Raw genomic sequence first — 114,292 nt, 5'->3', positions numbered from 1 at the left:
GCAATGGGTGGCAAGGAAATAGGCGTCATGGCCTGCTTGGCTCTGGATATCCCGCCAGTTGAAACCCATTCGGATCGCCTCATCGCGGATGCCGTCGATCATCTCGTGATCGAAAATGTCGCCACCCCATTCCCATTCATCTTCGATCTGCGCCTCGCACCCACAGCGCGCAGCGGATTCATAAAGCGCACGGCGCATCTTTTCCGCCATCGCACGGGTCGTGATCGGATCGGGATGCCGGACATCGCAAACCGCCTCGGCCTCGTCCGACAGGATGCCCGGTTTATTGGGCCAGGCGGTCAACCGTGCAGCGGTGGCCTTGCCGTCATGAACCGCGAAATCCCAGCCAATGTCATCTACTGCCGTCAGCCAGCGCGCCCCTGCCGCCAGTGCGTTCTTGCGCAGATCCATCGGCGTCGGCCCGGTGTGCGAGGTCTGGCCCTTGAACGACGCCCGCATACCGCGCACCGGATAGCCACCTGTGACGATGCCGACCTGCCTATTCTCTGCGTCAAGGATCGGCCCCTGCTCGATATGCAGCTCGAAATAGGCGTCGATCTCACCCGCTTTACAGGCGCGGTCGCCCTTGTAGCCGATCCGCTCCAGCTCATCCCCAAAGCGCGCGCCATCGTCGCCGATCAAATCATGCACCCAGTCGATGTCATATTTTCCGATGAAACAGCCCGACGCGACCATCGGTGGCGAGAACCGCGCGCCTTCCTCATTGGTCCAGTCGACAACAATGATGGGGCGTTTGGTGACATGGCCAGCATCGTTGAGGCTGCGGATCACTTCCAGCCCGGCCAGCACGCCTGCGATCCCATCGAACCGTCCGCCGTTGATCTGGGTGTCCAGATGGCTACCAATTAGAATTGGCGGCAAGTCATTGTCGGTACCTTCGCGGCGGCCAAAGATGTTGCCCGCGGCGTCCACCTCGACCGAAAGCCCCGCATCTGCGCACCACTTTCGGAATAGGTTGCGCATGGCTTGGTCGTCATCGCTCAGCGTCAGGCGCGACAACCCGCCTGGGCGGCCCTTACCGATCTCTGCCGAGGCTTCAATGGTCGACCAGAACCGGTCGAGGTCAACGCGGGTATCGGGAGTTATTGACATGAGAAACTTTCTTTCTTGACAGCCGGGATCAGAACAGGAGGCCCGGAAGATCGGTAATTAATGCAGGAAACAGGACAAGCAGCAGCAACACGCCGACCATCACGCCAAGCAGCGGCACGAGGTATTTAAACGAGTCGCTAAGCGGAATTTGCCCCACACGGCAGGCGGCCATCAGGTCGATGCCAAGCGGTGGGGTGTTCGCGCCGATGGCAAGGTTGATGGTCAGCAAAATGCCAAAGTAGACGGGGTCGATACCGTAGTGGCCAAGGATCGGCAGGAAGACCGGCGCGAGGATCAGGATGATCGCAATGCTTTCCATGAACGTGCCGAGGATCAACAAGACCGCCATCATCATCAACAGGGCAACAGTGCCGCTTTCGGTCGCCTGCGTGATCCCTGCAACGGCCATCTGCGGCACCTGTTCGGCAGCGAGGATCCAGCCAAAGACCGAGGCCGCGGCAATCACCAGCAAGATCACACCGGTCATTTCCGTAGTCTCACGCAAGAGTTGGGCCAGCATCTTGAGGCGCAGCGCGCGATAGACAAAAATGCCGATAAAAAGTGCATAGGCGACGCCGATGCCCGCAGCTTCGGTCGGGGTAAATATCCCCAGTCGGATCCCGCCGACAATGATGATCGGTGCCAGCATCGCGAGGATCGAGCCCTTGGCAGCACGGCCAAGTTCACCCCAAGAAAACGTCTCTCCGCCCTGCCATCCATTGCGGCACGAAATCCACCACGCTACCAACATCAGCCCGAGGCCCAGAAGGATGCCGGGTATGATCGCGGCCACGAAAAGTTGGCCGATTGAGCTGTTGGTGGCGGTGCCATAGACGATCAGCACGATTGAGGGCGGTATCACGGTGCCGAGCGACCCTGCGCAGCCCAGAGTCGCCGCGCTGAACCCCGGCGCATAGCCTTGGTTGCGCATTGCAGGCAGCATCATCGTCCCGATCGCCACTACATCGGCCACGCCAGACCCGGAAAGCGAGCCGAACATCATGCAGGCAATGATCATGACCATCGCCAGCCCGCCAGTGCGCCGCCCGATGAGCGCCGAACACAGTGCGATGATCCGGGGTGCGAGCCCGCCATGGACCATTAACAGCCCGGCAAGGAGGAACAGTGGGATCGCCAGCAGCGTAAAGCTGTTGATCCCTGCCACGGCCCGCTGGGCCACAACGATCATCGGCGCAGCATCGGCAATCAACAGGTAGAACATCGACGACAGGCCCAACGCGACGGCGATCGGCGCGTCCAGCAGCACTAATACAACGAAGGCCACAAGAAGAAGAGCAAGCGCAAGGCTCATGTCCGGCCCCCTTTCAGGATGAGGCCCAGAAGGGCAAGGCCACAGCAGACCGGCAGGGAGAGGTAGAACAGACCTACAGGTAGCGAGAGCGCGGTCGTCTGGTGTGACCAAGTGATCCCGGTCAGCTTCCAGCCCGTCCAGATAAACACCGTCAGAAACACAAAGCTCGCCAGCCAGGCAAGAACGGCCAGCCCACAGCGCAGCATCGGCGGCATGGCGATCAGGTCGAGCAGCCCGGCGCGAAAATGCGAGCCGCGCACAAAGCCCGAGATCGCCCCCACGAAGGTGAGCCAGACCAGCGCCAACCGGGGCAGTTCCTCGGCCCAACGCGGCGTGGAGGAAAACAGGTAGCGCGAGATGACGACGTAGACGACCATCGCGGCAAACCCCGCCACTAGTGCGGCGCCAAACCAGCGCGCGGCACGGTCGATCAAAGTGGCCGCGCGCAGCGACCCGGTCCCGAGTGTCATGGTTTCAGAAATCCTTCCGGTCCGCGACAAAGCATGCATTCGTCGCAATAGGCCGCGACAACGACCCATTCGTCTGAGATCACCTCGACCGTGTGATCAAGTCCCGGCGGCAAGCGCACGGCGGTGCCTTCGGTCATGTGGTATTCCTCGCCCCCTGCCCGTAGGATCGCTTCTCCTTTAAGCGTGAGCGTAACCTCGTCACGGGGATGGCTGTGCGCGGTGGACTTCGCCCCCTTTCGGCCGGTGGTCACGGAAAGCTTGATAAAGCCCTCGCCGCGTGCCGCAGGTGAAAACAGCACTTTCTGTGTAAAGTCGAAAAGTTGCACCGGCTCCACCGATGCAACTTCTGTGATCTCAGGCCGCAGGGTCATTTGCGGTACTGGTCAAGGATGGTCAGAAGGTCTTCGCCATAGACGTCCTTCTGGCTTTCCCAGATCGGCGCGACCGCTTCGATAAAGGCGGCCTTGTCGACCTCGTTGAACGCCATGCCCTTTGCTTCAAGCTGCGCAATCAACTCGTCATTCGCGGCGGCAACCATATCACGCTGTTTCAAACCCCAAGTAGTGGCGGCCTCCATCACGATGGTCTGGTCCTCGGGCGAGATTTTGTCCCACGTCGCGCTCGACATGGTCAGCGTCGCCGCACCCCAGATGTGCTCAGACAGCGAGACATATTTCTGCACCTCAAAGAAAGAGGCCGAGTAGATGATCGCCAGCGGGTTTTCCTGCGCGTCGAACAGGCCTTGTTGCAGCGCTGAATATAGCTCACCGAAGGACAGCGGTGCGGGCTCAGCGCCCAGTCCTTCGAACGTAGCAAGCCGCACCTTGTCCGGTGTGACGCGGATTTTCAAACCAGCAAGGTCTTCGGGCTTTTTAATTGGGCGGACATTGTTGGTAATGTTGCGGAAGCCGTTTTCCCACCACCCCAGAACCTTGATGCCTTTGGCGTCCATCATCTCGGCCAGCGCGGCACCCAGATCGCCGTCAAGCGCGGCAAACGCCTGCTCGCGGGCGCCCCATGCGTAGGGCATCTCGATGATGCCCATGCGTGGCTCGATCCCTTGAAACGAGCCTGAGCCGATCAGTCCGGCCTGAACCGAGCCGAATTGTAGGCCCTCGATAACTTCTTTTTCGCTGCCAAGTTGGCCCGACGGGAAGACCTCAATCGCGACGCGGCCCTCGGTGCGGCTGTTCACTTCGTCCGCGAACCCGCTTGCAGCGGTGTGCCAACTGTGGCTTTCCGGCAGAACGTGACCAAGTCGGATGGACACATCAGCGGCCAAGGCGGCAACCGGCGCAAAGGCCGCAAGGCTAACCGCCAGCAGGCCGCCTTTGATTAGGGTGGTGGGGGCTTTCATTTGGGTCTCTCCTGTTGAGCATTGATTGCCGCAGAAGAAATACCGATCACGGATTCCAAGCAAATAGGCCCAGCCTATGGTTGGGAGAGCTTTTGCCAATACTCCTCAACGCTTGGGGCCGCGCCGGTTAGTCGGAATATTGGCCCACCACCCATCGTCGCAAACATTTCCCTCAGGGCCGGTTTGCCATGCACGCCGCCGATGCCAGCCCCTTGCGGGGTATTCGACTGCCGAGTGTCACGTTGGCAAGCCACTTTCTACTTGCTTTGATAGGGAATACCGGCCCTTACCGGCCGTTCGCTTCACGGCCGAGCGTTGCAGTGTAGCTTCACCAAACCGGCCATGCATGGCGCAACATTTCCGAAGAGTGTAGGTCGCGAAACGTCAATTCGCGGTGCCCACCCAAATGGCCGCAATTGACGTTTGTGCCGGGAACTCTCGTGATATCGGCCAATACGCCATCATAAAACGCAACGAAATTCGTAACGGCGTTGAGATACCTGCGCCTATGACGGTGCTGCCAATCCCGATAAAGAGCAGCGATTGCAACCGCGCGCATTTCGTCACTGCGAATGTCTAAAGGCGGCACCAATTAACCTCTTTAATCACCCTCTATCGATCAAAAGGCAGGCGGATAGGCCGACGGGCGTGTCCTTGAACGACAGCGATCCACCGTGCAATTTCGCAATCGCTGCGACGATTGTAAGGCCAAGGCCATAACCGTCGATCGTTGCTGTGTTGGTACCGCGCTGGAATGGCGCCATCAGAGCTTCCATATCCGCAGCGGAGCTTTCCGAGCCTTCGTCTTCGATAACGATTGTTGCCGTCTGGGCATTGGCTTCCAACGCGACGGTCGCGCGTCGGCCGTATTTGAGGGCATTTTCGATCAGGTTCGTTACCGCGCGTTCAAGCGAGACTGGCCGCCCCATTACGGTGACATCCCGGTCTGGTGCGAATACGCTTTGGCCCTGCCGCGACGTGAAGACCGAGCGCGCGCCCTGCACGATAATGTCAGAGCCTTCGCGGAAGGTCACGTCCCTGCCCATATCCTGATAGTCCGCGACGATTGAATCGATCAGCGAGCCGAGCGAGAGTTTACGGGGCGCTTCGACGTTCATCTCGGCCCGCGTATAGGTCAGCACGCTTTCAATAATGCCTGTCATGCTGTCGATATCGGCCTCAAGCTTCTGACGCAATTCGGATTCCGGGATCAGCGCAGTCCGCAGCCGAAGCCGCGTGGCGGGTGTTCCGAGGTCGTGACTGACGCCTGAAAGGACGGCAGCGCGGCTCGACAGTTGCTGGCGCTCATCCTCGAGGAAACTGTTCACGGCGGCGACGATTTCCTGCAATTCTTGTGGTCCGGGCAACTCATAGCTCGCCGGGCCACCGATGCGGCGGCGGCTGCGCAATTGTTCGGCGAATTGAGAAAACTCGGCCGAGAGGTTCAGGATCACCGTGAGGATCGCCCCCATGGAAAGTGCGGCAAGCAGAACTGCCCAGATGCGATGGTCGGCGGGCGCTGCGTCGCAGTTGAGCACCGAAGCGCCGTCAATCTCGAACCACTGGGCGCTGCCCATCTGTGCAAGCACGACCGGATCGGTGCAATAGGAGGCTACCAGTCGAAACACCTCGCCAGCCTTTTCCGCTGCCGTTTGATTGGCCCGGTTAGGAATCTCGGCCAATTTGTAGGTAAGATCGGGCGACAAGATCGCCATGGTGAGGGGCGCACCGGTCTGACTGTTGGCGCTGTCGGCAGAGATCAAGACGATGGTCACCCGCGCGGCGTGCGGGGCATGCGAAATCTGGCGAAAGGTCCCGTTAGCGGCGTGGACCTGATCTTCCGGTGACAGGGCGCGAATTTGCACCTCTTCGGCCGGGACGGTGCCGTTTTGCACGGCGTAGTAAAGGTTGATGCCCGCGACATAGGCCCGCTCCTGATGCGCTCGCCAGCTTGCATTTGAATTGCTCCAAAGCCAGACGGCAAGCCCGCCCGCTATGAAGGCCGCAATAACGAGGAGGCTGCCGATCGTCCGAAGGCTGCGGCGCTTGATCACGTGTCCTGTTCCATCACGTCGACCGCAAAAACGTAGCCGACCCCGCGTTCGGTTTTGAGGAATTTGGGGTGCTTGGGGTCTGCCTCAATCTTTGAGCGCAGCCGCCCGACCAGCACGTCGATGGCGCGACCAAGTCCTTCGCCCTGCGGTTCTGCCTCGCCTGTGACGTCAAGCGCGACGGCGATCTCCTCGCGGGTCAGGGGTATGTGGGGATTTGCAAGAAGCACCCGCAGCAGGGCAGTCTCGCGCCGGGAGAGGGAAACCTGCACCCCGGTAGGAGAGCGCGCCTCGTTGTGCTTTGCGTCATAGGTCCAGCCGGAAAAGGTGAACGTCTTGGTGTTGCGGCGATGCACCAGCGAAGACGACCGCCGCGTTCGGTGCAGCACGGCCTTTACGCGAGCGAGCAGGAGTTCGGGGTTAAAAGGCTTGGCGATGTAATCATCGGCCCCCACCGCGTAGCCCTCCATGCGCTGGTGGTCTGCCGAAAGGGCCGACACCATGATGATCGGCACATCCTGCTCCTGTCGCAGCCGCCCACAGATATCGAGCCCGTTTTCGTCCCCCAGCATGACGTCTAACAAAATCAGATCGACCCGCCCGCCCTCGAGATGAGCGGCAACCTCGGCTTCCGTGGCAGCGGGCAGCGCAATTGTCCCGTGTTTACGGAGGAATTGCGTCATCATCTGACACATTTCGGGGTCGTCATCGACCACCAGAATTCGGGGAATCGTCAACCGCTCTCCTCCTTAGGCTGGCGCGGGATACCGCTGCCTCGCCCCTCGTTTATGTAATATGATGCAACAAAATCCACGGCTAAGTAACAAGCTGTAACGGGCGGCGGGAATAAATGCATGTCGGGCGCAGATACCCGCTATGTCTGCATTGCATGCTTTGCCCTTCAGGCTCAGTCTCCCGTTATCCGGTCTGGGAGGGCCGTAATTTCCACGGGAGGACATCTAATGAAAGCCTATGTAACTGGGGCAGTCTCTGCTCTGTCGATGATTGTAGCAACTTCGGCTGTTGCCGAACCGACCGCCGAAGTGCTGCACTATTGGACATCTGGCGGCGAAGCCAAATCCGTTGCCGTTCTGCAGAAAGAGTTCGCTGATAAGGGCGGCAGTTGGACCGATATGCCAGTGGCCGGTGGCGGTGGTGACGCGGCGATGACCGCACTGCGCGCCCGCGTGCTGTCGGGCAATGCGCCGACGGCGGTGCAGCTCAAAGGCCCCGCAATTCAGGAATGGTACGAAGAAGGCGTCCTGGCCGATATCTCTGATGTTGCCGAAACCAACGACTGGGACGCGGTGCTGCCCGCCTCCATCGCCGGCCATATGAAGTGTGAGGGCACATGGTGTGCCGCCCCCGTTAACGTGCACCGGGTCGACTGGATCTGGGCCAATGCGGAAGTACTGAGCGCCAATGGCATTGAGATGCCGACGACTTGGGAAGAGTTCAACGCCGCCGCCGAGAAACTGCAAGAGGCCGGGATCATCCCGCTGGCGCATGGTGGACAGGCTTGGCAAGACGCCACGGTTTTTGAGGCTGTGGCTCTGGGCATCCTCGGGCCAGAAGGCTATCGCAAGGCCTTTGTAGAGCTCGACAAAGAGACACTCACTTCCGATGCTATGATTGCGGTGTTCGACCAGATGCGCATCATGCGTGGCTTTGTCGACAGCAACTTCTCGGGCCGTGACTGGAACCTCGCTACCTCGATGGTGATGAACGGCGAAGCCGCCTTCCAGATCATGGGCGACTGGGCCAAGGGTGAGTTTATGGCCGCAGGCAAAGTGCCGGGCGAAGACTTCCTCTGTGCCTCTGCGCCGGGCGAAGGCTTCCTCTACAACGTAGACAGCTTCGCGATGTTCGACGTGGATGGCGAAGACAAGAAAGCCGGGCAGCAACTGCTTGCTGAACTGGTCGTCGGTCAGAACTTCCAAAAGGTGTTCAACCTCAACAAAGGGTCGATCCCCGCCCGCACCGATGTAGCGCTGGATGAATTCGACGACTGCGCCCGTCTTTCCGCCGATGACATGCAAGCCAGTTCCGACGGTGATGCGCTGCTGCCAAGCTATGCACATGGCATGGCCATGCGCGGCGCGCAGGCCGGTGCGATCACCGATGTGGTGACGGCGCATTTCAACTCGGACATGTCCTCTGCCGATGCGGTCCAGATGCTCGCAGACGGTATCGCGAACAGCATGTAACGCCTGCTCCTGCCCCCGCGTTTTCGTGGGGGCAGGCCAAATCCAGGACAATCAAATGATCAAGTGGCTTGAAGAAAACACGCCCAAATTGGTTCTGGCGCCCTCTTTCATCGCAGTTCTGATCTTTGTCTACGGCTTCATCGCCTGGACCGCATGGGTCTCGCTGACACGCTCGCGCCTGCTGCCAAAATATGAAATCGAAGGCTTCATTCAATACGAGCGGCTGTTTGCGTCGCCCCGCTGGGAGACCGCCTTTAGCAACCTCTTCGTCTTCGGTATTCTGTTTATCGTAATCGCTATGGTGCTGGGCCTCGCGCTGGCCATCTTACTCGACCAGAACATCCGCACCGAAGGCGCGATCCGCACGATTTACCTCTACCCGATGGCGCTGTCGATGATCGTCACCGGCACGGCGTGGAAATGGATCCTTAATCCGGGGCTTGGTCTTGAGGCCATGGTGCGCGGCTGGGGGTTTGAAGATTTCACCTTCGACTGGCTTGTTGACCCCGACATGGCGATTTACACGATCGTCCTCGCGGCAATCTGGCAAAGCTCCGGTTTCGTGATGGCGCTGTTTCTCGCCGGTCTGCGCTCCGTCGATGGCGAGATCATCAAGGCCGCTCAGGTCGACGGTATCCCGACATGGCGGGTCTATACCGCGATCATCATTCCGGCGATGGCGCCGATCTTCTTGTCGGCCTTCATCGTGCTGTCACACCTTGCCGTCAAAAGCTTTGATCTGGTCATCGCGCTTACCGGCGGCGGCCCGGGTTATGCGACCGATCTGCCTGCCACCTACATGTATGCCATGGCGTTTTCGCGCGGCGATATCGGTCAGGCGGCGAGTTCCGCAATGATTATGATGCTCGTCGTCTTCTCGATCGTGGTCCCTTATCTTTATTCGGAATTGAGGTCCAAAGATGGTTGAACTCTCAATGTCTCAGGCGCAGGCCCCGGCGGATCGCCAGACAGGCAAGATCGTCCTACGGTGGGTGCTCTACATCGTACTGGTGCTCTTTGCACTGTTCTACCTGCTGCCGCTTTTCGTGATGCTGACGACCTCGCTGAAAAGCCTTGAGGAGATCCGCACCGGTGATCTGATCGCCCTGCCCCGCGAGGTGACTTTCGCCGCATGGCGCACGGCATGGTCAGAAGCCTGCACCGGCATCCAATGCGAAGGGGTGCGGCCATTCTTCTGGAACTCTGTGTTAATCGCCCTTCCGGCAGTGGCAATCTCGACGCTGCTTGGTGCGATGAACGGCTATGTCGTGGCACAATGGAGCTTCCGCGGCGCGAACCTGTTCTTTTCGCTGATGTTGTTCGGCTGCTTCATCCCCTTCCAGGTGGTGCTTTTGCCGATGGCTCGGGTGCTGGGGCTGATGGGCATGGCGGGCACCATTCCGGGGCTGATCTTCGTTCATGTGATCTATGGGCTCGGCTTCACCACGCTGTTCTTCCGCAATTACTATGTCTCGATCCCGTCCGAACTGACCAAGGCGGCCAAAGTGGATGGCGCGGGGTTCTTTCGCATCTTCTGGTCGATCTTCCTGCCGCTGTCGCTGCCGATCATCGTGGTGACTGTGATCTGGCAGTTCACCCAAATCTGGAATGACTTCCTCTTCGGCGTTTCGTTCAGTCAGGCAGGCACCCAGCCTGTCACCGTGGCGCTCAACAATATCGTCAATTCGACCACTGGCATCAAGGCATACAACGTGGACATGGCTGCCGCGATCATCGCAGGTCTGCCGACCCTCTTGGTCTATGTGATTGCCGGGAAATACTTCGTCCGCGGTCTGACCGCCGGCTCCGTGAAAGGATAAACCAATGGCTCCGATCCTCGAAATCAACAACCTCTACAAGAGCTACGGCTCGATTGAGATCCTCAAAGACATTAACGTGTCGATAGAACAGGGTGACTTCCTCGTGCTGGTCGGCCCATCCGGCTGCGGCAAATCGACTTTGCTCAACTGTATCGCTGGGCTTGAGCCGATCAGCGGCGGCGAAGTCCATATCGGGGGGCGCGACATGACCAATGTTAGCCCCAAGGACCGGGACATCGCCATGGTGTTCCAATCTTACGCCCTCTATCCGACGATGACCGTGGCCAAGAACATCACATTCGGCATGAAGGTCCGCGGTGTGGATCAGGCGACGCAGGACAAGAAGCTCGCCTATGTAGCGCAACAATTGCAGATCGAGCAATTGCTCAACCGCAAACCCGGCCATCTGTCTGGTGGCCAGCGCCAGCGGGTGGCCATGGGCCGCGCCTTGGTGCGCGATCCGAAGCTGTTTCTTTTTGACGAGCCGCTGTCCAACCTTGATGCAAAGCTGCGCGTCGAAATGCGAACCGAGATCAAGTCCCTGCACCAGCGTTTGGGCGCCTCTATGGTCTATGTGACGCACGACCAGATCGAAGCGATGACGCTGGCCACCAAAATCGTCGTCATGAAGGGCGGTGTCATTCAGCAGATTGGCACGCCGGCAGAGATCTATAACCACCCGGCGAACCTCTTTGTGGCAGACTTCATGGGCAGCCCTGCGATGAACCTGATCCCGGCAAAGGCCAGACCAGACAGTACCGGAACCCGGATCGAAATTGCCCGCAAGTCGGGCGATCCGATGGTGCTGACGGACCGCAAAAACCTCAGCCTGCCGGAGGATGTGATCATCGGCGTGCGCCCAGAGAACATTGCGGATGCAAAGGCGCAATCCGGGTCGGACTCGCAGGAAGCCGACTGCGTGATCGACATTGTGGAACCTGCTGGTGCTGATACCTATGCCGTCATGGAGTTGGGCGGAAAACATGTCACCGCGCGGTTGCACGCCGAAACCACCGCTTCACCCGGCGTGACACAGCGGTTGGCATTCGATCTGGGCAAAGTCTCCTATTTTGCGCCTGACACTGGCCTGCGTCTGAACTGATGTCCCTGCGTCTTGTTGCGGATATCGGCGGCACCAAAGCCCGTCTGGCGCTCTGCCAGACGGGCTTTGAAAGCTAGCTCAGTCAAAAGATAGGCAAATACGGACTGGGCAAGCATCGCTGCGGTGATTGAGGACTATCTGCAAACACAGGTCACCGCCTTCCCTTCCAACATGGTCATCGCGGTTGCGGGGCCGGTGCATAAGGGCAGCACCAGATTGAGCAACCGCGGCTGGTCGATCCTAGCCGAGAGCTTGGCCCGACACTTCGCTTGCCCTCATGTCCGCTTGTTGAACGACCTGACCGCGGTTGGCTATGCGATGCCACACTTGCGAGCTGATCAGTTTGGCGAAATCAACGCCAAAGCCGCCAGACGTTCAGACCAGAGACAATCACTGGAGGTAGGCATCGGGACTGGCTTTAACGTCGCTAACGCCTCACCCGAAGCGGCGGAGGGCGGCGGCTTGGCTCTTTTGAAAACCGGCGACCGGGTGCGATTTGATCTGGGAAAAGGTACTGCAGACATGCTGGTGCCGCTGAATGAGCTGGCCGAGCGGGCGCGTCAACTTGTCAGTGAGGGGGGATACCAAATGCTCGCCAGCCAGACACCGTGGCAGCAGTACTTCCGCGAACTGACCACTGGATTGGACAAAGGGATGACATTGCGCGATGCGCCCACCTATCGCGATGTCGCCCGTAAGAACAGGCCGAGGGACAGTCACTGATGACCGGTTTGTTCATCCTATAAAGAGGGCGGACACCATTCGAGCGTGAGTTGGCGCCCCCTCTCTACCGCCCCAACCAGCCGCCATCGACAGGCAGCGTAATCCCGGCAACATAACGCGCCGCGGGGGAGGCGAGGAACGTGACCGCGCCCGCGATATCTTCAGGCTCCGCCCAACGACCGAGCGGGATACGGTCAAGGATCGCTTTGTTCCGCTCGGGGTCTGCGCGCAGGTCTGCGGTGTTGTTGCTGACGACATACCCCGGCGCGACAGCATTTACCGTGATCCCCTGTGCCGACCACTCGTTAGACAGGGTTTTCGTAAGCCCCGCCAAGGCGCTTTTCGATGCTGTGTAGGATGGCACGCGAATGCCGCCCTGAAACGAGAGCAGCGATGCAACGTTGATCACACTGCCGCCTTGCTGTGCCGTCACGCGCGCCTTGGCAAAGGCTTGGCTGAGGAAGAAGACGACCTTGAGGTTGATGTCCATCACGGCGTCCCAATCGGCCTCCGTGAACTCCAGACTATCCGCGCGGCGTATGATGCCTGCGTTGTTGACCAGTGTATCAATCGGCCCGAACTCGGCCACAGCCTGTTCGAACGCGGCGACCGCCCCTGCGACCGTTCCCAGATCGGCTTGCACCGCATCAGCCTTGCCACCTGCTTCGGTTATCGCCTTTAGCGTATCCGCCATGCTGGACCGACCCACCGCGATGACGTGGCAGCCTTGGGCTGCCATATCAATCGCGATTGCCTGACCGATGCCTGTGTTCGCGCCGGTCACAAATGCACGGCTTCCTTGTAGTGAAAAGCGGCTCATCTGAGGTCTTCCATCGCGACCATGTCCATATCGGTGAAGGCCATATTGTCGCCCGCCATCGCCCAGATAAAGGAATAGGCAGCCGTGCCAGCGCCGCTGTGTATCGACCACGGGGGGGACAGAACCGCCTGTTCGTTGCGCACGATCATGTGGCGGGTCTCGTCAGGTTCACCCATCAAATGCACAACGTTCTGATCTTCGGGCAAATCGATGTAGATATAGGCTTCGGAGCGGCGTTCATGTACATGCGCAGGCATCGTGTTCCAGATCGAACCGGGGGCGAGTTTCGTCATCCCCATGACGATCTGGCAGCTCTCGATCCCTTCAGGATGGACGAACTGGTAGATGACCCGCTCGTTGCAGGTATCGCGCGACCCGAGAGGAACTTGCCGTGCATCATCGATTGTTACCAGTTGCGCAGGAATGGCGCGGTGGGCGGGGGCGGAGATGATGTAGAAATATGCGTCCTCCCCACTGAGCGTTACGGCGCCCGTTCCCATACCAAGGTACAGCATGTCGCAGCGGCCTAAAGAATATGTCTCTCCGCCCGCCTCGACAGTGCCTCCGGTGCCGAGATTGACCAACACAGCCTCGCGGCGATCCAGCCAAGACGGCGTGCCCGTCTGGTCGACCGCATCAATCGCGAGCGGCCCGCTTTTCGGCTTGGCGCCCCCCACAATCATGCGGTCATATTGGGTGTACGTCAGATTGACCTCGTCGTCCTTGAACAGGTCTTCGATCATGAACTCCGCACGCAGCTCCGCGCTGCTCATCGTCTTGGCGTGGCGCGGATCAATTGCGCGGCGTAGGTTGGTCTTATGCATCGTTTCCTCCCGTGATGCCTTAATGATCGAAGGCTTTAATGGGCCTTGCTTTGTAGGATTACTCCCGTGCCCCTACTGGTCCTCAAATGTCTCAAAATAGCTGGCGTTGGTGTCGGTAATGCGCTGGATTGTCTCATCAAGACGTGACAAATGCAGCGCCCCTGCGGCGACAGCTTGGTCTGCATCATGCGCCTTGACCGCCTCTGCAATCGCTTTGTGATCTGCCAAGAGCTCAGGCATGCGCTGTTCCTTCGACAATCCAAGCCGACACAGGCGGTCTACTTTCGCCTTCTCCCGCATGATCACGTCAAAGGCGAATTCTGCATCTGCGATGCCGCAAAGGGTTTCATGGAACTCGTAGTCCAGCTTGCCGAAGCCATCGACATCATTGGCCAGTATCGCCTGCTCTTGCAGCTTGAGGGCCGCGTCGATCTTTGCCGCACCATCGGCATCGCATATTGCAGCCGCGCGGCGCAGCACTTCGTATTCCACAGAAGCGCGCACAAAGCGGGATTTCTCAATCTCCCGCATGGAGAACCGCTTTACCTCTGTCGCGCGTTGCGGGCGGATCAACAGCAGGTCCAAATTCGCCAACCGGCTAAAGGCATCGCGCACGGGTTGGCGCGAAATACCAAATTTCGTTGCGATCTCCGCCTCGGAAATCTTGTCGCCGGGAAGCAATGCCAATGTCGAAATTTCGCTATGCAGGTAATCGAACACCTCATCGACGCTGGTGCGCCGCTCGCTCAATTTGGTTACCTTCGCCATGTCGCTACCTTCTCTTAAAGGGGCCGTGAATTTCGCCGTCTCGTGGCATTGGGCATACTGGCCCCTCAGAAGCGGCTCACTAACTTTTGCTTCTTTGAAGCCGCCAAATCCAGAAGTCTAGGGTTACCCTACCCAATAAGTAACTAGTATGCTAGTACTCAGTTAAAGTTGATTCGACCAAGGCTGGCGGTAAGACGTGTTGAAAATTGCTGAGCAGAAGGCCTTTTCCCGCGCCGACCTGCATATGCCGATACGATAAATCGCATTGCTTTGGGTGTTTCGCAGAAACCGGTCAACATATTGTTGTGCCACGCCAGTCAGAAGAAAGTAGATTTATGAAACTCGCAGGAAAAACAGCCATCATCACTGGCGGTGGTCGGGATATCGGGGCGGCGGTCGCGCTGAAGTTTGCGGAAGAAGGTGCGAATGTTGCGATCAACTATTTCGCCAGCTCCAAAGGCGCCGACGATGTGGTTGCCAAGATCGAAGCCGCTGGCGGTAAGGCGATTGCGGTTCAGGGTGATCTGAACAAGCAGGCAGACGTCGATGATCTGGTGGCAAAAACGCTCGAAGCCTTCGGCGGCATTGATATTCTGGTGAACAACGCAGGCGGGCTGATTGCACGCAAGACACTGGCAGAGATGGATCTGGATCACTGGAATGCGGTCATGTCGCTTAACCTGACCAGCACATTCATGATGACCAAAGCCTGCTTGGAGCATATCAAAACCGGTACGATCGTGAACCTCGCCAGTCAGGCCGCGCGTGATGGCGGCGGCCCCGGTTCCGTCGCCTATGCATCTTCCAAAGGTGCCATTGTGACCATGACCCGCGGCTTGGCCAAAGAGCTTGGGCCCAATGTACGCGTAAACGCGCTCTGTCCCGGCATGATCGACACGGATTTCCACAACATCCACACGCCCGATGCGGGCCGTCGCGGGTACGAGGCGAACGCCCCGCTGAAGCGCCAAGGCACCGTGGATGATGTGGCCAGTGCTGCGCTCTTCCTAGCTTGCGATGACAGTGCCTTCCTCACGGGGACAAACATCGACATCAATGGCGGTATGCTGTTCAGCTAAGGATAGAAGATGGCCGATTTTCCTGTTGTGCCCACCGGCGAAAACGTCACCCGGCAAGTGCTCTCGGACCATCCTGAGATGATGGTCGTGGCGTTCCGCTTTGCGAAAACCGGTGCAGTTGGCGCGCTGCACAATCACCCGCATGTACAGTCGACATATGTTGAGACGGGGCGTTTCCGCTTTACTCTCGGCGATGTCGAAAAAGAGGTGGGACCCGGGGATAGCTTTGTCATTCCGACCCAACTGACCCATGGATGCGTCTGCCTTGAGCCGGGCACGTTGATCGACTGCTTCACGCCCCGGCGTGACGATTTCCTGTAGCCTTCGGCATGCGGATTTTGTCCATAGGGGAATGTATGGCAGAGCTTTCCCCGCAGGAGGGTGCGGGGGCGTTCAAGCTTGGGTTTGCGGGGGATACGTTCAACACCGCATGGTATCTGGCGCGCATCGCCCCAGACAGCCAAGTGTCCTATTTCACGGGGCTGGGGGACGACACGATATCGGGCCAGTTGCGTGACACGATCACGGCTGCTGGCGTCGATGACAGCTATTGTGTCGAGGTACCGAACCGGACCGTGGGCCTCTACCTGATCTCTTTGGAGAATGGCGAACGGAGCTTCTCCTATTGGCGTGGTCAATCGGCGGCCCGCAAACTGGCCGCTGACCTCCCCGCATTGGAACGTGCGATTGACGCGCATGATCTGATCTATTTTTCAGGGATCACTTTGGCGATCCTTGAGGCTGGCGACCGCGACGCGTTCATTTCGGCTTTGAAAGCGGCTCGTGCTAGCGGCAAAACGATCGCATTCGACCCCAATCTTCGCCCCCGGCTTTGGGACGATAGCGAAACGATGCTCTCGGTCATCATGGCGGGTGCTGCGGTATCCGACATTGTTCTACCCTCGTTCGAGGATGAGGCGGATTGGTTCAAGGATGCGTCCCCACAAGCCACCGCAGATCGCTACGGCGCGGCAGGGGCGAGCACCGTAATCGTGAAGAATGGCGCCGGTGACGTTTACTATGTCAGCCCGGAGGATCGCGGAACGGTTGCCGTCGCGCCGGTTACGAATGTGGTGGATTCCACGGCTGCCGGTGACAGTTTCAACGCGGCAATCCTTGCAGGTCATGTCGGGGGGCAGCCATTGTCAGACAGTATCGCGATGGCCTGTCGCCTGTCCGGCGCGGTCGTTCAGGGCCGTGGTGCTTTGGTCGACGTTAATCTGGTCCCATCCAAAAATTGAAGAGGCGGAAAGATGCGGGAGACTTGGCGCTGGTTCGGTGAGTTCGACCCTATTCCGCTGGATCAGGTCGCACAGACAGGGGCGGAAGGCATCGTGAGCGCGCTGCATGCGATCCCCTACGGCGAAGTCTGGACCCGTGACGCCATATCCAAACGCCGCGACGAGATTTTGGCGGCGGGGTTCACATGGGATGTCGTCGAAAGCCTGCCCGTTCACGAAGACATAAAGCGCGGGACCGGAGATCTGTCGGGCCTGTTCGAAATTTACCGCCAATCCCTCGCGAACCTTGCCGCTGAAGGTATCACCACCGTCTGCTACAACTTCATGCCGATCCTTGATTGGACCCGCACCGACCTGATGGCGCCTGTCGCGCGCGGTGGCACTTGCCTGCATTTTTCAGCAGCCAAGATGGCCGCGTTCGAAATTCATATGCTGGGGCGTGAGGCCGCAGAGGAAACCTATCACCCCGATGCCGTTCGACAAGGACGTGCGTGGCATGATGCCGCCTCGCAAGAGGACAAGGCGGCGCTCTTGCACGCGATCATGTCCGGCCTTCCGGGGGCCTATGACAGGTACGATATCAGCGGCTTGCGCGACGTTCTGACAACATACGACGGGCTAACCCATGATGATCTGCGCGCAAATCTCGGGCGGTTTCTGGCGGAAGTCATTCCGGCAGCTTCCAAACTTGGCATTCGCATGTGCATCCACCCCGATGATCCCCCGCGCGATATTCTGGGCCTGCCCCGCATCGTATCGACGCAAAGTGATATCGACTGGATCATGAACGCCCACCCAGATCCTGCGAATGGCCTGACCCTCTGCAGCGGATCGCTAGGGTCTCATGCGGATAACGACGTGCCCCGCATCGCGCGCGCCTTTGCGGATCGCATCCACTTTGTCCATCTGCGCAATGTGGCCAAATCGCATGACGGGTCGTTTAGCGAGGCGGCCCATTTGACGGGTGATGTCGACATGGTCGCGGTCGTGGATGAAATCCTGAAGGCCGAAAGGCTACGCAATGCCGAGATCCCCTTCCGCGCGGATCATGGCCATGCTCTTTTGTCGGATGCCGAGACGGAAACCCAACCCGGCTATACCCTTATCGGGCGGATGCGCGGCTTAGCCGAACTGCGCGGGATCATCACTGCCCTCAAAAGATGACTTTCTTCTAGTATACTAGTCTGTATGAACGTAAGGTAAGGAGGGAGATTACTTGTTCGTCTAGGAGTAGAAAATGGAAAACCCTGTCATCGGCTTTATCGGGCTCGGCCTCATGGGCGGCAATATGGTCGAATGCCTTCAGAAGAACGGCATCGAACCCGTTATAATGGGCCGAAACCGAAAAGCGGTCGATGCGGCCGTCGCCCGCGGAGCCCGCGAGGTGGCTACCCCTCGGGAGATGGCGGAGGCCTGCGACATTATCATGCTCTGCGTCACCACCTCTGAAGTTGTGGAAAGCTTGGTCTACGGCGACGATGGCATCTTGGCGGGTATCAAAAAGGGCGCCGTTCTGATTGATTTCGGTACATCCATTCCCGCATCCACGCGCAAGATCGGTGCCGACCTCGCCGCCAAAGGCGCGGGCATGATCGATGCGCCACTGGGCCGCACACCTGCCCACGCCAAGGACGGGTTGCTGAACATCATGGCCGCAGGGGATGAAAACACATTCGCCTCTGTCAAACCCACGCTGGATATCTTAGGAGAAAACGTATTCTACGTTGGCGCGCTCGGTGCGGGGCATACGACGAAATTGATCAACAACTTTATGGGCATGACGACCGTCAGCGCCATGAGCCAAGCCTTCGCCGTTGCCGACCGTGCGGGCCTCAACCCGGCGCAGTTGTATGAGATCATGTCGGCAGGTCCGTCCAATTCACCCTTCATGCAGTTCTGTAAAAAATACGCGGTCGATGGTGTAAGCGACCTTGGGTTCTCATTGGCGAATGCCAACAAAGACATCGCCTATTTCCTCGAAATGGTCAGCGATCTTGGCACGCGGTCCGAGATTGCCGAAGGCACGTCGCACAACCTTCAGGCGGCTATCGATGCAGGCATGAGCGATGGCAACGTACCCGAAATTTTCGACTACTTCCTGAAGCTTAAAGGCTAGGTGCTCTCAGCGTCAAACGCGTCAACACCGGCCTGCGCGACCTCAAGGTCTTGGGCCGGTGTTCCCGAACTTACGCCAATACCACCGATCACTTCGCCATCCTTGAGTATTGGCAACCCACCTGCGATCACGACAAAACGTCCGCCATGTGCGGAGGTGAGCCCATAGACAGGGCCGCCCGGCATGCTGGGTTCGGCCAAGGCCTGCGTCGGCTTCTGGGTTCCCGTCGCCGTAAAGCATTTGTCGATGGCCATTGTGATGCTGGGGATTTTCCCGCCATCCATGCGCAGAAACCCGATCAAGTGACAGCTTTCATCCATGACCGCGATGCACATTGGCACGCCGATTGCCTCGGCGTGTTTCTTTGCGGCCTCAATGATGCGTTGTGCATCGTCGCAATCAAGACGGTGAATAGTTTGCATTCTAAGTTCTTTCTTCTGTTTCTTGTGGGCCATTAACGGCCCGCTCAATCGCTGCTCGCACGCCAAAGGCCCAAACCTCTTTCGCGGCGGCGGTCAAAGGTGCTTTCAGTTGACGCGCCAAGCCTTCGGGGAACACCGCGCTCATTCCCAGCAGCGCGGTTACGGTTGCTTCGGGCCCGTCTGCAGCGGCGGTCAGTGCATCGAGTTCGCCTGCCAAAGGGTCACGGACATCAATTGCACTGCCTGCTTCATCGACGCCGCGCACATAGAACATCCATGCCGCAACCGCCAAACACATGAGCGGAGTATCGCGGCTGGATTTATGCGCGTCGCCCATGGTTCCCAGCAACCGTTGTGGCAGTTTCTGGCTGCCATCCATCGCGATTTGCCATGTGCGGTGCCGGATATTGGGGTTTGCGAAACGCGCGAACAATGACGTGGCATAATCGCTCGAATCAACGCCTGCCGGTGCTTTGACCGTCGGCATAATCTCATCCCAAAGACCGTGCGCAAACCGCTTGAACACGGGATCGGCCACGGTTTCGGAAATGGTTTCATATCCTGCCAGATAGCCTGTGTAGGCCAAAGCCGAGTGCGCGCCGTTCAGCATTCGCAGCTTCCTCTCTTCGTGGAATGCGACATCAGGGACCAGCTCGGCACCCGCGGCGGTCCAATCGGGCCGTGCATCCGCGACAAAGCTATCTTCGATCACCCATTGCGCAAAGGGTTCATGCACAACCGGCGCAGCATCATAGCGCCCCGTCAGCGCGGCGATCCGTGCGATGTCATCTTGAGTTGTCGCAGGCGTGATACGGTCCACCATCGTGCAGGGAAACCGGGCGTTCTCAGCGATCCAACGCTGCAACTCGGGATCGACGAGGGCCGCAAACTCAAGGACCAGCCCGCGCAAAAGCCGACCGTTCTGGGGAAGGTTGTCGCAGCTCATCACCGTGAAAGCCGGTGCGCCCGCGCGCATTCGTTCCGCCAAAGCGCGCAGGATGAATCCGATCGCGGATTTGGGAAGCTGGCTTGCTAAGTCATGTGCGATATCGGGGTGACCACGGTCCAGTTTTCCCGTCGCCGGGATGTGGCAATAGCCCTTTTCAGTCACCGTTAGGGTCACGATGCGCACATCCGCATCGGCCATCGCTTTCAACACTGCAGCAGGATTCTGCGGTGCGACGAGCACGTCATTCAAGATCTCGATCACACGCGGGGTTTCCGCTTTCGATCCTACGGAAATGGCGGTGTAGGCCCAGCCCTGATCCCGCAAGGCGTCACGCAGATCCGAACTGCGAAGAGAGACCCCGACGATCCCCCAATCGCCGCCACTTGCCGCCATGGCATCGCTGGTTATCGGTGCGCCAAAAGCCCGAAAGAATGCACCAAGGCCGAGGTGGACGATACCGGTTTGGGGGCGCGGATCGGTCGAGCGTTGCAGACGGGGTCGGGTCATAGCTTATAGGCCGTCTTGGCCAACCCATAGGACAGGTCATGGGCTACTTCGTCGGCTTCATCACGGTCAAGTCGCCCTGTCTCCACCAGCGTCGCGAGAAAACTGCAATCGACGCGCCGCGCAACATCGTGCCGCGCGGGGATCGAGCAGAAGGCCCGCGTGTCATCGTTGAAGCCAACGGTATTGTAAAACCCCGCCGTTTCCGTGACCGTTTCGCGAAACCGCCGCATGCCTTCGGCGCTGTCGTGAAACCACCACGGCGGCCCCAGTTTCAGTGCGGGATAGACCCCAGCCAAGGGTGCAAGCTCCCGCGCGAACGCCGTCTCATCCAGAGTGAAAACGATGATGGTCATTTTCGGGTCTTGCCCCACGGCGTTCAGCAAAGGGCGCAGCGCGTGGACATAATCGGTGCGCGTTGGGATGTCATAGCCTTTGTCGCGGCCAAAGCGTTCCATGATCGGACCACTGTGATTACGATAGGACCCGGGGTGAATTTGCAGGACCAATCCATCATCCAGCGACATCCGCGCCATTTCAGTCAGCATGTGACCGCGAAACGCATCCGCCTCTTCCTGCGTGCATGCCCCACGCAGGGCTTTGTCGAAGAGTGCGGCGGCGGCCTCCTGCAAGAGGTCTTCGGTTCGGGCGGTAGGATGACCATGATCTGTCGAAGTGGCGCCGAATTCCTTGAAAAAGGCACGCCTGTTCCGATGGGCAGCAAGGTATCCGGCCCAAGTGGTCGTATCCTCCCCGGCGAGTTCGCCCAAGGTAGCGACATTGTCGGCGAATCCTTCGAACTCGGGGTCGATGACGGCATCTGGCCGGTAGGCCGTGACCACCCTTCCCGACCAGCCGCTTTCCCGTATCATGCGGTGCCAGCGCAGGTCATCGATCGCGCTGTCGGTGGTGGAGAGTGCTTCGATGTTGAAGCGTTCGAACAGCGCACGGGGGCGGTAGGTCTCTTGCGCGAGGCAATCGTCGATCTGGTCGTAAATCTCGTCAGCGGTGGTCGCAGACAAACGCTGGGTAACGCCAAAGACCTCTTGCAGCGCATGATCGATCCAAATGCGCGAAGGTGTGGCGCGGAATAGGTGATAGTTGCCTGCAAACAAACGCCAAATCTTGCGCGGGTCTTGTTCGACGGCGCCGCCATCGATGCGAGGCACACCCAAATCCTCCAACGCGATCCCCTGAGAATGGAGCATCCGGAACACATAATGATCGGGGGTGACGAACAGCTCGGAGGGGTTGGCGAAGGCTTTGTTTTCGGCAAACCAGCGCGGGTCGGTGTGGCCGTGGGGGCTGATGATGGGTAGATCGCGCACCTCATCATATAGCGTGCGCGCCAGTTTTCGTAACTTGGGTTCAACCGGAAACAAGCGGTTGGGGTGAAGCTGGGTCATCACTAGGCCTTCACTAATGAATTATCTGGTATTCTAGTCATCATCAACTGGTCTGTCACGTGATATAAGGAACTAATGACCTCCCTCTGTTTGATGTCTTCCCCACAGCTGGTTGACGAAAATACGAGGTTAAGCGTGCCCCCTGGCACCCGCGAAGTCGAATGATGATGGGGTGCCCAATTAATGATCGCCCCCACTGACAAGAGGCGCAGATGGATCACTCCACCACGTAAAAACCTTAGTAAAAACCGCGACCTCATGCAAAAAACACCACTTTCGCAGATGGATAATTGACTCAAACAGAGACAGGCCATACTAGTATACCTGTTACGATGAGCGGGTGATGCGAGAGGGCACATCAACGTTCCAAATAGTCAAACGTATCTGGGAGGATCACATGACAGTAGGTTTTACACTTCGCAGCGCACTGCTCGGCAGCTGTATCGCACTCGCGGCGACATCCGTTTCCGCGAAAGAGCTTAGAGGCTGGAACATTCACGTTGAGGACTATCCAGTGTCTATCGCCATGGACTTTTTCGCAGAGTCCATCTCTGAAGCCACGGACGGCGAATTGACGGCAAAGACTTTCCACAATGGTGTTCTGGGCAGCCAGCCTGACGCGATCGAACAGCTTCGCCTTGGCGTATTGGATTTCGGTGAATTCAGCCTTGGCCCGTTCGGGACTTCCGTGCCGGAAGCCAACGTTGTTTCGCTCCCATTCATCTTTTCTTCGATCCCACAGATGTACAAACTCATGGATGGCGAAGTCGGTGAGGCGATTTCCGAAGGCATGCGCGCCCGCGGTGTTGAGCCGCTTGGCTGGTATGACGCTGGCGCCCGGTCCTTCTACAACTCCGCCCGCCCGATCAACACGCCGGCTGACGTCGAAGGTCTGAAAATCCGGGTGATGAGCAACGACCTCTTCGTGCAGATGGTCGAATCCATGGACGGCAACGCGACACCGATGGCATTCTCCGAAGTGTACCAGTCCATCCAGACAGGCGTCGTCGACGGCGCGGAGAACAATCCGCCCTCTTACGAATCGACAAGCCACTATGAGGTCGCAAAATACTACTCGCTGACCGAGCACCTGATCATTCCCGAGTGCCTTTGCATGTCGAAAAAGACTTTCGACTCTTTGACACCAGAGCAGCAAACGATCGTGAAAGAGGCGGGGCAAGCCTCTACCGAGTTGCAGCGTGAACTGTGGCAGGCCCGTGAAGCGGCTTCCATGGAGACAGTCGAGGCTGGCGGTACGATCGTGAACACCGTGGCGGACAAAGCGCCTTTCCAAGCCGCGATGACACCGGTTTACGAAAGCTTCCTTGAAGCGAACCCTGATCTTGCGCCTTTGGTGGACATGATCCGGAACGCTGAGTGAACCTGAATTGAGTGAATGAATGAAACGGCCCGTGTCCTCTGCGGCGCGGGCTGTTTTGCATTCGGACAAAAACATTAACACGGCGAGACTGTTATGAGTGGCAAGAAGACCGTTCTGGAAAGATGTGAAACCGTACTGGCGGCCGTTCAATGGGCCAGCATTCTGACGGCGTGTATCGCTCTTGTCGTACTAATCGTTACATTCGGTTGGCTGGTCTTTGGCCGCTATGTCTTGAACGCCACGCCAACTTGGGTCGAGCAGCTTGCGTTGCTCCTGATCTGCTACATTGCATTTTTGGGCGCTGCCGCGGGGGTTCGGGACAACACCCATCTGGGCGTCACATTGTTTCGCGACGTCATGCCCATTCCGGTCCAAAAAGTCATCATGATGGCAATCGACTTTATCCTCGCCGCGTTCGGCGGTGTCATGTTTTACGCAGGCACGCAATTGATGATATTTGGCTGGGATTCCAACCTGCCCATGCTGGAAATCCCCGAAAGCTTTCGCACCCTCGCCATCACCCTGTGCGGCGGCTTGATCGTGCTGCATGCGGGCTCGCGCGGCATCATTCGCATTCTTACCTATTCCGATTGGCATCCCCAATTCGAAACGCAGGAGTCCTGATATGGGCCTGATGATCCTTTTGCTTGTGTTTGCCATCGGCGTCTTCATCGGCTTGCCCGTCGCCTTTGCCATGGGCATCGCTGCCGCCTCCGCCTTCTGGATCGAAGGCTTTCCGATGCTCATCACTTTCCAGCGTGCGACAGCGGGCGTTTCGGTCTTTTCCCTTCTGGCGATCCCCTTCTTCGTCCTCGCGGGCGAGATTATGCTTCACGGCGGGATTGCTGCAAGATTGGTCAAACTCGCCTCGGCCCTCGTAGGGCACCTTAAGGGCGGCCTTGCGATGGTGAATATCTTTTCGTCAATGCTGTTTGGCGGCATCTCCGGTTCTGCCGTGGCGGACATCTCGGCGCTTGGGTCGATCCTTGTGCCCGTTATGAAAGAGCGCGGATACCGGCCTGACTTTGCGGTGAATGTCACCGTGACGTCGTCCATCGCCGGGATCGTCATCCCTCCCAGCCACAACATGATCATCTTCGCCGTTGCCGCCGGTGGCGGGATCTCAGTCTCCAAACTGTTCCTTGCAGGGGTCGTCCCCGGCCTGTTGATGTGCATCAGCCTTGCGATCGCCGCCTATATCCTTTCCGTCAAACATAACTATCCAGCCGAGCCATTCCCCGGATGGCGTGAGGTTGGACGCAGTGCTGCCGATGCGATACCGGGCTTTCTGACCGCTGTGATTATCGTCGGCGGTACGCTGTCGGGCGTGTTCACCGTGACGGAATCCGGCGCCTTCGGTGCGATTTACGCAATCCTTTTGACCAAGTTCTACTATCGAAGCCTTACGTGGCATTCCTTCAAAATCGCTTTGGTCGGCACCGTGCGCACGACGTCGATGGTCATGATCCTTATCGCCTTTGCCAGTTCCTTTGCCTATCTGCTGGCCCTCTACCAAGTACCTGCCCGTCTTAGCGAAGCCTTGGTTTTGATCTCGGACAACCCGATCATTATTTTGCTGATGATCAACGTCATCCTGCTGGTGCTTGGAATGATCATGGATATGGCCGCCCTTATTCTGATCTGCACACCGATCTTCCTGCCTATCGCAAAGGGTCTTGGCATGGACCCGACGCAATTCGGCATCATGATGTTAATGAACCTCGGCCTCGGCCTCTGTACACCGCCCGTCGGAACCTGTTTGTTCGTGGGATGTGCGGTCGGTCGGATCAAGATCGAAACGGCGTTGAAATCGATCTGGCCCTTCTACATCGCGATCCTCGGCGCGTTGATCCTGGTGACCTATGTACCGGCTGTGTCGCTGTGGCTGCCGTCGCTGTTCTGATTTTGCGCTCCCCGCTTGAAGGCGGGGAGTCGCTGCTTTCGGTCTGACCTACCGCTGCCTCGGGGCCGAGCGTTGCGGTGAAGCGCCACTGAATCGCCCATTCATCCATCTTGTAGTATTGCCGGTGGGTGAAGACCGGGAAAGCGGACCTCAGTGATCTTAGCAGCAAAAGACAGGTTTGAGCGCTTGCTGACCATTGAGGTGCGGAGTTCTTCGCCACTGCTGCATAAGCCGCGCCGCCGGGAGCGGCCCTTAGCGGCCGTACATGTAGTACGCAGCCAAGGTCAGCTTTTCGGAGCCCTTACGAAGCCCGTTCAGTCGCAAACGTCCAGATAAATTGGTGAAAGTGTCGACCGCCACTCAGAAGGTGCATCGCAAGCAACCGATGAGAGATTTTAATCTCTTAAGGCGGCCTCATAACACCAAGATGAAAGAGCGCCCCCCTCCTCGGAAAGCTGCCACAATATTTGGATTCCTTCACCGATCAGAAAGTATTCGATGATTGACGGTATAGGCTTGGAGACGTGCCATAGGATTTACGAAACTCACGGTGAAAATGCGCAGAATCTGAAAACCCTGCATCAGCTGCAATTTCGGCGATCCTGTCCGTGGTATGCGTCAATCGCCAAAGCGCGTAGCTGAGCCGCATTGAACGGAAATACCGAGACGGGGATTGCCCCATGGCCTGATTAAATCGCCGATCAAGTTGACGGACACTGATCCCCACCTCGGCGGCCAGGACATCCATTGATGGCGGCATGTTGATTTTTTGCTCCATCAGGGCTGCGCAGCGCCGTACCACCTCATCTTTCACATCATGGGTGCTCTTTGAGAAATGCGCTTGGGGAAAAGTCCCTGCCCGCTGTCCTTGCATCATCATATGTCGGATGGATTGCTGAGCATACTCACTCCCGCAGTGGCGATGGATCAGGTGAAGTGCCAGATCCGAGGCCCCGGTCGACCCTGCGCAGGTGATACGCGCCCCGGCGTCCAAGAATATCCGGTCAGTAAAGGCTTCGACTCGCGGGAATTGATCGTGAAATTCGTCTGCTACGTTCCAATGCACGCAGGCCGGATAGCCCTGCATCAGCCCCGCCCGCGCAATGTTAAATGTCCCGGTACAGAGCCCGATCAAAGGGACACCAGCCTCAGCAACCTCGGAGAGGTATTGATCTAACCATTGGGGCTGGGACCTAATTCGGTAACCATTCCCACCGCAAACCGCGACATAATCGACCTCCTTTGGATCGATCAATGGCGAAGTAGCTGCAACGGACAGCCCGCAACTGGCCGTAACCTTGCCCTTCCCCATAACCTCCCAACCGCAGGCAACCTGCCGGCTGCGGCCCCCATGGTCAGCGGCAAGGCGGATCGCCTCGACGAATCCGGAGAAGGCATTGAGGGTGAAGCTATCCAACAGCAAAAACCCGACGCGAAGTTTCTGTTCAGTACGGCGCATCACATCCCCATTAACGGTGGCGTCATTATCAGAGAGTAGTGATTCCAAACAAAAATGTCCGAAATATTCACTTATCTGTCTAATCTATTCTATCGAGGGGGTCCATCGCTGTCTAACGTCCTATACAGCCCCACCGTATACAACGGGGCATAGAGAGGGAGACTCAGAATGAACCGCAGAACTTTTGCCGCCTTTGCTTTAGCCGCTTCGGTCAGCGCATTGGCAACCCTGCCTGCACTGGCCCAAGATATCAATTTTCGTGTCAATGTTCCCGGCAACCAAGACGGGATCGCCTTCCGGTCGGTTGAGCATTTCAACGAAGTTCTGAAGGACAAAAGCGGCGGCAGCCTCGGCACCAAATTGTTCCACTCCAGCGCACTCGGCGATCAGGAAAGCTCGATCGAAGCGATGCAGTCCTCGATCCTCGACATGGCCACAATCGAAACGCCGATCACCGCCGTCGCACCTGAACTTGGCGCAACCGCGTTGCCCTATATTTTTTCCAGCCGCGCGCACGTGAAAGCGGCAATGGATGGCGAAGCAGGCCAAATGATCGAAGCGATGCTTGCCGAAAAAGGCCTGCGGGTGGTTGGCTTCTTGGAAGGCGGCTTTCGCCAGATCACTAACAATGTCCGTCCGATCACGACCCCAGAAGACCTGAAGGGCGTCAAGATTCGCACCCCGGGCAGCGCCTTGCGCATTGCGATCTTCAATCACTATGGCGCTAATGCCTCCCCTCTACCGTTCAGCGAACTCTACTCGGCGCTCCAGACCGGCGTTTATGATGGGCAAGAGAATCCAGTAATCTGGGCACAAAGCACCAAATTTTACGAAGTGCAAAAGTACCTATCTCTTACCAATCATCTCTATACGGTCACCTACCTCCTAATGGCCGAAGACAAATTCCAATCCTTGACCGAAGACCAGCAGGCTGCGGTCCTCGCGGCAGGTGAAGCCGCCGAGGCGCGTTCAGTTGAACTGGGCATCAAAGCTGACGCTGAGATTGTCAGCTTCCTTGAGGAAGCAGGCATGGAAGTGAACGAGGCTGATGTTGAAGCCTTCACGGCGCAGTCCGACCAAATCTGGGAGGATTGGGCAGCCGAGCAGGGCCCCGATGCGCAAAAGCTGATTGATCTGATTCGCGCCGCAGATCAGTAAGGCCAGCCCAGAGGAGATAGCCATGATTAACCGCATACTCGAAGCGATCATCTCAGCCCTGCTGCTCGCGGCCGTCGGTGTAGCTTTTCTGGCGGTAATCTACCGCTATCTCCTCGATAACGCGCTCAGCTGGAGCTTTGAGGTTTCGCTGGCGCTGCTGACCTATATTACCTTCTTAGGAAGCTATCTGGCGCTGCGGCGGGGTGCGCATCTGAAGGTCGATGTCTTCGTGCGCAACCTGCCCTTCTGGGCGCAAGGCGTTCTTTACGTCATCAACCAGCTACTTATCGGTGGCGTGGGCTGGATCATGGCGTGGTATGGCGGGCGGCAGGTTATCCGCTTTGCCGGGCAGACTACCAATGTTTTGGAAATCTCTAGCAGCTGGCTCTATGCGGCGATCCCCATTGCAGGCGCGCTGATCTGCCTTGATGCGCTGATACAGATTGCCCGCAGCCTGCCGCGCATTCGTCAGGGGCTTGACCCCGACAGCCGCCACGGCGCCGACAACAGCCCTTTCGATCTTTGACCCGAGGATAACCGACCATGGAACTGCTTTTAATCCTCTGCATCCTTTTGGGGTTGATCGGCATCGGCCTGCCCATCGCATTTGCGTTGGTTTGCATAGCCATCGGCATCTTCTGGATGGGAGACATCGACCAGTTGATCGTCGCTCAGCGCCTTTACCGCGGGGTGCAAAGTTTCCCACTGCTGGCGGTGCCGCTTTTCATCCTTGCCGGTCAAATCATGAGCCGTTCTGGCATCTCTGGTCATCTCATCGAATTTGCGAAGACCCTCGTTGGTCAGATGCGCGGCGGTCTGGCGGCGGTTAATGTCGTCACCTCCATGTTCTTTGCAGGGATGAGCGGCACATCGATGTCCGACACAGCCGCCGTGGGCGGGATGATTATCGACCCTATGATCAAGCGCGGCTACAGCCGCCCCTTCACCGCAGCCGTCACTGCCGCGTCTTCCACCATCGGCATCATCATCCCGCCCAGCGTGCCCATGGTCATTCTGGGGGCCTATCTCGGCATCTCTACAGGCGCGCTCTTTGCCGCGGGGCTGATGGCGGGCGTGCTGCTGGGCGTGGCTCTGATCATTGTGGCATGGATCATCTCGGTGCGCGAAGGCTACCCGGTAGAGGCACCTTTCAGCGGCAAACGCATGTTGGTTGCCTTTGGCAAAGCGCTTCCCGCGTTGCTGATGCCGGCGATCATCCTTGGCGGCATTCTGGGTGGTATCTTTACCCCGACCGAAGCCTCTGCCGTGGCAGTCGTCTATGGCATCTGCGTTGGTATGTTCTACTACCGTACCCTCAAGCTGCGTGTACTCTATCAAACCTTCTGCGAGGCCGCAGTTCTATCCGGCGCGGTGATGCTGGTGACTGCGACCGCGCATGTCATGGGCTTTGCCTTCACGTTCGAGCAATTGGCCGACAGCATTCTCGCGCCGCTCGCACAGATGGACATGTCACCCATCCTGTTCCTGATCATGCTGAGCGTGATCATGATTATCGCGGGCACCTTTTTGGACGGGATTGCGATGATCTTCATCATCGTGCCGCTGTTCCTTCCAGCAGTGAAACTGCTGGGGATCGACCCGATCCACTTTGGCATGGTCGTTGTCCTTTGCTGGGGCATCGGCCAACAGACCCCGCCAGTTGGGGCCGCCCTCTTTATCACCAGCGTCATCGCGAAGGTCGATATCTTGACCCTAACCCGGGCGAACCTGCCCTTTATCGCGGTGATGTTCCTTGTTCTGGGTGCCGTGATCGCCTTCCCCGATCAACTCGTGCTGCTGATCCCGCGCGCCCTCGGACTCTAACACTTTTTTCACTTTCTAAGAAAAACCACAGGAGGACTCTGTCCAATGATGACCAACAACCGCTTCGTCGATGTGATCTATACCCACACCGATGGCGAACCCACCTGCATCATCCATGGGGGTATCCCCTATCCCCACGGGCTGAGCGTCACCGAAAAACGTCAGTTTATCCGAGACAACTATAACTTCGTGCGAACGGCCCTTCTGCGTGAGCCACGCGGCCACCACGATATGGTCGGCGTCTTTGTCACCCCGCCTTCCAGCCCCGATTATGACGCGGGCATGCTGTGGTGCGATGGCGATGATTTCATGGAGATGTGTGGCCACGGCACAATTGCACTGTCCATGGCACTGGTTTCACACGGGCTGGTGCATGACGCGGGCGGCGATGTGACGAAAATCCGCTTTGAGACACCAGCAGGCGATGTGACCTCTGAAGTAGGCCGCGAAAACGGTCAGATCGCTTGGACCAAATTCCAAAACGTCCCTGCCTTTGTTCTGGAACAAGATGTGCCGATCACCCTGCCCGGCTATGGCGAATTGAAGGCAGACATCACCTTTGGTGGCAACTTCTTTGCTGTCGTCAAATGGCCAGACGGGGAACGCCCGATCGGTCCACAGAACGGCAAGTTGCTGTCTGAGATGGGTGTGCTGGTGAAGGATCAAATCAACGCCAAGATGAAAATTCAGCACCCGACCGAGAAGCATATTAAGGGTCTGAACTTCACTACCTTCTGGCAAGAGCCTGACCACGCGGATAGCCTTTACCGCAACGTGCATGTCTTCAGCGACGGTAAGCTTGATCGCTCGCCCGGCGGCACAGGTACTTCGATGATGATGGCAATGTTCGAAGCACGTGGGCAGATGAAGATCGGTCAAACCATCAAATCCGAGGGCCTGCTGGGCCAAGGGCGTTTCGAAGGTCAGCTTTTGAGTGAAACCATGCTGGGGAACCAGCGCGCTGTGATCCCTACGGTTAAAGGCACCGCCAAAGTTATCGGCTATGCCAAATGGTTGATCGATGAAACTGACCCTGTTGGCCGCGGTTTTACCATCACCTAAAAACACAGTCGTGACGGTCGGCCGCCGCGGCTTACGTGGCGGCCGACTGTTTCATAGCGTGTGGGAAGGTCCGCATACTCGCCACGGGTTTTACGTCATTTTTCAGATAGTTGCGTAACCATCAGCTTACGTCGTAAGGGTATGAGGACCTCCTATAGAAACCATTTGGTTAGGTTGCGTCACAAGCTCTCTTGGCTCGCGTCTGGTTTCTCTCTGTCGATGTAATCGCGGTGACCCGCTCTGACCCGCTCCCCTTAGAGTCCGCGTTCTTTAGTTCGCTCTGTTCAGGGTTTGGTCCTCTACTGACCTTTGGTGATACTCCCACGGGGTGAGCCCGTCGAGGCTCGTGTGTGGGCGATGGTGATTGTAGTCCTCGCGCCAAGCAGAGATCAGATCCCGGGCGTGGCGCAAGTTGGCGAACAAATGCTCGTTGAGGCACTCGTCGCGCAGACGGCCATTGAAACTTTCGACGAAGCCGTTCTGCATGGGCTTTCCTGGAGCGATGTAGTGCCACTCGACCTTCCGTTCCTCCTGCCATTTCAGGATGGCGTTCGATGTCAGCTCCGTTCCATAACACCTTTGGAATGAAGCTGATTGAGAGGCTATGGCCGCCTGCGCAGCCTCCAGATAGCGCAGCAGGTGGTCATAGCCGGGTCTCGGGTCCCTACAGTGGTTTTGCACAAACCACACCGCAAAGGAGACCAACTATGACCAAGATTATTGTTGCACAAGATGCCCCTGTTTTGGTGGCTATCGACATCGCCAAGGCCCGGCATGAAGTTTTGATCGCTATTCCAGATAAGAAACGGCGACGTCGATTAACAGTTTTGAACGAACTCGCCGACTTCAACCGCCTCGCCACCGCACTTAAGGAATACGGACGCCCAGTTCGTGTGGCCTTTGAGGCGACTGGCAATTATCACCGTGCCTTGGCTTACCATCTGGCAACTTCTGGCTTCGAGGTAAAGCTGGTGTCCTCAGTGGCTTTGGCGCGGACGCGCGAAGCCCTCAATAACAGCTGGGATAAGAATGACCCAAAGGACGCGCAAGTGATCCTGCATATGATGGAGATCGGAAACGAGCAATATTACCACGACCCTCTGGTATGCGGCACGAATGACATTCAAGAGCTGTCCAAAACCCACGATATCGTCTCCAAGTCGAAGACTGAACTTTGGCACCGGGTGTTGACCCATTATCTGCCGCTGTACTTCCCTGAAGCGGATCGGTTTTACCGCAGCTCACGCAGTGATTGGTTCTTTGCATTCCTTGAGCGTTATCCATCACCACATTTGATCACAGCGATGGGCAAAGCCGCTTTCACCGCTGATGCTTGGGACGTCATTGGGCGCAAGGTCGCGAAAGAGCGTTTGCTTGCAGATATTTACGAGACAGCTAAGTCTTCAGTGGGATTGCCGGTTGCCCCAGATTCTGATGCGCTCAGAATGTTCCGCTTGGTCCTTGGAGAAGGCCGCAGTCTCATTGCCCAACGCAATCAAATTGAAGATCGCGCCGTCGCGCTTCTCAAGGATCTACCTGACTATCAGTTGCTGACATCAATACCTGGGATCGGCCCGATCAACGCTCTGACCATCCTCGCAGAAGCTGGCGACTTGCGCCGTTTTGGACATCATCGGCAGTTCTTGAAGTTCTGCGGCATGGACTTGGCAACCATTCAGTCGGGCACATTCCGGGGCCAAACCAAGCTGTCAAAATACGGGAATGCCCGCTTGCGCCGCACCCTATGGATGGCTGGTCAGGTTGCCATACTGCAGCGCACCAACAGCTTCCGGGATAAGTTCGAGCGCTACATCGCTAAGGACCGACAAAACACCCATTTGCGCCGAAAGGCGTATTCCGCAATCGCCGCCAAAATGGCCCGCACAGTTCACGGGATCATTAAACATGGCGAGCCCTATCGCCCCTTCTTTGAGGGGTGATCGATCGCAGAAGGACCTTTCTCTGTAGGTGCCGTGGAGGCAGGTAACTGACCTCGTAGATAATGTTCAGGCCTTCTGTGTTAGCGACCCGATGATCTCGTCTTAAGGACGGTGAGAGCCGCAAAAGCGTACTCTGTGTTTGTTATGGGAGAGACTGTCGTTGACAAAAAGCCGAACTGAGGCATTCTCTGAACGTGTCGAGGCACTCGATACGACAATGACCTGATGCCAAATCAGCCTGTTATTCCGCGCATAGGACGTTGTCAAAGTAGCGGCGCGCCAGATCGGCGCCGTAACCAAGGATGCCCGCAGGCAGCCCGGCGGCGTGAATGGCATCGACCGCTTCGCGGATCTTGTCTTGGACATCGGGGTGCATCGGGTTGCCGGTATGCCCCATCGCAGAGGACAGATCGCCCGGCCCGATAAAGATCGCGTCCACGCCAGGCACAGCGGCGATGGCGGGGATTTCGGCAACCGCTTCGGGGGTTTCGACCTGCACGATGACGCATTGCGCATCGGCATAGGTGGTCAGGTAATCCGTCTGCCGCGCGTAGTTATTGGCGCGGATCGTGGCCGAGATGCCGCGAAGCCCTTCGGGCGGGTAGCGGGTCCAAGATACGGCGCGGCGGGCGTCTTCGGCGCTTTGGATCATTGGGAACATCAGGTTTTGTACGCCGATATCCAGTAGGCGTTTGGTCATGGTCTGGTCGGATGAGGGCATCCGCACGACCATCTGCGCATCGGGTGCCGCACTCGTAGCGGCGCGCAGATGATCGGTGATCTGGCTTAGGTCATTCGGCGCATGTTCCATGTCCAGCAGCAGCCAATCGATCCCGCTGCCCGCGGCGATTTCTGTCACCGTGGGCGAGCAGAGCGAGAGCCAGAAACCCGACAGACGGCTGCCGGGCCGGAGCGTTTGTTTCAGTGTTTTTCCCGACATTTTCGCAACGCGCCCCTCAAATGGTATCGACAATTGGGGTGATACGGTAATATATCAGTTCGGGCAAGATGTGTTTTCCATCCGTTTTGCGATGATGTTTTAGCTGGCGAGGATTCCATGACCGAGACCAAGAAAACCGCCGATCAGCTGCGCAGCGCGCGCTGGTTTGCCCCCGACGATCTGCGCAGCTTTGGGCATCGTTCGCGCATGATGCAGATGGGTCTGGGCCCCGAAGATTGGGAAGGCCGCCCGGTGATCGGTATCCTGAACACTTGGTCCGAGATGAACCCCTGCCACCTTCATTTCCGCGACCGCGCGGAGGATGTGAAGAAGGGAATCGCCCAAGCCGGCGGGCTGGGGTTAGAGATTCCGACGATTTCTATCGACGAGAGTTTCACCAAGCCGACCTCGATGCTCTACCGCAATATGATCGCGATGGAGACCGAAGAGACGATCCGCTCGCACCCGCTTGACGGTGTGGTGCTGATGGGCGGCTGTGACAAATCCACGCCGGGGCTGACCATGGGCGCGATCAGCGCGGGCGTGCCGTTCATCTTCTTACCCGCAGGCCCGATGCTGCGCGGTAATTACGCGGGGCGGGCGCTTGGCTCAGGCTCGGACGCGTGGAAGTTCTGGGATGAGCGCCGCGCGGGCACGATCTCGGCCGAGGAATGGGTTGGCGTCGAAGGCGGCATCGCGCGGTCTTACGGGCATTGCATGACGATGGGCACGGCCTCCACCATGACCGCGATTGCGGAGGCGATGGGGCTGACCCTGCCGGGGGCGACCTCGATCCCCGCTGCGGATGCGGGGCACAAACGGATGAGCGCCTCTTGCGGGCGGCGCATCGTCGATATGGTTTGGGAGGACCTGACGCCGGACAAGATCATCACGCCCGCCGCCGTGCAAAACGCGGCGACGGTGGCGATGGCGACGGGCTGTTCGACCAATGCGGTGGTGCATCTCTTGGCCATGGCACGCCGCGCGGGTGTGGCGCTGGAGCTGAACGATCTGGACGCTCTGGGCCGTACCACGCCGCTCATCGCCAATATCCGCCCCTTGGGCAGCAGCGAATACCTGATGGAGGATTTTTATTTCGCGGGCGGGCTGCGGGCGCTGATGGATCAACTGGGGGATAAGTTGGACCGTACGGCCATCACCTGCACCGGCAAACCCTTGGAGGAAGGAATCGCGGGCGCGCCTGTCTATAATGACGACGTGATCCGGCCCCTGTCGAACCCTGTCTATAAGGAAGGCTCGCTTGCCGTGCTCAAGGGCAACCTTTGCCCCAATGGCGCGGTGATCAAACCGGCGGCCTGCGATCCGAAGTTCCACCGCCACGAAGGCCCGGCGCTGGTCTTTGACAGCTACCCTGAGATGAAGGCCGCGATTGATGACGAAAACCTCGATGTGACGCCGGACCATGTGCTGGTGCTGCGTAACGCTGGGCCGCAGGGCGGGCCGGGGATGCCGGAATGGGGGATGCTGCCGATGCCCAAGGCGCTGCTGAAACAGGGGCACCGCGACATGCTGCGGATCTCGGACGCGCGGATGTCGGGCACCTCTTACGGCGCTTGCATCCTGCATGTCGCGCCGGAGTCATTCGTGGGTGGGCCGCTGGCGCTGTTGAAAACGGGCGACATTGTGCGGATGGATCTGGAGGCGCGTACCCTCGACATGCTGGTGGATGAGGACGAACTCGCCGCCCGCCGCGCCGCGTGGCAAGCGCCCGAGCCGCGGTTCGAGCGGGGCTGGGGCTATATGTTCCAGCGCCATGTGGGGCAGGCCGATCAGGGCTGCGACTTTGACTACCTCACCGCGGCCTTCGGTCAAGCGGCGGGTGAGCCGGATATTTTCTGAGAGGGGCTGGCAATGACACATGATCTATCGAAAGCGCTCACCGGCATCTCGGGCATCCTTGTGACGCCCTATGACGCGGGTGGAGAGATCGCGCCGCGCAAACTGGCGCCGATCATTGACCGCGCCCTCGCTGCCGGGGTGCATATCCCGGTCGTGAACGGCAACACCGGCGAATATTACGCGCTGACCAATGATGAGGCCTGCACCATGGTGCGCGAGGTGGCGCAGATGGTCGACGGGCGCGCGCCTTTGCTCGCAGGTGTCGGGCGCGGCATTCGGGATGCCTGCGCACTAGCCAAGGCGAGTGCCGAGGCGGGCGCGGATGCGCTGATGATCCACCAACCGCCCGATCCCTTCGTCTCCCCCCGTGGCACGGTCGACTATGTGCGCGCGGTGCGCGATGCGTCGGGCGGGCTGCCGGTGATGCTGTACCTGCGCAATGACGCGATGGGGCCCGAGGGCATCGCGCGGCTTTGCGAAGTCGAAGGGGTGAAGGGCGTCAAATGGGCCACGCCGAACCCCTTGAACCTCGCCCGCGCGATTGAGGCGGCGCCGGATGATATCGTCTGGGTCGGCGGGCTGGCCGAGGTTTGGGCGCCGCCGCTCTATGCCGTGGGCGCGCGGGGCTTCACCTCGGGGCTCATTAACGTCTGGCCCGAGCGGTCGGTCGCCATTCACGCGGCACTCGACGCGGGCGACTACGCCGAGGCGAACCGCCTCATCGCAGGGATGCGCGCGTTTGAGGACATCCGCGCCGAAGAGCATAACGGCACCAATGTCACCGGTGTCAAAGCCGCACTCATGGCCATCGGACAGGATTGCGGCCCCACGCGCCCGCCCTCCGCATGGCCGCTGACGGAGCAGCAGCAGGCGGTGCTGGATCAATTCGTGAAAGACAATCAACTGAAGGGAGAGGCGGCATGAGCCCCGAACTACGCGAGAAACTCAAGGCGGTCTCGGTCGCGACATTGGCGACGGCGCTGTATAAACGCGGGCTGCGCAATCAGGTGGTGCAGGGGGTCGGCCCGGTGGCCGCCAAGGGGCGCAACATGGTCGGCCCGGCGTTCACACTCCGCTATATGCCCGCCCGTGAGGATCGCAATCAACTGGTCGAGTTCCGCAATCCCGAACACCCGCAGCGCGTCGCGATCGAGACCTGCCCCGAGGGTCATGTGTTGGTAATGGACAGCCGCAAGGACGCGCGGGCTGCCAGTGCCGGGGATATCCTCATCACCCGTCTGATGATGCGCGGCGCGGCGGGGGTGGTGACAGATGGCGGGCTGCGCGATGCCGCGACCATCGGCGCACTGGAGATGCCCGCCTATCACGCCCGGCCCTCAAGCCCCACGAACCTGACCCTGCATGAGGCGATTGAGATCAACTGCCCCGTGGGCTGCGGCGATGCGCCGGTCTTTCCCGGCGATATCGTGGTGGGCGACGACGATTGCGTGATCATCATCCCCGCAGATATCGCCGAAGAGGTCGCGGATGAGGCGGTAGAGATGACGGCCTATGAGGATTTCGTCGTGGAACAAGTTAAAGGCGGCGCGGGGATCATCGGGCTTTATCCGGGCACCAAGCAAGAAAGCCTCGATAAATTCGCGGAATGGCGCAAGGCCAACAACCGCTGACTTAGGGCTTTTCCGGGGTGAAATACTCCGGGAAAGCCGCCCGCTTCTCGGTCATTCGGTCGACGGTGCGTTGCAGGTGCTGGCGCAGCGCCTCCATCGCGGCAGGGGCATCGCTCGCTTCGATCCCATCGAGGATCCGGCTGTGGCCGCCGATCACGTCCTTGTTGTTCAGGATGCGCCCCGCCTCATCAATGTCATCCAGATGCAGGCGGCGCAGGCGTTCCAGATGGCCTGCATGGCTGCGCATGATGCGCTGGCTTTGCACATGGCCCGCCGCCACAAAGAGGGTTTGGTGAAACACCTCGTCCAACTCCTGAAAGGTCGGCACATCGCCGGGCTGGTCCGAAATGCTGCTTTGCAGGGCGACGATGCTGCGCAGACGGGTCAGGGCTTCGGGCGCGATTTCGGCGGCCAAACGGCGCACGACTTCGGTCTCAAGCGCGATGCGCATGAACTGCGCTTCGCGGATCGCGGACATGTCGATCGGCGTGACCAGCGTGCGCGATTGCGGGTAGATCTTGACCAGCCCCTCTTTGGCCAGCTGTTGCAGCGCATCGCGCAGCGGCGTCAGGCTCACCCCATGGGTTTCGGCCAATTCGGCACGCAAAAGCGGTGTGCCGGGCGGCAGGTCGAGCCTTACGATCTGATCGCGCAGGGTGGCGTAAACCCCGCGCCCCGTCGGCCCACCCTCGAACAGACCCAGATCGGCCCCGCCGCCCAAAATGCTTTTGGCGAGGGTCTGCGCGCTCTGTGCCGTTGGTTTGTTCGATGAGGTCATGTGGGCTCTTCCATAGCTGTTAAATCTAATATATCAGTTAATGACATCTTACCGAAGCGGTTTTTTCGACACCCTGGGGGAGCATCCGATGGACAGCCAGACCATGCAAGAGGACAGACGCGCAAGGGTGATGCTGCTGTCACCCACCGATAACGTGGTCGTGGCGACCTCGGCGGTGTCCCAAGGCGCGGTATTGCCGCAAGACGGGCTGCGTGCCAACCACGATACGCCCCAAGGGCACAAGATCGCGGTCCGCCCGATCCAGCAGGGCGCGCCGATCCTGAAATTCGACACGGTCATCGGCTACGCGGCAGAGGATATCGCCGCAGGCGATTGGCTGCACAGCCACAATATCAAGTTCGACGCGGTCGACAAAGACTATGCCTTTGCCCGCGACTATACCCCGACCCAGCTGCTGCCACCGCAAGAGCGTGCCCAGTTCATGGGCATCCGCCGCGCGAATGGCCGGGTGGGCACGCGCAATTACATCGGGCTTTTCGTCACCGTGAATTGCTCGGCCACCGTGGCGCGCAAGATCGCCAATTACTTCGACGAAGAACGGATGGAGGCATGGGAGAATGTCGACGGGGTGATCCCCTTCATCCACGAATCCGGTTGCGGAATGGAGCTCACGGGCGAGCCGATGGACCTGCTGCGCCGCACGCTCTCGGGCTATATCCGCCACCCCAATCTGGCCGGGGCCGTGGTCCTATCACTAGGCTGTGAGCGCAACAATCTGGCGCAGTTCTTTGAGGAGGAAGGACTGGCCGAGGGCAAGATGCTGCGCACGATCACCATGCAGCATGTCGGCGGCACGGCCCGCGCGATTGCCGAAGGCAAAGAGGCGGTGCGCGAAATGCTGGATCAGGCCAATGCCGTGCGGCGTAAGCCCTGTTCGGCGGAACATATCACCATCGGGATGCAATGCGGCGGGTCGGACGGGCTTTCGGGGCTCTCGGCCAACCCTGGTCTGGGGGCGGCGGCGGATATCCTCGTGCGCAACGGCGGCACGGCGATCCTGTCGGAAACGCCCGAGATCTTCGGTGTCGAACACCTCCTGACCCGCCGCGCGCGCAGCGAAGAGGTGGGCCGCAAACTGGTCGAACGCATGGACTGGTGGCTGGACTATACGAAAGGCCGCGACACGCAGATCAACGGCGTGGTCAGCCCCGGCAATCAGGCAGGCGGTCTGGCGAATGTGTTGGAAAAATCACTCGGCGGGGCCAAGAAAAGCGGCAGCACGGGGTTGATGGAGGTCTACCGCTATGCCGAACCCGTGACGCAAAAGGGGCTGGTCTTCATGGATACGCCCGGTTTCGATCCAGTCTCTGCCACGGGGCAGATCGCGGGAGGGGCGAACCTGATTTGTTTCACCACCGGGCGCGGGTCGTGCTTTGGCTCCTACCCCTCGCCGACGATCAAACTCGCCTCCAACACGCCGATGTTCACCAAGATGCAGGACGATATGGACATCAACTGCGGCACGGTGATCGACGGAGAGCAGAGCCTAGAGGAATTGGGTCAAGCGATCTTCGAGCGTATCCTCGCCATCGCCTCGGGGGAGCAGAGCAAATCCGAAGCGCTTGGCGTGGGCGAAGAGGAATTCGCGCCTTGGCCGATCGGGGTCACGGGGTAACAGATGTCGAAGGGGACAGCGCAGATGAAACCGAACTATGTAAAACTGGTCGAGGATACGCCGCTGCCGCGCATGGCGCTCTGCCGTCAGACCTTTGCCGCGACCCGCATCGACGACCCGCGCGCCGCCGTGGCAGAGGCGATGCAGGCCGATTGCGCAGGTAAAATCAAGCCGGGCATGTCCATCGCGATCACCGCAGGCAGCCGGGGGCTGGCGAACCTGCCGGAACTTCTGGCAGCCATCGTGGCCGAGGTCCGCGCCCGCGGAGCGCAGCCCTTTGTCGTGCCCGCCATGGGCAGCCATGGGGGCGCCACGGCAGAGGGGCAAACCGCGTTGCTGGCGAAACTGGGCGTGACCGAAGAGAGCCTCGGTTGCGAAATCCGCTCTTCGATGGAAACCGATGAGATCGGCGTGCTCGACAACGGCATGTCGGTGCGGATGGACCGCCACGCCAATGCCGCTGATGGGGTCATCCTGTTCAACCGGATCAAGCCGCATACGTCGTTCCGCGCGCCGAACGAAAGCGGGCTGGCCAAGATGCTCTCGATCGGTTTGGGCAAGCAATCGGGGGCCGAGACCTGCCATTCGCGCGGTATCGATAACGTCGGCATCTTCGTGGCCAAAATGGCGCGGATGAAGTTGGAGCGTTGCAAGGTGCTTTTCGGCATCGGCACGATCGAGAATGCCTATGACGAACTCTCGCAGGTGGTCGCCCTCGACAGCGACGGGATGCTGGAAGCCGAAGCGCCCTATCTGCAAGAGGCGATGCGTAATATGCCTCGACTGCCGCTGGGGCCGCTGGACGCGCCCTCGGCCTCGGGCGATCTGGACGTGCTGGTGGTGGATGAGATTGGCAAGGAGTTCTCCGGCACTGGGATGGACCCCAACATCACCCATCGTTTTTCAAGCGAAAAGATGCAGGTCCATCTACATATCTCGCGCCTTGTGGCGCTTGGCCTGTCGCCGCGCAGCAACGGCAACGGCAATGGCGCGGCGCGGGCAGATGTGATCACGGCGCGGTTGGAGCAGGATTTCGACCGTGAGGCGGTCTATGCCAACGCGATCACCTCGCAGGTGCTGAAACAGTCGAAAATCCCGATGGTCATGCCCTGCGACCGCACCGCGATCCAAACGGCGGTCAAGACCTGCGGGGCCGAGGATATCACCAAGGTCCGGCTGCTGCGCATCCCCAATACGCTGAAACTTGAGTATCTCTATGCCTCCGAGGCGATGCTGCCGGAACTGCGCGACCGTTCGGGGCTTGAGGTGGTGGGCGATCTGCAAGAGATGCAGTTCGACGACGGCCTGCTGCGCAACCCTTGGCCGGAGGGGCATTGATGCTAGGCCAAGGGCTTCACCTACACCTCGACCCCGTCGGCGGGGCGGCGGGGGATATGTTCATTGCGGCGATGCTGCATGCCTTCCCCGAACTGGCCGAGCGCGCCTTGGCCGATGTCGCTGCCGTGCTCCCCGCGGAAGTGGGCCATGCGGAACTGAGCGAACATGTCGCCTCGGGCATCACGTCTCGACGGTTCGAACTCATGCTGGCCGCACCCGACGCAGGCAGGCGCCATGGGGCCGAGACGACCTACCGCGCGATGCGCGCGCTTTTGGAGAACGCACCGCTGTCCGAGGGCACGGCGGAGGCCGCCTGCGCCATCCTTCACCGGATTGCCGAGGCCGAAGCGCAGGTGCATGACATCCCTATCGACCAGGTACATTTTCACGAGATCGCGGATTGGGACGCGCTGATGGATGTGACTGCCGCTGGTAGCATCTGCGCTGCGCTGGCGGGGGCAACTGTCTCGCTCGCGGCGTTGCCTTTGGGCGGAGGGCTGGTCGAGACGGCGCATGGTAAACTGCCGGTGCCGGCGCCCGCAACCGCGCTAATCTTGCAGGGCTATGACTGGCACGACGATGGTGTGCCGGGCGAGAGGGTGACGCCCACGGGGGCTGCGATCCTTGCCCATGTCACCGGGGGCAGGCCGACAGCTAGCCGTCCACCGGGGCGGCTGCGCTGTACCGGGTCGGGCGCGGGGATGCGGGTGATGAAGGGGCTGCCGAATATCCTGCGGGTCAGCGTCTTCGACACCGCCACGGCGGGCATCGCGCAGGACAGTCTCGTGCAATTTGCCTGCGATATCGACGACATGACGGGCGAAGAACTCGGAGCGGCGGTGGATCGGTTGCGCGCGTTGGAGGGCGTGGTCGATTTGCTGATGCTGAACGGGCAGGGCAAGAAATCCCGCCCGGTGACGCGCCTTGAGTTGCTGGTGCGACCGCATGAGGCTGAAACGGTCTCGGCGCTGGTGTTCGATCTGACTTCAACGCTCGGTCTGCGCCGTACTTTGGTCGACCGGTTGATCCTGCCACGGGAAAGCGATGACAGCGGGCCGCTTCGGCGCAAGCGTGCACGGCGCCCTAGTGGGCATGAGACGGTAAAGGTCGAAAGCGACGATCTGGCCGAGGCCGAGACCCTGCACGACCGCCGCAGCCGCGCCCGCGCGGCGGAGGGGTAGGGGCTGGTGATCTAACTTGCTTATCACCGACCCGCGTGTGAAAACTCTCTGACGTCAGTTCAGGGGGTCGCATGGAAACGCCACTTACCGCCACGTTGCGCCACTATGAGGTCTTTGTCGCCATTGCCGAAACGTTGCATTTTGGCCAAGCGGCGGCCAATCTTGGCGTGGCGCAACCGGCGCTGACGCAGCAGCTGAAACATCTTGAAGCCGCCTTTGGCGGCGAGCTTCTCTTTGACCGCAACCGCCGCCGGGTGATGCTGACGGACTTCGGCAAGTCGCTCCTGCCCGAGGCCCGCGCCCTGCTGCAACAGGCCCGGCGGGTGGAAGCACTGGCCGAAGCGGCGCGCAACGGGCAGCGCGGGCGGATCGAACTGGCCTATGTCGGCTCGGCCTCTTACGCGGGCATTCTGGGACGGCTTTTGCGAGAGTTGCGCGCGGGCGCGGCGGATGTGGACCTGATCCTGCGCGAGTTGGACATGGACCTGCAAATCGCCGAGATCGTGGCGGGGAGGCTCGATGCGGGGTTCGTGCGCCTGCCGCTCTCGGGCGTGCCTGAGACTTTGGTCACGCGCACTGTCCACACCGAGGATATTCTGCTGGCCGTGCCACCCGACCACCGGCTTGCCGGGGTGCCTTCGGTTTCCATGGCAACGCTGCGCGAGGAAAGTTTCATTTTCAGCCACCTTGGCCCCGATATGGGTTTCGCGGCCTGCGCCTATCAACTCTGCGCCGATGCCGGTTTCGCCCCCCGCGTGGCGCACCGTGCGCCGCAGTTTACTGCGATCGTGAATTTCGTCTCGGCGGGTCTGGGTGTGGCGTTCGTTCCCGCCTCCGCCGCGCGGATGAAGGATGCGGGCGTGGCCTTTCTGCCGATCCGCGACGCCAAGGTTCAAAGCCGGATCGGGCTGGCCTATCTGCGCGACCCAAGCAATCCGGTCCTGCGCAGGCTGCTTGACGCATTGGAGGCCAAGGGCTGATTACCCGACCGCCGTGCCACCACAGACAAAGACCGTTTGCCCGGTGATGAAACCGCTGCGGGCATCGGCGAAAAAGGCCACCGCCTGCGCCACATCCTCGGGCGTGCCCATGCGGCCCATCGGCACCGCATCGACGATGGCGCGGGTTTCTGGTGCATCTTCGGGGTTGTTCTCCCAAAAGGCGGTCGTGGCGATGGGGCCGGGGGCGACGCAGTTCACGGTGATCCCGTCGCGCGCCAGTTCCAGCGCCCATGTCCGCGCCATCGACTGGATCGCCCCCTTGCTGGCGGAATAGAGCGCCCGGTCGATCTTGCCCTTTGTCACGCGGCTGGTGTTCATCACGATCCGCCCTCCCCCTGCCGTGCGCATGCCCGGCACCAGCAGTTTCGCCGCCAAGATGCTGGGGCGGAGGTTCAGGTGCATGATGCGGTCGAGGTCATCAATCTCTACCGCGTCGAAGGGCGCGGGTTTCACGATGCCGACGTTATTAACCAGACAGGTGACTGGCCCCTCTTTGAGGATGTTTTGCAAGGCGGCGGTGGTTGCCTCGGGGTCTGACAGATCGACCTGCTGCGCATCCCCGCGCAGGGCAGGATCCTCCGGGTCCGCGATATCAAGCACGAAGACACGCCAGCCGTCCTCTCTCAGCCTGCGGGCGATACCAAGGCCGATGTTGCGCGCGCCGCCAGTGACGACCGCATGGCGCGGGGAGGGGTTTTGGGCCACGGGGGGCTCCTTTTCTCTATTCGCTGTTTACTTATCACCATCATCTAGTGATAAGTAAATAACTGATATCCGGGAGGGGGATAACATGGCCGACCGCATCATCATCGTGGGCGCTGGCACGATGGGACAATCCATCGGCAGGCTCTTTGCCAGTCACGGCTGGACGGTGCATGCGGTCGACCCGACCGAGGCCGCGCGCTATGGGTTTCTGGCGACGGTGCCGGGATCAAGCGCCACTGCCGCGTTGGAGGGGGCAGGGCAGGCGGATGTCGCGCTGGAATGCGTGCCGGAAGACCTTATGCTCAAGCGAAAGGTACTGGCCGCCTTGGAGGGGGTGGTGCCGGAGCGGGCGCCGATCTTGTCGAATACCTCTGGCCTGACACTCAAAGAAATGTCGGCGGACATGGCCCGGCCTGAGCGCGCCGTTATCACGCATTTCTTCAACCCCGGCGATGTGATCCCTGCCGTCGAAGTGGTCGCGGCCAAGGATGCGCCCGAAGGGCTTTGTGCAGAAGTCATGACCCTGCTGCGCGGGTTGGAGCGGCGGCCCGTGCGTCTGGACCACGCGCCGCCTGGTTTTGTCGCGAACCGCATTCAACATGCGATCATGCGCGAATGCCTGCATTTGGTGGATCAAGGTGTCGCCAGCCCGGCGGAGATCGACGAGATCGTGCAATGGTCTGTCGGTGTCCGCATGGCGCTTTCCGGCCCGTTCCGGCAGCGCGATTTAAATGGGCTGGGCACCCATCTGAGCATTGCCGAATACCTCTATCCCGATCTGTGTGATCGCCATGACCCATCGCCGACCCTCGCCGATCTGGTGGGGCGGGGGCATCTGGGCAAACGCAGCGGCAAGGGGTTTTACGACTGGCCCGACGGGGAAGATGCGGAGGCCGCGGAGCAGGCGCTGCGCCGTGTCATTGCCCTTGCCCGCGACAGCGTCGATTAACAAATTTTCAGACAGCCGAGGACACCCATGACCGATACTCCAGCCATCATCTGCGTGGCCATCACCGGATCGCTTCCCACCAAGGCCGACAACCCGGCGGTGCCGATCGATATCACCGAACAGATCGAAAGCACCCAAGCCGCCTTTGAGGCCGGGGCGACGATCTGCCATGCCCATGTCCGCACCGCCGATGGCACCCCCACGGCAGACCCAGACCGTTTCGCACGGCTACAAGAAGGGCTGCGGCAGCATTGCCCCGGCATGATCGTGCAATTCTCAACCGGAGGGCGCTCGGGCGCAGGACGAAACCGGGGCGGGATGCTGCCGCTGCGCCCCGACATGGCCTCGCTTTCCGTGGGGTCGAACAACTTTCCCAACCGTGTTTATGAAAACCCGCCTGAGCTTGTCGACTGGTTGGCGGGCGAGATGAAGACCTACAGCGTGCTGCCCGAGATCGAGGTCTTTGATCTGAGCCACATCCTACAGGCCAAGGCCATGGCTGACGCGGGCAAGATCCCGGCGCGGCCCTATATTCAGTTCGTCATGGGGGTGAAAAACGCCATGCCTGCGGATCGAGACGTCTTTGATTTCTATATCCAAACGGTCAGGCGGCTTTTCGGCGACATCCCGTGGTGCGCGGCCGGGATCGGGCGGCATCAGGCCGAGTTGAACGCATGGTGTGCCGCCGCAGGGGGGCATCTGCGCACTGGGCTGGAGGATAATATTAGGATGGACAAACAGACCCTTGCGCCCTCCAATGCCGCCCTCGTCGCCCGCGCGGCAGAGATCTGCGCCGAGGCTGGTCGCCCCGTCGCCACGCCGCAGCAGGCGCGTGAGATTTTGGGGCTGGGTTGAGGCCACAAGGGCCAACGCAATAGATTAAGGATATTGAGATGAAGAGACTGACATTCGCCCTCACCACTTTCGCCGGCCCTGTGATGGCGCATGAAGGCGCGCATGTGCATCCCCATGGCCATGATCCCTTTTGGGCCGTGGCGGTGCTGGCGCTGGCGGTTGCGATCCTTGCGGCGGCGGTGATGCGCCGCAGGTAGGCGCGGGGCTGCCCTAGTGCCCGTCAGCCACCAAAACCGCGCGATCCACCCGAACGGCCAAAACCGCCACGCGATGCGGCAGTGGCGCGGGTCATCGGGGTTTTGCCGATGGTGGTGCTGGGCCGGGTGAATTGCGACGTGCCGAGCTTGGCGGCGCCGCGATTGGTTGAATAGGTGCTGGAGCGTGCCGCATTGGTAAAGCGCCCATCCGAGGTTTTGTAGAGCGGCTGTGCCGCCGCCATGCCCGCGCGGTTGCTCATCATATTGCCGATCAGGTAGCCCGCCAGCAGTGGCATGAAAATCCCGCCCGACCCGCCTTGGGTTGCCGTCTGTTCCGAGCCGCAGGCGTCTGCGCCATGCTGCTCTTCGCAGACCTCTAGGCTGTCATAGCGCGGTGCGGATTCCACATGGAGGGTCTGGGCCGCGTCAAAGGCGGTTTCGCATTGTTGCTGGGTGTACATCCCGCCGCTTGAGGCATCCGCCAGACAGCTTTGCAGGTCGGGAAAGGCAGCGGCGTCAACCTTTTCCTCCTCGCATCCGGCAAGGGTAAAGGCAGCGGCACCGACGATGGCGATGGAAACCCGTTTCGAGCGTTTGGTCATGATGGTCGTCTTTCTGCCAAGGGGCGGCGGGGCATAGCGTTACGCGAGAATATAGTGCGGTTTGAAGCGGGACAAATCCTGCGTGATGCGCGAGCGGTCCTCGCGGATACCGATGCCCGCGCAACTTTCGCCCACGATCCAAGACCCGATAACGGGGCGAAATCCGTCAAATTCGGGCAGGGGGGCATAGGCTTGAACGATGCGCGGATGTTCGGCGTAGTCTAAGTTTTTCGACTGTTCGATCACCTTGCCGGATTGATGGATCGAGACCGACGCCCCCTCCCGCGAGAGGATCGGCTTGCGCACATGCGCTGCTGCCAGATCCGCGGCGGCACGGTCAAAGGCCTCGGCGCAGGCGGGGGCGGCGGGGCCGCGCCCGGAGAGCGCCTCTGCCACATCCGCCTCAAAAAACGCGGGCAGCAGATTGGGGTGGCCTTCGAACATCCGCCACAGAACGGGCAAGAGGCCTTTGTTGGACAAAAGCGCTTTCCACGCAGGTTCAAGAAACAGGCAGCCCGAGCCTTCAATATGCGCCGCGTAGTCATCGCGCAGCAGGTCTTCCCAAGGGTAGAGTTTGAACAGCACCGCAATGCGGCGATCCTGATCGTCGAGGAACTGACCGTCCTCGCTGAGCGCGATTTTGTCGAGGTCGCAGTAATGTGCGCCAAGCCCCGCTTCGCGCGCGGCCCAGCCCATGGCTTCGACTGTGCCGTAATCTTCGGGGTTGTCCGCCACGGCGGTGAAATGCAGGTCACTGTCGGGCTCAAAAACCTCGGCAAATCGGGCGACCAATGACTCATGGATGCCGTTGAACTGATCCGTGCCTTCGGGCAAAACGCCCGCCTTCAACTGATCTTCTAGCCACTGCCATTGAAAGGCCGCGCTTTCGTAGAGCGAGGTTGGCGTGTCTGCGTTATACTCCAGCAGCTTGGCCGGGCGCGCGCCGTCATAGGCCAGATCGAAACGCCCGTAGATCTCAGGGTCGCCCCGCCGCCAGCTTTCGGCCACGAGGTCGCGATGCGCTTCTGGAATGGCAAGCTGCGCCATCAATTCTTCGCTGACGATGATTTCTGCCACGGCCTCGCGGCACATGGCGTGCAACTCGGTCGAAGGGTCTTCGATGTCGTTCTCGATCTGCTCGAGCGACAGCGCATAGGCCGAGGTTTCGTCCCAATAGGGCTCACCATGCATATCGGCAAAGGTAAAGCCAACCTCTTTGGCATGGGCGCGCCAATCGGGTCTTTCGGGCAATCTGGTCTTTTGCAACGGTTCGCTCCCCCCGGGTTTCGCCTCCGCTTCTAATCGGCTTTGGCCCAAGCGGCCAGAGGCGGGACGGTTTAACGCGGCTATCGGCAGAAGTCTCACTTGTAATCATCATTATGTAATCAAAAGCCGCGCGCACCGAGGCTTCCGCTTCCACCGTTCTCAACCGCTTGCCGCCCAACTTCGCCGCCCTACGTCCCGAAGCAGCCGATAGCTGGAGGGTTTTGCCCTCCGCCTCCATTTAGCCAAAGGAATTTGCCGTGGAAACGAAATTGACCATTAATGGCACCGAGCAGCGGCTGGATCTTGATCCCCGCACAACGCTTTTGGATGCGCTACGCCACCACCTTGGACTGACCGGCAGCAAAAAAGGCTGCGATCACGGGCAATGCGGCGCCTGCACGGTGATGGTGAACGGGCGTCGGATCAACGCCTGCCTGACGCTGGCCTGTATGCATGACGGTGATGAGGTCACGACGATCGAAGGCATCGGCCAGCCCGGCAACCTCAGCCCGCTGCAAGAGGCTTTTGTCAGCGAAGACGGGTTTCAGTGCGGCTATTGCACCCCCGGTCAGATCTGCTCAGCCACCGCGATGCTTGAGGAAATCGCAAACGGGTGGCCCAGCCATGTGACCGATGATCTGAGCGGCAAGGCCGACCTGACGGCCGAAGAAATCTCGGAACGGATGAGCGGCAACCTCTGCCGTTGCTCGGCCTATCCCAATATCGTCGAGGCGATCCGCAAAGCCGCGGGAGAAAACGCATGAGACCTTTTGACTATACCCGCGCCGAAAACACAGAAGCCGCAGCGCGCCAAGCGGCGGGCGGTGGCACTTTCATCGCCGGGGGCACCAACCTTTTGGACCTGATGAAGCTAGAGGTCATGACCCCCGAGGCGCTGATCGACATCAACCGTCTCGACCTTGCCGAAATCGAAGCGACCGACGAGGGCGGGCTGCGCATCGGGGCCTTGGTGACCAACAGCGATCTGGCCAATGACGCCCGCGTGCGCAGGGGCTGGCCAGTGTTGAGCCGCGCGTTGCTGGCCGGGGCCAGCGGGCAGCTGCGCAACAAGGCGACAACGGGCGGCAACCTGCTGCAACGCACGCGGTGTCTGTATTTCTACGACCGCGCCATGCCCTGCAACAAACGTGAGCCGGGCACGGGCTGTTCGGCGAAAGACGGGTTTAACCGCATCCTCGCCGTGCTGGGCACGTCGGAGCATTGCATCGCCACCCATCCCAGCGACATGGCCGTGGCCATGCGCGCCCTCGGGGCCGAGGTGGAAACGCTGAAAGAAGACGGGAGCACCCGCCGCCTGACGCTGGATGACCTCTATCTTCTGCCGGAAGATCGACCCGATCAAGAGACCGTTCTTGAAGCGGGCGAGTTGATCACCGCAGTGGTTTTGCCCGCGCCCGTGGAGGGCAAACAGACCTATCGCAAGGTGCGGGATCGGGCCTCTTATGCCTTCGCGCTGGTCTCTGTGGCCGGGATCGTCGAAGTGCAGGATGGGCGGATCACCCGCGCCGATCTGGCCTTTGGCGGGCTGGCACCAAAACCTTGGCGGAACGTTGAGGTTGAGGAACTGCTGACCGGTGAAGCGCCATCGGAAGACCTGTTCAACAAAGCCGCCGACCTGTTGCTGGCCGAGGCCAAAGGCTATGGCGCGAATGATTTCAAAATCCCCCTCGCCCGCCGCACGCTGGTGTCGGTGCTAAGCGAACTTACCTCGGAGGCCCAACAATGACCGAGCAATTCAAGATGGACGCGCCCGCCACCGCACGCAGGCTTGATGATATGGCACAGGGTCTTGTCGGCGCGCCGCTTGACCGCCCCGAGGGGCCGCTGAAAGTTACCGGCACGGCGACCTATGCCAACGAATGGCAGGTTGAGGGGATGGTGCATGGCGTGATGGTCCGCGCCCCGGGCAACAGTGGCCGCGTGGTTTTGGCCAACCGGGATGATGTGGCGAAAATGCCGGGCGTCTTGGCCGTGATCCAAGACGAACGCCTGCTGCGCAATCCCGCCCAGGGCACCGCGAACAAAGCCCCGATTCAGGGGCCGGATCACGCCGCCTATCTTGGGCAGTTGATCGCGGTCGTGGTTGCCGAAGGCTTTGAACAGGCCCGCCATGCGGCGCAGTCGCTGAAGGTGGAACTTGAAAACGGCGAGGTTATGCCGGTCGATCCCGCAACGGCGGCGGTTGAACCGCAAGAGGCGAAAACGCTGGATCAGGGCGATCTGGATGGAGCGATGCAGGAGGCCGCGTTTTCGGTGGATGTGACCTATACCACCCCGTCGCATTCCAGCTCCCCGATGGAGCCGCATGCCTCTATCGCGTCGTGGGATGGCGATGACCTGACCCTGCGCGGCAGCTATCAGATGCTGAAATACAACCGCAATGAGCTATCGGACGCACTTGGCATTCACCCCGACCGGCTGCGCATCCTGTCGCCTTACGTCGGCGGCGGCTTTGGCTCGAAACTCGGGATCGCGCCCGAGGCGGTCGCGGCGGCGATTGCGGCAAAAGAGGTGGGCCGCCCGGTGTCTGTCGCCCTCCAACGGCCGCAGGTCTATGAGGCGACGATGCGCAGGTCAGAGACCACGCAGCGTGTACGGCTTGCCGCTGATGCAGAGGGGAAGTTGACCGGTCTGGGCCATGACGCGCGCGTGTCCAACCTGCCCGGAGAGACCTTCGCCGAGCCGGTTTTGCAAGCCTCCCATTTCCTCTATGCCGGGGCGAACCGCAAGATGTCGATGGATCTGGCACGGGTGCACCGCCTCTGCGCAGGCTCTGTCCGCGCGCCGGGCGAAGCGGTGGGCGTCACCGTTTTCGAGGGCGCGATGGATGAGCTGGCCGACAAGATCGGCATGGACCCGGTCGAACTGCGCCGCCGCAACATCCCCGAAAAAGACCCCGAAAGCGGCAAAGACTTCTCTTCTCGTCGTTTCCGTGAGGCGCTTGATAGCGGGGCCGAGATCTTTGGCTGGGCCGACCGCCCCGGCATCAAGGAACGGCGTGAGGGCGAATGGCTGATCGGATACGGCATGGCCTCGGCGGCGCGGATCAACGTGCTGATGGAGAGCCAAGCCCGCGTGACGCTGATGCCCGATGGCCGCCTGCGGGTCGAGACCGATATGACCGATATCGGCACCGGCACCTATGCGATCTTGGGGCAAATCGCGGGCGATATGATGGGCCTGCCGCGCGATGCCGTGGATGTGGTCTTGGGCGATACCACCCTGCCGCCGGCCTCTGGCTCTGGCGGATCGTGGGGCGCGTCGTCAAGTGGCACCTCGGTCTATCTGGCCTGTGAGGCGATCCGCAAACAATTGGCCGAGCGGCTGGAGGTGGACGAAAATGACCTGACGCTGAAAGATGGCATGGCCACTTTCGACAATCAGACCCGGAGCCTGAGCGAGATCCTGAACGGCGATGAGATCGCAAAGCTTGGCCATGTGCTGCCCGGCGATACTTCCGAGGCGGTGCGGCAGGCGACATTCGGTGCCTATTTCGCCGAAGTCGCGGTGCATGCAGCCTCGGGCGAGACGCGGGTGCGGCGGATGCACGGCACTTTCGCCGCAGGGCGGATCCTGAATGCCAAGACGGCGCGCTCGCAATGTCTGGGCGGGATGACCTTTGGCATCGGCATCGCGCTGACCGAGGAGTTAGCCTTTGATCCGCGCGACGGGCATGTCGCCAATCACAACCTTGCGGAATACCACATTCCGGTGAACGCCGACGTGCCGCAGCTGACCGTCGATCTGTTGGAAGAGCGGGACGATTGGGCGAACCCGCTGCAGGCGAAAGGGATCGGTGAGTTGGGCATCTGCGGCGCGGCTGCGGCGATCACCAATGCGATCTACAACGCCACCGGAGTGCGGGTGCGCGACTATCCCGCCACATTGGACAAGGTGATTGCGGGGATGTGATCGGCGACGGGGCGGCCCCGGTGGTCGCCCCTTGCTCTGTCTATCATTATGATCTGGCGGTTAGCGCGTCTGGCGCCCCGTCCACGCCTGTCGGTAGGCCGCATAGCTTTGCGCATAGGCCCCTTCAAGCGCGGGGTTCGGGGCGATGCTTTTGCGGATCTTTGGGGGGTGTATCACCTCGGCCTGCCGCGCCTCCCCGCAGCCTAGCATAGCCAGCCGTGCCGCGCCGAGCGCCGCCCCCTGTGCACCGCTTTCCGGCACGTCGAGGGTCAGCCCGGTGATGTCGGAGATCATCTGCAACCAAGTCTCTGACTGGCTACCGCCGCCCGCCACGCAAACACGCTCTGGCAGGGAGCCACATTGTTCTAGTGCGCGACAGCAATCGGCAAAGGCAAAGCCGACCCCCTCCATCACTGCCTGCACCATGTCGGGCAACCCATGCCCCCGGCGCAGCCCGTGGAAGGCTCCGGTGGCGTCGGGCGCGTTATGCGGCGTGCGTTCGCCAGAAAGATAGGGCAGGAAAGTGATGGAAGAGGGTTCGGTCGCGTTCCTAACCATGCCTGCCAAGGCTGCGGGAGTTTGACCCGTGATCTGCCCCAGCCATGCCAAAGCATCCGTGGCAGATAAGATCACGCCCATCTGATGCCATGTCCCGGGCACGGCGTGGCAGAAACTATGCACCGCGCTTTCGGTGTTGCTGGCGAAACGGTCGGTCACGGTGAAAAGCACGCCCGAAGTGCCGAGTGACAAAAACCCCTCCCCCGGCTGCACCAGCCCCAGCCCGACGGCGGTGGCCGCGTTGTCTCCCGCGCCCCCCGCAACGGCAACGTTGCTGACGCCCCAGTCGGCGGCAAGTTCGGCACGAAGCCCGCCCGCCCGCGCGCTGCCTTCGACCAAGCGCGGCATGTGATCGCGGGTCAAGTCCGTCGCGGCGAGCAGTTCATCCGACCAATCGCGTTTGGCCACATCCAGCCAAAGCGTGCCCGCCGCGTCGGACATTTCCGAGACGTGTTCGCCCGTCAGCCAAAGGCCGACATAGTCCTTGGGCAACAGAACTTTGCGGACCTGTGCGAAAACCTCAGGCTCATGTTTCTGCACCCACCGCAACTTGGGCGCGGTGAAGCCCGCCATGACGATATTGCCACCGAGCCCGCGAAAATCGGCACGCTCCTCCAGTTCCGCGCATTCGACATGGGCGCGGCCATCGTTCCACAAGATTGCCGGGCGCAGGGGCCGGTCGTTCGCGTCAAGCAGCGTGGCCCCGTGCATCTGGCCCGACACGGCAATGCCGCGCAGCGCTGCAAAGTGCTCGGGGGCCGCCGCGCGGACCTGCGCAATCGCGGCCTCGCAGGCGGTGATCCATGATTGAGGGTCCTGCTCGCTCCACATCGGGTGCGGGCGCTGAACCTCCAACGGGGCATGACCCTCGGCCAAGACCCTTTGGCCTTCGTCGATCAAAAGCGCTTTGACGCCCGAGGTGCCTAGGTCCAAGCCGAGATAGGTCATGCGGTACTCATTACTTCACAAGGGGGATAATGCCACCGGCAGCCTGCCGGTGGCGGTGTTCATCAGAACGGGCTGTCAGGATAGTAGAAATCCATCGCGTTCTCCTGCGTCACCAGCACCGAGCCGATCACGAATGTGCCCGAGACCGGCGCGTTGGAGGTGAGGCCCACGGCGGTCAGTTCAATCGCGGTGGCGATCATCGACGGCGGATAGGTCACATTGGCCGGGATCATCGCGTCGCCATCGGCTGTGCGCTTGATCATCTCTTTCATCCCAGCCCCGCCGAGCACGAACTTCACATCGTCACGCCCTGCGGCCTCAATCGCGGCCAGAACGCCAATCGCCATATCATCATCCGAGGCCCATACCGCGTCGATATTGGGGTATTTCGACAGGAAATCCTGCATCACGGTAAAGCTGTCGTCGCGATTCCAGTTGCCATGCTCCATGTCGAGCACATTGATGCCGGAGCCTTCGATGGCTGTGTTGAAGCCCTCGACACGCTCGTTGTCGATGGTGGTGGGGATGCCGCGCAGCACGACGATATCGCCGCCCTCGGGCATTTGCTGGGCCATGAACTCACCCGAAACCTTGCCAAAGCCGCTGTTGTCACCCGCAACATAGAGGTCTTGGACCCCCTCGACCGAGAGACCACGGTCGACCACCGTCACCCATGCACCGCCTTCGGCCACAGCCTGCACCGGCGGGGTCAGCGGATCGGATTCGAACGGCAGCACCACCAGCGCGTCGATGTTGCGTGTGGCGACCATGTCTTCGATGTCGTTCACCTGTTTTCCGGGGTCCGACGCGGTGGCGAGCACGAAGTCGAGATCGGGATAGACCTCTTCCAAACGCTCGACGGTTTCCTTGGCGTGGAAGTTCATGCCCCCTGCCCAGCCGTGGGTCGCCGCCGGGATCGAGACGCCGATGACCTTGGTCTCTTGGGCAAAGGCGCCCGTACTGACAGCCGTGGCCAGCGCCGTGGCAATGAATGTTTTGGTAAATCTCATTTTTGCTCCTCCCATGAAGCGTTCAACTACGGCTTAAAGCGCCGTCTTCCTTTCGCGCTGTAGGATCACAGCGAGAATGATGATAATCCCTTGGATCGCGCCGTTGAGATAGGGCGACACGAAATCGGTGAGGTTCAGGATATTGCCGATCAGGCTGAGGATCAGCACGCCGATGACGGTGCCCCAGACCCGACCGAAACCACCCTTGAGCACAGTGCCGCCAATGATCACGGCGGCAATCGCCTCCAGCTCCCACAACACCCCGGTCGAGGCCGAAGCCGAGCCGAGGCGCGGCACATACATGATCGTGGCGATGCCCACCAAGATGCCCAGAGCGGCATAAGAGATCAGCCGCGTGCGGTTGACGTTCACATTGGAATAATGCGCGACATGTTCGTTCGACCCGGTGGCGGCGCAGTGGCGGCCATAGACAGTGCGCGACATGATGATTTCGCCGATAACGACCACCAGCGCAAAGACGATGATCGGCCAGCTGATGCCGAGGATGCCGTCGAAATACACGGGCCGGTAGAAACTGCGCAGCCCGAAATCGAGCGACAGGGTGCCACCATCGGCCAGCCAGGTCACCAGCGAGCGGTAGATGCCCATGGACCCGAGCGTAACGATGAAAGCCTCAATGCCAAGGGCGGTGATCAAAAAGCCGTTCAACAACCCCGCCAGCAGCCCCGCGACGATGGCCGTGAACATCCCCAACAAGATGATCGGCACGCCGACGCCGAGGCTTGGCAAGGCGGCGTTCATCACTAAGATCATCAGCCCCGCGATAAAGGCCGCCATCGACCCGACAGAGAGGTCAAGCCCCCCGGCGGTAATGACAAAGGTCATGCCCACCGCGATGATCCCGATGAAGGCCGAGCGGGCAAGGACGTTGGTGATATTCGCCGCACTCAGGAAGTTTGAGTTCATCAGCGCGCCAATGACCAAAAGGACGATCAGCGCGATGATCGGCCCGAGAACGGACATCGACGGCATCCGGAAGCTTTTGGTGTGAGGTGTGGTTACATCTGTCATCTTCGGTTTCCTTAGGCCGTCATCGGCATTTGTTCGGCGCGCAGCCCCATGGAGAGGCGGACAATCGCGTCTTCCGTGATCTCACCTGCGTTCAGCGTGCCGCTGACCTCGCCCACGCGCATGACCATCACACGGTCGGCAAGACCGATGAGTTCGGGCATCTCGGAGGTGATCACGATAATGGCGTGGCCCTGATCGGCCAGTTTGCGCAGGAAGGCATAGATTTGCTGCTTGGTGCCGATGTCGATGCCGCGGGTGGGTTCATCGACGATCAGGATGCGCGGCTCGGAGAGCATGATCTTGGCCAGCAGCAGTTTCTGTTGGTTGCCGCCAGACATATTGCCCACACGCACGTCACGGCTGCCTGCGCGAATGTCGAATTCGCCAATGGCCTCCGTTAGGGCGTTTTCCTCTGCGTTGCGGTCGATCAGGAAGCCGCCGAATTTATGCAGGTTCTGCAGGGTCAGGTTCTCGCGCATGCCGCGTTCCAGCAGCAGGCCGCGCAGTTTGCGGTCTTCGGTGAGGTAGCACAGACCGGCCTGTTGCGCATCGCTCGGCTTCTTGAACTGCACCGGCTCCCCAAAGAGTGTGACACGCTCGGCGCTTGCCGGGCGAAGCGCGGCCAAACCCTCCATCACCTCGGTCCGGCCAGAGCCGATCAGCCCGCCGAGCCCGAGGATCTCGCCCTGTCGTAGCGAAAAGGACACATTGCTGGCAAAGCCCGGCACGCTGAGGTTTTCGACCGACAGCACCTCTGGCGCGCCCGGCGCCACGCCGGGCTTCGCCGGATAGAGGTCCGACACATCCCGGCCCACCATGGCGGTGGCCATTTCGTCTTCGCTGATGTCCGAGCTTGGCCCCGAATGCACCACTGCCCCGTCTCGCATGATGGTGACATGGTCCGAGATCTCGGCCACTTCATCGAGTTTATGCGAGGTGAACAGTACCGCCGTGCCCGCCGCGCGCAGGGCCGCGACCTGTTTGAACAGCACATCGGTTTCGCGTTTGGTCAGTACCGCCGTCGGCTCATCCATGATCAACACCCGCGCATCGCGCGACAGGGCCTTGGCGATCTCGACCATCTGTTTGTCGGAGTTCGACAGGCTCGACACCAGCGCATCCGGAGAAACGTTGCAGGCCACCCGATCAAGATAGTCGCGCGTGCGCCGCCGCATCTCAGCTTTGTCGAGCAGTGGCCCGCGTTTCAATTCGCGGCCCAGAAAGATGTTCTGCTCAACGGTCAGCTGTTCGGCCAGATTGAACTCTTGGTGGATCATCACGATCCCTGCCATCTCGCCCTCGTGCAGACTGTTGAAACGGGCGGTCGCACCGTCAAGGTCGACAGCGCCTTTGGAGGGCAGTTGATAGCCCGCCATGATCTTCATCGTGGTGGATTTGCCCGCCCCGTTCTCACCGATCAGCGCATGAACGGTCCCCGGCTCCAGCGCGAGGGTCACGCCGTGCAGCACTTCGATCGAGCCGAAGCTCTTGCTCACGTCGCGCAGGGCAAGAACGGGGGTGGCGCTCATAGCTTGGTCCACGCCGCATCATTGGCCGAGGAGGTGACGCAGGCGTTGATGAAGCGCATTCCGTCCATCCCCGCCGCGATGCCCGGGAGCACGCCCATGGCGCTTTCGCGGCGGGCACCGCTCTGCACCGCGCGGATCGCATCGGCGGCTTCATTGTAGATCGTGGCGAACCCTTCGAGGTAGCCTTCGGGGTGGCCGCCGGGAATGCGGCTCACGGATTGCGAGGCTTCCGACGCCCCTGCCCCGTTGCGGGTAATCAGACGCTTCGGCTCTCCTAATGGCGTGAACCAGAGATAGTTCGGGTCCTCCTGCGACCACTCCAGACCGCCTTTTTCCCCATAGATACGCAGCCTCAGCGTGTTCTCATTGCCCGGGGCCACTTGGCTTGACCAAAGCATGCCGCGCGCGCCGCCAGCAAAACGCAGCATCATATGCGCGTTGTCATCCAGTTTGCGCCCCTTGCCCCAGCTTTGCAGATCGGCGGCGATGCTTTCGACCTGCAAGCCGCTGACGAAACAGGCAAGGTTATGCGCATGGGTGCCGATGTCACCCACCGAGCCGCCCGCGCCGGAGCGTGCGGGATCGGTCCGCCATTCGGCCTGTTTGACGCCTTCGTTCTCCATCGGCGCGGTTAGCCAATCCTGCGGGTATTCCGCTTGAACGATCCGGATCTCGCCCAGATCACCCGCCGCCACCATGGCCCGCGCTTGGCGGATCATCGGATAGCCAGTGTAATTGTGGGTGAGGATGAAAAGCGCCTCGGCTTCCGCGACGCTGGCCGCCAACGCCTCCGCATCCTCAAGCGTGGAGGTCAGGGGCTTATCACAGATCACATGGATGCCCTTGGCCAAGAAAGCCTTCGCGGCAGCGGCATGAACGTGGTTGGGCGTGACGATTGAGACCGCCTCGATCCCGTCGTCGCGGGCGGCTTCGGCCTCAGCCATCTCTTCGAAACTGCCGTAGGAGCGCGGGATGCCCAAAGCCTCCGCACTGGCGGCGGATTTCTCGGGGGTCGAAGACAGCGCGCCTGCGACCAGTTCAAAACGGTCATCGATGCGCGAAGCGATGCGGTGCACCCCGCCGATAAAGGCGTCATTGCCGCCGCCCACCATGCCAAGTCGAATACGTGCCATCAGTCGATCCCCAGCATCTTGCGGTTTGCCGCCTCATCGGTGCCGCCATCGGCGAAATCGTCAAAGGCTTTGTCGGTCACGCGGATGATGTGATCAGAGACGAATTGCGCCCCCTCGCGCGCGCCGTCTTCGGGGTGTTTCAGGCAGCATTCCCATTCCACCACGGCCCAACCATCGAAATCATTCGCCGCCATTTTGGAAAAGACCGCGCCGAAATCAACCTGTCCGTCGCCCAGCGACCGGAACCGCCCGGCGCGGTCTGTCCAGCTTTGATAGCCCGAGTAGACCCCCTGACGCCCTGTCGGATTGAACTCAGCATCTTTGACGTGGAACATCTTGATCCGGTCTTTGTAGATGTCGATGTTATCAATATAATCAAGGCATTGCAGCACATAGTGGCTGGGATCATAAAGCATGTTGGCCCGCGCGTGATTGCCCGTGCGTTCCAAGAACATCTCATAGGTGATGCCGTCATGCAGGTCTTCGCCGGGGTGGATTTCATAGCAGACATCGACACCGCAGTCTTCGGCGTGGTTCAGGATCGGCAGCCAACGCGCGGCCAACTCGTCAAAGGCCGTTTCGATCAACCCCGCAGGGCGCTGTGGCCATGGGTAGACATAGGGCCAAGCGAGCGCGCCCGAGAAGGTCGCATGGGCACCGATCCCCATGTTTTTCGACGCCGAAAGGGCCATTTTGACCTGCTCAACCGCCCATTCCTGCCGCGCCTTCGGATTGCCGCGCACTTCTTCGACGGCGAAGCCATCGAATGCGGTGTCATAGGCCGGGTGCACCGCGACCAACTGGCCCTGAAGGTGGGTCGAAAGCTCAGTGACCTCTACGCCGTTCTCGACCGCCTTGCCCTTGAACTCATCGCAGTAATCCTTGCTCGACGCCGCTTTGGCCAAGTCGATCAGCCGCGCGTCCCAACTGGGCACCTGCACGCCCTTGTAGCCACAGTCGGCGGCCCATTTAGTGATGCTGTCCCAAGAGTTGAAGGGCGCTTCGTCGCCTGCAAACTGCGCCAGAAACAGCGCTGGTCCCTTGATCGTCTTCATGGTGGTCCTCCCTTTCCCCGGCTCAAACGAACCGGTTCACGATATTCTCTAGAATTTCCTGCCGGCCCGAACGGGGCTGCGGATTGATGCCGTCTTTGGCGACCTGCGCCGCGATGCTGGCCAGATCCCCGTCCAGCATCGCCTTGGCGTTGGGGCTCTCCCACCCCACGTAGCGTTCATCGCGCATGGCCTCGAGCGTGCCATCCTCCAACATCGCGGCAGCGGCTTTGAAGCCCCGCGCGCAGACATCCATCGCGCCTGCATGGGCCGCGACCAGATCGATCGGGTCAAGCGATTGCCGCCGCAGCTTGGCGTCGAAATTGGTGCCGCCGGTGGTGAAACCGCCCGCCTTCAGCACTTCGTAATAAGCCAGCGCGACCTCGGGGACGTTGTTGGGGAACTGGTCGGTGTCCCAGCCCGACTGGTAGTCATTGCGGTTCATGTCGATGGAGCCGAAAATGCCCAGAGAGGACGCCAGCGCCAGTTCATGTTCGAACGAATGGCCCGCAAGGATCGCGTGGCCCTGTTCGATGTTCATCTGAACCTCGCCCTCCAGCCCGAACTCCTTAAGGAAACCATAGACAGTCGCGACATCGAAATCATACTGATGCTTGGTCGGCTCTTGCGGCTTCGGTTCCACCAGAATGGCACCTGTGAAGCCGATCTTGTGTTTGTACTCCACCGCCATCTGCAAGAACCGCCCGGCCTGCTGGCGTTCGCGTTTCAGGTCGGTGTTCAGCAGGGTTTCATAGCCCTCGCGGCCGCCCCAAAGCACATAGTTCTGGCCGTCCAGCTTGTGGGTCGCATCCATACAGGCTTTGACCGTCGCCGCGGACCAGGCAAAGACCTCCGGGTCGGGGTTGGTAGCCGCGCCCGACATAAAGCGGCGGTGACCAAAGAGGTTCGCGGTGCCCCAAAGCAACTTGGTCTTGGAGCTTTCCATCTTGGTGCTAAGGTAGTCGATGATCTCTTCGAAATTACGCAGGCTCTCAGCGAATGTATCGCCTTCGGGGCGGATGTCGGCATCGTGCCAGCAGAAAAAAGGCGCGTTCAAAAGGTCGAACATCTCAAACGCCACATCGGCCTTGAGGCGTGCCATGTCCATCGTCTCGCCAAACCACGGGCGGTCGAATGTCTGGCCGCCGAAAGGATCGCCGCCGGGCCACGCAAAGGAATGCCAATAGGCCACGGCAAAGCGCAGGTGGTCTTCCATCCGCTTGCCAATGACCACTTCGTCAGGATTGTAGTGGCGAAAGGCCAGATCAGACCCTTCTGGATCATAGGACAGGGGCTTAATATCTTTAAAGAAATCACTCATGAATCTTGGGCCTTCATCTGATCGGTCAAAGAGTCGGCGGGCAGATTGTCCCGCACATAAATCGTCGGCACGAGTTCCGGCATCGGCGGCAGGTCTTTCGCGTCTATCAGGGCGCGCAGCACGGTGAACGCGCGGTTGATTTCCACGTCAGGCCGCTGGTCAATGACCAGATCAATCTGCCGCGCCATCAGCGCTTGGCGGGAATGGGCGACAAGCTCATGCACCACGCAAAAGGGGCGTTTTCCCTGCCCGCCGCGAAGGGCGGCGATCAGGCCGCTGTTGCCCGCGCCAACGTTGTAAAGCGCCGTCATACCTTGCTGGGTCAGCACTTCTTGCGTCTGCGCCTGAAGCACCTGCGCATCGTCCTTGGTCATGATCGGATCAAGCACCGTAATCTGCGGGAAATCGGTGCTGAGCACTTCGCGAAATCCGGCAAGGCGCTCCGCGTGGTCACGCGCGTCGAGCGAGCCTGCAAAGGTCTGCACTTTCCCACCCTGCCCGCCATGGGCAAGGCCCACCATCCGCCCGGCAGTGCGCCCGGCGGCGATGTTGTCGATGCCGATATAGGCCGCGCGGGCGGCACGGGGCAGGTCGGAGACAAGGCCCACGACGGCCACCCCTTTGGCACGCAATTCGGCCAAGGGTGCCTCAAGCGCAGCGCTTTGCAGCCCGACGATGGCGACACCGTCAAAATCACGCTCAAGCAGGGCCGAGATACTGTCTTGCAGCCCTTCCACCGCGAAAGCTGCGACCTCGATCACCTCGGCGGTCACCCGCTCGCTGACGTGATGGGCGGCCGCGTGGTCGATGTGCTGGCGGATACGGTTGAAGAAAGCGTTGGAGCCGCGGGGGATCAAAAACGCGAGCCGGTAGATGCGACCGCGCGACAGGTTGGCCGCCGCGACATTGCGTACATAGCCAAGAGAAGTGACCGCCTCACGCACCTTGGCGATGGACTTTTCGGCCACATTGCCGCGGTTGTTGATCACCCGGTCCGCGGTGGCATAGCTCACCCCGGCAGCGCGTGCGACATCGCTCAGCGTTGGACTTGTCATGATCCCTCCCCCATCGCGCCAACCCTCCCAAGCGGCGCGTCTTGACCCTATCTATGAGGATATTTTGATATACGTCAATCATTTTTGATAGACGTATATCATTTTTGCAGAATGCAAAGCCGCTGCGGGGTTCTACGGCGGCAGGTAAAGCGTTATTATAAAGGGATTTAAACCGACAGCAGGGCGTCAGCGCCCTACGGCCACTTGATTTTCCTGCATCGGGCCGGGGTGAATGCAGGCCACCTGATGCGCGCCCTGCCCCGGCTCTGGCACCACTTCAGCGCAATCGGCTTGCGCGCGCGGACAGCGGCCCCGGAAAACACAGCCCGAGGGCGGGTTCATCGGAGAGGGCATATCGCCCGTCATCGGCACGATCTGCTTGGCGCGTTCGGCCACGGGATCGGGGATCGGCACTGCCGAAAGCAACGCCTGCGTATAGGGGTGCTGCGGGTTGTCGTAGAGCTGCGCCTTGGGAGCCTTTTCCATGATGCGACCGAGATAAAGCACCATGACCTCGTCCGAGATGTTTTTCACCACGCTGAGGTCATGGGCGATAAAGATCATCGCCAGCCCCAGATCGCGTTGCAGTTCCTTCAGCAGCTCAATCACCTGCGCTTGGATCGACACATCGAGCGCCGAGACCGGCTCATCGCAGATCAGCAACTTCGGCTCTACGATCAGGGCACGGGCGATGCCGATACGCTGACACTGGCCGCCCGAGAACTCATGCGGGTAGCGGTTGATCATCTGCGGCAGCAGACCCACGCGCTCCATCATCTGCGCCACGCGGGCGCGGCGTTCCTTGGCAGAGATCTCGGGCCGGTGCGTGCGCAGCGGTTCTGCGATGATCTGGCCCAGCGTCATGCGGGGATTGAGCGAGGCCAGAGGGTCTTGAAACACCATCTGGATCTCAGAACGGTAGGGTTTCATCTGCCGGGGGGAGAGCGACAGCAGATCCGTCTCTCCGCGCCAGTTCACCTGCCCCGTCGCCGGGACCATCTGGATCAAACCCCGCGCGAGGGTGGATTTACCACAGCCGGATTCGCCGACCACGCCGAGCGTCTTGCCGGGCTCCAGATCAAAGCTCACCCCGTTGACCGCATGCAGATAGCGCGGTTTCGTCCAAGGCATGTCGCCAGCGCGGGTGATGGGGAAACGAACGTGCAGATCGCGAACAGACAGAAGTGGGCTCATGCGGTGACCTCCGCAATCGAACGGTGGCAGGCACGGGCGCGGCCTTCGGCAAATGGCGCAAGGGGCGGCATCACGCGGCAATCCTCGCCGGCGTAGGTGCAGCGCGGGCGGAACGGGCAGCCTTCGGGCGGGGCGGCCATGTTGGGCGGGTTGCCGGGGATCGCCTTCATGGCGGCGTCTTCGTCATCGACCCGCGGCACGGCTGCCAAAAGGCCACGGGTGTAGGGATGCGTCGGCTCGGCAAAGAGCGGCTCGGTCGGGCCTTGCTCCATCACGCGACCACCGTACATCACCAGCACCCGCTCGCAGAATCCAGCAACGACGCCAAGGTCATGGGTGATGAGGATCGTGGCCATGCCGAAATCCTTTTGCAGATCACCCAGCAGGTCCATGATCTGCGCCTGCACCGTCACATCAAGCGCGGTGGTCGGCTCATCCGCGATCAGCAGGTCGGGTTTGCACAGCAGCGACATGGCGATCATTACCCGCTGGCGCATCCCGCCGGAAAACTCATGGGGGAAGAGGCGGATGCGTTCCTTCGCAGCCGGGATTTTTACCGCGTCGAGCATCCGTACCGATTCAGCCAATGCTGCGCGTTTGGACATGCCGTGGTGCAGGGTCAGCACCTCGGTCATCTGGTCTGCGATACGCATGTAAGGATTGAGCGAAGTCATCGGATCTTGAAAGATCATCGCAATCCGCTCAGCCCGGATCTTGTTCAAAACTTTCGGCTTCGCGCCTAAAATCTCCTGCCCGTCAAAGCGCACCGACCCGCCCGTGCGCCCATTCGGCGCGAGCAGCCCCATGATCGAGAAGGCGGTCTGGCTCTTGCCCGAGCCGCTTTCGCCGACAATGCCGAGGGTCTCGCCTCGGTTGATCGAGAGCGACAGGTCGTTGACCGCGTGAACGGGGCCGTCGTCGCCCTCGAAAGTGACTTTGAGCTTGTCGATTTCCAGCAGAGACATCAGCGATCCTTGGGGTCGAGCGCATCACGAAGCCCGTCGCCAATAAAGAACAGGCCGAACAGCGTGAGACAGAAGAACAGCAGCGGGAACCCCAACTGCCAAGTGGTGCCATAGGCGATGGTCCCCGCCCCTTCAGAGATCAGCGCCCCGAGGGAGGTCAGCGGTTCCTGAATGCCAAGCCCGAGAAAAGAGATGAAGCTTTCCGTCAGGATCATCAACGGGACCAGCAGCGTGGCGTAAACCGCGATCACGCCCAAGAGGTTGGGCACGATATGGCGCAGGATGATGACCGGGGCCGAAACGCCGGTGGCGCGGGCCGCCTCGACGAACTCACGGCCCTTGATGGTCAGGGTCTGGCCGCGCACGATGCGGGCCATCTCCATCCATGAGATCAGGCCGACACCGGCGAACAGGATGGTGATCGAACGGCCATACATGACCAAGAGCAGGATCAGCACGAACATATAAGGCACGGCCATGAAGATATCGACAAGCCGCATCATGATGCTGTCGGTGCGCCCGCCGAAATAGCCCGCGACCGCACCGTAAAGCGTGCCCACGACGCAGGCGATCAGCGCGCCGACGAGGCCCACGGCGAGGCTGATCTGGGTGCCCTGCACGGTGCGCGCAAAGAGGTCGCGGCCCAGATCGTCGGTGCCGAAGTAATGGCCGCTCTCAAACGAAGGGCCGCCCAGTTCGACGATCTGGCCCATGACGTTGTAGTCGAGCTCCTCGTTCGACCATTGCGCAAGGCTGTTGCCGAAGAGCGCGAAGGCCACGACGAAGCCGAGGATCACCAGCCCCATCAGCGCCGCCTTGTTGCGGAAAAACCGCCGCCGCGCGTCAGCCCAGGGGGAGCGGCCCTTGCCTGCAAGTTCGCTGGCTTCGACCCGTTGTTCGGATGTCATCACCATGTCAGTACCGGATCTTGGGGTCGATCCATCCGTAAAGGATATCGACCACGAGGTTGAAGAAGATGGTCAGCGCGCCGACGAGGATCGTCACCCCCATCATCACCGCGTAATCGCGGTTGAGCGCCGAATCGACGAAGGCCTTGCCGATGCCGCCGGTGGAGAAATAGATGTCGACCACCACAGAGCCGGTGATCATCGCCACGAAGGCGGGCCCGAGGTAGGAGATCACCGGCAGCATCGCCGGTTTCAGCGCGTGGCGCAGGATCACCCGGCGTTCGGGCAGGCCCTTGGCGCGGGCGGTGCGGATGTGGTTCGAGGTCAGCACCTCGAGCATCGAGGAGCGGGTGATCCGCGCGATCGAGGCCATGAAGGAGGTCGAGAGCGCGATCACCGGCATGATCCAGTACTCCGGCCCCTGCCAGCCGCCGCCCGGCAGCCAACCCAGCCAGAGCGTGAAGACCAGCACGAGGATCGGCGCCATGACGAAGTTCGGCAGCACCTGCGCCCCGATGGAGACGCCGACGGCGGCATAGTCCAGCGCCGAGTTGTGCCGTACGGCAGCAGCGACGCCGAGGCTGACGCCGACGATGACCGCCACGGCGAAGGACAAAAGGCCGTAGGTCAGCGTGATCGGGAAACCTTGGGCGATGATCTCGTTCACCGAACGGTCCTTGTAGACGAAGCTCGGCCCGAAATCGAATTCGGTGACTATGCCCCAGACGTAGGAGGTGATCTGCTTCCAGAGCGGGTCGTCCAGCCCGTATTTCGCATTGAGGTTGGCCAGCACCTGCGGCGGCAACTCGCGTTCCGAGGTGAAGGGGCCACCGGGCGCGGAATGCATCAGCAGGAAAGAGATGACGATCAAGACCAGAAGCGTCGGAATAGCGATGGCAAGGCGCTTAAGGATGTAACTGAGCAAGAGGCGCGCGCTCCGAATACGGGGGGGGGTTGTGGGGGGTAGAATGGAATCGGGCAGCCCGTGCCTTAACCGCCGGGCTGCCCGAATGTCGAGAGGTTACTCCGCGGTACGATAGAGGTCTTTGCCGTACCACGTGTTGTTTACGTTGTTCTCGGGCAGACCTTCGATGTCTTCCGCGATCATGTCGACGTTGGCGTAGTGGTAGATCGGGATGATCGGCATTTCCTCGGCCAAGATACGCTCCGCGTCTTTGTAAAGCGGCTGCGGGTCTTCGGCGGTTTTGCTGTCCTTCATGAGCTTGTCATAGGCGTCATTGTAGAACTCGCCGTTGTTGTGACCCGAGTAGGAGGTCAGCAGATCAAGGTAAGTCGAGGCCTCGTTGTAGTCCCCGCACCAAGCATAACGCGCCATGTCGTAGTCCTGGTTCTGCATCCGGTCGGTGTGAACCTTCCACTCATAGTTGTCGAGCGTGAGGTTCACGCCGATCTGCTTGAGCATCTGCGAGGCCGCGATGGCGATCTTTTTGTGATCTTCCGATGTGTTGTACTGCAGCGTCAGGTCCAGCGGGTTGTCGGGGCCATAGCCCGCCTCGGCCAAAAGTTCCTTGGCCTTTTCCACGCGCTGCGCCTGATCCAAATTGTCGGCCCAGTCAAGCTCGGGACGCTCGAAATCAGCGATCGCCCAGTGGGTCCAGTTATACGAGGGCTTCTGACCGCCTTGCAGGATCCGCTCGACAATGATGTCGCGGTCGATGGCGTAGGCCAAGGCTTTGCGCACATTGACGTTTTTCAGCGCCTCCGGCCCCTTCTCGCCCACGTTCAGCATGTAGATATACGAGCAGTTGTAGGGGGTTGAGACCGCCTGTTCGGGGTACTCTTTCTTCAGACGCGGGTACTGTCCGGCGGGGATATCTACGCGGTCCAGCTCACCGGCCAGATAGCGGGTCAGCGCTTGGTTCACGTCATTGATCGTCAGCGCGGTGATCGTTTCCATCACGACGTTGTCGGCGTCCCAATAGGTGTCGTTCTTCTCCATCACGACACGTTCGCCCAACTGATGCTCGACCAGTTTATAAGCGCCGTTGCCGACGAGCGTGCCTGCATCGGTCCAATCGTCGCCATGCTCTTCGACCACGCTTTGCAGCACGGGGAAGGTCGACCCATGCACCAGCATCTGCGGGAAATAGGGCAGCGGCGTGGTGATCTTGACCTCAAGCGTGTGGTCGTCGACGGCTTGGATGCCCAATTCCTCGGGCGACTTGTCCCCGGCGATGATCTCAGGCGCGTTTTCGACCTGCATCAACTCCATATACCAGGCGTATTCCGACGCGGTCGCAGGGTCAGCCAGACGACGCCAAGAATAGACGAAATCGTTTGCTGTGACCGGCTCACCGTTCGACCACTTGGCGTCTTTGCGCAGGTTGAACGTATAGGTTTTGCCGTCTTCGGAGACCTCATGATCCAGCGCCACACCGGGCACCAGTTCGCCATTGCCGTCTTCGTTATAAAGCCCCTCGAAAAGGTTGCGCAGAACGTCCGAACCTTCGACATCGGTGTTGATCTGCGGGTCCATCGACTTGATCGCGTCGAGCAGCCAGAAGGTATAGCTTTGATCTTCGGCAAGGTTCACACCCTCGGGGACATCGGCGGCTTGGGCCTGAAACGCAAGGCCGAGCGCCAATGCGGAGGATGCAAGTGTGGTGCGTAGCTTCATGGTGACTCTCCGTTGTTTGAAAGTTCGTGCTCTGATTGAAAAGTAATCAATCGAAAACGAAGAGCACATGCAAGACGTTGCCTCGCGTCAGCCAAACACGGCGGCTTCGCGCCGAGGCGGCGCGAGGTTGTAAAGATTTGCCCCGGCTCCGGTCTGCCCCGGGGATCGGAGTTTAACATGGCAAAACACCCGGCTAGCCGCGCGCGCCCCATGTGTCAGACAGGCGGTAGCCGCCCGGCCAAGGGTCATCGGGATCGAGCATATGTTGATGGATGCCCGTAACCCAGCCCCGGCCCGACAGTTCCGGCAGAATGGCCCTGTGGTCGCCCACCCGCGTCTCGCCCAAGATCCGCCCGGTAAAGGTTGAACCGATCAGCGAGACCGTGGTCAGGCTGTCCTCCAACCCCATCTCCCCCCGCGCGTGCAGCAGCGCCATCCGCGCGCAAAGTGCTGTGCCAGTGGGGGACCGATCCACCTTGCCAGGCTGGATCGCCACCGCCGCCCCGGCGCGCAGGCCGGTCTCGTCACGGGTCACTGGTCCGGCGAAAAGGCAGAAGGAGAAGTGCTGCCAATCGGGGTTATCGGGATGCTCAAAGCGCATCGCGGCATTGGCGGCATTGGTGATCCGCACCCCGAGACGGGCAATATCATGGGCCTCATGCGCCTCGAGCGAGAACCCCATCGCAGCGGCATCAACGACGACGAAACTGTCACCGCCATAGGCGGTATCCACGGTGAGCGTGCCCAGCCCTTCGACCTCCAGCGGAACATCAAGGCGGGCCGCGAAGCTTGGCAGGTTCTGCACAAAGATGCGCTCCGCCTTGCCATTGCGACATTCGGCGCGGACCTTTACCAGCCCTCCCGGCGCTTCGAGGGTCAGTTCGGTCACCGGCTCAGTCATCGGCAGGATACCTCCGTCAAGCAGGACGGTTGAAACGCAAATCGAGTTGGAGCCAGACATCGGCGGCGTATCTTCCGGCTCCATGATGATGAATGCCGCATCGGCGCGGGGGTCTTTCGGCGGCACCAGCAGGTTCACATGGCGAAACACGCCGCCACGCGGCTCGTTCAACACGAAGTTGCGCAGGGTCTCATCCCGCGCGATCCAGCGGCTTTGCTCCCACAACGTCTCGCCCGGAGGTGGGGTGACACCGCCCACGATCACGTCGCCAACCTCGCCCTCGGCATGGGCCGAGATCACATGAACCGTCTTGCTGCTACGCATTACTTGTCTCCTCTTCGGCCAGCCAAGTCGGTAAGGCCTCTCGCGCCTGCCCGGTCAGGGCGGCTTCTACACAATCGGCGATGCTGCCAAAGCGCACCGCGCGGCCCGAGAGACCGGGGGCGTAATGGGCGTATTTGCCAGAGTTGGTCATCAGCACTTGGGCCGAAGGCGGAAAGACCGGCTCAGAGATCGAACACCAGCAGATGTCGGGCACGACCTGCACGCCCGCCGCTTCGAGCCGCGCCACCGTGCCGTCGCCACGCGCTGCCGAGAGCGTGTCATGGCCGAGCGTTACGATAACCGCTGTATCGGGATGACGCTTGCGCCCTGCGAGCGCGGCGTCGAGCGCACGGCATTCCGCGTGGGAGAAATGCGGGCTGCCAAAGGCGATGAGATCGACCTTTGCAGGCCCGGCGTTGAACTGCCGCCAGACGCGGCGCAGATCGTTCGATGTTACGCGCACCGTCTCCGCCTCCGCAACAGGCGGCAGAGCGGCCTCGGGCGTGATGCCGGCCACATGCAGCATCGGCGCGGCAGAGGTGGTGCCGAAGGCCGCGCAGAGCGCCTTGAGGTCATCTTCGTTCGGGGCGGCACTCTCCAACCCGCGCAGCAGTGGGATCCGGTCCGGGGCCGCCTGCCCGGCCAGCCAGCCCAGCATCGGCCAAATCGCCTCGTCATACTGCGCGGGCAGTTGCACATCGATCACCCGACGCGGTGCGCGGTGGGCATCAAGGTAGACCCCCGACAGCGGGGCGCGCCCGGTCAGCGCGATACAGAGATCGAGGAAATCGGGATGTTTCACCGTCCGCGCGCCAAGCACGCTATTGGCATAGATCACCGCGTTGGACTCTGACCACGCGATGAACTCGCCGCGTTCGGGCGGGGCGGGCAGTTGGTAGGGCGCGCAGGTGAAACTGGGCCGCGCGCCCATGGTGACATAGGCATCGGCCAGACGGCTGGCGGGCAGGCCAAAGTCCGGCGGCACGCCTTGGGCGCGCCAATTGCCGTGATCGACCGAGATCGCGTTCATCGTCGTCGGCACGCGCACCTGCGACCCCATGTCGGCCATGGTTTGGGCAAAGAGCAGGTTGGCGGGGCTGGCGTAGATGCAGCCATCGATATGCACGCGCGTCACGTCAACCAGCCTCTCGGCCCCCTGCCCGCGCGCCATGGTGCACGTGATCTCCATCGCCAATTGAACTGCCGGGCCGTCGGCCCCATCAAGCATTTCTTGATCCTCGGCGGTGAGATGCAGATCGCGGGCGGGCCTGTCGGACAGGGGCAAATCCCACGCGTCGGTGCTAAGCATCTCAGGCGTGATCCGCGCGTTGCGCGCCTTGGCAAGCAGGTCGTAGTCCTTTGCGCCAAGCCGCAGCACCGCCAGCGGCTTGGCGAACATCTTCCCCGCGATCAAGGCACCCAAGGTCAGGATATCTTCGGCCTCGCGAAAGACCAATGCGGCGGGGGCATGACCGTTCATTGCCAGTTCCAGCAGGACGCCACTGCCGGTGCAGGAACCGCGGCTCGTGGGCATCAACACGATCTTGCCTGCCAGCGACTGCCCGCACAGCGGATGATGCGCGTCGATGACCTTGCCTGTGGCCGGATCGACGCCGCCCCAGAAACTCAACCCCTCGGTCGAGACGAGCACCGCGCCTTGGGCCTCGGCGGGAACGATGATCTGCGCCATGGGCAGCCCTTCCAAATCAGGTAACAACGAAACCGTGCGCGAAGGGGTCGCGCTCGTCGATGAAGATGGTGTTAAAGCCGGTGACCCGCGCCCAACCTGCGATGGAAGGGATGATCGCAGGCTTGCCCGCCACCTCCGCCGCCGCCTCGACACGGCCTTTGAACATCGACCCGATGATGGATTCATGCACGAAGTCGTCGCCCACACTCAGCTTCCCCTTGGCCGCGAGTTGCGCCATCCGGGCCGAAGTGCCGGTCCCGCAGGGGGAGCGGTCAATCGCCTTGTCGCCGTAGAACACCGCGTTGCGGGCGTGGGCCTCGGGCGCTTGGACCGCGCCGGTCCAGAGGATGTGGCTTAGCCCGTTGATGGCGGGATGTTCGGGGTGGATGAATTCATATTTCGCATTGAGCGCGGCGCGGAGTTTCGGGCTGAGACCGACCAGTTCGGAGACCGAGAAATCTGCCATATCGCGGAAGTTTTTCTGCGGCTCGACAATGGCGTAGAAATTGCCGCCATAGGCCACATCGACCACCACTTCGCCCAAGCCCTCGACCTCGGCCGTCAGCCCTTCGGAATGGAGGAAGGCGGGCACATTGGTCAGGCGCACCTCTTCGACGAAACGCCCCTCCTGGCGGTAGGCTACATCGACCCGCCCGGCGGGGGTCTCGAGCCGCAACTGACCGGGGGTGGCAGGTGTGACCAGCCCGTTTTCAAGCGCGATGGTGACAGTGCCGATGGTCCCGTGACCGCACATGGGCAGGCAGCCTGAGGTCTCAATGAACAGCACCGCGATGTCGCAGTCATCCCGCGTCGGCGGATAAAGGATCGCGCCTGACATCTGGTCGTGGCCGCGCGGCTCGAACATCAGACCGGTGCGAATCCAGTCGTATTCCACCAGAAAATGGGCGCGCTTTTCCAGCATGTTCGCGCCCTTAAGCAGAGGCGCGCCGCCGGTGACGAGCCGTACCGGATTGCCGCAGGTGTGGCCGTCGATACAAGGAAATGTGTGTTGCGTCATGTCAGCCTCTAAAAACGCGCGGGAGAGAAGGGGGCAAGGTCGATGCCGGGGTCTTGGCCGGTCATCAGGTCCGCGATGATGGCGGCGGTGCCTGCCGATTGGGTGAGACCCAAATGCCCGTGGCCAAAGGCGCAGAACGCATCCGGGCGGTTCGGCAACGCGCCGATGGCCGGCAGGCTGTCGGGCAGCGAGGGGCGAAAACCCATCCACTGCGTGCCGCCCGAGGTGTTGAGCCCCGGCAGAAAACGTTTGGCCTTTTTCAGCATCGCATCGGCCCGGGCAAAGTTCGGCGGCAGGTCGAGCCCGCCCAGCTCCACCGCCCCGCCGACGCGCAGTCCATTGCCGACTTTGCTGATGACAAAGCCATGGCCGCCGAAAGTGATCTGGCGTTTGAGGTCGAAGGCACCACTGGGCAGGGTCGTGTTATAGCCGCGCTCGGTCTCCAGCGGGATCTTCACGCCAGCGGTGCGGGCCAGATGATGCGAATGCGCACCGGCGGCCAGCACCACGTTGCCCGGCATCAAGCCATCTGAGGTCTCGACCCCGCCCGCGACGAGACGTTCGGCGCGGGTGATCGTGATCTCCCCGCCCCCTGCCCGGAAGCGGTCGGCCATCGCCAGCACATAGTCGCGCGGGTCCGAGATCGACTGCCATTCCGGGGTGAAGGTCGCATGGGTGAAGCTGGGCGCAAGACCGGGTTGATAGGCTGCAATCTCATCGCCCTTGAGATGCGTGAAGGCGATCCCCGCCTCTTCGCGGGCCTGCCAACCGGGGAGGGAGGCGCGGAACTCGGCCTCGCTCTCATAGACCTGCATCTGCCCGTCGTGCCGCAGCATATGCGCCAGACCGCTCATCGCCAGATGCGGATCGAGTGCGGCCTGCGACAGCTTCATCAGCGCCGTTTGCGCCACGGTCGAGGCCCGGACCTGCGCGGGCCAGCTTGCCCTCCAAAACCGCCACATCCACGGGGCGATCCGCGCGGCATAGCGCGGCGGCACCGACAGCGGCCCCAGCGGATCCAGCAACCACTTCGGCGCCTGTCGGATCATCCGGGGCGAGGCGAGCGGCAGGATCTCGGTAAAGGCAAAAGCGCCCGCATTGCCCGCCGAGGCGCCCGCTGCCGGACCTTCGCGGTCGATCACCCGCACGGGCAGCCCGCGCGCTTGAAGCGCCAGCGCGATGGACAGGCCCACCACGCCCGCGCCGACGACCGTCACCGGGGTTTGGTTCATTACCGGACGCTCGACAGGAATTGACGTGTCTCTTCTTGCTGCGGATCGCCAAAGATCTGATCCGGCGCGCCGATCTCGGCCATGACGCCCTTGTGAAAGAACGCCACCCGGTCCGACACATCGCGTGCGAAACTCATCTCATGGGTGACACAGATCATCGTCATCCCCTCATCTGCAAGCAATTTGAGCGTATCGAGCACCTCGCCCACCAATTGCGGGTCGAGCGCCGAGGTCACCTCGTCAAAGAGAATGTAATCGGGCGACATGGCCAATGCACGCGCAATCGCCATCCGCTGCTGCTGGCCGCCCGACAGGCGGCTGGGGTAGACGTTGAGCTTGTCAGCCAGACCCACATGCGAGAGTTGCTGCACCGCGATTTCTTCGGCCTCCTTGCGGCCCATGCCCTTCACTTTCCGCGGGGCAAGGGTCACGTTTTCCAGCACCGTCAGATGCGGGAAGGCGTTGAATTGCTGGAACACGATGCCGATCTTGCGGCGCAGCTTGTTCAGGTCAGTGTCGCGGGCGTGAACCTCGGTCCCGTCGACCACGATGCGGCCACTGTCGATCGGCTCTAACCCGTTGATGCAGGTCAGCAGCGTCGATTTACCCGAGCCCGAGCCACCGATCACCGAGACGACCTCGCCTTTTTGCACGGTCAGGTCGATGCCTTTGAGCACCTGTAGTGCGCCAAAGGATTTGTGAACGTTTTCAATCTCAATCATTTTCTTGCCACCTTTTTTCCAAGCGGCTGCCAAGCCGGGCAATGGGGAAACTGAGCGCGAAATAGATCGCACCCGTCACGAGCAGGATGAACATCGGCTCTTGCAGGCGTGTCACCAGAATTTGCGAGGCGCGCAGCAATTCGATAATGCCGAGCCACATCACCAGCGCGCTGTCTTTCATCACGCCAAGTGTGAGGCCGATCCAACTGGGCAGGCCAACCCGCAGCGCCATGGGAAAGACGATCTGCGTAAGATCCTGCCCCCATGTCATGCCAAGCGAGCGCGCCGCACGGCGGGTGACCGAAGGCACCGCCTCTATCGCGCCGCGCACGATCTCGGTGCAATAGGCCGACGTGTAGAGGCCCAGCACGATGCAGGAGGTCACGAAGGGGGAAATCCCCCAGCCCGCGATGGCCTGAAAGGCGTTGGCAAGGATCAACTGGATCAGCAGCGGGACCGAGCGGAAGATATCCAGCACAAAGGTCAGCGGCAGGGCCGCCCAAGGGCTGATCTGGCTGCGCAGCACTCCGAAGAAGAGCCCCAGCAGCGTGCCGCCCACCACCGCGAAGGCGGTGACCGAAAGCGTCACGCCTGCGCCTTTGAGCATGAACAACAGGTCGTTGAAGGTCAGAGCCGTATCAAACATCTATTCTCTTCCTTCAGTAGCGAAACAGGCGGGCGGCCAGAAGCCGCGCGCCGAGCATCACGGTCTTGGCGATCACGTAGTAGATCACCGCCGCCAGTGCGAAGAATTCAAAGGTTCGGAAGCTGCGCGCGTTGAGGTCTTGCGTGACCCCCGCGAGATCCGAATTCAGCCCCACCGTAACGCCTAAAGAGGTCATCAGGATCGCCCAGATCATCTGGTTCGTGGTCGGCAGGAAGGAGATGCGGAACATCTGCGGCAGGATAATCAGGCGAAACGCTTTGGCCTGCCCCATGCCCAGTGACCGCCCGGCCCGCAGCTGCGTGTCCGGAATGGCGCGCATCGCGCCGCGGAACGTCTCGCAGAGGTAGCCCGCGTTGTTGAACGCGATCCCGGCCAGCAGGGCGGCATAGGGGCTGAGGTAAATCCCGAAAGACCCAAGTCCGAAATGCGCCATATAAATCTGGAAAAGCGCGGGCGTGTTACGTGCCACTTCGACCCAAGCGGTCGCAGGCGCCCGCAGCCAGCGCGACTTGGCATCGCGGCCTACGGCCAGCAGCACGGCGATCGTCACGCCGATGAGCATCGACAGGATCGATATCTGCAGCGTAACCAGCGCGCCTTCCAGCATCTCTGGGAAAGCGCGAAAGGCCTGTCGCCATTGAAAGGTGTAGTTGCCCATCTCTTGCTCCGATCAGCGGTTATCGGCAGTGGGGGCCGCAGGCTGCGGCCCCCGCATCCATCAGCGATAGGCTTTGGCGATGGTTAGGTCGGGCGCGTCGCCGCCGACCCATTTGTCGAAGAGTTCTTGATAACGACCCGAACGGACCTGCTGGTTTACGAAGAGGTCGAGATAGTTCAGCAGACCGTATTCCTGACGCAGGCCGATCAGACCGACATAGTCCACGTCAAACGGCGCATCGCCCGCGATGGTCAAACCGTCGAACTTGCCGCTCGCCACGATGGAGGAGGCCACGGTGGAGGTCACGACGGTCGCGTCGATCTGGCCTTGGGCCAGCGACAGGAAGACGTCCGCTTGGCTCTGGTAGGAACGGAAGCTGCCCTCGTCCCATGCGTCGACCTGCTCTTCCAGCGCGATGGCCTCAAACGTGCCTGCGACGGAGCCTACGGTTTTGCCCTTGAGGCTTTCAAAGCTGTCAACGCCTGCGTCTTCGCGCGTCAGCACAACGTTGGTAAAGGCGAAGTAGGGGACGGAAAAACCGACTGTCTTCGCCCGCTCCAGCGTGTCGGAGGTGGAGGCGACACCTACATCCGCGCGGCCAGAAACCAGCGCGGGGATACGGTCAGGGAAAGGCGTCTCAACGATCTCGGCCTCGACACCAAGTGCTGCGGCCAGATCGTTGCAGTAATCCACGTCGAAGCCGACGGGCGTGTTGCTGTCATCGCGCGAGCCCATGGGCGGGAAGTCCAGCACCACGGCGCAGCGCAGCGTGCCCGAAGAAATGATGTCGTCCAGTTTGTCGGCCTGAGCGGCGGTGCCGATCACGGTGGCGGCCACGAGGCTCCCGGCGAGTTGCGTGAATTTCATAGATATCTCCCTCTTGGGTTGGTCGCCCCCGACTCTCTCTGGGCGGGGTACGGGGTGGTATGAAGGAACTATGTCCTCATTAAAAATACAATATGTATTTTTAACTTTTATCGGTGTGTCGACATATTTTTGAACTATTGAGACGCTATCGTCGTTGTTTGGGGATGGGATAGAGCCGCAGCCGCTCCTTTTTCAGGCTGAAATGAGAAAGCCAGACACGCGGCCCGGCTTTCTCGTCTGGGGTCACTCCGCCGCGTCGTCGGGCAGGAGCGCTTCCGGCAGGTTCTGATAGGACACCGGCCGCAGGAAGCGCCGGATTGAAAGGGTACCGACGCTGGTCGCGCCAAAGTTGGTGCTGGCCGGATAGGGTCCGCCGTGCACCATAGAATCCACCACCTCGACGCCGGTGGGGAAGCCATTTGCCAGCAGACGCCCGGCTTTGCGTTCCAGCACCGGCATCAGTGCTCGCGCGGCCTCAACATCCGCGTCGTCCATATGGAGGGTAATGGTCAACTGCCCGTCCAACTCAACTGCCAGCGCGCGCATCTCTTCCAGCGAAGCAACCCGCACCACTAGCCCAAGCGGGCCAAAGACTTCTTCATGCAGCGCCGGGTTGGCCTTGAACTCTGCGCCCGTGGTCTCGAACAGGGCCGGGGCGGCGTTGCGGCCTGTGCTGTCGGCCACATGCACCTGGCGCAGCCCTGGCGCGGATTTGAACTTGTCGCGACCCGCACAGAAGGCTTCGGCGATACCGTCGGTCAACATGACCTGTTCGGCCACGTCTTGCAGTGCGGTGGCGGCACTTTTCACGAAGGCGTCTGACCCTGCCCCGTCGATCACCACGGCAATGCCCGGATTGGTGCAGAACTGGCCTGCGCCCATGGTCAGGGACGCGGCCCAGCCTTTGCCCAGCTCCTCGGCCCGTGCCTCCATCGCGGCGGGGAGCATGAACATCGGGTTGACCGAGCCCAATTCGCCAAAAAAGGGAATCGGCTCTGGCCGCGCGGCGCAGAGATCGAACAGCGCCCGCCCCCCCGCGAGAGAGCCGGTAAAGCCCACGGCTTTGATCAACGGATGCTGCACCACGGCCTGACCAACAGCGCGGTTGCCGCCTTGGATCAGCGAAAACACCCCGCGCGGCATGCCGCAGCTTTCAACCGCCGCATGGATCGCCTCGGCGACGATCTCTCCAGTGCCGGGATGGGCGGAATGGCCTTTGACCACGACCGGACAGCCTGCCGCCAGCGCCGCCGCCGTGTCACCACCCGCAACCGAGAAAGCCAGCGGGAAGTTCGACGCGCCAAAGACAGCCACGGGGCCGATGGGGCGTTGCACCATGGTGATCGCGGGGCGCGGGGCGGGCTGGCGTTCCGGCATGGCGGCATCGAAGCGGCGGTCGAGGTAGTCACCCTTTTCGATATGCGCGGCAAAGAGGCGCAGCTGGCCAACGGTCCGGCCCCGCTCTCCTTCCAGACGCGCTGTGGGCAGGCCGCTTTCTTGGCTGCCGATCTCGGTGATCTGGGCACCGCGGGCGTCGATTTCATCGGCGATGGCGTTCAGAAACTTTGCGCGGGTGGCCCGGCTGGAATAGCCGTAGTCCCAAAACGCCGCTTCGGCAGCTTCGCAGGCTTGGTCTACCAAATCCACCGTCCCGACCGAGAAGTCATGCACAGGCCCATGGGCGGGGCTGGAACTAAAGCGGTCGTCGGTGGCGATCCATTCGCCAGCGATTAGGTGTTTGCCATGGGGGGTAAAGGCCATCGTCTATCCTTTCATGCGGGCCGCGGCCCGGTGTCAGCTTGCGTCTCTGCGCAACTGCATACATGATGTATGCATGATTGCAACCCAAGCCCTGCGAGGATCCAGATGACTGATACAACCCTGTCCCACGACGTCCTAAACGGAATTGTCATGCAGATTTTCCAAGGCGCGGGCCTGTCGCCGCAGAATGCCGCCGCCCTCGCGCGGGTGATCGTGGCGGGCGAAGGCGATGCTTGCAAATCCCACGGCATCTACCGGATCGAAGGCTGCCTGCGCACAATCAAGGCGGGCAAGGTGGTGCCCGATGCGGTGCCGCAGGTGTACCAAGACGACAGCGCCATTGTGCGCGTAAATGCGGGCGGCGGCTTTTCCAACGCTGCATTCGACGCGGGCGCGCCCGTGCTGGCAGAGCGTTGCCGCACGACCGGGATCGCCGCAATGGTGATCAACGATTGCACCCATTTCGCCGCCCTCTGGCCCGAGATTGAGGCGCTGACCGATATGGGCCTCGCCGCGATGGCGATGTGCCCCAGCTATGCCAGCGTGGCCCCGTCGGGCGGCACTGACCCCTTGATGGGGACCAACCCTTTCGCCTTTGGCTGGCCACGGGCAGAGGGCAACCCTTACGTCTTTGACTTCGCCACCAGCGTCGCCGCCCGAGGAGAGATCGAACTGCACCGCCGCGCGGGCACGCCCCTGCCCGAAGGCTGGGCCGTCGCGCCCGACGGCGCGCCCACAACCGATCCCGAAGCCGCCCTTGCCGGGGCCATGCTGCCTTTTGGCGGACATAAGGGATCCGCCATCTCCACCATGATCGAACTTCTCGCCGGGGTGATGATCGGCGACCTGACCAGCCCAGAGGCGCGCGACGCCTTGGGCTCTCTCACCCTCGCGCCGGCGCATGGTGAGTTGATCATCGCCTTTGATCCGGCAAAGTTTGCCGCTGGCCGCCCCGGCGATCCCTTCGCGCGGGCGGAAACGCTCTTTGCCGCGATCATGGGCCAAGGGGCGCGGCTGCCCTCGCAGCGCCGGTTCAAGGCCCGCGCGGAGACCCGGACGAAGGGGATTGCCCTGACGGAGGCGGAAAGGCAAAGCCTAGAGCGCCTGTTGGCCGACGGGCTCGACGCAGTTTGACCCCCTCCCGCGCTGCGGCCCCGCCTAAGGTTGGAGCGCTGAGAGCCGTGGCATGCTCCCAAAGCCTCATCCCACCGCGCCGCTGCGCAGGATCAAATGTCACAAAAAGCGGCGATGCTACGGTAATCTGGGCAAAATTTTGTGCAGACCCAGTCAAACAAAGCCCGGATAGGCGATTTTCCGCGCTGCTCTGCAGCATTTTGCTGAAAGTTGCTGAATCAAGTTTTCAGCGCCGCTGAAAACATTAGATAGGGAAAAAATTGCACACTCTTAACGTGTCTCCCGGGGTAATGTTTTGCCAAATTCTTATACTACACGACCAAAAAAATCACGAACCGAAGGCTTAGAGAGGCGTCAGTTTCTGACCCTCTCCGCCGCGTCCTTTGCCGCAGCACTCATGCCGCTGCGCAGCCGCGCGCAAGAGGTGCCTGCCGCCTCCTTTACATTCGACAATCTGGTCAATGACATGCGGGACTTGGCGCAGTCGTCCTATGCGGCCCCGAAGCCGGTAAAGGGATTCCTCGCCGATCTTGATTACGACGCTTACCAACGGATTCGATTTCGGCCCGAACAGGCGCGTTGGCAGGAAAAGGGCGTTACCTTTAGGTTGCACGCCTTCCACCCCGGCTGGCTGTTCAAAGAAGCGGTGAAGATCAACGAGATCCGGGGCGAGACGGTCGCGCCCATGAGCTTTACCACCGCGGATTTTGAATATGACGACGAAGAACTCGCCAAGTCGATCCCCCCCAATGCCGAGATGCCGGGCGTTGCCGGTTTCCGTCTGCACACCCCGCTCAACCGCGCCGATATTTTCGACGAATTGATCGTGTTCCAAGGCGCGAGCTATTTCCGCGCTCTGGGGAAAGACACGCTTTATGGGCTGAGCGCGCGCGGCCTTGCCGTCAATACCGGCCTGCCCGAAGGCGAGGAGTTCCCTCGTTTCAGCGAGGTCTGGCTACGCCGCCCCGAACCGGGCGATAACAGCGCCACGATCTATGCCGCACTCGACAGCCCGTCGGTGACCGGGGCCTATAGGTTCGTGATCACACCGGGCGAGGACACCACCGTCGAGGTTACCATGCGGCTGTTCCTGCGCAAAGACATCAAGCAGCTTGGCATCGCGCCGCTGACTTCGATGTTCCTGCACAATGGCGCGGACAAGGGCAGCTTTGACGATTTCCGCCCCTCAGTCCACGACAGCGAAGTCTTGGTGCTGAACGCGGGCAAGGATGCGACCCTCTGCCGCCCGCTGAACAATCCGCCGCGTTTGGCGAGTTCCTATTTCGGAGCGCAGAGCCCACGCTCCTTCGGGCTGGCACAGCGCAACCGGGACTTTGAGCATTACCTCGATGCGCAGGCCCATTACGAACGGCGCCCCTCCCTGATGATCGAACCCATGGGCGACTGGGGCAAGGGGACGGTGCGACTGGTCGAAATCCCCTCCGATCTGGAGGGCAATGACAACATCGTCGCCTATTGGATTCCCGAGGGCGAAACCCGTGCCGGGGATGAATTGGCCTATGATTACCGCATGCACTGGGGGATGAACCCACCGGGCGCAACCCCGCAGACCCTTGGCCGCGTGGTGCGGCTTCGCTCGGGCCACGGCGGGGTTGCGGGTGTTGAGGCAGATACCGAGACCCGCAAATTCGTCATCGACTTCGCCGGCGGACAGCTGAGCGACATGCCAAGCGACGCAGAGTTGCAGCCGATCGCCAGCGCGCAGAACGGCGAAATCGTTGAGGCGATCCTGAGCCGGGTAGATGGCAGAGACGAATGGCGGCTGGTGCTGGAACTACGTGCAGCGCCAGACGCCATCGTCGAGATCAAGGCAGTTCTATCGGGATATGACCGCAATCTTACAGAGACATGGGTGTACCAATGGATCAACGCATGACCCTTCAAGACGCGACGACCCCCTACTCCGCAATGACGGTTAAGGCCGAGACCTGGATGCCGCCCGCTGCCCCCCTTGCCATGCCACGGCAGACCTTGGAACGGCGGGGTCATCTGGCTGGGCTGGCCGATGTCGCGCGGGCGTTCCTGCTGCGGCGCAAGGCCTAAGTTCAATGACACTTCAGCAAAGGCAGCTTGCGGCAGACGGGGCGACCCGTTTTGCACGGGTGGTCGCCGTCTTTTTGTCTCTCGGATGTGCGGCCCTTGCGTCAATGCTTTTGGCCGAGGCGGCGGCGCGCGATGGGTTCAGTGGGTGGGACGGCATCCGCGCCGTGCTCGTTTTCGCGACCACGGCTTGGCTGGCTTGGGGGGCGTCATTGGCGCTGATCGGGCTTTTCGGCAGCAGATCAACGCCTCCCCGCCCCGCGCTGGACGCGCCGCAGCCGCGCACCGTGATCGCGGTCCCCATCTGCAACGAAGACCCGCTGACCACTTTTGCCCGCATCGCCGCGATTGACCGATCAGTCACCCGGGCCGGTGTGGTGGCGGATTTCGTCGTTCTGTCGGATACGCGCGATGACGCACTCGCCGGGAAAGAGCAATTCGCCTTTGCCCGATTGCTGCGCGAGACAGATGGCGAAGGGCGTATTTTCTACCGCAGACGGAGCGACAATACGGGCCGCAAGGCAGGCAATATCGAAGAGTTCATTCGCAGCTCCGGCGGGGCCTATGACCTTGCGGTGATCCTTGACGCCGACAGTCTGATGGAGGGCGAGACGATCCGCGCCATGATCGCGCGGATGCAAGCCGATCCGCAACTTGGGCTGCTACAGACCCTGCCCAAGATCATCGGCGCGAGGTCTTTCTTTGGCCGGGCACTGCAATTCGCCTCGTGGTTTCATGGCCCGATCTTCACCCGTGGCCTTGCGCGTATGCAGGGTCCGACGGGGCCGTTCTGGGGCCATAACGCAATCATTCGCGTCCGCGCCTTTGCCGAAAGCTGTGGGCTGCCCGAGCTTTCTGGCCCCCCGCCCTTGGGCGGCCATATTCTCAGCCATGACTACGTCGAAGCGGCGTTGCTTGCCCGCGCCGGTTGGAAGGTTGAGGTAGATGAAACCTTGGGTGGCTCTTTCGAAGAAGGCCCCGAGAATGTCCTGTCCTTTGCGCGGCGAGAGCGGCGTTGGTGCCAAGGCAACCTGCAACATGCGCGGCTGATCTTTGCCCCCGAGCTGGCGGGCTGGAGCCGGTTTGTCTTTTTGCAGAACGTCACCGCCTATGTCGTCTCTCTTCTTTGGGCGGCGTTTCTGATCACCTCGGCCATCAGTACGCTTTACGCGCCGCCGCCGGAGTATTTCCCCGGCCCCTATCAGCTTTTCCCCGTCTTCCCCGACACCAGCACGCGCGAGATCACGCTGCTGGCCTTGGGCGTTTTGGGTCTGCTGGTGGTGCCGAAGCTGCTGATCCTGCTGCACGCGATCCTGGCCAAGCGCGCGCTCGACTTTGGCCACAGCCTGCGCATGTCGCTCTCGGTTCTGACCGAGATCGTGCTGACCACGCTTTTGGCCCCCTTGATGCTGCTCTATCACAGCCGCGCGGTGTTGCAGGTGCTCTCGGGCCAAGACGGGGGCTGGCCTGCCAACCAACGCAACGAAGGCCGGTTGAGCTTGGCGGATGGCTGGGCGGCGGGCCGGTGGATCGTTTTCATCGGCGCGGCGATCATCGCGGCGGTGCAATGGGTCGCACCTGACCTGACGATCTGGCTGCTGCCCGTGGCGGTTCCGATGCTGCTCGCACCGCTGCTTATTGCATGGACCTCCCGCCCCCTGCCCCGCACGCTCTTTGCCGTGCCGGAGGATGCGGCACCGCTGGATGTCGTCGCGGAATACGACAGTATCTGCGATGTCTGGCGGCTGACGTGGAATGACGAACATCTGATGGCGAAACCCAAAGCGGCGGATCTGACCCATGTCCCAGCCTAGCACCGGGTTGTCGCCTGCAGCGAGATCGCTCGGCTCTGCCCCCCTCGGCTCTGCCCCTGTGGCCAAGCCCGCCCGCGACCCGCGCATCGACGTGTTTCGCGGTTTGGCGTTGGTGATGATTTTCATCAACCACGTTCCCGGCAACCCCTATGAAGCTCTGACCATCCGCAACCTAGGCTTTGCCGACGCTGCAGAGGCGTTCTTCTTGATGTCGGGCATCGCTGCGGGCTTGGCCTATACGCCCCGATTTATTGAGAAAGACTGCCTGCGGCATGGCCTCTGGCGCGCGGTCGCCCCCTTGTGGAAGCGGGCATGGTCGCTCTATCTCGTGCAGATCATGCTTTCGGCCGTGGCTTTGGGCATCTTTGCCGCCGCTTTCCAGATCACGACAGAGGCTGAGTTTCTGACCAAGATCAACATGCGGCAGGTCTTTCAAAACCCAACCCAATCCGTGATCGGGATACCGCTTTTGACGCACCAGTTTGGCTATGTGAACATCCTGCCTGCCTATTCGGTTCTGCTGGTCTGTGCCCCTGTGGCGATCATGCTGGGGCTGCGCTGGCCGCGGCTGCTTTTGGCGCTATCGCTGACCCTTTGGCTGCTGACCGGCGTTTTCCGGCTGAACCTGCCGAACTACCCCAATCCGGGCGGCTGGTTCTTTAACCCTTTTGCGTGGCAGGCGATCTTTGTCTGCGGCCTGCTGGTTGGCCTCAGCCAACGGCAGGGCTATCGGTTTTTTCCCGCGTCGAAAGCGCTGTTTTGGCTGTCCGTCGCGGTGTTGCTTGGGGTGCTGGCATGGCGCTATGTGCCGGGCTTGGGCAAATTCCTGAACCTACAGATGCATCACCTGCGCGAGGCCGGGGTGCCCTTCAACATCACCTCCCATGACAAGACCTATCTTTCCGCCCCGCGGTTCATCCATATTCTGGCCTTGGGGTATTTTCTGTCGCAATTGCCAAGCGTGACCCACCTCTCTGGTCACCAGATGGCGCGCCCCTTCCGGCTGATTGGTCGGCATGGGCTGTTGATCTTTGCCAGCGGCACGGTGCTGGCACTGGTCTGTCAGGCGGTGATGATGGCACGGCCCGAGGCGGCTTGGATGCCATGGGTGCTGCCTGCGGTGGGAACGGCGGCCCTTTACGGGATCGCTTGGACTGCTGAAACATCGCGGCGCGTGCTCACCGCGCCCGCGGCACCGGCCGAGCGCAACCCTGTGCATGATAGCGCGCGTTTCGCGGCACCTGCTGCCGAGCCCAGACTTTAGACCTCAGGATCGCGGCGGCCCCATTTGCGCCATGCCAGCCACGCGATGCCCAGCCCCCCCGCGATCAGCGCCATGTGACGCGGGCGAATGCCGCGCCCAGTCGTGGTGCCCTCTCCGGGATGATAGCGCGGGTCGAGCAGCCGGGTGTTTGCCAGAAAGCCGCCGACAACCGTCTCGCTGCCCCGGAACACGGCACGTAGACCGCGGCCTTTTTTCCGGTTCAAGGTTTCAATTGTCCCGATCATCGACCCCTTTTCGGCCATCACCTCCGCCACGCGCGCAGGCGGCAAGCCCAAGTGCTCGGCGATGAGCCGGGTCCTGAACCCTTCGATCACCTGCGCGGGGCGCTCAATCGCCACGTCGCATTCGGTGTCAAACCCCATGGAGCGGTTGTTGAGGTTGCTGGAGCCGAGGCGCAGAAGATGGTCGTCGATGATCATGATCTTCGCATGCACATAGATCGGTTCCCCCTCGTCGGTGACGGGAAAGTAGATGCGGAAGCGGTTTTGGTGATCCGTCCGCTTTAGGTCTTCGACCAACCGTTCGCGCAGGACATGCATGGCGTCATCTTCCAGCTGCGATTCCGCATCGCGCGGGTTGATGATAACGATCTCGGGCCCGCCCTCTTCGGCCAAACGCGCTTTGAGCGCATCACAGACCGAGTCTGCAGCGAGGTACTGCGATTCAATATAGATATAGTCGCGGGCCGATCTGATCCCGGTGAGGTAGAGTTGTTCGATCTCATTGATCAGCGGCTCTTCGTCGAAGGGCGGCTCGGTTCGGGCGATCCCCACATCAATGTCTTCGGCATCCACCGGCAGGTCGTTGGGCCATTCAAACTTCGGCGCGCCCTTGGGCTGCGCGATCTCATCCCCTGTGGCTCGCAACCAACGCCGGCGCGACAGTTCGCCCAAGGCCGCAGCGGCAGGGCCGGACATCGCCGAGGTGGCATCGTGCCATGGGTCGGAGGGAGAGCCATCTTTGCGCACCCGGCGCGGATCATGCGGCAGATGATCGGGCGTGTCCCAACGGTCCTCGGTCGCGTCGATGCCGCCGCAAAAGGCCAAGGCGTCATCGGCCACGACGATCTTTTGGTGGTGGCAGGCGCCAAAGGGGTGATGCCCGTCCAAGGCGAAATGGATCCGGTCACCGCCAAACAGGCTCAGCGCCAGCGAGGGCACCAGCCGCCCCGGCGCGGCCAACACGGCCCCGTTCCATTTCAGCAGGTAGACATGCAACTCCGGCGTCCGCTCGACCACCGCCTCTACGAAGGCGCCGAGTTGATTGGGATAGCCATCCGGTGCATTGCCGTCCTCATCGCTTTCGCCCGGCAGCATCTCAAGTTCAAAGTCGAAATCCCAGCCGATCAGCATCAACTGCTGCCGCGCCCCGAGAAAGATCTTGCGCAAGACACGGAAGTAATCCGCCGCATCGACAACAAGGCCAAAACGCTCGGCCCGCGCGACGCGCCATGTGGACTTATCGTTAAACAGGCTCTGGCGCGTTGCCGCGTCAGTCGGATGCTGCTGGTCCGCCTTCGCCAAATCCAAATCGCCACGCACGTGCCTGTCCCTTTCGGTTCGATCCTACATGGCTAAACGCCCAGTGCGGTGGGAAGTTGCATGGGCGCAGAAATATCGGCGGCAACGGCCGCTCAGACCAATTGCGCCTCTGACAACTCGGCCTGCAGGCGGGCTTCTTCGGCGGCTTTGGGCGTGGTGAAACGTGCCAGCAAGAAATAGGCGACGGGCGTAAGATAGAGCGTCGAAAGCGTGGCCATGCCCAAGCCGCCGACAATCACCCAGCCAAGCGCTTCGCGCGCCTCGGCTCCCGCGCCCGAGGACAGGATCAGCGGCACGCCCCCCAGCACGGTCGAGGTCATCGTCATCATCACTGGGCGCAGACGGATGGTAGAGGCCCCGAAGATCGCATCGTGAATGTCCGCCCCCTGATCGCGTAGCTGGTTGGCAAATTCGACGATTAGAATCCCGTTTTTGGCCATGATCCCGATCAGCATGACCAGCCCGATCTGGCTATAGACGTTCAGACTTTGCCCCGTCATCAGCAGCGCGAAAATCGCGCAGGCAAGGCCCAAAGGCACCGTGGCCATCACCACGATGGCAGAGACGAAACTCTCGAACTGCGCGGCGAGGACAAGGAAGACCACAAGGATCGCAAAGCCAAAGGTCACGAAAAGCCCCGAACTGGTTTGATCCAACGCCGCGGCCTCGGCCAAGGGCACGATCAGGTTTTCGTCGTCCAACACCTCTTGCCCAACCGCGCGCACTTGTTCCAACGCATCGCCCAGCGACAGGCCCGGCGTCAGCCCGGCTGAGATCTCGACCGAGCGGTTCTGCCCCTCCCGGTCCAACTCAGGGGCGACGGCACGCTCTTCGAGGGTGACAAAACTTGCCAGTGAAATCATCTGCCCGTTGCCCGACTGAACAAAGACGTTCTCAAGGTCGCGCGGGTCGTTCACCGGGTCCGAGGTCGACAGCATCTGCACGCCATAGCTGGTGTCGTCGATAAAGACCGATGCCACCTCGCGCCCGTCGAGCATGGCTTGCAAGGCTTGCCCCAGCCCGGTGATGTCGACGCCCAAATCAGCCGCGAGCGTCCGGTCGATCTGCACGAAAAGCTGCGGCTGCGTGCGCTCATATTCCAGCCGCACTTGGCCCATCGCGGGGTCAGTGCTCAGCCGGTCCACCATGGCCTGCGCAACCTGCGACAGTTGCTCATAATTGTTGCCCGTGATCGCGAAAGACAGCCCCCGCCCCGCGCCGCGAATACCGAGGGAGTTGGGCTGAATCGCAAAAGCCCGCACGCCGACGATGCCGCGCAGCTTGCCGTTGATCTCACCCACGATCTCATCTTGGCTGCGCGCACGGTTTTCCCAACCGGCAAGGGTGAAGACCATGAACCCGCGATTATCCGCGCCAAACCCGGTGATGGAGAAGATGTTCGTCACCTCTCCCGCCTCTTGCAGCGGGGTGATCAAGTCTTCGATCTCGCGCATCTTGGCTTGGGTATAATCAAGCGAGACACCCTGCGGGGCCGACACGCTGAGCAGCGCCACGGCGCGATCTTCGCGCGGGGTCAACTCTTGGCGAATTTCGCCCGCCACCAGCACTGCCGTCAACGCCACAAAGGCCGCGATCAGCACCACGACATAGGGCATCGCCAGCGCCCCTTTGAGGGTCGCGGCGTAGAGCCGAAACAGCGCATTGCCAAGCGCCACGACAGGGCCTCGCGGGTTCTCCGCCGCGGGTTTGGTCAGCAGACGGCTCGCCAACACCGGACAAAGGCTCAGCGCCACCACCGAGGACAGCATCACTGCGATGGCGAGGGTAAAGCCAAACTCCCGAAACAGCCCGCCCGCCTGACCGGGCAGGAACGACAGCGGGATAAAGACCGCCGCCAGCGTGGCCGTGGTGGTGACCACGGCAAAGAACACCTGCGAAGTGCCCAGCACCGCCGCCGCCCGTGGCCCCATCCCCGCCGCCCGCTGGCGCACGATGTTCTCTAGCACCACAATCGCGTCATCCACGACCATGCCGGTGGCCAGAACCAGTGCCAAAAGGGTCAGGATGTTGATCGAAAACCCGACCAGATAGATCGCCGCCAAAGTACCGATCAACGCCACGGGCAGGGTCAGCGCCGGGATCAGCGTGGCGCGGAAATCGCGCAGGAAGATAAAGATCACCGCCACCACGATGCCCACGGCAAAGGCCAGCGTCGACAGCACCTCGCGGATCGAGCCCGAGATAAAGGTCGCGTCATCCGAGGTCACGAAAATCCGCACGTCTTGGGGCAACGTCTCGTTCAATTCTGCCACCACGGCGCGCACATCGCGCGAAATCTCAAGCGTGTTCGATGTCGCCTGTCGGATGATGCCGATGCCCAGACCCAACTGCCCATTGGCCCGCAGGATCGTCTCACCATCGGCGGGGCCGAGCGTCACGGTGGCCACATCGCCGAGCCGGACATTCTCTTTGATCTCCATCGCCTCAAAAGCCTGCGTGGTCGCCACACTGGCGGTGGTGCGCACGTTGATCGACTGCCGGTCGCCCGCCAGATCACCCGCAGGCGCATCATAGGCGACATCGGCCAAGGCGCGCTGGATGTCGCCCAAGGTCAGGCCTCGGCTGGCCAGTTCCAACTGATCAATATCGACGCGGAAAAACGGTTCGCGGTCGCCATAGACCTGCAAATCCGCCACCCCGTTGACCGAGATCAACCGGTCTTCGACGCGGTCCTGCACCAGTTTGGTCAACTCTTGAGGCGAGCGGCCCATGGAGGTCACAGCGATACGCATCACCGGCTGGGCGTTGGCGTCGGCTTTGACGATCTGCGGCTGCTCGGCGCCCTCGGGCAGTTGGTTCACGATACGCGCCACCGCGTCGCGCACATCGGTCGCAGCTACGTCGATATCGGTGCTGTCGTTGAACTCAAGCGTGACCCGGCTGCGCCCAAAGCGGGAGTTCGAGGAAATTGCCCGCACACCCGAGACGCGGCCCACGGCCCCTTCGATCCGACCGGTCAATTCCTGATCAACGGATTCCGGAGACGCGCCCGAGAATGTCGTGGTGACGGTAACGACGGGCCGATCGACATTGGGAAGCTCACGCACCTCGGCGCCAAAAAGCGCGGCGATGCCCGCCAGCACGATGAGCGCATTCAACACGAAGGCAAGGATTGGCCGCCGCACGAAAAGCGCCGTGCCCGCCCCGGAGACGGGGGGCGGCGGGCCTTCGTCGGAAGGTGCGGCGCTCATAGGGTGGTCTTCCGCGAAGGCGCGGCCCCCGATTGCACGCTGCCCGCGCGGTTGGCTTCTTGCACATCACCGCCTTCGCGCAGGGTTTGCACGCCTTCGGTCACCACCACATCTTCGGCGGTCAGGCCCTCCGACAAGACAAGAACGGAATTGCTGTTGCGCTGCGCGATTTCGACCGCGATTTGATGCGCCTTGCCCTCCCGCACCGCCCAGACAAATGGCCCGTCCGAGGACCATTGCACCGCGAGCGGCGGAATCGCCAAAAAAGGGTCGCCGACAAAGGTAAGGCTGACCGAAAAGGCCATGCCCGCGCGCAATTGGTCGTCTGCGTTCGGCACCCGGCCTTGCACCAAAAGCGTGCGGCTGGCGCGGTCGATCACGCTGTCGATGGCGCTGACCTCGCCCGTCAGCGTCAGATCACGCATCCCAAGCGGGGTGACCGTGATCTCTTTGCCAAGGTCCAGCTTGCCCACCACCCGCTCGGGCACGCGGAAATCGATCAGGATCTCGCTGCGGTCGGTGATGGTGGCCAGTTGATCCTGCGCATTCACCCGGTCGCCTACTTCGATGTCGGTGATCCCCACCCAGCCCGAGATCGGCGCGAGGATGCGGCGTTGCGACAGATCAAACTGCGCTTGGCTGAGCGCAAGTTCGGCGCTTTGCAGGGCCAATTCCGTCTCGCGTAGGCGCACTTCGCTGACGGCACCGGTGTTTTGCAACCGCTTCACCCGGTCTTGCTCGGTCCGGGCGTTTTCAAGCTGCAATTCGGCTTGTTTCAGGGCGATTTGCTCGGCCTCATTCTCAAGCAGGGCGACCACGGTGCCCGCCTCGATCAACTGTCCGGCGGGCAGGTTGAGGTCGGTGATGACCCCCACGGCGTTGGAGCGCAGCGTGACCGAGCGGCGCGCGCGCCCGTCGCCGATGGCGGTGATCCGGTCGGCCAAGGTCTCTTGACCGACCGCTGCCGTGACAACCAGCGATGGCCCGCCGCCACCCCAACCGCGGCCTGACGACCCCGGCTCTTGCGACGCGACCTCGATCCCCAAAAGATCGAGCAGACCCGTCTCGGCCACATAGGGGCGGGAGGCGGGGACGAAGGTCAACATCAAGTAAAGACCAGCAATGAGAACCAGCAAAAATACGAGAAATTGGCGCAGGGATTTCACGGGGATGCGCTTTCAAATTGTTTTACAAGGCGCATAATTGAGCATCCCCCCAAAAAAGGCACGTCAAATCTGCTTGATCAATGGCCGAGCATTCCCTGACGGGGCCGCTGGCTGTTACCACTATGGCGCGGAACCCGGCCCGGTGAAAGGGCACGGGGTTGATTACTAGAAATTCGATTGCCGCCGCACATATTCCGGCCCAAAGGCCAGGCAATCACCGGGGCCAAGGCCAGACAAAAGACCAAAGGGGACATCATGGGCGCGACGGTTCTACCACTGGCGACACTGCTACTGGGCTTCTCGCTTTTGCAGATGAGCAACGGGCTGCAAGGCACGCTTTTGGCTGTGCGCGCGGGGCTTGAGGGGTTTGGCGGGGCGACCACCGGCTTGATCATGTCGGGCTTTTTCGCGGGCCTGAGCATTGGGTCTTTCGTCGCGCCGCGTCTGATCAGCGGCGTGGGGCACATCCGCACCTTTGCCGCGCTCGCCTCTGTCGCCTCTGCGGCGGCGCTGATGCATTTGGCCTTTGTCGACCCTTGGGTCTGGATCGCGGTGCGCTGCCTGACGGGTTTCGCCTTTGCCGGGTTGATCATCGTCACGGAAAGCTGGCTCAATGCGTCGGTCAGTTCCGCGCAGCGGGGCAAGTTGCTGGCGGTTTATGGCATGGTCGGCATGGCATCGGGAGCGGCGGGGCAGTTCCTGCTTAACCTTGGGGATCCGGCTGAGTTCATCCTCTTCGTGCTCGTCTCGATCGTCATGTCACTGTCGCTGGTGCCAATTTCGCTAAGCCGCGTGGAAGGGCCGCGCTCTGAGGGCGCGCAAGAGCCGCCTTCGCTGCGCCGCCTTTGGGGCCTGTCGCCCTATGGTGCGGTGGCCGCCGGACTGGTCGGGGCCTCCATCGGGACATTCTACGGGCTGGCACCGCTCTTTGCTCAGGAAATGGGATACACGCAGTCCCGCATCGCCCTGCTGATCGCGGCCTTTACGATCGGCGGCTTGGTGCTTCAGTTCCCGCTGGGCTGGATGTCCGACCGGATGAGCCGCCGCGGTCTTGGCGTGGGGCTGGCCGCTGCAGGCAGCGCCTTGATGTTGCTGACCCTGCCGATCCCGGCGCCGACGGGGACGATGCTGCTGGTTCTGGGGTTCGCCATCGGGGGGCTGGTCCTGCCCGCGCAGTCCATCGTGATCGCCCATGTCAACGACCGCGCCCCCGGCTCGGCGGTGGTGGCCGTTTCGGGCGGTTTGGTGCTGATGCAGGGGATTGGCGCGGCAATCGGCCCGCTGCTGGCGGGTGTGCTGCTGGATACGCTGGGGCCGCGCGGCCTGCCGCTGGCGCTTGGCGGCTTTCAACTTATCATCGTGGCATGGGGGCTGCTGCGCATGACCTTGCGCAGCGATCCCGAAACCCAAGAGCGGCACGCGGCACCGCCGCTGACCCCGAATTTTGTCGAAGGCGAGTTGAGCCGCGAGGAATAGCGTGGATTAGCCTTTCGGCCAGCCTTCCGGCACGTTGCTGCGCAACTCTTCCAACCACGGGGTTGCCACACTATCCGAAGGCGCGCGCCAGTCACCGCGCGGCGACAACGCGCCCCCGGCGCTGACCTTTGGCCCATTCGGCAAGGCCGAGCGTTTGAACTGGCTGGTGGCAAAGAAGCGGCGCAGGAATTTTTCGAGCCAATGGCGGATGGTCTCCAAGTCATAGGCGTTGCGCTTGGCCTGCGGAAAGCCTTCGGGCCAGCGGCCTTCTTGGATGTCGTGCCATGCGTGCCACGCCAGAAAGGCCACCTTTGACGGTGCCAGCCCATAGCGCATGGTGTGAAAGAGAAAGAAGTCGTTCAGCTCATAGGGGCCGATCATCGCCTCGGTGCTTTGGATCTCTTCATCTTCGCCTGCGGGCACCAATTCGGGCGAGATTTCGGTGTCCAGAATGGCTTGCAGCACCCTGTCCGTCTCTGCGTCGAACTGGCCCGAGCGGGTGGCCCAACGGATCAGATATTGGATCAGCGTCTTCGGCACGCCGGTGTTCACGGCGTAATGGCTCATCTGATCGCCGACGCCATACGTGCACCAGCCAAGCGCCAATTCGCTCAGATCGCCAGTGCCGATGACGAAGCCCTGCCGCTGGTTGGCCAGCCGAAAAAGGTAATCGGTGCGCAGCCCGGCCTGCACGTTTTCGAAGGTGATGTCGTAAACCGGCTCCCCGTCTGAAAAGGGGTGATCCATATCCTCAAGCATCTGCCGTGCGGCGGGGCGGATGTCGATCTCATCAGCAGTGATGCCCATGGCGCGCATCAGCTTCCAAGCGTTGGACTTGGTCCCTTCGGAGGTGGCAAAGCCGGGCATGGTGAACCCAAGAATACGATCGCGCGGGATGCCCATACGGTCACAGGCTTTGGCCGCCACGATCAGCGCATGGGTCGAATCCAGCCCGCCGGAAATGCCGATCACCATGGTCTTGCCCTTGGTCGCCTCGAACCGGCGGCGCAGCCCTTCGACCTGGATGTTGAACGCCTCGTAGCAGTCTTGGTCGAGGTGGCTCTCGCGGTTCGGCACATAGGGAAAACGGCGCAGCGGGCGGATCAGCCCGGCGTTCTCATAGTGCGGTTGATGGGCGAAGGTCACCCGGCGAAACTCTGGCGCGCGGTGCCGCGCGGCGTCGTGGAAACTGCCCGTCCGCATCCGCTCGGACTGGATGCGCCCGCAATCCACATCAGCGATGGTCAGTTCCGGCTCAAGCGAGAAGCGGGCGGATTCCGCCAGCAGATCGCCCAGCTCATGGATCATCCCCTGCCCGTCCCAGGCCAGATCGGTCGTGCTTTCTCCCGGTCCAGCGGCGGAATAGACATAGGCCGCAAAGGCGCGCATGGATTGCGACCGGCACAGCAGATGGCGGTCAGAGGATTTTCCGATCACGATGTTGGAGGCCGAAAGGTTGGCGAGGATCAGCGCCCCCCCAAGTGCGGCCTCCGACGAGGGTGGCGCGGGCGTCCAAAGGTCTTCGCAGATCTCGGCGTGGAAGATCAGACCGGGCAGATCCGTCGCCTCGAAAATCAGATCATCGCCAAAGGGCACGCGGCGGCCCGCGACGGTGATCTCTCCGCCGGTGTCACGGCCATGGGCGAACCAGCGTTTCTCATAGAACTCGCGGTAATTCGGCAGATAAGACTTTGGCACAACGCCCTGCACCTGCCCGCGTGAGATCACGACAGCGCAGTTATAAAGCCGCCCCTCCCGGCGCAGCGGCGCGCCAAGCAGGATCACGGGGGTCATCTCGGCACTGGCTTCGACAAGCACGCCAAGCGCCTCTTCCACCGCATTCAACAGCGCATCCTGCATGTGCAGATCGTCAATGGCATAGGACGAGAGCGACAGTTCGGGGCAAACCAGCAAATCCACCCGCGCCGCATCGGCGCGGCGCATTTCGTCCAGCAGGCTATCGCGGTTGAAGGCCACATCAGCAGGCCGCACATGGGGTGTACAGGTCGCCACCCGGACAAAGCCGTGACGGTGGTAGGCGGTAAAGGCGGCGGCTTGGCTCTTGCTCACGTCAGGCTCTCTTCCAACATATCCAATATCGTTTCAAGGCATCGCTGCCGGATCGCATCGCGGCCAATGGCCCCAAAGGACTCGGCCCGATGAACCGTGTTACATCCCTCGCGTGCAAGCGCAAAATGCACAAGCCCCTCTTCGTCCTCGGGGCGTCCCGGTCCGGCAAATCCGGTGGTCGAGACGGCAATCTGCGCACCTGAGCGCGCCATTGCCCCTTCGGCCATCGCAATCGCCACAGGGCGGGAGACCGCGCCGCATGCGTTCAAAAGCGCCCGGTCGACCCCCAAAAGCTCGTGTTTGGACTGATCCGTATAGCTGACAAAACCACGCTCAAACGCATGAGAGCAACCTTCGATATCCGTCAGAAGGGCGGCAACCAGCCCGCCGGTGCAGCTTTCGGCGGTGGCGATATGGATGTCCCGCGCGCAAAGCTTTTCCAAAACGGATTGCGCGCGATCAGCGATGTCGGGCTGCGATAGGGGATCACTTTTCTGCATCTTCGCTCCGCAAATTGGTACCTTGTCAAGCAAACCTCTTGCCACCCCCGCGGTTCCTTACGTTGACCCGCCGCAAACTGCCTGCTTAACATTGCAAGAAATTAAACCGCGCATTTGCATATGGGACCAAAGCGATGATTGACCTTTACACATGGACCACCCCGAACGGCCGCAAGGTCTCGATCCTACTGGAAGAATTGGGGATCGACTATAACGTCCATTCCATCAACATCGGCAAGGATGAGCAACACAGTCCCGACTTCCTCAAAATCAGCCCCAACAACAAAATCCCCGCCATCGTGGACCATGACACCGGGGTGAGTTTGATGGAATCCGGCGCGATCATGGTCTACCTCGCCGAGAGATATGGCCGCTTTCTGCCCGAAGGTCAGGCCGCGCGGGCCGAGGTGATGCAATGGTTGATGTGGCAAATGGGCGGCTTTGGCCCGATGGCCGGGCAGGCGCATCATTTCCTGCATTTCAATCCCGGCAAGGCCGCCTATGCCGAAGAACGCTTCGGCGCCGAGGTCAAACGTCTCTACGGCGTGCTCGACAAACAGCTTGAGGGGCGTGATCATATTTGCGGCGAATACTCCATCGCCGATATGGCCTGCTGGCCTTGGGTCTCGCGCTATGAATGGCAGCAGATCGACCTTGCCGATTACCCCAATGTCCGGGCGTGGTACCAGCGGCTGCGCGCGCGCGACGCGGTGCAAAAGGGATACCACGTGCCCAAGGTGATGGGCGAGATTCCTGAGGGCTGAAATCGGCTTCCCCCTCGCGGCTGCAACGTAAGGGGGAACCAAGGCGTAAGTTGATCGGTTGCACTGTCAAAGGCAGTGCTGCCGACCGCGCAGGCTGCCCGTTTCATGAATGGGGGCTTTATCGTGATGCTTAATCTGGTGATGATACCCGTGAGCGGCAGTCGGAAACTGTCATGAACAGTGCGCCGCGTTTCGATCCTTTTCCGCCCAGTCCTCAAACGAATGTCCTTTCTCAAGCGGCTCGAAGCGCATTGCGCAAAGCGGCCCGGGACGAGGAGGCGGGCACGGCACCGATCAGCGCCTCTATCGACATTCTGCGCGACGCGGGTCTGATGCTGGAAGACGGTGCTGCCTCCCCCCTGCGCACCGCCCATGCGCTGTTGCAAATCGGCGCGGCCAATCTCAGCGTGGGCCGTTTGTGGGAAGGCCACGTTAACGCGCTGCGCCTGATCCGGCTTTACGGCAGTCCGGCACAGGCAGAACGCGCGAAACAGGTGATCAAAGACGGCGGACTGTTGGGGGTTTGGGGGGCCGATGGCGGCACGCCTACGACGGCCGAGGGCGATGTGTTGCAAGGTGAGAAAATCTTCGCCTCTGGCCTCGGCACCGTCACACACGCGCTTATCTCGCTCAATTCCGGCGCACAGGTGCAGCTTGCGCTGATCGATGTGACCGACCCGAAACGGGGCGATGCAGCGAAATGGGACATGCTGGGGATGCGGGCCACGGCCTCGGGGACGTATGATTTCTCCGGGCTGCCCTTTGCCGAGGACGACCGTATCGGTGCCCCCGGCGATTACCTGAAAGAGCCGCATTTCATCGGCGGGGTCTGGCGGATCGCGGCGCTTCAGGCTGGCGCGGCGGCGGGCTTGATTGATGCGGCGGCCAGCACCCTGCGCGATATGGACCGACTTGAAGCCGAAGCCCAATTGGCGCGGCTGATGCAGGTCTTGATGCGGGTCTGGGCCGGGATGGCATTGGTCGAACGCGCAGGCGAGGCCAGCGTGAACGACCACGATGAAGAGACCATCGTCAGCACCTCCATCGCCGCCCGGATCTACACCGAGGAAGTCGCCCTCGACACGATCAAAGCGGTTGAGCAAAGCCTCGGCCTGCGGCATTTCACGGCCTCTTCCGAGACTGGCCGCATGGCGCGAGACCTGTCGGTCTACCTGCGCCAAGCGGCACGGGACGCCTTTCTGCAACGTGCCGCGGGCCAGGCACTTTCCAGCGAAAAAGCGACTTGGGGTGTCTTTGGATGAGCCGCAACGCGCCTCTGGCCGATGCCCTGTCGGGCCGCGAAAAGATCGTGGTCTTGGCGCCGCATCCGGACGATGAAACACTCGGCTGCGGCGGCCTTTTGGTCCGTGCCTTTGCAGGCGCCGGGGCGCATATCGTTTGCGTGACCGATGGCAGCGCCAGCCACCCCGCCTCTTGCGAGTGGCCCCCGGAGCGATTGGCCGAAACGCGCCGTAGCGAGCTGATTGAGGCGCTCGAAATCCTAGGCGGGGGCGCGGCGGACCTGACGTGGCTCGGCCATCCCGACAGCCGTTTGCATGAGGTTTCCGCTGCCGACATCCTGCCCCCGCTGACAGCGGCAATCGACGGCCAAGCCGCGCGCCACGTCTTTGTTCCCGCCCACGAAGACAAGCATTGCGATCATCAGACAACCGCAAAACTGGCCGAGGCGTTGCGGGCGCAGCGCCCCAATCTGCATTTCCACAGCTACCCGGTCTGGAGCCGTTTTGACGATCCGAACTTCGCAGCGAACACCGCAGGCTACGCTCCCCTCACCCTCGACACCGCCACCTACCGTGACGCCAAAACCGCTGCGATCCGCGCGCATCGCAGCCAGCTTGGGGAGGTCGTGCAAGACGACCCCCAAGGCTTTGTCCTGCCTGATGCGATGATCGACCTTTTCGCGCAGCAAGATGAGATTTTCTGGAGGATGCCGTGATGGGCGTGGGGTTGGATCACCTTCAAGGTCTCTATGCCGAGACGAGCGATCCTTGGGGGTTTGAGCATAGCGCCTATGAACAGGCCAAATTCGCGGCGACACGGGCGGCGCTTGCGCAAGATGGCTACCGCTCGGCCTTTGAGTTGGGCTGCGGCAATGGGCAATTGGCGCGGCATCTGATCGACCTTTGCGCGCGCTATACCGGGATGGACGCCGTGGCCAGCGCCCTCATCGCCGCGCGGCAAGCGGTGCCTGAGGGGCGGTTCATTCAAGGCTTCTATCCCGGCCCCCTGCCCGAGGGTGACTTTGATCTGCTGATCCTGTCAGAGGTGCTTTATTTTCTGGATCATCCGGGGCTGAACCAACTGGCCACCGACATCGCGACCCGTTGGCCGCAGGCAGAGATCATCTGTGTGACCTGGCGCGGCGACACCGGGAACCCGCTTCAGGGAGAAGAGGCGCTCAAGGGCTTTGCACGCGCGCTCAGCACCCATGAATTCACCTGCGTGAGCGAGACCGAGAACTACCGCATCGACCGCGCGTTTCCGGGGGAACGAACATGAGTTTCGAACGCTGGAAAGACACCGCAATCATCATCCCCGCCCGGAATGAGGCGGAACGGATCGGCGCCTGCCTGAGTGCCCTTGCCCCGCAATGCAATGACCGTATCCGTGTGATCCTTGTGGTGAACAACACCGACGACGACACCGCCAAGATTGCCACGTTGGCGGCGGCACGAAATGGCATCGACCTTTCTGTGCTCGACCTCACCTTTCCGCCCGGCATGGGAGTCGGGGCTGCGCGGCGGAAGGGCTGCGCCGTGGCTATGGCGCAGATGCCCCATCTGCGCCAGATCCTGACCACCGATGCCGATTGCCGCGTCAGCGCCGATTGGGTCGCCCGCAGCATTCAACACCTACAACGCTACGATGCCCTTTGTGGCAAGGTCACGCTGAACCCCGAAGAAGCCGCCTGTTTGGCGGGGCAAGATTCCAGCCTAGAGGCCCATGAAACTGCCTATCGCCGCTTGGTGCTGGAGTGCTACGCCCGCCACGCCCCCAACTGCGCCGATCTGCAAGACAGCCACGGCGAAGCACCGGGGGCCAGCCTTGGCTTTACCCGCGCGGCCTATGAGGCCGTCGGCGGCTTCGCCCCGATCCCCTGCGGCGAGGACCGCGCGATCATCCGCGCCGCGCGGGCGGCGGGCCTTCGGGTGCATCACGCGGATGACATCTGGGTCGAAGCCTCTTGCAGGCTTGTCGGACGGGCGGCGGGCGGAATGGCGGATACCCTGCGCATTCGTCTGGCCGGAACGGAATATCTGGCCGACGACTGTTTGCCGACTGCAGCGACCCTTATTGATCAGGTGCAGCGCGGCACTTTGGGGTGCTGGCCCGCTCAGGTGCCGCAACCGCAGCGCGTCCCGGTCCGAGAACTGCCTGCGCATATCACGATGCTGCGCGCCTTTCTAAACCTGCCAAAGGAAGAGGAAACAACCGCGGCGCCCGCTCAGACGCCAGCCAATTGCTGGAGGGGCGAGAACTTTCCTGCTCAGGTCGCAGAAACCTCGGAACCCCGCACCGCCGGGGCGGTTGAACTTTCATAGGGTCGGGCGGTTGCCGCCCCCTCTGGAGCGGCCATCTGTGCCCGCCACATATTAGCAAGAAATCCTCCCGATTATTTACGGGGGCGCTGTGGAGAAAGATCATGACAGACAAAGAACTTGGCAAAGGCGGTGAACCCCGCCAGCAAACCACGGACCGCGAAAAGACGATGACGACTGCGCAGGGCGGTCCGATCGCGGATGATCAGAACTCGCTCAAAGCAGGCCCGCGCGGCCCGGTTTTGATGGAAGACCATGTTTTCCGCGAAAAGATGTTCCATTTCGATCACGAGCGCATTCCAGAGCGTGTCGTTCATGCGCGCGGCTACGGGGTGCATGGGCATTTTGAGCTGACCGAAGCGATCCCCGAACTCTCTGCCGCCGATATTTTCCAGCGCGTCGGCGAAAAGACACCGACCTTCACCCGTTTCTCCACCGTCGCGGGCAACAAAGGCTCTTTCGATCTGGCCCGTGACGTGCGCGGCTTTGCCACGAAGTTCTACACCAAAGAGGGCAACTGGGACTTGGTCGGTAACAACATCCCTGTGTTCTTTATCCAAGACGCGATCAAATTCCCCGACCTTATCCACTCTGTCAAACCCGCCCCCGACCGTGGCTTTCCGCAGGCGCAATCGGCGCATGACAACTTCTGGGATTTCGTGTCCCTCTCACCCGAAGCGATCCACATGACGGTTTGGCAAATGTCCGACCGGGCGATCCCCCGCTCCTTCCGCTTCATGGAAGGCTTTGGCGTGCACACCTTCCGGCTGGTCAATGCCGAGGGGAAATCGCACTACGTCAAGTTCCACTGGAAGCCCAAGCAGGGCGTGCAATCGGTGGTCTGGAACGAAGCGCTCAAGATCAACGGCGCGGACCCAGATTTCCACCGCCGCGACATGTGGGATGCCATCGACGCGGGCGATTACCCGCAATGGGATCTGGGCATTCAGGTCTTTGATGATGACTTTGCCGATAACTTTGAGTTCGACATCCTCGACGCGACCAAGCTGATCCCCGAAGAACAGGTGCCGGTGCGCATTATCGGCACGCTGACGCTAGATGCCAACGTCGACAACTTCTTTGCCGAGACCGAGCAGGTGGCCTTTTGCACCCAGAACATCGTGCGCGGGATCGACCACACGAACGACCCGCTGCTGCAGGGGCGGAACTTCTCGTATCTCGACACGCAGATCAAACGCCTCGGCGGGCCGAACTTCACCCATATTCCGATCAACGCGCCGAAATGCCCGTTCCACCATTTTCAGCAAGACGGCCATATGGCGATGCATAACCCAAAGGGTCGCGTGAACTATGAGCCGAATAGCTGGGGCGACGATGGCGGCCCGCGCGAAAACCCCGAGATCGGGTTCAAAAGCTATGCGGAAGAGGTCAGCGGCACCAAGCAGCGCGTGCGCTCTGAGACATTCGCCGACCACTACAGCCAAGCGCGGCAGTTCTACATCAGCCAGACCGAGATCGAACAGCAGCATATCGCGGCGGCCTATACGTTCGAGCTGTCGAAATGTCAGGAAGAGCGCATTCGCCTGCGGATGCTCTCGCATCTGATGAACGTGCATGACGATCTGGCGAAACAGGTGGCCGAAGGCTTGGGCGTGACCGAAATGCCGGAACCCGCCAGACCCGCGCGGGAGCCGATCACCGATCTGCCGCCATCAGATGCGCTCAGCATTCTGAAAAACCCGCCGAACACTTTCGCGGGCCGCAAGCTGGGTCTGTTCCTGACAGAGGGCGCCGATGCGTCGATCGTGGAAGCCTTGGAGAAAACATTCGCCGATGAAGGTGCGATGGTCGCGATCGTGACGCCGCATATCCAAGGGGTCACCCTGTCAGATGGCAGCACCCGCGCGGCGGATGAGAAGATCGACGGTGGGCCGTCGGTGGTCTTTGATGCGGTGGCCTTGGTCTTTGGCGATGAAAAGGCTGACAAGATCGCCAAGAACAAACCCGCGCAGGATTTCGTTTCGGACGCCTTTGCGCATAACAAGTTCATCGCCTGGACCAAAGCCGCGGACCCGCTGCTCAATGCCGCCGGCGTTGAGAAGGACGAGGGCACGGTGGAAGTCTCTGCTGAGAATGCCGATGATTTCCTTCAGTCCTGCCGCAACCTGCGGTTCTGGCAGCGGGAAGAGAAGCTGAACTGGGAATAAAAAATCAAAGGCCGGGGCAGAAATGCTCCGGCCTTTTTCTAGCGCCGATGCACCTGTGAGGATGGTGAAATCGCGTTCGCCGTGTCCTGCAACCGCGGCAGAATTTCGGCCCTGATCCGCTCGCGCGTCCAGGTGTGAGCCGAGACCGAACATTGCACCGCCGCAAAGGCGCGCCCGTCTGGGCCGGTGATCGGGCAAGCCACACCGATCTCTGACAGAATCATCTGATCGCTCGAAATCGCATGGCCATGTTGGACGGCCTCATTGATGCTGTTGCGGATCGTGGCGCGGTCCATCGTGGTGCGCGCGGTAAAGGGTTTGAGCGGCCAAGTCTCAATCGCCTCTTCCCGATCCTCGGGCGAGAATGTAGAGATGATCGCCCGCCCCGCCGATGTCGAAAGCGCAGGCAGCCGCCGCCCGATCACCGTCGCCGCGAAATAGGTCCGCTGGCAGGGCAAGCGGCTGACGTAGATGATATGGTCCTTGGAAAGTTCGGCTAGATTCACCGTCTCACCGATCTCTTGGCTGAGGTCGATGAGCTTGGGTATCGCCTGCCCGACCAGTTGATCTGACCAGTAATAGGCATAGGCCAGTTCGAGCCACGCATGGGAGGGGCGATAGCGCCGAGTGACTGGATCCTTCTCCAACATGCCCTCGATATGCAGCGTATTCGCAAGGCGTTGCACGGCACTTTTGTCCAGCCCGCTGCGCGCGGCCAGCTCTACCAGTGACAATTCCGTATGCGATTCATCAAAAGCGCGGAGCAGTCGCAGCCCCTTGGCCAGTGATCCCACATAGAGCGTATTTTGCTTCTTTTCCAATCACCTACCCCTGAAACCACCCCAATTGTTCAAACCGGGGCTTGACGTATGCCGAGCTCATTGCGTTTACTAATCGTATAGCGATATCAAGTATTACTATATGATACGCTTCGCAAGTCAAAAACGATACGGAACCGAATTCGTAAACCAACAGGGGAGTTGACCATGAAATCCACGGTCCTGAAATCTACCATCACTGGGCTTGTCCTTGCCGCCGCCACGGGTGCTGCTTGGGCGGACAAGGCAGACGACACGCTGAACGTCGCCTTCACCAAAGAGCTTGAGAACGTCGACAGCTACTTCAATTCATCGCGTGAAGGCGTTGTGCTGCAGCGCGCGGTCTGGGACGGGCTGATCTACCGCGATCCGGTCAGCAATGAATACATGGGCAACCTCGCCACCGAATGGGAATGGATCGACGACACGACCATCGAATTCAAACTGCGCGAAGGCGTGAAATTCCACGATGGGTCCGACTTCACCGCCGATGATGTGGTGTTCACCGTCAACTACGTGGCCGATGAAGCCAATGGCGTGAAAACGCAGCGCAACGTGAACTGGATGAAATCGGCCGAGAAGGTCGACGATTACACCGTGCGCATCATGCTGAAAGAAAAATTCCCGGCTGCGATCGAATTCCTTTCCGGCCCCGTGTCGATGTACCCCAGCGACTACTACGAAGAAGCTGGCCCCGAAGGCATGGGCCTGAAACCCGTCGGCACCGGCCCCTACAAAGTGACCGAAGTCGTCCCCGGCCAGCACTTCAAACTGGAAGCCTATGAAGGCTATCACGACAGCCCCAAAGGCAAGCCCAGCATCAAAAACGTCGACATCCGCACCATCCCGGATGTGAACACCCAGATGGCGGAACTGTTCAGCGGCTCGCTCGACCTGATCTGGCAGGTGCCTTCGGACCAAGCCGAGAAACTGGCCGAGCGGGACGAATTCCAAGTCTCCAACGAATCCACCATGCGTGTGGGTTATCTGACGCTGGATGCGGCGGGCCGTTCGGAAGACAGCCCTTTCACCGATATCCGCGTGCGGAAGGCCGTGAACTACGCGATCAACCGTCAGGAACTGGTCGACGCGCTGCTCAAAGGTAAGTCCAAAGTCGTCTACACCCCCTGCTTCCCCAGCCAGTTCGGCTGTGACGAAGAAGCGGCGGTCGAATATGAGTACAACCCCGAGAAGGCCAAAGAACTGCTGGCCGAGGCGGGCTATGAAGATGGTCTGACCATCGACTTTTACGCCTACCGTGACCGTGAATATGCCGAGGCGATCACCAGCTATCTCAACGCCGTGGGCATCGATACCAACTTCAAGATGTTGCAGTATTCCGCCCTGCGCGAGCAGAACATGAAGGGTGAAACCGCCGTGTCGTTCCAGACATGGGGCAGCTATTCGATCAACGACGCCTCTGCGATGGTCAGCCAGTTCTTCAAGCACGGCTCTCTTGACTATGCGATGGACGATGAGACGCTGGAATACCTCAACACAGCCGACAGCTCGACCGACCCTGAGGTCCGCAAAGAGAACTACTCCAAAGCGATCGAACGCATCACCGAGGAAGCCTATTGGGCGCCGATGTTCTCCTACAACACCAACTACGTGACCACCAACGAGGTGGACTACACGCCCACAGCCGACGAAGTTCTGCGCTTCACCACGGTTAGCTGGAAGTAAACCAAACGGGAGGGGCGCCGTGATCGGTGCCCCTGCCCTGCATTTTTCCGCACCCCACCCAGACCCACGCGGCAGGCCATCCGCCTGCGGCGCAGCCTCAAGGTAGTTGCACCCGTGCTTCAATTCATTCTCAAACGATTGGGACTGGCCCTTCTCGTGGCCTTTACCGTGTCGTTTATCAGCTTTAGCCTGCTGTTCCTGTCGGGCGACCCCGCCGCAGCACTTGCAGGCGAAACCGCCAGTGGCGAAGATATCGAGGCGCTGCGCCGTCTCTACGGGTTCGACCGGCCCATGCTGGTGCAATACGGCGAATGGCTGTTCTCGGCCCTTCAGGGCGATTTCGGCGAGAGCTACTATTTCCGCCTGCCCGTCGCCTCGCTGATTGCCGACCGGTTGAGCGTGACCATGACGCTCGGCGTCTGCGGGATCACCTTCGCGCTGCTGACCGCCGTCCCCCTCGGCGTGGTCGCCGCGATCCGCCCCAATTCGATCATCGACCGCGTGGCGCTCTTCATCTCCGTTGCCGGTCAAGCGATGCCGAGCTTCTGGTTCGGCCTCATCCTGATCGTGGTCTTTGCGATCCAACTGGGCTGGCTGCCGCCTTCGGGCACCGACACGTGGCGGCATTTCATCCTGCCGACCGTGGTGCTGGGCTATTACGCAATGCCCGCGATCATGCGCCTGACGCGCGCCGGCATGCTGGATGTTCTGAACTCTGACTATATCCGCACCGCGCGGGCCAAGGGCGCCAATGAGCGCCGGGTGCTGTTCCGCCACGCGCTGCGCAATGCGATCATTCCCGTGGTCAGCCTTGCCGCCGTGCAGATGGGCTTCATGCTGGGCGGCTCCATCGTGGTTGAATCGATCTTTGCTCTGCATGGCGCGGGTTACCTCGCTTGGGAAAGCATCGCGCGGAATGACCTGCCCACGGTGCAGGCGCTGATCCTGATTTTCTCGATGTTCTACATCGTTTTCACCTTCCTCGCAGACGTGCTGAACGCATGGCTCGACCCCCGCATGAGGAGCAGCTGACATGATCACCGCTGGTACACATGACAGCCTTTTGGACGAAATCACCGGCCCGACCCCCGGCCAGATGCTGCGCAAGCGCATCTTCGGGCACCAAGGTCTGCTGATCGGGGCGGTCGTCCTCGTGATCCTTACGATCATCGCGATCCTCGCCCCTTGGATCGCTCCGCATGATCCCTATGCTCAAAGCCTGATGACCCGGATGGAGCCCCCCGTCTTCATGGGTGGCACTTGGGAGCATCCCTTGGGCACCGACCATCTGGGCCGGGATTACCTGTCGCGCCTGATCTATGGTGCGCGAATTTCGCTGCTGATCGGGGCCGTGGCGGCGTTGATCTCGGGCGTGATCGGCACAGCCATGGGCGTCGCTGCGGGCTACTTCGGTGGCAAGGTAGATGCGGTCGTGACCTTTCTGATCAACGTGCGTCTAGCGATGCCGGTGGTGCTCGTGGCCCTCGCGGTCGTGGCGATCCTCGGCGGCTCGCTTCAGGTCGTGATCGGCGTTCTCGGCCTGCTGCTTTGGGACCGTTTTGCCGTGGTCATGCGCGCCTCGACCATGCAGGTGCGGCGGCGCGAATATGTAGCCGCGGCGCAGGTCATCGGCGCCTCCACCCCGCGCATCCTCTTGTCTGAGATCATGCCCAATATCGCCAACAACCTGATCGTCGTCGTGACGCTGGAAATGGCCCATGCGATCTTGCTCGAAGCGGCCCTGTCCTTCCTTGGCCTCGGGGTGCAACCGCCGACGCCAAGCTGGGGGCTGATGGTCTCAGAGGGCAAGAACATGATGCTGTTCGAGCCGTGGCTCGTCCTGATCCCGGGCGCCGTGCTCTTCGTGCTGGTGCTGGCGATCAACCTGATGGGTGACGGTCTGCGCGACGTCACCGCCCCCGAAAACCGGAGCTGACCCATGACAGAACCACTTCTGAGCGTTCGTAACTTGCGGCTCGACATTCCCACGGGCGGCGGCACCCTGCATGCGGTGCGCGGGATCGACTTCGACCTTAACCGTGGCGAGACCCTGTGCATCGTCGGCGAAAGCGGCTCGGGCAAATCGCTCACCTCGCTGGCGCTGATGGGGCTCTTGGGCAAATCCATCAAACGCCGCGCAGATCGGATGACCTTTGACGGGACCGAGTTGACCACCGCCAGCCAAGGCCAGATGCGCAAGCTGCGCGGGGCGCGGATGGCGATGATCTTCCAAGAGCCGATGACCTCGCTGAACCCCGCCTACACCATCGGCGATCAATTGGCCGAGGCGCTGCTGCTGCACCGCAAAGTCAGCCGCCAGCAGGCACGGGACCGGGCGATTGAACTGCTGGAAAAAGTCGGCATCACCGCCGCCGAGAGCCGTCTGTCGCAGTATCCGCACCAGCTCTCAGGCGGGTTGCGCCAACGCGTGATGATCGCCATGGCACTGATGTGCGAGCCGGAACTGATCATCGCGGATGAGCCGACAACCGCGCTTGATGTGACCATTCAGGCGCAAATCCTGCGGCTGCTGCACGATCTGGGGCGCGAGATGAACATGGCCGTGATCCTGATCACCCATGACCTCGGCGTCGTGGCGCGGGTGGCCGACAAGGTTGCGGTGATGTATGCGGGTGAATTGGTCGAAACTGGCCCGGTCGGAGACATCTTCAACGCCCCCTCGCACCCCTACACCCGTGGGCTTCTGCGCTGCATCCCGCTGCCCGGCAAGACCGACCGCGGCGCGAAACTGGGCACCATCCCGGGCATCGTGCCCTCGCTGGTGGGCGAGGTTGAGGGCTGCGTCTTCCGCACCCGTTGCCCCCATGCCGTCGCCGAATGCCGTGGCGACATCCCCAAGCGCAAGGACGGCAGCCACGCCTTCCGCTGCATTTTCCCCGATGGCAAACGCCATTCCGAGAAGGAGCTGACCGTATGAAGGACAGCGTAAACGCCCCCCCGGTGCTGGAGCTTTCGGGCGTCAGCAAGACCTACCGGGTGAAACAAGGCATGTTCGGCAAGGTCAAACCCCTGACGGCTGTGAACGACGTATCGCTGCAACTGGGCAAAGGCGAAGTGCTGGGCCTCGTCGGTGAATCCGGTTGCGGTAAATCAACCCTCGCCAAGATCCTATTGGGGCTGGAGCAGCCGACCGCAGGTCATGTCAAAATCGATGGTGAAGAGATCACGCAGCAGGGCCGTCTGGCGCTGGCGCGGCGGATCCAGCCGATCTTTCAAGACCCCTATTCCTCGCTCAACCCACGCAAAAGCATCTATGACGTGATCTCCCTGCCCCTGCGCGTGCATGGCATCGGGGATGAGGCCAGCCGCAAGAAAAAGGTTAAGGAAATTCTCGACGTTGTCGGCCTGCCGCAGCGGGTGATGAACACCTACCCCAGCCAGATGTCAGGCGGCCAGCGCCAGCGTGTGGCGATTGCACGGGCGTTAATTATGAAGCCCGAGGTGGTGATCTGCGACGAGCCAACCTCGGCGCTGGATGTGTCGGTGCAGAGCCAGATCCTCAACCTTCTAGGCGAGCTGCGCGAAGAGTTCGGCCTGACCTATCTTTTCATCAGTCACGATCTCGCGGTGGTCGAACACCTCGCGACCCGCGTGGCGGTGATGTATCTGGGCGAGATCGTGGAGCAGAACTCGGTCGCCGGGCTCTTTGACGCCCCGCGTCATCCCTACACCAAAGCGCTGTTGAAATCGGTGCTGACGCCCGAGCCGGGCTTGGGCGTGCCAGACACCCAGCTTGGCATGGCCTATCCAAACCCGATTGCGCCGCCGCCGGGCTGCCACTTCCACCCGCGCTGCCCACGCGCCACGGATCTTTGTAAACAAAAGGCCCCACGTCACACCCCTATCCCGCAGGGGCATGTCGCCTGCCATCTGCACGATCCGGAAACCCCCATGTACGAGCAAGAGTAATCCCATGTCATCGAACCTGTCGCACAGCAGTCAAACCCGCAAAACCGTCATCGAAACCGAACATGGCGTCGTCGCCGCGCAGCATCGGTTGGCAGCAATCGCGGGGGCCGAGGTGCTGGCGGCAGGGGGCGATGCAGTGGATGCGGCCGTGGCCACCTCTTTCGTCATCGGCGTGTTGGAACCTTGGATGAGCGGCCCGGCGGGCGGCGGGGCGATGATGCTCTGGCGCGCTGAGGAAGGTCAGGCCCATGCCCTGAACCACGGCATGCGCAGCCCCGGCGCGCTTGACCCGGCGAATTATCCGCTCAGCGGGCGCGGCAAAGCAGGCGATCTGTTCCCCTGGGAGCATGTCGAAGGCGACCGCAACGTGCAGGGTGCAACGGCGATTGCCGTGCCCGGCGTGGTCGACGGGCTGGGCCAAGCGCACGCGCGCTTTGGCAAGATGCCTTGGGCCGAGCTGCTGTCGCCCGCGATTGACCACGCCCGCAGGGGGCTGACGGTGGATTGGTATGCCGCACTCGTCATCGCCTCTTGCACCCGCGAATTGGCCAAAGATGCTGACGCTGCGGACCTCTTCCTCGAAGATGGGCAATGGCCGACGATCAGCGGTTGGACCGCGCTGGCCGAAAAACGGCTGGATCAATCGCGCATGGCCGACAGCCTTGACCAGATCGCGCGGCATGGGGCGCGCGCGCTCTATGATGGTGACCTCGGGGCCGCGATGGCGAAGGATGTGCAGGACAAGGGCGGCAGCCTCAGCCACGAAGACCTGCAAGCCTACCGGGCCGAGTTCCACGCCCCGCTTGACTTCGCCTACCGCGACGCGCGGTTCCATGTCGTCCCGGGGCTGACCGCTGGCCCGACCTTCCGCGATACCTTTGCCTCGCTGGAAACCGAAGACCTCGGCAGCGCTCCCGGCCCCGACAGCTATGCCGCGATGGCTGCGGCGCTGAAGGGCGCTTATGCGCGGCGGCTCGGATCGATGGGCGACACCGGCGAAAGCCCCGAGGCCCCGGGCTGCACCACGCATTTCTCGGTCGTCGACCGCCACGGGAATATGGTGGCGCAGACGCAGACACTGCTGTCGATCTTCGGCTCGCGGGTCGTCTCGCCCTCCACCGGCTTTTTGATGAACAACGGCATCATGTGGTTCGACCCGGTTCAGGGCCGCCCGAATTCGCTCGGGCCGAACAAGCGCTGCCTGATGAACGTCTGCCCGGTGATCGGCGAACAGGGCGACAAACGCTTTGCCTTCGGCGCCTCCGGCGGGCGCAAAATCCTCGGCGCGGTGGCGCAACTGTCCTCCTTCGTCACCGATTTCGACATGTCGCTCGAAGACAGTTTCCACGCCCCCCGCATCGACGCCTCGGACGCCAACCAGCTCATCGCCGATGAAAGCCTGCCGCGCGATGTGCTCGACCGGCTGCGCGAGAACAATGAGGTCGCCGAGACCAAACGCACGATCTTTCCTTACGCTTTCGCCTGTCCCGCAGGCGTGATGCGCGACGCGGGGCGCAATTCTGGCTGCACCGAGATCATGTCGCCTTGGGGCGACGCTATTTCCGAAGATATGACAAAGGACATTGAAGCATGACCCGCGACAGCGCGATCGAAGCGATCTCGACCTATTTCGATGAGGGGACATTCCAAGCCGAACTGGCCAACCTCGTCTCGTACGAGACCGAGAGCCAGAACCCCGACCAAGCCCCCGAGCTCAAACGCTATCTGGTCGAAACGATGGAGCCGCGGCTGACGGCAATGGGCTTTGCCTGTAGCTTTCACGACAATCCCGACCCGCGCGGTGGCCCCTTTCTGGTGGGCGAGCGCCGCGAGGGCGATGACCTGCCGACCGTGCTGACCTATGGCCACGGCGACGTGATCCGCGCCCAGACCGACCAGTGGCGCGAGGGGCTGCATCCTTTCAAACTGGTCGAAGAAGGCGACAAACTTTATGGCCGCGGCACTGCCGACAACAAGGGTCAGCACCTGATCAACATCGCCGCCATCGAAGCGGTGCTGAAAACGCGCGGCAAGCTGGGTTTCAACTGCCGCATCGTGATCGAGATGAGCGAAGAGACCGGCAGCGCGGGCCTGCCCGAATTCTTTGCCGAACACCGTGAGGAACTGACCGCCGACGTGCTCATCGCCTCGGACGGGCCGCGCCTGCAACCCGATGTGCCGACCATGTTCATGGGCTCGCGCGGCGGGGTCTCTTTTGATCTGATCGTCGATAAACGCGAAGGCGCGCATCACTCGGGCAACTGGGGTGGCTTGCTGGCCGATCCGGCGATGATCTTGGCGCAGGCCCTGTCGACCATCACCGACAAACGCGGGCAAATCCAGATCCCCGAGTGGCGGCCCGACAGCCTGACCCCCTCGGTCCGCGCGGCGTTGAAAGACCTGCCGATCGAAAGCGACGATGGCCCCGCCATCGATACCGACTGGGGCGAAGAAGACCTGACCCCGGTCGAGCGCGCCTATGGCTGGAACAGCTTTGCCATTCTCGCGATGAAAAGCGGCGTGCCCGAAGCGCCGGTCAACGCGATCTCGGCCCATGCCACCGCCACTTGCCAATTGCGCTATGTCGTCGGCACCGATCCCGAAGACATCCTGCCCGCGCTGCGGCGTCACCTTGATAAACACGGGTTCGAGGATGTCCGGATCGAGCCGCATGACCGCGGCTTCTTCCGCGCGACCCGGCTGGATGCGGATCACCCTTGGGTGAAGTTCGTGGCCGCCTCCCTCACGAAAAGCGCCGGGAAAGCGCCGCATATCCTGCCCAACCTCGCAGGCTCGCTGCCTAACGACAGTTTCAGCGATATTTTGGGGCTGCCGACAGTCTGGGTGCCGCATTCCTACCGCAGCTGTTCGCAGCACGCGCCGGATGAACACGTGCTGAAACCCGTCTGCCGCGATGCGCTGCGGGTGATGGCGGGCGTATTTTGGGACTTGGGCGAGGGCAACACGCCGCCGCGCGCCACGTGAGAATGCCGGGCGGGGGCTGTGGCCCCTGCCCACTACATTGCTGCGCGGATGCAGGCTTTGAGTGTTTCCGCCTCAAGCACGCAAGGGTTGGCGCGCATGGAGGAAGAGGCTGCCGCCTCGCGGGCGGTCTCAGTCAGATCCGCATCTTCGGGGATCCAACGGTCCAACCGATCCAACTCCCAATCATCGAGCATGGCGGTGAGCGCTTTGGACGTACCGTCCAATGGCAGGTCGAACCCGTCGGAGAGCCACCTCTGCACTTCCGTGAAGCGGGCCGAGACCCCGAGCACATCCGCGTTCGCGGCCAGCACCGGCCCCAGCAGACGCCCACAGATCAGCCCATGCGGCGCGCCAAACTGCCCGCCGATCACACCCGCCAGCCCATGCACGGCCCCGAGCCCGGCATTCGCCAGCGCCAAACCGCCCGACAGGCTGACATAGGCCATCGCATCCCGCGCGGCAGGGTCTTCGCCCGCCGCCAGACGTTTGAGCGCGGCGATCCCCTGCGGGATCGCGGCACGGCAGAGCGCATCGCTGAGCGGGTTGGCTTTGCTCGAAAGATAGGGCTCGATCACCTGCACCAAGGCATCAAGGCCCGACCCCAACGTGACGCCGCGCGGTGCGCCATCCGTCAGCGCGGGATCGACCAAGGCCAAACGCGGCAGCATTCGGTCGTCGCGCAGGCTGACTTTTCGCGCGGCGTCCGGCACGGCGATGACGGCGTTTTTTGTCACCTCGGCTCCGGTGCCTGCGGTGGTGGGGATCGCGATCATCGGCAGCGGATCGGCCTGCAAGGGCCTGCCCGCGCCAACGACTTCGAGATGCTCCATCACGTCGCAATCCGACGGGATCAGCGCCGCTGCGGCCTTGGCAAGGTCGATCACCGCGCCGCCGCCCACGCCCAGCACCACATCCGCGCCGCGCCCCGCCGCCACGGCGGCGCGCACGTCTTCGACCGATGGCTCACCGCTGCTGCGGACTTCGGTCACGTCACATCCAGCCGCCGTCAGGTCGCGGCTGAGCTCATCGACCCAAGCGACGGATCCACCGCGTAAAATCAGCATTTGGCGGCCATAGCTGAGCGCGGCGTCGACGGCTTCAGTAGCAGTCCCACGGCCAAAGCGGATGCGCCCGGCGGTGGCGAAACCAAAGGCTGCGATCCCCTCCATCAGAATTGCAACGTGGCGTTTACAGCGCGCTTCCATGCGCCGTATTTCTCATCCCGCGTCGCCGCATCCATCTGTGTTTCAAACCGTCGATCCAGCGCCCATTCGCGAGCGAAGCCTTCCATGTCAGGATAGATCCCCGCCCGCTGTCCCGCCAACCATGCCGCACCAAGCGCCGTGGTTTCCAGCACATCGGGGCGGTCCACCGAGGCCCCGATCACGTCCGAGAGAAACTGCATCGCCCAGTCACTGGCGCTCATCCCGCCGTCGACACGCAGGGTGGCGATCTCGCCCGGCTGGCCTTGGGCGGCCCAATCGGCCTGCATCGCCTCCAAGAGGTCGCGGGTCTGGTAGCCCACACTTTCCAGCGCCGCGCGGGCCAGTTCCGCGGGGCCGGAGTTGCGCGTCAGCCCATAGATCGCGCCACGGCATTCGGCGTTCCAGTAAGGCGCGCCAAGGCCGACAAAGGCAGGCACCAGCACCACGTTTTGGTGCGGATCGGCCTGTTCGGCCAGCCCTTGGGTCTCGCTTGCTTCGCGGATCATTTTCAGCCCGTCGCGCAGCCATTGCACCACGGCTCCGGCAACGAAGATCGACCCTTCCAACGCATAGGTCGGCTTGCCGTCCAGTTGATAGGCGATGGTCGTGAGCAAGCGGTTGGTCGAGGTTACCGCCGTGTCGCCTGTGTTCAGCAGCGCAAAACAACCAGTGCCGTAGGTCGATTTCATCATGCCGGGCTGGAAACAGGCTTGGCCAATGGTCGCGGCCTGCTGGTCGCCCGCCACGCCAAGGATGGGAATCTCGCGGCCAAAGAGATCGGGGCGCGTGGTGCCGAAATCGGCGGCGCAGTCTTGTACCTCGGGGAGCATCTCGACCGGAATGTCGAACATTTTGCAGATCGTCGTGCTCCAGCGGCCTTTGTGAATGTCATAGAGCATGGTGCGCGCGGCATTGGTGGCGTCGGTCACATGGCGCGCGCCGCCCGTGAGCTTCCAGATCAGGTAGCTGTCGACCGTACCGAAGAGCAGCTCGCCGCGCCGCGCCTGTTCGCGCGCGCCTTCGACGTTATCGAGGATCCATTTCAGTTTCGTGCCCGAAAAATACGGATCGGCCAACAGGCCCGTGCGTTCGGTGATGATCTTGTCGTCACCCCGCTCGCGCAGTTCGCGACAGAAATCGCTGGTGCGGCGGTCTTGCCAAACGATGGCGTTGTGCACCGGCTTACCGGTTTTCGCGTCCCAGACCAGCGTCGTCTCGCGTTGGTTCGTGATGCCAATGGCGGTGATGTCATCGGGGCGCAGACCGGCCTTTTCGATCACCGCGCGGCAGGTGCCCGCGGTGGTGGACCACAAGTCGCCCGGATCATGTTCGACCCAGCCGGAACGGGGAAAATGCTGCGGAAATTCTTCTTGGGCGGTGGCCGTCACCGACATGTTGCCGTCAAAGAGGATCGCCCGCGAGGACGTAGTGCCTTGATCAATGGCGAGGATATGGGTCATGGCGCAGCCCCCGGATAATGGTTTGGACATGAAAAAAGGGCCGGGACGCTAATACGCCCCGGCCCCCAAAGTTTGGCTTACTGCCAGGACTTGATCAACTCTTCGTAGCTGATGGTCTCAGGCTCTGGGTCTTCGTTGTCGAGCTTGGCAACGGGCGAACCCTCCTGCTCCAGCCAGTAGGAGGCCTCCTGCTCTTCGTTCATTATCGGACCCAGATCACCTTGGACGCCTGCGCGCTCAAGCCGTTCCAGCACTTTTTCCTGCTCGGCGCAGAGGCTGTCGAGTGCTTCTTGCGGGGTCTTCGCACCGGACATGGCGTCGCCGATGTTCTGCCACCACAGCTGGGCCAGCTTGGGGTAATCCGGCACGTTCGTCCCGGTGGGCGACCATGCGGTGCGCGCGGGCGAGCGGTAGAATTCCACCAAACCGCCGAGTTTCGGCGCACGCTCGGTGAAGCTTTCGTGCTGGATGGTGGACTCGCGGATGAAGGTCAGACCGGCATGGGCCTTTTCAACATCGACGGTTTTCGAGGTCACGAACTGCGCGTAGAGCCATGCAGCCTTGGCGCGGTCGACGGGGGTGCTTTCCATCAGCGTCCAGCTGCCCACGTCCTGATAGCCAACCTTCTGGCCATCTTTCCAGTAGGCGCCATGCGGGCTGGGGGCCATGCGCCACTTGGGCGTGCCGTCTTCGTTCAGCACGGCCTTGGCGCTGTCGTTGACCATGTCTGCGGTAAAGGCGGTGTACCAGAACATCTGCTGGGCAATCGCACCCTGGGCAGGAACCGGGCCAGCTTCGCCAAAGGTCATGCCAGCGGCTGCGGGGGGCGTGTACTTCTCAAGCCATTCGATGGATTTGGTGATCGCATAGACCGCGGCCGCATCGTTGGTCGCACCACCGCGGGTCACACAGGAACCGACGGGCTGCGAGTTTTCGTTGACCCGGATGCCCCATTCGTCGACCGGCAGGCCGTTGGGTTCACCCACATCGCCCATGCCAGCCATGGACATCCACGCATCGGTATAGCGCCAGCCAAGCGACGGGTCTTTCTTGCCGTAGTCCATGTTGCCGTAGACTTCGACGCCGTCGATGGTGCGGCCGGTGAAGAATTCGGCGATATCTTCGTAAGCAGACCAGTTGACCGGTACGCCCAGTTCATAGCCGTACTTCTCTTTGAACTCGGCCATCAACTCAGGATCGGTGAACCAGTCCTGACGGAACCAATAAAGGTTCGCAAACTGCTGGTCGGGCAGCTGGTAGAGCTCACCGTCAGGCGACGTGGTGAAATCAAGGCCGATGTAATCGTCGAGATCGAGACCAGGGTTGGTCACGTCCTTGCCTTCGTTCGCCATCCAGTCGGTCAGGCTGCGCGCCTGCTTGTAGCGCCAATGGGTGCCGATCAGGTCAGAGTCGTTGATATAGGCGTCATAGATGTTCTCGCCCGACTGCATCTGCGTTTGCAGTTTCTCGACCACGTCACCTTCGCCGATCAGATCGTGGGTGATGTTGATGCCAGTGATCGCGGTGAAGGCCGGGGCCAGCACGTTGGCTTCGTATTCATGGGTGGTGATGGTCTCGGACACGACTTTAATGTCCATGCCCTTGAACGGCTCAGCGGCGTCGATGAAGAATTGCATCTCCGCTTCCTGCTCTTCGCGGCTCAGCGCGGAGCGTTCGATTTCCTCGTCGAGGAATTTCTTCGCGGCTTCCATATCCGCGAATGCTGGCCCGGCGAGCAGACCGAGCGTGACCGCCAAAGCGGTACTCGATTTCATGACAGATCGTTTCATTATGTCCTCCCTAGACATTTGGTCGTGTCGTATGGCTGCCCCGATTAACCGGGATCAGCCGTGATAGCGCCTAGACCCAGCGAAATACGGCTGCGGCATAGGCAAGGCAGACCAGCAGCGCATAGGGCTGTGGACCCGCCTCGAAACCCAGCCAGATCAAGTTGATAAAGGCTGAGCCGAGAAGCGTGATGAACAGACGGTCACCACGGGTTGTTTCAATCCTGAGAATGCCGGTGCGGGGCGTCTCAGGAAATTTGATCGCGAGGATCGTGAAGGTCACGAGTAACAGCGCGATGACACCGAAGAAGATCGCGGTGGGCATGGTCCAAGCCATCCAAGACATGAGCGGTCTCCCCTTTTATACGCGGCCGAGGGCAAAGCCCTTGGCGATGTAGTTGCGGACGAAATAGATCACCAAAGCGCCCGGTACGATTGTGAGCACCCCGGCGGCGGCCAGCACGCCCCAGTCGAGGCCCGAGGCCGAAACAGTACGGGTCATGGTGGCGGCGATGGGTTTCGCGTCGACCGAAGTAAGGGTCCGCGACAGCAGCAATTCGACCCATGAGAACATGAAGCAGAAGAAGGCCGCGACACCGATGCC

101 protein-coding genes and 2 pseudogenes (2 of these 103 running past the window's edge) are annotated in these 114,292 nt (G+C 61.3%); 50 read left to right on the top strand and 53 right to left on the bottom strand.

Annotated elements, in window-relative coordinates; translation table 11 throughout:
• The 7 genes from O4H31_RS04965 to O4H31_RS04935 all read right to left on the bottom strand — a co-directional run.
• Positions 1-1,113, bottom strand: partial view of a Zn-dependent hydrolase gene (locus tag O4H31_RS04965; RefSeq protein ID WP_269343410.1) — the 5' portion only. Its footprint begins 132 nt before the window's first position; only the first 1,113 of its 1,245 coding nucleotides appear in the window; the start codon lies at positions 1,111-1,113; its stop codon lies off the left edge, out of view.
• Between the two features lie 28 nt (positions 1,114-1,141).
• On the bottom strand, positions 1,142-2,425 hold the full coding sequence (locus O4H31_RS04960) for a TRAP transporter large permease (RefSeq protein WP_269343409.1): 1,284 nt from the start codon (positions 2,423-2,425) through the stop codon (positions 1,142-1,144).
• A complete protein-coding gene (locus O4H31_RS04955) occupies positions 2,422-2,895 on the bottom strand; it encodes a TRAP transporter small permease (RefSeq protein ID WP_269343408.1) in 474 nt (157 codons plus the stop codon). Before O4H31_RS04955 ends, O4H31_RS04960 begins: the two co-directional genes overlap by 4 nt.
• Entirely contained in the window at positions 2,892-3,266 is a 375-nt protein-coding gene (locus O4H31_RS04950) for a cupin domain-containing protein (RefSeq protein WP_240791598.1), read from the bottom strand. The genes O4H31_RS04955 and O4H31_RS04950 overlap by 4 nt, the downstream gene beginning before the upstream one ends.
• A complete protein-coding gene (locus O4H31_RS04945) occupies positions 3,263-4,252 on the bottom strand; it encodes a DctP family TRAP transporter solute-binding subunit (protein ID WP_269343403.1) in 990 nt (329 codons plus the stop codon). Before O4H31_RS04945 ends, O4H31_RS04950 begins: the two co-directional genes overlap by 4 nt.
• A gap of 605 nt (positions 4,253-4,857) precedes the next feature.
• The gene (locus O4H31_RS04940; protein ID WP_269343401.1) at positions 4,858-6,306 is read right to left on the bottom strand and encodes a sensor histidine kinase; all 1,449 of its coding nucleotides are present in this window, start codon (positions 6,304-6,306) and stop codon (positions 4,858-4,860) included.
• Entirely contained in the window at positions 6,303-7,040 is a 738-nt protein-coding gene (locus O4H31_RS04935) for a response regulator transcription factor (protein WP_269343399.1), read from the bottom strand. The genes O4H31_RS04940 and O4H31_RS04935 overlap by 4 nt, the downstream gene beginning before the upstream one ends.
• Before the next feature lie 225 nt (positions 7,041-7,265).
• On the opposite strand from O4H31_RS04935, the gene O4H31_RS04930 reads away from it, so the two are divergent.
• From O4H31_RS04930 to O4H31_RS04910, 5 genes and pseudogenes are all read left to right on the top strand, one after another.
• Positions 7,266-8,510 carry an ABC transporter substrate-binding protein gene (locus O4H31_RS04930; RefSeq protein WP_269343398.1) on the top strand — a complete coding sequence of 415 codons (1,245 nt, stop codon included), beginning with the start codon at positions 7,266-7,268 and terminating at the stop codon, positions 8,508-8,510.
• A gap of 55 nt (positions 8,511-8,565) precedes the next feature.
• Complete coding sequence (locus tag O4H31_RS04925; RefSeq protein ID WP_269343397.1) at positions 8,566-9,438, top strand: carbohydrate ABC transporter permease; 873 nt, start codon at positions 8,566-8,568, stop codon at positions 9,436-9,438.
• A complete protein-coding gene (locus O4H31_RS04920; protein ID WP_120350314.1) occupies positions 9,431-10,330 on the top strand; it encodes a carbohydrate ABC transporter permease in 900 nt (299 codons plus the stop codon). The genes O4H31_RS04925 and O4H31_RS04920 overlap by 8 nt, the downstream gene beginning before the upstream one ends.
• 4 nt (positions 10,331-10,334) lie before the next feature.
• On the top strand, positions 10,335-11,432 hold the full coding sequence (locus tag O4H31_RS04915; RefSeq protein ID WP_269343393.1) for an ABC transporter ATP-binding protein: 1,098 nt from the start codon (positions 10,335-10,337) through the stop codon (positions 11,430-11,432).
• Between the two features lie 108 nt (positions 11,433-11,540).
• Positions 11,541-12,155, top strand: a pseudogene (locus O4H31_RS04910) (glucokinase); the annotation flags it as partial.
• A 64-nt stretch (positions 12,156-12,219) separates the two neighbouring features.
• On the opposite strand, the gene kduD reads toward O4H31_RS04910, so the two are convergent.
• The 3 genes from kduD to O4H31_RS04895 all read right to left on the bottom strand — a co-directional run bounded on the left by kduD (position 12,220) and on the right by O4H31_RS04895 (position 14,567).
• Positions 12,220-12,975: a 2-dehydro-3-deoxy-D-gluconate 5-dehydrogenase KduD gene (kduD, locus tag O4H31_RS04905; protein WP_269343391.1), complete on the bottom strand. Its 756-nt coding sequence runs from the start codon at positions 12,973-12,975 to the stop codon at positions 12,220-12,222.
• Entirely contained in the window at positions 12,972-13,799 is an 828-nt protein-coding gene (kduI, locus tag O4H31_RS04900) for a 5-dehydro-4-deoxy-D-glucuronate isomerase (RefSeq protein ID WP_259947764.1), read from the bottom strand. Before kduI ends, kduD begins: the two co-directional genes overlap by 4 nt.
• Before the next feature lie 72 nt (positions 13,800-13,871).
• The gene (locus tag O4H31_RS04895; RefSeq protein ID WP_269343388.1) at positions 13,872-14,567 is read right to left on the bottom strand and encodes a GntR family transcriptional regulator; all 696 of its coding nucleotides are present in this window, start codon (positions 14,565-14,567) and stop codon (positions 13,872-13,874) included.
• Positions 14,568-14,902: 335 nt separating this feature from the next.
• On the opposite strand from O4H31_RS04895, the gene O4H31_RS04890 reads away from it, so the two are divergent.
• The 5 genes from O4H31_RS04890 (at position 14,903) to O4H31_RS04870 (ending at position 19,003) form a co-directional block, all read left to right on the top strand.
• Positions 14,903-15,646 carry an SDR family NAD(P)-dependent oxidoreductase gene (locus O4H31_RS04890; protein ID WP_269343386.1) on the top strand — a complete coding sequence of 248 codons (744 nt, stop codon included), beginning with the start codon at positions 14,903-14,905 and terminating at the stop codon, positions 15,644-15,646.
• A 9-nt stretch (positions 15,647-15,655) separates the two neighbouring features.
• A complete protein-coding gene (locus O4H31_RS04885; RefSeq protein WP_269343384.1) occupies positions 15,656-15,967 on the top strand; it encodes a cupin domain-containing protein in 312 nt (103 codons plus the stop codon).
• A gap of 8 nt (positions 15,968-15,975) precedes the next feature.
• The gene (locus tag O4H31_RS04880) at positions 15,976-16,887 is read left to right on the top strand and encodes a sugar kinase (protein WP_269343382.1); all 912 of its coding nucleotides are present in this window, start codon (positions 15,976-15,978) and stop codon (positions 16,885-16,887) included.
• A gap of 12 nt (positions 16,888-16,899) precedes the next feature.
• A complete protein-coding gene (uxuA, locus tag O4H31_RS04875) occupies positions 16,900-18,051 on the top strand; it encodes a mannonate dehydratase (protein WP_269343380.1) in 1,152 nt (383 codons plus the stop codon).
• Positions 18,052-18,124: 73 nt separating this feature from the next.
• Positions 18,125-19,003 (top strand): NAD(P)-dependent oxidoreductase, encoded by an 879-nt coding sequence (locus tag O4H31_RS04870; protein ID WP_269343378.1) that lies wholly within the window; start codon positions 18,125-18,127, stop codon positions 19,001-19,003.
• Here O4H31_RS04870 and O4H31_RS04865 read toward each other — a convergent pair.
• From O4H31_RS04865 to uxaC, 3 genes are read right to left on the bottom strand one after another with little or no spacing between them, the layout of a single operon-like run.
• Positions 19,000-19,425: a GlcG/HbpS family heme-binding protein gene (locus O4H31_RS04865; RefSeq protein WP_269343376.1), complete on the bottom strand. Its 426-nt coding sequence runs from the start codon at positions 19,423-19,425 to the stop codon at positions 19,000-19,002. The two genes, O4H31_RS04870 and O4H31_RS04865, sit on opposite strands and share 4 nt — an antisense overlap.
• Before the next feature lies 1 nt (position 19,426).
• On the bottom strand, positions 19,427-20,881 hold the full coding sequence (locus tag O4H31_RS04860) for a mannitol dehydrogenase family protein (RefSeq protein ID WP_269343375.1): 1,455 nt from the start codon (positions 20,879-20,881) through the stop codon (positions 19,427-19,429).
• The gene (gene uxaC, locus O4H31_RS04855) at positions 20,878-22,284 is read right to left on the bottom strand and encodes a glucuronate isomerase (RefSeq protein ID WP_269343374.1); all 1,407 of its coding nucleotides are present in this window, start codon (positions 22,282-22,284) and stop codon (positions 20,878-20,880) included. Before uxaC ends, O4H31_RS04860 begins: the two co-directional genes overlap by 4 nt.
• A 397-nt stretch (positions 22,285-22,681) precedes the next feature.
• On the opposite strand from uxaC, the gene O4H31_RS04850 reads away from it, so the two are divergent.
• The 3 genes from O4H31_RS04850 (at position 22,682) to O4H31_RS04840 (ending at position 25,568) form a co-directional block, all read left to right on the top strand.
• Entirely contained in the window at positions 22,682-23,665 is a 984-nt protein-coding gene (locus O4H31_RS04850) for a TRAP transporter substrate-binding protein (RefSeq protein WP_269343373.1), read from the top strand.
• Positions 23,666-23,758: 93 nt separating this feature from the next.
• Positions 23,759-24,289, top strand: coding sequence for a TRAP transporter small permease (locus O4H31_RS04845; protein ID WP_269343372.1), 531 nt, complete (start codon positions 23,759-23,761; stop codon positions 24,287-24,289).
• 1 nt (position 24,290) lies between these two features.
• Positions 24,291-25,568: a TRAP transporter large permease gene (locus O4H31_RS04840; protein WP_259947742.1), complete on the top strand. Its 1,278-nt coding sequence runs from the start codon at positions 24,291-24,293 to the stop codon at positions 25,566-25,568.
• Positions 25,569-26,052: 484 nt separating this feature from the next.
• On the opposite strand, the gene O4H31_RS04835 is transcribed toward O4H31_RS04840, so the two are convergent.
• Positions 26,053-27,027, bottom strand: a complete 975-nt coding sequence (locus tag O4H31_RS04835) for a GlxA family transcriptional regulator (RefSeq protein WP_269343371.1) — start codon at positions 27,025-27,027, stop codon at positions 26,053-26,055.
• A gap of 168 nt (positions 27,028-27,195) precedes the next feature.
• On the opposite strand from O4H31_RS04835, the gene O4H31_RS04830 reads away from it, so the two are divergent.
• From O4H31_RS04830 to O4H31_RS04815, 4 genes are read left to right on the top strand one after another with little or no spacing between them, the layout of a single operon-like run.
• Positions 27,196-28,185: a TRAP transporter substrate-binding protein gene (locus tag O4H31_RS04830; RefSeq protein ID WP_269343370.1), complete on the top strand. Its 990-nt coding sequence runs from the start codon at positions 27,196-27,198 to the stop codon at positions 28,183-28,185.
• A gap of 22 nt (positions 28,186-28,207) precedes the next feature.
• Entirely contained in the window at positions 28,208-28,711 is a 504-nt protein-coding gene (locus O4H31_RS04825; protein WP_269343369.1) for a TRAP transporter small permease, read from the top strand.
• 17 nt (positions 28,712-28,728) lie between these two features.
• Positions 28,729-30,009, top strand: a complete 1,281-nt coding sequence (locus O4H31_RS04820) for a TRAP transporter large permease (protein WP_269343368.1) — start codon at positions 28,729-28,731, stop codon at positions 30,007-30,009.
• A 45-nt stretch (positions 30,010-30,054) separates the two neighbouring features.
• On the top strand, positions 30,055-31,071 hold the full coding sequence (locus tag O4H31_RS04815; RefSeq protein WP_269343367.1) for a proline racemase family protein: 1,017 nt from the start codon (positions 30,055-30,057) through the stop codon (positions 31,069-31,071).
• A gap of 270 nt (positions 31,072-31,341) precedes the next feature.
• On the opposite strand, the pseudogene O4H31_RS04810 reads toward O4H31_RS04815, so the two are convergent.
• Positions 31,342-31,641: pseudogene (locus O4H31_RS04810) on the bottom strand (integrase core domain-containing protein); the annotation flags it as partial.
• Positions 31,642-31,778: 137 nt separating this feature from the next.
• Between O4H31_RS04810 and O4H31_RS04805 the strand changes: the two are divergent.
• Positions 31,779-33,011, top strand: coding sequence for an IS110 family transposase (locus O4H31_RS04805; RefSeq protein ID WP_269343033.1), 1,233 nt, complete (start codon positions 31,779-31,781; stop codon positions 33,009-33,011).
• Positions 33,012-33,252: 241 nt separating this feature from the next.
• Here the strand turns inward: O4H31_RS04805 and O4H31_RS04800 are convergent, their stop codons facing one another.
• Positions 33,253-33,951 (bottom strand): HpcH/HpaI aldolase family protein, encoded by a 699-nt coding sequence (locus O4H31_RS04800; RefSeq protein WP_269343366.1) that lies wholly within the window; start codon positions 33,949-33,951, stop codon positions 33,253-33,255.
• A gap of 117 nt (positions 33,952-34,068) precedes the next feature.
• On the opposite strand from O4H31_RS04800, the gene araD reads away from it, so the two are divergent.
• From araD to O4H31_RS04785, 3 genes are read left to right on the top strand one after another with little or no spacing between them, the layout of a single operon-like run.
• Complete coding sequence (gene araD / locus O4H31_RS04795) at positions 34,069-35,811, top strand: L-arabinonate dehydratase (protein WP_269343365.1); 1,743 nt, start codon at positions 34,069-34,071, stop codon at positions 35,809-35,811.
• Positions 35,812-35,823: 12 nt separating this feature from the next.
• The gene (locus tag O4H31_RS04790) at positions 35,824-36,735 is read left to right on the top strand and encodes a dihydrodipicolinate synthase family protein (RefSeq protein WP_269343364.1); all 912 of its coding nucleotides are present in this window, start codon (positions 35,824-35,826) and stop codon (positions 36,733-36,735) included.
• Positions 36,732-37,442: a ribonuclease activity regulator RraA gene (locus tag O4H31_RS04785; RefSeq protein WP_269343362.1), complete on the top strand. Its 711-nt coding sequence runs from the start codon at positions 36,732-36,734 to the stop codon at positions 37,440-37,442. Before O4H31_RS04790 ends, O4H31_RS04785 begins: the two co-directional genes overlap by 4 nt.
• Position 37,443: 1 nt before the next feature.
• Here O4H31_RS04785 and O4H31_RS04780 read toward each other — a convergent pair whose 3' ends face one another.
• Positions 37,444-38,220, bottom strand: a complete 777-nt coding sequence (locus O4H31_RS04780; protein WP_269343359.1) for a GntR family transcriptional regulator — start codon at positions 38,218-38,220, stop codon at positions 37,444-37,446.
• 88 nt (positions 38,221-38,308) lie between these two features.
• On the opposite strand from O4H31_RS04780, the gene O4H31_RS04775 reads away from it, so the two are divergent.
• The 4 genes from O4H31_RS04775 (at position 38,309) to O4H31_RS04760 (ending at position 43,355) form a co-directional block, all read left to right on the top strand.
• Positions 38,309-39,856 carry a UxaA family hydrolase gene (locus O4H31_RS04775; RefSeq protein ID WP_269343357.1) on the top strand — a complete coding sequence of 516 codons (1,548 nt, stop codon included), beginning with the start codon at positions 38,309-38,311 and terminating at the stop codon, positions 39,854-39,856.
• 3 nt (positions 39,857-39,859) lie between these two features.
• Positions 39,860-41,194 (top strand): lactate racemase domain-containing protein, encoded by a 1,335-nt coding sequence (locus tag O4H31_RS04770; protein ID WP_269343355.1) that lies wholly within the window; start codon positions 39,860-39,862, stop codon positions 41,192-41,194.
• Positions 41,194-42,375 (top strand): LarC family nickel insertion protein, encoded by a 1,182-nt coding sequence (locus O4H31_RS04765; protein WP_269343353.1) that lies wholly within the window; start codon positions 41,194-41,196, stop codon positions 42,373-42,375. The genes O4H31_RS04770 and O4H31_RS04765 overlap by 1 nt, the downstream gene beginning before the upstream one ends.
• Positions 42,376-42,446: 71 nt before the next feature.
• Positions 42,447-43,355, top strand: a complete 909-nt coding sequence (locus O4H31_RS04760; RefSeq protein ID WP_269343351.1) for a LysR family transcriptional regulator — start codon at positions 42,447-42,449, stop codon at positions 43,353-43,355.
• Here O4H31_RS04760 and O4H31_RS04755 read toward each other — a convergent pair whose 3' ends face one another.
• The gene (locus tag O4H31_RS04755) at positions 43,356-44,081 is read right to left on the bottom strand and encodes an SDR family NAD(P)-dependent oxidoreductase (RefSeq protein ID WP_269343349.1); all 726 of its coding nucleotides are present in this window, start codon (positions 44,079-44,081) and stop codon (positions 43,356-43,358) included. It lies immediately after the preceding gene.
• A gap of 85 nt (positions 44,082-44,166) precedes the next feature.
• On the opposite strand from O4H31_RS04755, the gene O4H31_RS04750 reads away from it, so the two are divergent.
• The 3 genes from O4H31_RS04750 to O4H31_RS04740 are packed head-to-tail and all read left to right on the top strand — an operon-like array spanning position 44,167 to position 46,082.
• Entirely contained in the window at positions 44,167-45,030 is an 864-nt protein-coding gene (locus tag O4H31_RS04750; RefSeq protein ID WP_269343347.1) for a 3-hydroxyacyl-CoA dehydrogenase NAD-binding domain-containing protein, read from the top strand.
• 27 nt (positions 45,031-45,057) lie between these two features.
• On the top strand, positions 45,058-45,885 hold the full coding sequence (locus O4H31_RS04745; protein WP_269343346.1) for a 3-keto-5-aminohexanoate cleavage protein: 828 nt from the start codon (positions 45,058-45,060) through the stop codon (positions 45,883-45,885).
• 38 nt (positions 45,886-45,923) lie between these two features.
• Positions 45,924-46,082, top strand: a complete 159-nt coding sequence (locus O4H31_RS04740) for a peptidase M23 (protein WP_269343345.1) — start codon at positions 45,924-45,926, stop codon at positions 46,080-46,082.
• Between the two features lie 23 nt (positions 46,083-46,105).
• Here O4H31_RS04740 and O4H31_RS04735 read toward each other — a convergent pair whose 3' ends face one another.
• Together O4H31_RS04735 and O4H31_RS04730 are read right to left on the bottom strand one after the other, a co-directional pair.
• Positions 46,106-46,684, bottom strand: coding sequence for a DUF1190 domain-containing protein (locus O4H31_RS04735; protein ID WP_269343344.1), 579 nt, complete (start codon positions 46,682-46,684; stop codon positions 46,106-46,108).
• Positions 46,685-46,723: 39 nt separating this feature from the next.
• Complete coding sequence (locus O4H31_RS04730; protein WP_269343342.1) at positions 46,724-47,950, bottom strand: glutathionylspermidine synthase family protein; 1,227 nt, start codon at positions 47,948-47,950, stop codon at positions 46,724-46,726.
• Between the two features lie 257 nt (positions 47,951-48,207).
• On the opposite strand from O4H31_RS04730, the gene O4H31_RS04725 reads away from it, so the two are divergent.
• From O4H31_RS04725 to O4H31_RS04715, 3 genes are read left to right on the top strand one after another with little or no spacing between them, the layout of a single operon-like run.
• Positions 48,208-48,714, top strand: coding sequence for a 2Fe-2S iron-sulfur cluster-binding protein (locus O4H31_RS04725; RefSeq protein ID WP_269343339.1), 507 nt, complete (start codon positions 48,208-48,210; stop codon positions 48,712-48,714).
• Entirely contained in the window at positions 48,711-49,697 is a 987-nt protein-coding gene (locus O4H31_RS04720) for an FAD binding domain-containing protein (protein ID WP_269343337.1), read from the top strand. Before O4H31_RS04725 ends, O4H31_RS04720 begins: the two co-directional genes overlap by 4 nt.
• Positions 49,694-51,883, top strand: a complete 2,190-nt coding sequence (locus tag O4H31_RS04715) for a xanthine dehydrogenase family protein molybdopterin-binding subunit (protein ID WP_269343334.1) — start codon at positions 49,694-49,696, stop codon at positions 51,881-51,883. The genes O4H31_RS04720 and O4H31_RS04715 overlap by 4 nt, the downstream gene beginning before the upstream one ends.
• A gap of 60 nt (positions 51,884-51,943) precedes the next feature.
• On the opposite strand, the gene xylB is transcribed toward O4H31_RS04715, so the two are convergent.
• The 22 genes from xylB to O4H31_RS04605 form a co-directional block, all read right to left on the bottom strand.
• The gene (gene xylB / locus O4H31_RS04710; protein WP_269343333.1) at positions 51,944-53,389 is read right to left on the bottom strand and encodes a xylulokinase; all 1,446 of its coding nucleotides are present in this window, start codon (positions 53,387-53,389) and stop codon (positions 51,944-51,946) included.
• A 62-nt stretch (positions 53,390-53,451) separates the two neighbouring features.
• Positions 53,452-54,399, bottom strand: a complete 948-nt coding sequence (locus tag O4H31_RS04705) for an ABC transporter substrate-binding protein (protein ID WP_269343332.1) — start codon at positions 54,397-54,399, stop codon at positions 53,452-53,454.
• A gap of 33 nt (positions 54,400-54,432) precedes the next feature.
• Positions 54,433-55,431: an ABC transporter permease gene (locus O4H31_RS04700; RefSeq protein WP_067939118.1), complete on the bottom strand. Its 999-nt coding sequence runs from the start codon at positions 55,429-55,431 to the stop codon at positions 54,433-54,435.
• Between the two features lie 11 nt (positions 55,432-55,442).
• The gene (locus O4H31_RS04695; RefSeq protein WP_269343330.1) at positions 55,443-56,960 is read right to left on the bottom strand and encodes a sugar ABC transporter ATP-binding protein; all 1,518 of its coding nucleotides are present in this window, start codon (positions 56,958-56,960) and stop codon (positions 55,443-55,445) included.
• Entirely contained in the window at positions 56,957-58,093 is a 1,137-nt protein-coding gene (locus O4H31_RS04690; protein WP_269343327.1) for a Gfo/Idh/MocA family protein, read from the bottom strand. The genes O4H31_RS04695 and O4H31_RS04690 overlap by 4 nt, the downstream gene beginning before the upstream one ends.
• Positions 58,093-59,148, bottom strand: a complete 1,056-nt coding sequence (locus tag O4H31_RS04685; protein WP_269343325.1) for a sugar phosphate isomerase/epimerase family protein — start codon at positions 59,146-59,148, stop codon at positions 58,093-58,095. Before O4H31_RS04685 ends, O4H31_RS04690 begins: the two co-directional genes overlap by 1 nt.
• Before the next feature lie 22 nt (positions 59,149-59,170).
• Entirely contained in the window at positions 59,171-60,466 is a 1,296-nt protein-coding gene (gene xylA / locus O4H31_RS04680) for a xylose isomerase (RefSeq protein WP_269343323.1), read from the bottom strand.
• Positions 60,463-61,521, bottom strand: a complete 1,059-nt coding sequence (locus tag O4H31_RS04675; RefSeq protein ID WP_269343321.1) for a LacI family DNA-binding transcriptional regulator — start codon at positions 61,519-61,521, stop codon at positions 60,463-60,465. The genes xylA and O4H31_RS04675 overlap by 4 nt, the downstream gene beginning before the upstream one ends.
• 186 nt (positions 61,522-61,707) lie before the next feature.
• Complete coding sequence (locus O4H31_RS04670) at positions 61,708-62,715, bottom strand: ABC transporter ATP-binding protein (protein WP_269343319.1); 1,008 nt, start codon at positions 62,713-62,715, stop codon at positions 61,708-61,710.
• On the bottom strand, positions 62,712-63,680 hold the full coding sequence (locus O4H31_RS04665; protein WP_269343318.1) for an oligopeptide/dipeptide ABC transporter ATP-binding protein: 969 nt from the start codon (positions 63,678-63,680) through the stop codon (positions 62,712-62,714). Before O4H31_RS04665 ends, O4H31_RS04670 begins: the two co-directional genes overlap by 4 nt.
• Entirely contained in the window at positions 63,680-64,594 is a 915-nt protein-coding gene (locus O4H31_RS04660) for an ABC transporter permease subunit (protein ID WP_093928646.1), read from the bottom strand. The genes O4H31_RS04665 and O4H31_RS04660 overlap by 1 nt, the downstream gene beginning before the upstream one ends.
• 1 nt (position 64,595) lies before the next feature.
• A complete protein-coding gene (gene oppB, locus O4H31_RS04655) occupies positions 64,596-65,513 on the bottom strand; it encodes an oligopeptide ABC transporter permease OppB (RefSeq protein ID WP_067260875.1) in 918 nt (305 codons plus the stop codon).
• Positions 65,514-65,609: 96 nt separating this feature from the next.
• Entirely contained in the window at positions 65,610-67,226 is a 1,617-nt protein-coding gene (locus O4H31_RS04650; protein WP_269343312.1) for a peptide ABC transporter substrate-binding protein, read from the bottom strand.
• 193 nt (positions 67,227-67,419) lie between these two features.
• Positions 67,420-68,451: a trans-3-hydroxy-L-proline dehydratase gene (locus O4H31_RS04645; RefSeq protein ID WP_269343310.1), complete on the bottom strand. Its 1,032-nt coding sequence runs from the start codon at positions 68,449-68,451 to the stop codon at positions 67,420-67,422.
• Complete coding sequence (locus O4H31_RS04640) at positions 68,444-70,141, bottom strand: aconitase family protein (protein ID WP_269343308.1); 1,698 nt, start codon at positions 70,139-70,141, stop codon at positions 68,444-68,446. The genes O4H31_RS04645 and O4H31_RS04640 overlap by 8 nt, the downstream gene beginning before the upstream one ends.
• Positions 70,142-70,157: 16 nt before the next feature.
• The gene (locus tag O4H31_RS04635; RefSeq protein ID WP_269343305.1) at positions 70,158-71,159 is read right to left on the bottom strand and encodes a 4-hydroxyproline epimerase; all 1,002 of its coding nucleotides are present in this window, start codon (positions 71,157-71,159) and stop codon (positions 70,158-70,160) included.
• Between the two features lie 8 nt (positions 71,160-71,167).
• On the bottom strand, positions 71,168-72,391 hold the full coding sequence (locus tag O4H31_RS04630; protein ID WP_269343302.1) for an NAD(P)/FAD-dependent oxidoreductase: 1,224 nt from the start codon (positions 72,389-72,391) through the stop codon (positions 71,168-71,170).
• Entirely contained in the window at positions 72,391-73,113 is a 723-nt protein-coding gene (locus O4H31_RS04625) for an amino acid ABC transporter ATP-binding protein (protein WP_269343299.1), read from the bottom strand. Before O4H31_RS04625 ends, O4H31_RS04630 begins: the two co-directional genes overlap by 1 nt.
• Entirely contained in the window at positions 73,106-73,759 is a 654-nt protein-coding gene (locus tag O4H31_RS04620) for an amino acid ABC transporter permease (protein ID WP_067624962.1), read from the bottom strand. The genes O4H31_RS04625 and O4H31_RS04620 overlap by 8 nt, the downstream gene beginning before the upstream one ends.
• 13 nt (positions 73,760-73,772) lie before the next feature.
• On the bottom strand, positions 73,773-74,438 hold the full coding sequence (locus tag O4H31_RS04615) for an amino acid ABC transporter permease (RefSeq protein ID WP_269343297.1): 666 nt from the start codon (positions 74,436-74,438) through the stop codon (positions 73,773-73,775).
• Positions 74,439-74,498: 60 nt separating this feature from the next.
• The gene (locus tag O4H31_RS04610; protein ID WP_269343295.1) at positions 74,499-75,305 is read right to left on the bottom strand and encodes a transporter substrate-binding domain-containing protein; all 807 of its coding nucleotides are present in this window, start codon (positions 75,303-75,305) and stop codon (positions 74,499-74,501) included.
• Between the two features lie 243 nt (positions 75,306-75,548).
• Positions 75,549-77,066 (bottom strand): aldehyde dehydrogenase (NADP(+)), encoded by a 1,518-nt coding sequence (locus tag O4H31_RS04605; RefSeq protein ID WP_269343293.1) that lies wholly within the window; start codon positions 77,064-77,066, stop codon positions 75,549-75,551.
• A gap of 105 nt (positions 77,067-77,171) precedes the next feature.
• Here O4H31_RS04605 and O4H31_RS04600 point away from each other — a divergent pair, with 105 nt between their 5' ends.
• The 5 genes from O4H31_RS04600 (at position 77,172) to O4H31_RS04580 (ending at position 83,339) form a co-directional block, all read left to right on the top strand.
• Complete coding sequence (locus tag O4H31_RS04600) at positions 77,172-78,200, top strand: Ldh family oxidoreductase (protein WP_269343291.1); 1,029 nt, start codon at positions 77,172-77,174, stop codon at positions 78,198-78,200.
• A gap of 397 nt (positions 78,201-78,597) precedes the next feature.
• Positions 78,598-80,097, top strand: coding sequence for a glucan biosynthesis protein (locus tag O4H31_RS04595; RefSeq protein WP_269343288.1), 1,500 nt, complete (start codon positions 78,598-78,600; stop codon positions 80,095-80,097).
• On the top strand, positions 80,094-80,264 hold the full coding sequence (locus O4H31_RS04590; protein WP_269343286.1) for a hypothetical protein: 171 nt from the start codon (positions 80,094-80,096) through the stop codon (positions 80,262-80,264). The genes O4H31_RS04595 and O4H31_RS04590 overlap by 4 nt, the downstream gene beginning before the upstream one ends.
• A 5-nt stretch (positions 80,265-80,269) precedes the next feature.
• Positions 80,270-82,075, top strand: coding sequence for a glucans biosynthesis glucosyltransferase MdoH (gene mdoH, locus O4H31_RS04585; RefSeq protein WP_269343284.1), 1,806 nt, complete (start codon positions 80,270-80,272; stop codon positions 82,073-82,075).
• The gene (locus O4H31_RS04580; protein ID WP_269343282.1) at positions 82,062-83,339 is read left to right on the top strand and encodes an OpgC family protein; all 1,278 of its coding nucleotides are present in this window, start codon (positions 82,062-82,064) and stop codon (positions 83,337-83,339) included. Before mdoH ends, O4H31_RS04580 begins: the two co-directional genes overlap by 14 nt.
• Here O4H31_RS04580 and O4H31_RS04575 read toward each other — a convergent pair.
• The 3 genes from O4H31_RS04575 to O4H31_RS04565 form a co-directional block, all read right to left on the bottom strand.
• Positions 83,336-84,901 carry a phospholipase D-like domain-containing protein gene (locus tag O4H31_RS04575; RefSeq protein WP_269343280.1) on the bottom strand — a complete coding sequence of 522 codons (1,566 nt, stop codon included), beginning with the start codon at positions 84,899-84,901 and terminating at the stop codon, positions 83,336-83,338. The genes O4H31_RS04580 and O4H31_RS04575 overlap by 4 nt on opposite strands.
• A 92-nt stretch (positions 84,902-84,993) precedes the next feature.
• The gene (locus tag O4H31_RS04570) at positions 84,994-88,113 is read right to left on the bottom strand and encodes an efflux RND transporter permease subunit (RefSeq protein WP_269343278.1); all 3,120 of its coding nucleotides are present in this window, start codon (positions 88,111-88,113) and stop codon (positions 84,994-84,996) included.
• Positions 88,110-89,219: an efflux RND transporter periplasmic adaptor subunit gene (locus tag O4H31_RS04565; RefSeq protein ID WP_269343276.1), complete on the bottom strand. Its 1,110-nt coding sequence runs from the start codon at positions 89,217-89,219 to the stop codon at positions 88,110-88,112. Before O4H31_RS04565 ends, O4H31_RS04570 begins: the two co-directional genes overlap by 4 nt.
• A 315-nt stretch (positions 89,220-89,534) precedes the next feature.
• Between O4H31_RS04565 and O4H31_RS04560 the strand changes: the two genes are divergently transcribed.
• On the top strand, positions 89,535-90,755 hold the full coding sequence (locus O4H31_RS04560; protein WP_269343274.1) for an MFS transporter: 1,221 nt from the start codon (positions 89,535-89,537) through the stop codon (positions 90,753-90,755).
• 6 nt (positions 90,756-90,761) lie between these two features.
• Here O4H31_RS04560 and O4H31_RS04555 read toward each other — a convergent pair whose 3' ends face one another.
• Entirely contained in the window at positions 90,762-92,825 is a 2,064-nt protein-coding gene (locus O4H31_RS04555) for an NAD(+) synthase (RefSeq protein ID WP_269343272.1), read from the bottom strand.
• On the bottom strand, positions 92,822-93,325 hold the full coding sequence (locus O4H31_RS04550) for a CinA family protein (RefSeq protein ID WP_269343270.1): 504 nt from the start codon (positions 93,323-93,325) through the stop codon (positions 92,822-92,824). Before O4H31_RS04550 ends, O4H31_RS04555 begins: the two co-directional genes overlap by 4 nt.
• Before the next feature lie 134 nt (positions 93,326-93,459).
• Here O4H31_RS04550 and O4H31_RS04545 point away from each other — a divergent pair, with 134 nt between their 5' ends.
• The 6 genes from O4H31_RS04545 (at position 93,460) to O4H31_RS04520 (ending at position 99,817) form a co-directional block, all read left to right on the top strand.
• On the top strand, positions 93,460-94,089 hold the full coding sequence (locus tag O4H31_RS04545; RefSeq protein WP_269343268.1) for a glutathione S-transferase family protein: 630 nt from the start codon (positions 93,460-93,462) through the stop codon (positions 94,087-94,089).
• Positions 94,090-94,340: 251 nt separating this feature from the next.
• Positions 94,341-95,351 (top strand): acyl-CoA dehydrogenase, encoded by a 1,011-nt coding sequence (locus O4H31_RS04540; RefSeq protein WP_269343266.1) that lies wholly within the window; start codon positions 94,341-94,343, stop codon positions 95,349-95,351.
• A complete protein-coding gene (locus tag O4H31_RS04535; protein WP_269343264.1) occupies positions 95,348-96,046 on the top strand; it encodes a PIG-L deacetylase family protein in 699 nt (232 codons plus the stop codon). Before O4H31_RS04540 ends, O4H31_RS04535 begins: the two co-directional genes overlap by 4 nt.
• Positions 96,046-96,609, top strand: a complete 564-nt coding sequence (locus tag O4H31_RS04530) for a class I SAM-dependent methyltransferase (RefSeq protein ID WP_269343262.1) — start codon at positions 96,046-96,048, stop codon at positions 96,607-96,609. Before O4H31_RS04535 ends, O4H31_RS04530 begins: the two co-directional genes overlap by 1 nt.
• Positions 96,606-97,652 carry a glycosyltransferase gene (locus O4H31_RS04525; RefSeq protein WP_269343260.1) on the top strand — a complete coding sequence of 349 codons (1,047 nt, stop codon included), beginning with the start codon at positions 96,606-96,608 and terminating at the stop codon, positions 97,650-97,652. Before O4H31_RS04530 ends, O4H31_RS04525 begins: the two co-directional genes overlap by 4 nt.
• Positions 97,653-97,753: 101 nt before the next feature.
• Positions 97,754-99,817, top strand: a complete 2,064-nt coding sequence (locus O4H31_RS04520; protein ID WP_269343258.1) for a catalase — start codon at positions 97,754-97,756, stop codon at positions 99,815-99,817.
• Between the two features lie 38 nt (positions 99,818-99,855).
• On the opposite strand, the gene O4H31_RS04515 is transcribed toward O4H31_RS04520, so the two are convergent.
• Positions 99,856-100,638 (bottom strand): IclR family transcriptional regulator, encoded by a 783-nt coding sequence (locus O4H31_RS04515; protein WP_269343256.1) that lies wholly within the window; start codon positions 100,636-100,638, stop codon positions 99,856-99,858.
• A gap of 165 nt (positions 100,639-100,803) precedes the next feature.
• Between O4H31_RS04515 and O4H31_RS04510 the strand changes: the two genes are divergently transcribed.
• The 7 genes from O4H31_RS04510 (at position 100,804) to O4H31_RS04480 (ending at position 109,236) form a co-directional block, all read left to right on the top strand.
• Entirely contained in the window at positions 100,804-102,321 is a 1,518-nt protein-coding gene (locus O4H31_RS04510; RefSeq protein WP_269343254.1) for an ABC transporter substrate-binding protein, read from the top strand.
• 114 nt (positions 102,322-102,435) lie between these two features.
• The gene (locus O4H31_RS04505; RefSeq protein ID WP_136720362.1) at positions 102,436-103,353 is read left to right on the top strand and encodes an ABC transporter permease; all 918 of its coding nucleotides are present in this window, start codon (positions 102,436-102,438) and stop codon (positions 103,351-103,353) included.
• 1 nt (position 103,354) lies between these two features.
• Entirely contained in the window at positions 103,355-104,257 is a 903-nt protein-coding gene (locus tag O4H31_RS04500) for an ABC transporter permease (protein WP_269343249.1), read from the top strand.
• A gap of 3 nt (positions 104,258-104,260) precedes the next feature.
• Complete coding sequence (locus O4H31_RS04495; protein WP_269343247.1) at positions 104,261-105,259, top strand: ABC transporter ATP-binding protein; 999 nt, start codon at positions 104,261-104,263, stop codon at positions 105,257-105,259.
• The gene (locus tag O4H31_RS04490; protein WP_269343245.1) at positions 105,256-106,251 is read left to right on the top strand and encodes an ABC transporter ATP-binding protein; all 996 of its coding nucleotides are present in this window, start codon (positions 105,256-105,258) and stop codon (positions 106,249-106,251) included. The genes O4H31_RS04495 and O4H31_RS04490 overlap by 4 nt, the downstream gene beginning before the upstream one ends.
• A 4-nt stretch (positions 106,252-106,255) precedes the next feature.
• On the top strand, positions 106,256-107,845 hold the full coding sequence (locus O4H31_RS04485) for a gamma-glutamyltransferase (RefSeq protein ID WP_269343243.1): 1,590 nt from the start codon (positions 106,256-106,258) through the stop codon (positions 107,843-107,845).
• The gene (locus O4H31_RS04480) at positions 107,842-109,236 is read left to right on the top strand and encodes a M20 family metallopeptidase (protein ID WP_269343241.1); all 1,395 of its coding nucleotides are present in this window, start codon (positions 107,842-107,844) and stop codon (positions 109,234-109,236) included. Before O4H31_RS04485 ends, O4H31_RS04480 begins: the two co-directional genes overlap by 4 nt.
• Before the next feature lie 32 nt (positions 109,237-109,268).
• On the opposite strand, the gene O4H31_RS04475 is transcribed toward O4H31_RS04480, so the two are convergent.
• The 5 genes from O4H31_RS04475 to O4H31_RS04455 form a co-directional block, all read right to left on the bottom strand.
• Positions 109,269-110,441 carry an iron-containing alcohol dehydrogenase gene (locus tag O4H31_RS04475; RefSeq protein ID WP_269343238.1) on the bottom strand — a complete coding sequence of 391 codons (1,173 nt, stop codon included), beginning with the start codon at positions 110,439-110,441 and terminating at the stop codon, positions 109,269-109,271.
• Positions 110,405-111,901: a glycerol kinase GlpK gene (gene glpK, locus O4H31_RS04470; protein WP_269343236.1), complete on the bottom strand. Its 1,497-nt coding sequence runs from the start codon at positions 111,899-111,901 to the stop codon at positions 110,405-110,407. The genes O4H31_RS04475 and glpK overlap by 37 nt, the downstream gene beginning before the upstream one ends.
• A 77-nt stretch (positions 111,902-111,978) precedes the next feature.
• Complete coding sequence (locus O4H31_RS04465) at positions 111,979-113,676, bottom strand: ABC transporter substrate-binding protein (RefSeq protein ID WP_269344137.1); 1,698 nt, start codon at positions 113,674-113,676, stop codon at positions 111,979-111,981.
• Between the two features lie 85 nt (positions 113,677-113,761).
• The gene (locus O4H31_RS04460; RefSeq protein ID WP_007121386.1) at positions 113,762-114,034 is read right to left on the bottom strand and encodes a DUF2160 domain-containing protein; all 273 of its coding nucleotides are present in this window, start codon (positions 114,032-114,034) and stop codon (positions 113,762-113,764) included.
• Positions 114,035-114,049: 15 nt separating this feature from the next.
• A protein-coding gene (locus tag O4H31_RS04455) for a carbohydrate ABC transporter permease (RefSeq protein WP_132445312.1) crosses the window boundary here: on the bottom strand, positions 114,050-114,292 show its 3' portion. It continues 645 nt past the right edge of the window; only the last 243 of its 888 coding nucleotides appear in the window; its start codon lies off the right edge, out of view — the gene reads right to left on this strand; its stop codon occupies positions 114,050-114,052.

Source organism: Sulfitobacter dubius (genome assembly GCF_027214245.1).
In the GTDB taxonomy this organism is placed as follows: Bacteria; Pseudomonadota; Alphaproteobacteria; order Rhodobacterales; family Rhodobacteraceae; genus Sulfitobacter; species Sulfitobacter dubius_A.
The sequence above is the reverse complement of the archived record's forward strand: the minus strand, read 5'-3'. Positions and strand labels throughout refer to the sequence as shown.

What these genes read in the sequence shown, in the direction of transcription:
- O4H31_RS04960 (WP_269343409.1), bottom strand. Translation starts at nt 2,425, where the DNA reads ATGAGCCTTGCGCTTGCTCTTCTTCTTGTGGCCTTCGTTGTATTAGTG.
- O4H31_RS04955 (WP_269343408.1), bottom strand. Translation starts at nt 2,895, where the DNA reads ATGACACTCGGGACCGGGTCGCTGCGCGCGGCCACTTTGATCGACCGT.
- O4H31_RS04950 (WP_240791598.1), bottom strand. Translation starts at nt 3,266, where the DNA reads ATGACCCTGCGGCCTGAGATCACAGAAGTTGCATCGGTGGAGCCGGTG.
- O4H31_RS04945 (WP_269343403.1), bottom strand. Translation starts at nt 4,252, where the DNA reads ATGAAAGCCCCCACCACCCTAATCAAAGGCGGCCTGCTGGCGGTTAGC.
- O4H31_RS04930 (WP_269343398.1), top strand. Translation starts at nt 7,266, where the DNA reads ATGAAAGCCTATGTAACTGGGGCAGTCTCTGCTCTGTCGATGATTGTA.
- O4H31_RS04925 (WP_269343397.1), top strand. Translation starts at nt 8,566, where the DNA reads ATGATCAAGTGGCTTGAAGAAAACACGCCCAAATTGGTTCTGGCGCCC.
- O4H31_RS04920 (WP_120350314.1), top strand. Translation starts at nt 9,431, where the DNA reads ATGGTTGAACTCTCAATGTCTCAGGCGCAGGCCCCGGCGGATCGCCAG.
- O4H31_RS04915 (WP_269343393.1), top strand. Translation starts at nt 10,335, where the DNA reads ATGGCTCCGATCCTCGAAATCAACAACCTCTACAAGAGCTACGGCTCG.
- kduD (WP_269343391.1), bottom strand. Translation starts at nt 12,975, where the DNA reads ATGAGCCGCTTTTCACTACAAGGAAGCCGTGCATTTGTGACCGGCGCG.
- kduI (WP_259947764.1), bottom strand. Translation starts at nt 13,799, where the DNA reads ATGCATAAGACCAACCTACGCCGCGCAATTGATCCGCGCCACGCCAAG.
- O4H31_RS04895 (WP_269343388.1), bottom strand. Translation starts at nt 14,567, where the DNA reads ATGGCGAAGGTAACCAAATTGAGCGAGCGGCGCACCAGCGTCGATGAG.
- O4H31_RS04890 (WP_269343386.1), top strand. Translation starts at nt 14,903, where the DNA reads ATGAAACTCGCAGGAAAAACAGCCATCATCACTGGCGGTGGTCGGGAT.
- O4H31_RS04885 (WP_269343384.1), top strand. Translation starts at nt 15,656, where the DNA reads ATGGCCGATTTTCCTGTTGTGCCCACCGGCGAAAACGTCACCCGGCAA.
- O4H31_RS04880 (WP_269343382.1), top strand. Translation starts at nt 15,976, where the DNA reads ATGCGGATTTTGTCCATAGGGGAATGTATGGCAGAGCTTTCCCCGCAG.
- uxuA (WP_269343380.1), top strand. Translation starts at nt 16,900, where the DNA reads ATGCGGGAGACTTGGCGCTGGTTCGGTGAGTTCGACCCTATTCCGCTG.
- O4H31_RS04870 (WP_269343378.1), top strand. Translation starts at nt 18,125, where the DNA reads ATGGAAAACCCTGTCATCGGCTTTATCGGGCTCGGCCTCATGGGCGGC.
- O4H31_RS04865 (WP_269343376.1), bottom strand. Translation starts at nt 19,425, where the DNA reads ATGCAAACTATTCACCGTCTTGATTGCGACGATGCACAACGCATCATT.
- O4H31_RS04860 (WP_269343375.1), bottom strand. Translation starts at nt 20,881, where the DNA reads ATGACCCGACCCCGTCTGCAACGCTCGACCGATCCGCGCCCCCAAACC.
- uxaC (WP_269343374.1), bottom strand. Translation starts at nt 22,284, where the DNA reads ATGACCCAGCTTCACCCCAACCGCTTGTTTCCGGTTGAACCCAAGTTA.
- O4H31_RS04850 (WP_269343373.1), top strand. Translation starts at nt 22,682, where the DNA reads ATGACAGTAGGTTTTACACTTCGCAGCGCACTGCTCGGCAGCTGTATC.
- O4H31_RS04845 (WP_269343372.1), top strand. Translation starts at nt 23,759, where the DNA reads ATGAGTGGCAAGAAGACCGTTCTGGAAAGATGTGAAACCGTACTGGCG.
- O4H31_RS04840 (WP_259947742.1), top strand. Translation starts at nt 24,291, where the DNA reads ATGGGCCTGATGATCCTTTTGCTTGTGTTTGCCATCGGCGTCTTCATC.
- O4H31_RS04835 (WP_269343371.1), bottom strand. Translation starts at nt 27,027, where the DNA reads ATGCGCCGTACTGAACAGAAACTTCGCGTCGGGTTTTTGCTGTTGGAT.
- O4H31_RS04830 (WP_269343370.1), top strand. Translation starts at nt 27,196, where the DNA reads ATGAACCGCAGAACTTTTGCCGCCTTTGCTTTAGCCGCTTCGGTCAGC.
- O4H31_RS04825 (WP_269343369.1), top strand. Translation starts at nt 28,208, where the DNA reads ATGATTAACCGCATACTCGAAGCGATCATCTCAGCCCTGCTGCTCGCG.
- O4H31_RS04820 (WP_269343368.1), top strand. Translation starts at nt 28,729, where the DNA reads ATGGAACTGCTTTTAATCCTCTGCATCCTTTTGGGGTTGATCGGCATC.
- O4H31_RS04815 (WP_269343367.1), top strand. Translation starts at nt 30,055, where the DNA reads ATGATGACCAACAACCGCTTCGTCGATGTGATCTATACCCACACCGAT.
- O4H31_RS04805 (WP_269343033.1), top strand. Translation starts at nt 31,779, where the DNA reads ATGACCAAGATTATTGTTGCACAAGATGCCCCTGTTTTGGTGGCTATC.
- O4H31_RS04800 (WP_269343366.1), bottom strand. Translation starts at nt 33,951, where the DNA reads ATGTCGGGAAAAACACTGAAACAAACGCTCCGGCCCGGCAGCCGTCTG.
- araD (WP_269343365.1), top strand. Translation starts at nt 34,069, where the DNA reads ATGACCGAGACCAAGAAAACCGCCGATCAGCTGCGCAGCGCGCGCTGG.
- O4H31_RS04790 (WP_269343364.1), top strand. Translation starts at nt 35,824, where the DNA reads ATGACACATGATCTATCGAAAGCGCTCACCGGCATCTCGGGCATCCTT.
- O4H31_RS04785 (WP_269343362.1), top strand. Translation starts at nt 36,732, where the DNA reads ATGAGCCCCGAACTACGCGAGAAACTCAAGGCGGTCTCGGTCGCGACA.
- O4H31_RS04780 (WP_269343359.1), bottom strand. Translation starts at nt 38,220, where the DNA reads ATGACCTCATCGAACAAACCAACGGCACAGAGCGCGCAGACCCTCGCC.
- O4H31_RS04775 (WP_269343357.1), top strand. Translation starts at nt 38,309, where the DNA reads ATGGACAGCCAGACCATGCAAGAGGACAGACGCGCAAGGGTGATGCTG.
- O4H31_RS04770 (WP_269343355.1), top strand. Translation starts at nt 39,860, where the DNA reads ATGTCGAAGGGGACAGCGCAGATGAAACCGAACTATGTAAAACTGGTC.
- O4H31_RS04765 (WP_269343353.1), top strand. Translation starts at nt 41,194, where the DNA reads ATGCTAGGCCAAGGGCTTCACCTACACCTCGACCCCGTCGGCGGGGCG.
- O4H31_RS04760 (WP_269343351.1), top strand. Translation starts at nt 42,447, where the DNA reads ATGGAAACGCCACTTACCGCCACGTTGCGCCACTATGAGGTCTTTGTC.
- O4H31_RS04750 (WP_269343347.1), top strand. Translation starts at nt 44,167, where the DNA reads ATGGCCGACCGCATCATCATCGTGGGCGCTGGCACGATGGGACAATCC.
- O4H31_RS04745 (WP_269343346.1), top strand. Translation starts at nt 45,058, where the DNA reads ATGACCGATACTCCAGCCATCATCTGCGTGGCCATCACCGGATCGCTT.
- O4H31_RS04740 (WP_269343345.1), top strand. Translation starts at nt 45,924, where the DNA reads ATGAAGAGACTGACATTCGCCCTCACCACTTTCGCCGGCCCTGTGATG.
- O4H31_RS04735 (WP_269343344.1), bottom strand. Translation starts at nt 46,684, where the DNA reads ATGACCAAACGCTCGAAACGGGTTTCCATCGCCATCGTCGGTGCCGCT.
- O4H31_RS04720 (WP_269343337.1), top strand. Translation starts at nt 48,711, where the DNA reads ATGAGACCTTTTGACTATACCCGCGCCGAAAACACAGAAGCCGCAGCG.
- O4H31_RS04715 (WP_269343334.1), top strand. Translation starts at nt 49,694, where the DNA reads ATGACCGAGCAATTCAAGATGGACGCGCCCGCCACCGCACGCAGGCTT.
- xylB (WP_269343333.1), bottom strand. Translation starts at nt 53,389, where the DNA reads ATGACCTATCTCGGCTTGGACCTAGGCACCTCGGGCGTCAAAGCGCTT.
- O4H31_RS04705 (WP_269343332.1), bottom strand. Translation starts at nt 54,399, where the DNA reads ATGAGATTTACCAAAACATTCATTGCCACGGCGCTGGCCACGGCTGTC.
- O4H31_RS04700 (WP_067939118.1), bottom strand. Translation starts at nt 55,431, where the DNA reads ATGACAGATGTAACCACACCTCACACCAAAAGCTTCCGGATGCCGTCG.
- O4H31_RS04695 (WP_269343330.1), bottom strand. Translation starts at nt 56,960, where the DNA reads ATGAGCGCCACCCCCGTTCTTGCCCTGCGCGACGTGAGCAAGAGCTTC.
- O4H31_RS04690 (WP_269343327.1), bottom strand. Translation starts at nt 58,093, where the DNA reads ATGGCACGTATTCGACTTGGCATGGTGGGCGGCGGCAATGACGCCTTT.
- O4H31_RS04685 (WP_269343325.1), bottom strand. Translation starts at nt 59,148, where the DNA reads ATGAAGACGATCAAGGGACCAGCGCTGTTTCTGGCGCAGTTTGCAGGC.
- xylA (WP_269343323.1), bottom strand. Translation starts at nt 60,466, where the DNA reads ATGAGTGATTTCTTTAAAGATATTAAGCCCCTGTCCTATGATCCAGAA.
- O4H31_RS04675 (WP_269343321.1), bottom strand. Translation starts at nt 61,521, where the DNA reads ATGACAAGTCCAACGCTGAGCGATGTCGCACGCGCTGCCGGGGTGAGC.
- O4H31_RS04670 (WP_269343319.1), bottom strand. Translation starts at nt 62,715, where the DNA reads ATGAGCCCACTTCTGTCTGTTCGCGATCTGCACGTTCGTTTCCCCATC.
- O4H31_RS04665 (WP_269343318.1), bottom strand. Translation starts at nt 63,680, where the DNA reads ATGTCTCTGCTGGAAATCGACAAGCTCAAAGTCACTTTCGAGGGCGAC.
- O4H31_RS04660 (WP_093928646.1), bottom strand. Translation starts at nt 64,594, where the DNA reads ATGGTGATGACATCCGAACAACGGGTCGAAGCCAGCGAACTTGCAGGC.
- O4H31_RS04650 (WP_269343312.1), bottom strand. Translation starts at nt 67,226, where the DNA reads ATGAAGCTACGCACCACACTTGCATCCTCCGCATTGGCGCTCGGCCTT.
- O4H31_RS04645 (WP_269343310.1), bottom strand. Translation starts at nt 68,451, where the DNA reads ATGCGTAGCAGCAAGACGGTTCATGTGATCTCGGCCCATGCCGAGGGC.
- O4H31_RS04640 (WP_269343308.1), bottom strand. Translation starts at nt 70,141, where the DNA reads ATGGCGCAGATCATCGTTCCCGCCGAGGCCCAAGGCGCGGTGCTCGTC.
- O4H31_RS04635 (WP_269343305.1), bottom strand. Translation starts at nt 71,159, where the DNA reads ATGACGCAACACACATTTCCTTGTATCGACGGCCACACCTGCGGCAAT.
- O4H31_RS04630 (WP_269343302.1), bottom strand. Translation starts at nt 72,391, where the DNA reads ATGAACCAAACCCCGGTGACGGTCGTCGGCGCGGGCGTGGTGGGCCTG.
- O4H31_RS04625 (WP_269343299.1), bottom strand. Translation starts at nt 73,113, where the DNA reads ATGATTGAGATTGAAAACGTTCACAAATCCTTTGGCGCACTACAGGTG.
- O4H31_RS04620 (WP_067624962.1), bottom strand. Translation starts at nt 73,759, where the DNA reads ATGTTTGATACGGCTCTGACCTTCAACGACCTGTTGTTCATGCTCAAA.
- O4H31_RS04615 (WP_269343297.1), bottom strand. Translation starts at nt 74,438, where the DNA reads ATGGGCAACTACACCTTTCAATGGCGACAGGCCTTTCGCGCTTTCCCA.
- O4H31_RS04610 (WP_269343295.1), bottom strand. Translation starts at nt 75,305, where the DNA reads ATGAAATTCACGCAACTCGCCGGGAGCCTCGTGGCCGCCACCGTGATC.
- O4H31_RS04605 (WP_269343293.1), bottom strand. Translation starts at nt 77,066, where the DNA reads ATGGCCTTTACCCCCCATGGCAAACACCTAATCGCTGGCGAATGGATC.
- O4H31_RS04600 (WP_269343291.1), top strand. Translation starts at nt 77,172, where the DNA reads ATGACTGATACAACCCTGTCCCACGACGTCCTAAACGGAATTGTCATG.
- O4H31_RS04595 (WP_269343288.1), top strand. Translation starts at nt 78,598, where the DNA reads ATGCCGCTGCGCAGCCGCGCGCAAGAGGTGCCTGCCGCCTCCTTTACA.
- O4H31_RS04590 (WP_269343286.1), top strand. Translation starts at nt 80,094, where the DNA reads ATGACCCTTCAAGACGCGACGACCCCCTACTCCGCAATGACGGTTAAG.
- mdoH (WP_269343284.1), top strand. Translation starts at nt 80,270, where the DNA reads ATGACACTTCAGCAAAGGCAGCTTGCGGCAGACGGGGCGACCCGTTTT.
- O4H31_RS04580 (WP_269343282.1), top strand. Translation starts at nt 82,062, where the DNA reads ATGTCCCAGCCTAGCACCGGGTTGTCGCCTGCAGCGAGATCGCTCGGC.
- O4H31_RS04570 (WP_269343278.1), bottom strand. Translation starts at nt 88,113, where the DNA reads ATGAGCGCCGCACCTTCCGACGAAGGCCCGCCGCCCCCCGTCTCCGGG.
- O4H31_RS04565 (WP_269343276.1), bottom strand. Translation starts at nt 89,219, where the DNA reads ATGTTGACCTTCGTCCCCGCCTCCCGCCCCTATGTGGCCGAGACGGGT.
- O4H31_RS04560 (WP_269343274.1), top strand. Translation starts at nt 89,535, where the DNA reads ATGGGCGCGACGGTTCTACCACTGGCGACACTGCTACTGGGCTTCTCG.
- O4H31_RS04550 (WP_269343270.1), bottom strand. Translation starts at nt 93,325, where the DNA reads ATGCAGAAAAGTGATCCCCTATCGCAGCCCGACATCGCTGATCGCGCG.
- O4H31_RS04545 (WP_269343268.1), top strand. Translation starts at nt 93,460, where the DNA reads ATGATTGACCTTTACACATGGACCACCCCGAACGGCCGCAAGGTCTCG.
- O4H31_RS04535 (WP_269343264.1), top strand. Translation starts at nt 95,348, where the DNA reads ATGAGCCGCAACGCGCCTCTGGCCGATGCCCTGTCGGGCCGCGAAAAG.
- O4H31_RS04530 (WP_269343262.1), top strand. Translation starts at nt 96,046, where the DNA reads ATGGGCGTGGGGTTGGATCACCTTCAAGGTCTCTATGCCGAGACGAGC.
- O4H31_RS04525 (WP_269343260.1), top strand. Translation starts at nt 96,606, where the DNA reads ATGAGTTTCGAACGCTGGAAAGACACCGCAATCATCATCCCCGCCCGG.
- O4H31_RS04520 (WP_269343258.1), top strand. Translation starts at nt 97,754, where the DNA reads ATGACAGACAAAGAACTTGGCAAAGGCGGTGAACCCCGCCAGCAAACC.
- O4H31_RS04510 (WP_269343254.1), top strand. Translation starts at nt 100,804, where the DNA reads ATGAAATCCACGGTCCTGAAATCTACCATCACTGGGCTTGTCCTTGCC.
- O4H31_RS04500 (WP_269343249.1), top strand. Translation starts at nt 103,355, where the DNA reads ATGATCACCGCTGGTACACATGACAGCCTTTTGGACGAAATCACCGGC.
- O4H31_RS04495 (WP_269343247.1), top strand. Translation starts at nt 104,261, where the DNA reads ATGACAGAACCACTTCTGAGCGTTCGTAACTTGCGGCTCGACATTCCC.
- O4H31_RS04490 (WP_269343245.1), top strand. Translation starts at nt 105,256, where the DNA reads ATGAAGGACAGCGTAAACGCCCCCCCGGTGCTGGAGCTTTCGGGCGTC.
- O4H31_RS04485 (WP_269343243.1), top strand. Translation starts at nt 106,256, where the DNA reads ATGTCATCGAACCTGTCGCACAGCAGTCAAACCCGCAAAACCGTCATC.
- O4H31_RS04480 (WP_269343241.1), top strand. Translation starts at nt 107,842, where the DNA reads ATGACCCGCGACAGCGCGATCGAAGCGATCTCGACCTATTTCGATGAG.
- O4H31_RS04475 (WP_269343238.1), bottom strand. Translation starts at nt 110,441, where the DNA reads ATGGAAGCGCGCTGTAAACGCCACGTTGCAATTCTGATGGAGGGGATC.
- glpK (WP_269343236.1), bottom strand. Translation starts at nt 111,901, where the DNA reads ATGACCCATATCCTCGCCATTGATCAAGGCACTACGTCCTCGCGGGCG.
- O4H31_RS04465 (WP_269344137.1), bottom strand. Translation starts at nt 113,676, where the DNA reads ATGAAATCGAGTACCGCTTTGGCGGTCACGCTCGGTCTGCTCGCCGGG.
- O4H31_RS04460 (WP_007121386.1), bottom strand. Translation starts at nt 114,034, where the DNA reads ATGTCTTGGATGGCTTGGACCATGCCCACCGCGATCTTCTTCGGTGTC.